Source organism: Desulfopila inferna (assembly GCF_016919005.1).
Classification (GTDB): domain Bacteria; phylum Desulfobacterota; class Desulfobulbia; order Desulfobulbales; family Desulfocapsaceae; genus Desulfopila_A; species Desulfopila_A inferna.
Map to the genome: position 1 here is coordinate 57,672 of NZ_JAFFQE010000008.1, position 115,343 is coordinate 173,014.

At 49.4% G+C, this 115,343-nt stretch carries 113 protein-coding genes (1 of these 113 only partly in view); 49 read left to right on the top strand and 64 right to left on the bottom strand.

Translation table 11 applies throughout. The features are described 5' to 3' along the window. Positions 1-10 precede the first annotated feature (10 nt). The 12 genes from JWG88_RS17695 to JWG88_RS17750 all read left to right on the top strand — a co-directional run bounded on the left by JWG88_RS17695 (position 11) and on the right by JWG88_RS17750 (position 10,453). The gene (locus JWG88_RS17695) at positions 11-481 is read left to right on the top strand and encodes a Na+/H+ antiporter subunit E (RefSeq protein WP_205235126.1); all 471 of its coding nucleotides are present in this window, start codon (positions 11-13) and stop codon (positions 479-481) included. Beyond that, positions 481-750, top strand: coding sequence for an MrpF/PhaF family protein (locus tag JWG88_RS17700; protein ID WP_205235127.1), 270 nt, complete (start codon positions 481-483; stop codon positions 748-750). The genes JWG88_RS17695 and JWG88_RS17700 overlap by 1 nt, the downstream gene beginning before the upstream one ends. Continuing rightward, the gene (gene mnhG, locus JWG88_RS17705) at positions 750-1,094 is read left to right on the top strand and encodes a monovalent cation/H(+) antiporter subunit G (protein WP_205235128.1); all 345 of its coding nucleotides are present in this window, start codon (positions 750-752) and stop codon (positions 1,092-1,094) included. The genes JWG88_RS17700 and mnhG overlap by 1 nt, the downstream gene beginning before the upstream one ends. 23 nt (positions 1,095-1,117) lie before the next feature. Beyond that, entirely contained in the window at positions 1,118-2,074 is a 957-nt protein-coding gene (locus tag JWG88_RS17710; RefSeq protein ID WP_353740697.1) for a Na(+)/H(+) antiporter subunit B, read from the top strand. Further along, complete coding sequence (locus JWG88_RS17715) at positions 2,071-2,487, top strand: cation:proton antiporter subunit C (RefSeq protein WP_205235130.1); 417 nt, start codon at positions 2,071-2,073, stop codon at positions 2,485-2,487. Before JWG88_RS17710 ends, JWG88_RS17715 begins: the two co-directional genes overlap by 4 nt. Before the next feature lie 4 nt (positions 2,488-2,491). Further along, the gene (locus JWG88_RS17720; protein WP_205235131.1) at positions 2,492-3,970 is read left to right on the top strand and encodes a monovalent cation/H+ antiporter subunit D family protein; all 1,479 of its coding nucleotides are present in this window, start codon (positions 2,492-2,494) and stop codon (positions 3,968-3,970) included. Next, positions 3,970-5,430 carry a monovalent cation/H+ antiporter subunit D family protein gene (locus JWG88_RS17725; RefSeq protein ID WP_240194598.1) on the top strand — a complete coding sequence of 487 codons (1,461 nt, stop codon included), beginning with the start codon at positions 3,970-3,972 and terminating at the stop codon, positions 5,428-5,430. Before JWG88_RS17720 ends, JWG88_RS17725 begins: the two co-directional genes overlap by 1 nt. 15 nt (positions 5,431-5,445) lie before the next feature. Next, complete coding sequence (locus tag JWG88_RS17730) at positions 5,446-5,751, top strand: hypothetical protein (protein ID WP_205235132.1); 306 nt, start codon at positions 5,446-5,448, stop codon at positions 5,749-5,751. Continuing rightward, the gene (locus JWG88_RS17735; protein ID WP_205235133.1) at positions 5,741-7,438 is read left to right on the top strand and encodes a Na(+)/H(+) antiporter subunit D; all 1,698 of its coding nucleotides are present in this window, start codon (positions 5,741-5,743) and stop codon (positions 7,436-7,438) included. The genes JWG88_RS17730 and JWG88_RS17735 overlap by 11 nt, the downstream gene beginning before the upstream one ends. A 370-nt stretch (positions 7,439-7,808) precedes the next feature. After that, positions 7,809-8,210 (top strand): MotA/TolQ/ExbB proton channel family protein, encoded by a 402-nt coding sequence (locus JWG88_RS17740; RefSeq protein WP_205235134.1) that lies wholly within the window; start codon positions 7,809-7,811, stop codon positions 8,208-8,210. Between the two features lie 252 nt (positions 8,211-8,462). Further along, a complete protein-coding gene (locus JWG88_RS17745) occupies positions 8,463-9,668 on the top strand; it encodes an AI-2E family transporter (RefSeq protein WP_205235135.1) in 1,206 nt (401 codons plus the stop codon). 29 nt (positions 9,669-9,697) lie between these two features. Continuing rightward, positions 9,698-10,453, top strand: coding sequence for a polysaccharide deacetylase family protein (locus JWG88_RS17750; protein WP_205235136.1), 756 nt, complete (start codon positions 9,698-9,700; stop codon positions 10,451-10,453). Positions 10,454-10,501: 48 nt separating this feature from the next. On the opposite strand, the gene JWG88_RS17755 is transcribed toward JWG88_RS17750, so the two are convergent. From JWG88_RS17755 to JWG88_RS17775, 4 genes are all read right to left on the bottom strand, one after another. Next, positions 10,502-11,680, bottom strand: coding sequence for a GNAT family N-acetyltransferase (locus JWG88_RS17755; protein WP_205235137.1), 1,179 nt, complete (start codon positions 11,678-11,680; stop codon positions 10,502-10,504). Positions 11,681-11,859: 179 nt separating this feature from the next. After that, on the bottom strand, positions 11,860-12,609 hold the full coding sequence (locus JWG88_RS17760; protein ID WP_205235138.1) for an MEDS domain-containing protein: 750 nt from the start codon (positions 12,607-12,609) through the stop codon (positions 11,860-11,862). Positions 12,610-12,633: 24 nt separating this feature from the next. Further along, a complete protein-coding gene (locus JWG88_RS22000) occupies positions 12,634-13,848 on the bottom strand; it encodes a glycine/sarcosine/betaine reductase selenoprotein B family protein (RefSeq protein WP_306793122.1) in 1,215 nt (404 codons plus the stop codon). 649 nt (positions 13,849-14,497) lie between these two features. Continuing rightward, positions 14,498-15,229 (bottom strand): hypothetical protein, encoded by a 732-nt coding sequence (locus JWG88_RS17775; RefSeq protein ID WP_205235141.1) that lies wholly within the window; start codon positions 15,227-15,229, stop codon positions 14,498-14,500. A 272-nt stretch (positions 15,230-15,501) separates the two neighbouring features. Here JWG88_RS17775 and JWG88_RS17780 point away from each other — a divergent pair, with 272 nt between their 5' ends. From JWG88_RS17780 to JWG88_RS17790, 3 genes are all read left to right on the top strand, one after another. After that, the gene (locus JWG88_RS17780; protein ID WP_205235142.1) at positions 15,502-15,924 is read left to right on the top strand and encodes a VOC family protein; all 423 of its coding nucleotides are present in this window, start codon (positions 15,502-15,504) and stop codon (positions 15,922-15,924) included. Between the two features lie 218 nt (positions 15,925-16,142). Further along, complete coding sequence (locus JWG88_RS17785; RefSeq protein WP_205235143.1) at positions 16,143-16,952, top strand: c-type cytochrome domain-containing protein; 810 nt, start codon at positions 16,143-16,145, stop codon at positions 16,950-16,952. Between the two features lie 25 nt (positions 16,953-16,977). Then, the gene (locus JWG88_RS17790) at positions 16,978-17,799 is read left to right on the top strand and encodes a glucose 1-dehydrogenase (protein WP_205235144.1); all 822 of its coding nucleotides are present in this window, start codon (positions 16,978-16,980) and stop codon (positions 17,797-17,799) included. A gap of 165 nt (positions 17,800-17,964) precedes the next feature. Here the strand turns inward: JWG88_RS17790 and JWG88_RS17795 are convergent, their stop codons facing one another. Next, complete coding sequence (locus tag JWG88_RS17795; protein ID WP_205235145.1) at positions 17,965-18,171, bottom strand: DUF3553 domain-containing protein; 207 nt, start codon at positions 18,169-18,171, stop codon at positions 17,965-17,967. Between the two features lie 358 nt (positions 18,172-18,529). Between JWG88_RS17795 and JWG88_RS17800 the strand changes: the two genes are divergently transcribed. Both JWG88_RS17800 and JWG88_RS17805 read left to right on the top strand, forming a co-directional pair. Further along, positions 18,530-18,958 carry a DUF2914 domain-containing protein gene (locus JWG88_RS17800; RefSeq protein WP_240194570.1) on the top strand — a complete coding sequence of 143 codons (429 nt, stop codon included), beginning with the start codon at positions 18,530-18,532 and terminating at the stop codon, positions 18,956-18,958. A 4-nt stretch (positions 18,959-18,962) separates the two neighbouring features. Then, complete coding sequence (locus JWG88_RS17805) at positions 18,963-20,411, top strand: diadenylate cyclase (RefSeq protein ID WP_205235146.1); 1,449 nt, start codon at positions 18,963-18,965, stop codon at positions 20,409-20,411. A 7-nt stretch (positions 20,412-20,418) separates the two neighbouring features. On the opposite strand, the gene JWG88_RS17810 is transcribed toward JWG88_RS17805, so the two are convergent. The 3 genes from JWG88_RS17810 to JWG88_RS17820 form a co-directional block, all read right to left on the bottom strand. Further along, on the bottom strand, positions 20,419-21,168 hold the full coding sequence (locus JWG88_RS17810) for a YceI family protein (protein ID WP_205235147.1): 750 nt from the start codon (positions 21,166-21,168) through the stop codon (positions 20,419-20,421). A gap of 154 nt (positions 21,169-21,322) precedes the next feature. Continuing rightward, the gene (locus tag JWG88_RS17815; protein WP_205235148.1) at positions 21,323-22,849 is read right to left on the bottom strand and encodes a dihydrolipoyl dehydrogenase family protein; all 1,527 of its coding nucleotides are present in this window, start codon (positions 22,847-22,849) and stop codon (positions 21,323-21,325) included. A gap of 451 nt (positions 22,850-23,300) precedes the next feature. Next, the gene (locus tag JWG88_RS17820) at positions 23,301-23,888 is read right to left on the bottom strand and encodes a hypothetical protein (protein WP_205235149.1); all 588 of its coding nucleotides are present in this window, start codon (positions 23,886-23,888) and stop codon (positions 23,301-23,303) included. 166 nt (positions 23,889-24,054) lie between these two features. On the opposite strand from JWG88_RS17820, the gene JWG88_RS17825 reads away from it, so the two are divergent. Then, entirely contained in the window at positions 24,055-24,486 is a 432-nt protein-coding gene (locus JWG88_RS17825; RefSeq protein ID WP_205235150.1) for an Hsp20/alpha crystallin family protein, read from the top strand. A gap of 110 nt (positions 24,487-24,596) precedes the next feature. Here JWG88_RS17825 and JWG88_RS17830 read toward each other — a convergent pair whose 3' ends face one another. Further along, a complete protein-coding gene (locus JWG88_RS17830) occupies positions 24,597-25,376 on the bottom strand; it encodes an enoyl-CoA hydratase/isomerase family protein (protein WP_205235151.1) in 780 nt (259 codons plus the stop codon). Beyond that, the gene (locus JWG88_RS17835; RefSeq protein WP_205235152.1) at positions 25,373-25,543 is read right to left on the bottom strand and encodes a hypothetical protein; all 171 of its coding nucleotides are present in this window, start codon (positions 25,541-25,543) and stop codon (positions 25,373-25,375) included. Before JWG88_RS17835 ends, JWG88_RS17830 begins: the two co-directional genes overlap by 4 nt. 346 nt (positions 25,544-25,889) lie before the next feature. On the opposite strand from JWG88_RS17835, the gene JWG88_RS17840 reads away from it, so the two are divergent. Next, complete coding sequence (locus tag JWG88_RS17840; RefSeq protein WP_205235153.1) at positions 25,890-26,666, top strand: OmpA family protein; 777 nt, start codon at positions 25,890-25,892, stop codon at positions 26,664-26,666. 14 nt (positions 26,667-26,680) lie between these two features. On the opposite strand, the gene JWG88_RS17845 is transcribed toward JWG88_RS17840, so the two are convergent. The 3 genes from JWG88_RS17845 to JWG88_RS17855 form a co-directional block, all read right to left on the bottom strand. Further along, positions 26,681-27,634 carry a formate/nitrite transporter family protein gene (locus JWG88_RS17845; protein ID WP_205235154.1) on the bottom strand — a complete coding sequence of 318 codons (954 nt, stop codon included), beginning with the start codon at positions 27,632-27,634 and terminating at the stop codon, positions 26,681-26,683. 228 nt (positions 27,635-27,862) lie between these two features. After that, complete coding sequence (locus tag JWG88_RS17850; RefSeq protein WP_205235155.1) at positions 27,863-28,336, bottom strand: aminoacyl-tRNA deacylase; 474 nt, start codon at positions 28,334-28,336, stop codon at positions 27,863-27,865. Positions 28,337-28,452: 116 nt separating this feature from the next. After that, the gene (locus JWG88_RS17855) at positions 28,453-29,124 is read right to left on the bottom strand and encodes a VIT1/CCC1 transporter family protein (RefSeq protein WP_205235156.1); all 672 of its coding nucleotides are present in this window, start codon (positions 29,122-29,124) and stop codon (positions 28,453-28,455) included. 300 nt (positions 29,125-29,424) lie between these two features. Between JWG88_RS17855 and JWG88_RS17860 the strand changes: the two genes are divergently transcribed. Next, the gene (locus JWG88_RS17860) at positions 29,425-29,898 is read left to right on the top strand and encodes an alpha/beta hydrolase (RefSeq protein WP_205235157.1); all 474 of its coding nucleotides are present in this window, start codon (positions 29,425-29,427) and stop codon (positions 29,896-29,898) included. Between the two features lie 56 nt (positions 29,899-29,954). Here JWG88_RS17860 and JWG88_RS17865 read toward each other — a convergent pair whose 3' ends face one another. The 4 genes from JWG88_RS17865 to gloB all read right to left on the bottom strand — a co-directional run bounded on the left by JWG88_RS17865 (position 29,955) and on the right by gloB (position 33,761). After that, positions 29,955-30,752, bottom strand: coding sequence for an ABC transporter ATP-binding protein (locus JWG88_RS17865; protein WP_205235158.1), 798 nt, complete (start codon positions 30,750-30,752; stop codon positions 29,955-29,957). After that, positions 30,749-31,636, bottom strand: a complete 888-nt coding sequence (locus tag JWG88_RS17870) for an ABC transporter permease (protein WP_205235159.1) — start codon at positions 31,634-31,636, stop codon at positions 30,749-30,751. The genes JWG88_RS17865 and JWG88_RS17870 overlap by 4 nt, the downstream gene beginning before the upstream one ends. 151 nt (positions 31,637-31,787) lie before the next feature. Then, positions 31,788-32,750, bottom strand: a complete 963-nt coding sequence (locus JWG88_RS17875; RefSeq protein WP_205235160.1) for an ABC transporter substrate-binding protein — start codon at positions 32,748-32,750, stop codon at positions 31,788-31,790. Positions 32,751-32,999: 249 nt separating this feature from the next. Continuing rightward, positions 33,000-33,761 (bottom strand): hydroxyacylglutathione hydrolase, encoded by a 762-nt coding sequence (gloB, locus tag JWG88_RS17880; RefSeq protein ID WP_205235161.1) that lies wholly within the window; start codon positions 33,759-33,761, stop codon positions 33,000-33,002. A 239-nt stretch (positions 33,762-34,000) separates the two neighbouring features. Here gloB and nudC point away from each other — a divergent pair, with 239 nt between their 5' ends. Next, positions 34,001-34,774: an NAD(+) diphosphatase gene (gene nudC, locus JWG88_RS17885; protein ID WP_205235162.1), complete on the top strand. Its 774-nt coding sequence runs from the start codon at positions 34,001-34,003 to the stop codon at positions 34,772-34,774. Between the two features lie 116 nt (positions 34,775-34,890). On the opposite strand, the gene JWG88_RS17890 is transcribed toward nudC, so the two are convergent. Beyond that, positions 34,891-35,328, bottom strand: coding sequence for a periplasmic heavy metal sensor (locus JWG88_RS17890; protein ID WP_205235163.1), 438 nt, complete (start codon positions 35,326-35,328; stop codon positions 34,891-34,893). 460 nt (positions 35,329-35,788) lie between these two features. On the opposite strand from JWG88_RS17890, the gene JWG88_RS17895 reads away from it, so the two are divergent. Beyond that, positions 35,789-36,064: a hypothetical protein gene (locus JWG88_RS17895; protein WP_205235164.1), complete on the top strand. Its 276-nt coding sequence runs from the start codon at positions 35,789-35,791 to the stop codon at positions 36,062-36,064. Here JWG88_RS17895 and JWG88_RS17900 read toward each other — a convergent pair. The 4 genes from JWG88_RS17900 to JWG88_RS17915 all read right to left on the bottom strand — a co-directional run bounded on the left by JWG88_RS17900 (position 36,058) and on the right by JWG88_RS17915 (position 40,866). Further along, positions 36,058-36,957, bottom strand: coding sequence for a YitT family protein (locus JWG88_RS17900; RefSeq protein WP_240194572.1), 900 nt, complete (start codon positions 36,955-36,957; stop codon positions 36,058-36,060). The two genes, JWG88_RS17895 and JWG88_RS17900, sit on opposite strands and share 7 nt — an antisense overlap. Before the next feature lie 228 nt (positions 36,958-37,185). Further along, a complete protein-coding gene (locus tag JWG88_RS17905; RefSeq protein WP_205235165.1) occupies positions 37,186-38,637 on the bottom strand; it encodes an FG-GAP repeat domain-containing protein in 1,452 nt (483 codons plus the stop codon). 563 nt (positions 38,638-39,200) lie between these two features. Next, positions 39,201-39,833 (bottom strand): plasmid pRiA4b ORF-3 family protein, encoded by a 633-nt coding sequence (locus JWG88_RS17910; RefSeq protein ID WP_205235166.1) that lies wholly within the window; start codon positions 39,831-39,833, stop codon positions 39,201-39,203. Between the two features lie 175 nt (positions 39,834-40,008). Then, positions 40,009-40,866: a M48 family metallopeptidase gene (locus tag JWG88_RS17915; RefSeq protein WP_205235167.1), complete on the bottom strand. Its 858-nt coding sequence runs from the start codon at positions 40,864-40,866 to the stop codon at positions 40,009-40,011. Positions 40,867-41,016: 150 nt separating this feature from the next. On the opposite strand from JWG88_RS17915, the gene JWG88_RS17920 reads away from it, so the two are divergent. Further along, positions 41,017-42,009, top strand: coding sequence for a methyltransferase (locus JWG88_RS17920; RefSeq protein WP_205235168.1), 993 nt, complete (start codon positions 41,017-41,019; stop codon positions 42,007-42,009). A gap of 138 nt (positions 42,010-42,147) precedes the next feature. Continuing rightward, complete coding sequence (locus JWG88_RS17925) at positions 42,148-42,681, top strand: DUF2058 domain-containing protein (RefSeq protein ID WP_205235169.1); 534 nt, start codon at positions 42,148-42,150, stop codon at positions 42,679-42,681. Positions 42,682-42,695: 14 nt separating this feature from the next. On the opposite strand, the gene JWG88_RS17930 is transcribed toward JWG88_RS17925, so the two are convergent. Then, positions 42,696-43,082: a hypothetical protein gene (locus tag JWG88_RS17930; RefSeq protein ID WP_205235170.1), complete on the bottom strand. Its 387-nt coding sequence runs from the start codon at positions 43,080-43,082 to the stop codon at positions 42,696-42,698. A 401-nt stretch (positions 43,083-43,483) separates the two neighbouring features. Between JWG88_RS17930 and JWG88_RS17935 the strand changes: the two genes are divergently transcribed. After that, entirely contained in the window at positions 43,484-43,765 is a 282-nt protein-coding gene (locus JWG88_RS17935) for a hypothetical protein (protein ID WP_205235171.1), read from the top strand. Between the two features lie 29 nt (positions 43,766-43,794). Here the strand turns inward: JWG88_RS17935 and JWG88_RS17940 are convergent, their stop codons facing one another. The 3 genes from JWG88_RS17940 to JWG88_RS17950 all read right to left on the bottom strand — a co-directional run bounded on the left by JWG88_RS17940 (position 43,795) and on the right by JWG88_RS17950 (position 46,180). Continuing rightward, positions 43,795-44,187, bottom strand: a complete 393-nt coding sequence (locus tag JWG88_RS17940) for a RapZ C-terminal domain-containing protein (protein WP_205235172.1) — start codon at positions 44,185-44,187, stop codon at positions 43,795-43,797. Positions 44,188-44,570: 383 nt separating this feature from the next. Further along, positions 44,571-45,749 (bottom strand): MFS transporter, encoded by a 1,179-nt coding sequence (locus JWG88_RS17945; RefSeq protein WP_205235173.1) that lies wholly within the window; start codon positions 45,747-45,749, stop codon positions 44,571-44,573. Between the two features lie 44 nt (positions 45,750-45,793). Beyond that, entirely contained in the window at positions 45,794-46,180 is a 387-nt protein-coding gene (locus JWG88_RS17950) for a response regulator (protein ID WP_205235174.1), read from the bottom strand. A 308-nt stretch (positions 46,181-46,488) separates the two neighbouring features. On the opposite strand from JWG88_RS17950, the gene JWG88_RS17955 reads away from it, so the two are divergent. Next, positions 46,489-47,292 carry a spermidine synthase gene (locus JWG88_RS17955; protein ID WP_205235175.1) on the top strand — a complete coding sequence of 268 codons (804 nt, stop codon included), beginning with the start codon at positions 46,489-46,491 and terminating at the stop codon, positions 47,290-47,292. A 96-nt stretch (positions 47,293-47,388) separates the two neighbouring features. Here the strand turns inward: JWG88_RS17955 and JWG88_RS17960 are convergent, their stop codons facing one another. From JWG88_RS17960 to JWG88_RS17980, 5 genes are read right to left on the bottom strand one after another with little or no spacing between them, the layout of a single operon-like run. Beyond that, a complete protein-coding gene (locus JWG88_RS17960; RefSeq protein ID WP_240194574.1) occupies positions 47,389-48,399 on the bottom strand; it encodes a serine/threonine protein kinase in 1,011 nt (336 codons plus the stop codon). A 16-nt stretch (positions 48,400-48,415) separates the two neighbouring features. Next, positions 48,416-49,426: a GGDEF domain-containing response regulator gene (locus JWG88_RS17965; protein WP_205235176.1), complete on the bottom strand. Its 1,011-nt coding sequence runs from the start codon at positions 49,424-49,426 to the stop codon at positions 48,416-48,418. After that, positions 49,423-50,010, bottom strand: a complete 588-nt coding sequence (locus tag JWG88_RS17970; RefSeq protein ID WP_337833140.1) for a chemotaxis protein CheB — start codon at positions 50,008-50,010, stop codon at positions 49,423-49,425. The genes JWG88_RS17965 and JWG88_RS17970 overlap by 4 nt, the downstream gene beginning before the upstream one ends. Positions 50,011-50,028: 18 nt before the next feature. Further along, complete coding sequence (locus JWG88_RS17975; RefSeq protein ID WP_205235177.1) at positions 50,029-50,868, bottom strand: CheR family methyltransferase; 840 nt, start codon at positions 50,866-50,868, stop codon at positions 50,029-50,031. Beyond that, on the bottom strand, positions 50,868-54,983 hold the full coding sequence (locus tag JWG88_RS17980) for a response regulator (RefSeq protein WP_240194576.1): 4,116 nt from the start codon (positions 54,981-54,983) through the stop codon (positions 50,868-50,870). The genes JWG88_RS17975 and JWG88_RS17980 overlap by 1 nt, the downstream gene beginning before the upstream one ends. Positions 54,984-55,404: 421 nt before the next feature. Between JWG88_RS17980 and JWG88_RS17985 the strand changes: the two genes are divergently transcribed. From JWG88_RS17985 to JWG88_RS18010, 6 genes are all read left to right on the top strand, one after another. Continuing rightward, positions 55,405-56,205, top strand: a complete 801-nt coding sequence (locus tag JWG88_RS17985; protein WP_205235178.1) for a hypothetical protein — start codon at positions 55,405-55,407, stop codon at positions 56,203-56,205. Beyond that, positions 56,202-56,828: an RluA family pseudouridine synthase gene (locus tag JWG88_RS17990; protein WP_205235179.1), complete on the top strand. Its 627-nt coding sequence runs from the start codon at positions 56,202-56,204 to the stop codon at positions 56,826-56,828. Before JWG88_RS17985 ends, JWG88_RS17990 begins: the two co-directional genes overlap by 4 nt. Before the next feature lie 497 nt (positions 56,829-57,325). Then, positions 57,326-58,552 carry a glycine betaine/L-proline ABC transporter ATP-binding protein ProV gene (gene proV, locus JWG88_RS17995; protein WP_205235180.1) on the top strand — a complete coding sequence of 409 codons (1,227 nt, stop codon included), beginning with the start codon at positions 57,326-57,328 and terminating at the stop codon, positions 58,550-58,552. Positions 58,553-58,576: 24 nt separating this feature from the next. Next, complete coding sequence (locus tag JWG88_RS18000; protein ID WP_205235181.1) at positions 58,577-59,431, top strand: ABC transporter permease; 855 nt, start codon at positions 58,577-58,579, stop codon at positions 59,429-59,431. Between the two features lie 2 nt (positions 59,432-59,433). Next, on the top strand, positions 59,434-60,462 hold the full coding sequence (proX, locus tag JWG88_RS18005) for a glycine betaine/L-proline ABC transporter substrate-binding protein ProX (RefSeq protein ID WP_205235182.1): 1,029 nt from the start codon (positions 59,434-59,436) through the stop codon (positions 60,460-60,462). Between the two features lie 155 nt (positions 60,463-60,617). Further along, positions 60,618-61,091 carry a MarR family winged helix-turn-helix transcriptional regulator gene (locus tag JWG88_RS18010; protein WP_205235183.1) on the top strand — a complete coding sequence of 158 codons (474 nt, stop codon included), beginning with the start codon at positions 60,618-60,620 and terminating at the stop codon, positions 61,089-61,091. A 376-nt stretch (positions 61,092-61,467) separates the two neighbouring features. Here JWG88_RS18010 and JWG88_RS18015 read toward each other — a convergent pair whose 3' ends face one another. The 15 genes from JWG88_RS18015 to JWG88_RS18085 all read right to left on the bottom strand — a co-directional run bounded on the left by JWG88_RS18015 (position 61,468) and on the right by JWG88_RS18085 (position 77,202). Further along, positions 61,468-61,908 carry a CBS domain-containing protein gene (locus tag JWG88_RS18015; RefSeq protein WP_205235184.1) on the bottom strand — a complete coding sequence of 147 codons (441 nt, stop codon included), beginning with the start codon at positions 61,906-61,908 and terminating at the stop codon, positions 61,468-61,470. 204 nt (positions 61,909-62,112) lie between these two features. After that, positions 62,113-63,525, bottom strand: a complete 1,413-nt coding sequence (locus JWG88_RS18020; protein WP_205235185.1) for an NADH-quinone oxidoreductase subunit N — start codon at positions 63,523-63,525, stop codon at positions 62,113-62,115. Positions 63,526-63,538: 13 nt separating this feature from the next. Continuing rightward, complete coding sequence (locus tag JWG88_RS18025) at positions 63,539-65,062, bottom strand: complex I subunit 4 family protein (protein WP_205235186.1); 1,524 nt, start codon at positions 65,060-65,062, stop codon at positions 63,539-63,541. A 12-nt stretch (positions 65,063-65,074) separates the two neighbouring features. After that, complete coding sequence (nuoL, locus tag JWG88_RS18030; RefSeq protein ID WP_205235187.1) at positions 65,075-66,988, bottom strand: NADH-quinone oxidoreductase subunit L; 1,914 nt, start codon at positions 66,986-66,988, stop codon at positions 65,075-65,077. A 4-nt stretch (positions 66,989-66,992) separates the two neighbouring features. After that, positions 66,993-67,289: an NADH-quinone oxidoreductase subunit NuoK gene (gene nuoK, locus JWG88_RS18035; RefSeq protein ID WP_205235188.1), complete on the bottom strand. Its 297-nt coding sequence runs from the start codon at positions 67,287-67,289 to the stop codon at positions 66,993-66,995. Next, positions 67,286-67,828: an NADH-quinone oxidoreductase subunit J family protein gene (locus tag JWG88_RS18040; RefSeq protein ID WP_240194578.1), complete on the bottom strand. Its 543-nt coding sequence runs from the start codon at positions 67,826-67,828 to the stop codon at positions 67,286-67,288. The genes nuoK and JWG88_RS18040 overlap by 4 nt, the downstream gene beginning before the upstream one ends. Then, positions 67,797-68,321: a NuoI/complex I 23 kDa subunit family protein gene (locus JWG88_RS18045; protein ID WP_205235189.1), complete on the bottom strand. Its 525-nt coding sequence runs from the start codon at positions 68,319-68,321 to the stop codon at positions 67,797-67,799. The genes JWG88_RS18040 and JWG88_RS18045 overlap by 32 nt, the downstream gene beginning before the upstream one ends. An 11-nt stretch (positions 68,322-68,332) precedes the next feature. Then, the gene (locus JWG88_RS18050; protein WP_205235190.1) at positions 68,333-69,619 is read right to left on the bottom strand and encodes a complex I subunit 1/NuoH family protein; all 1,287 of its coding nucleotides are present in this window, start codon (positions 69,617-69,619) and stop codon (positions 68,333-68,335) included. Positions 69,620-69,632: 13 nt separating this feature from the next. Then, positions 69,633-71,165 carry an NADH-quinone oxidoreductase subunit G gene (locus tag JWG88_RS18055; RefSeq protein WP_205235191.1) on the bottom strand — a complete coding sequence of 511 codons (1,533 nt, stop codon included), beginning with the start codon at positions 71,163-71,165 and terminating at the stop codon, positions 69,633-69,635. Between the two features lie 10 nt (positions 71,166-71,175). Further along, positions 71,176-72,456: an NADH-quinone oxidoreductase subunit NuoF gene (nuoF, locus tag JWG88_RS18060; RefSeq protein WP_205235192.1), complete on the bottom strand. Its 1,281-nt coding sequence runs from the start codon at positions 72,454-72,456 to the stop codon at positions 71,176-71,178. Positions 72,457-72,468: 12 nt separating this feature from the next. Then, the gene (locus JWG88_RS18065; RefSeq protein ID WP_205235193.1) at positions 72,469-72,975 is read right to left on the bottom strand and encodes an NADH-quinone oxidoreductase subunit NuoE family protein; all 507 of its coding nucleotides are present in this window, start codon (positions 72,973-72,975) and stop codon (positions 72,469-72,471) included. Next, positions 72,972-74,687 (bottom strand): NADH-quinone oxidoreductase subunit D, encoded by a 1,716-nt coding sequence (locus JWG88_RS18070; RefSeq protein ID WP_205235194.1) that lies wholly within the window; start codon positions 74,685-74,687, stop codon positions 72,972-72,974. The genes JWG88_RS18065 and JWG88_RS18070 overlap by 4 nt, the downstream gene beginning before the upstream one ends. Before the next feature lie 2 nt (positions 74,688-74,689). Beyond that, positions 74,690-75,202, bottom strand: a complete 513-nt coding sequence (locus JWG88_RS18075; RefSeq protein WP_205235195.1) for an NADH-quinone oxidoreductase subunit B — start codon at positions 75,200-75,202, stop codon at positions 74,690-74,692. Continuing rightward, positions 75,193-75,552 carry an NADH-quinone oxidoreductase subunit A gene (gene ndhC / locus JWG88_RS18080; protein ID WP_205235196.1) on the bottom strand — a complete coding sequence of 120 codons (360 nt, stop codon included), beginning with the start codon at positions 75,550-75,552 and terminating at the stop codon, positions 75,193-75,195. Before ndhC ends, JWG88_RS18075 begins: the two co-directional genes overlap by 10 nt. A gap of 573 nt (positions 75,553-76,125) precedes the next feature. Then, on the bottom strand, positions 76,126-77,202 hold the full coding sequence (locus JWG88_RS18085; protein WP_205235197.1) for a zinc metalloprotease: 1,077 nt from the start codon (positions 77,200-77,202) through the stop codon (positions 76,126-76,128). 411 nt (positions 77,203-77,613) lie between these two features. Between JWG88_RS18085 and JWG88_RS18090 the strand changes: the two genes are divergently transcribed. From JWG88_RS18090 to JWG88_RS18110, 5 genes are all read left to right on the top strand, one after another. Beyond that, positions 77,614-78,048: a DUF3465 domain-containing protein gene (locus JWG88_RS18090; protein ID WP_205235198.1), complete on the top strand. Its 435-nt coding sequence runs from the start codon at positions 77,614-77,616 to the stop codon at positions 78,046-78,048. A 103-nt stretch (positions 78,049-78,151) separates the two neighbouring features. After that, a complete protein-coding gene (locus JWG88_RS18095; RefSeq protein ID WP_205235199.1) occupies positions 78,152-79,132 on the top strand; it encodes a glucosaminidase domain-containing protein in 981 nt (326 codons plus the stop codon). Positions 79,133-79,342: 210 nt separating this feature from the next. Further along, positions 79,343-80,893 carry a DUF2868 domain-containing protein gene (locus tag JWG88_RS18100; RefSeq protein WP_205235200.1) on the top strand — a complete coding sequence of 517 codons (1,551 nt, stop codon included), beginning with the start codon at positions 79,343-79,345 and terminating at the stop codon, positions 80,891-80,893. Then, the gene (locus tag JWG88_RS18105) at positions 80,890-82,308 is read left to right on the top strand and encodes a GTPase/DUF3482 domain-containing protein (protein WP_205235201.1); all 1,419 of its coding nucleotides are present in this window, start codon (positions 80,890-80,892) and stop codon (positions 82,306-82,308) included. Before JWG88_RS18100 ends, JWG88_RS18105 begins: the two co-directional genes overlap by 4 nt. Then, positions 82,286-83,455 carry an RtcB family protein gene (locus JWG88_RS18110; RefSeq protein WP_205235202.1) on the top strand — a complete coding sequence of 390 codons (1,170 nt, stop codon included), beginning with the start codon at positions 82,286-82,288 and terminating at the stop codon, positions 83,453-83,455. The genes JWG88_RS18105 and JWG88_RS18110 overlap by 23 nt, the downstream gene beginning before the upstream one ends. A 30-nt stretch (positions 83,456-83,485) precedes the next feature. Here the strand turns inward: JWG88_RS18110 and pdxH are convergent, their stop codons facing one another. Further along, the gene (gene pdxH, locus JWG88_RS18115) at positions 83,486-84,121 is read right to left on the bottom strand and encodes a pyridoxamine 5'-phosphate oxidase (protein ID WP_205235305.1); all 636 of its coding nucleotides are present in this window, start codon (positions 84,119-84,121) and stop codon (positions 83,486-83,488) included. Between the two features lie 298 nt (positions 84,122-84,419). Beyond that, positions 84,420-85,343 carry a Tim44 domain-containing protein gene (locus JWG88_RS18120; protein WP_205235203.1) on the bottom strand — a complete coding sequence of 308 codons (924 nt, stop codon included), beginning with the start codon at positions 85,341-85,343 and terminating at the stop codon, positions 84,420-84,422. A gap of 310 nt (positions 85,344-85,653) precedes the next feature. Between JWG88_RS18120 and JWG88_RS18125 the strand changes: the two genes are divergently transcribed. Together JWG88_RS18125 and JWG88_RS18130 are read left to right on the top strand one after the other, a co-directional pair. Further along, positions 85,654-87,153 carry a B12-binding domain-containing radical SAM protein gene (locus JWG88_RS18125; protein ID WP_205235204.1) on the top strand — a complete coding sequence of 500 codons (1,500 nt, stop codon included), beginning with the start codon at positions 85,654-85,656 and terminating at the stop codon, positions 87,151-87,153. Between the two features lie 296 nt (positions 87,154-87,449). Further along, positions 87,450-87,662, top strand: a complete 213-nt coding sequence (locus JWG88_RS18130) for a dodecin family protein (protein ID WP_205235205.1) — start codon at positions 87,450-87,452, stop codon at positions 87,660-87,662. Between the two features lie 93 nt (positions 87,663-87,755). Here JWG88_RS18130 and ftcD read toward each other — a convergent pair whose 3' ends face one another. The 3 genes from ftcD to hutU all read right to left on the bottom strand — a co-directional run bounded on the left by ftcD (position 87,756) and on the right by hutU (position 92,889). After that, positions 87,756-89,372, bottom strand: coding sequence for a glutamate formimidoyltransferase (gene ftcD / locus JWG88_RS18135; RefSeq protein WP_205235206.1), 1,617 nt, complete (start codon positions 89,370-89,372; stop codon positions 87,756-87,758). Positions 89,373-89,377: 5 nt separating this feature from the next. Then, a complete protein-coding gene (gene hutI / locus JWG88_RS18140) occupies positions 89,378-90,649 on the bottom strand; it encodes an imidazolonepropionase (protein ID WP_205235207.1) in 1,272 nt (423 codons plus the stop codon). Positions 90,650-90,858: 209 nt separating this feature from the next. Then, positions 90,859-92,889: a urocanate hydratase gene (gene hutU / locus JWG88_RS18145; RefSeq protein ID WP_240194583.1), complete on the bottom strand. Its 2,031-nt coding sequence runs from the start codon at positions 92,887-92,889 to the stop codon at positions 90,859-90,861. A 350-nt stretch (positions 92,890-93,239) separates the two neighbouring features. On the opposite strand from hutU, the gene hutH reads away from it, so the two are divergent. Both hutH and hutC read left to right on the top strand, forming a co-directional pair. Then, positions 93,240-94,778, top strand: coding sequence for a histidine ammonia-lyase (hutH, locus tag JWG88_RS18150; RefSeq protein ID WP_205235208.1), 1,539 nt, complete (start codon positions 93,240-93,242; stop codon positions 94,776-94,778). A gap of 47 nt (positions 94,779-94,825) precedes the next feature. Next, positions 94,826-95,548 (top strand): histidine utilization transcriptional repressor HutC, encoded by a 723-nt coding sequence (gene hutC, locus JWG88_RS18155; RefSeq protein WP_205235209.1) that lies wholly within the window; start codon positions 94,826-94,828, stop codon positions 95,546-95,548. A 36-nt stretch (positions 95,549-95,584) separates the two neighbouring features. On the opposite strand, the gene JWG88_RS18160 is transcribed toward hutC, so the two are convergent. The 4 genes from JWG88_RS18160 to JWG88_RS18175 all read right to left on the bottom strand — a co-directional run bounded on the left by JWG88_RS18160 (position 95,585) and on the right by JWG88_RS18175 (position 98,643). After that, complete coding sequence (locus JWG88_RS18160) at positions 95,585-96,055, bottom strand: DUF1499 domain-containing protein (RefSeq protein ID WP_205235210.1); 471 nt, start codon at positions 96,053-96,055, stop codon at positions 95,585-95,587. A gap of 58 nt (positions 96,056-96,113) precedes the next feature. Then, positions 96,114-96,452 (bottom strand): tRNA-binding protein, encoded by a 339-nt coding sequence (locus JWG88_RS18165; RefSeq protein WP_205235211.1) that lies wholly within the window; start codon positions 96,450-96,452, stop codon positions 96,114-96,116. Positions 96,453-96,590: 138 nt separating this feature from the next. After that, positions 96,591-97,961, bottom strand: a complete 1,371-nt coding sequence (locus tag JWG88_RS18170; protein ID WP_205235212.1) for a dipeptidase — start codon at positions 97,959-97,961, stop codon at positions 96,591-96,593. A 253-nt stretch (positions 97,962-98,214) separates the two neighbouring features. Next, positions 98,215-98,643 carry an FKBP-type peptidyl-prolyl cis-trans isomerase gene (locus JWG88_RS18175; protein ID WP_205235213.1) on the bottom strand — a complete coding sequence of 143 codons (429 nt, stop codon included), beginning with the start codon at positions 98,641-98,643 and terminating at the stop codon, positions 98,215-98,217. A gap of 439 nt (positions 98,644-99,082) precedes the next feature. On the opposite strand from JWG88_RS18175, the gene JWG88_RS18180 reads away from it, so the two are divergent. Next, positions 99,083-100,342 (top strand): BaiN/RdsA family NAD(P)/FAD-dependent oxidoreductase, encoded by a 1,260-nt coding sequence (locus JWG88_RS18180; protein WP_205235214.1) that lies wholly within the window; start codon positions 99,083-99,085, stop codon positions 100,340-100,342. Positions 100,343-100,745: 403 nt separating this feature from the next. Beyond that, positions 100,746-102,452 carry an FAD-dependent oxidoreductase gene (locus JWG88_RS18185; RefSeq protein ID WP_205235215.1) on the top strand — a complete coding sequence of 569 codons (1,707 nt, stop codon included), beginning with the start codon at positions 100,746-100,748 and terminating at the stop codon, positions 102,450-102,452. Between the two features lie 42 nt (positions 102,453-102,494). Here JWG88_RS18185 and JWG88_RS18190 read toward each other — a convergent pair whose 3' ends face one another. Continuing rightward, on the bottom strand, positions 102,495-102,752 hold the full coding sequence (locus JWG88_RS18190) for a hypothetical protein (protein WP_205235216.1): 258 nt from the start codon (positions 102,750-102,752) through the stop codon (positions 102,495-102,497). Positions 102,753-102,810: 58 nt separating this feature from the next. Between JWG88_RS18190 and JWG88_RS18195 the strand changes: the two genes are divergently transcribed. The 4 genes from JWG88_RS18195 to JWG88_RS18210 all read left to right on the top strand — a co-directional run bounded on the left by JWG88_RS18195 (position 102,811) and on the right by JWG88_RS18210 (position 105,852). Then, positions 102,811-103,422 (top strand): hypothetical protein, encoded by a 612-nt coding sequence (locus tag JWG88_RS18195; protein WP_205235217.1) that lies wholly within the window; start codon positions 102,811-102,813, stop codon positions 103,420-103,422. Between the two features lie 28 nt (positions 103,423-103,450). Beyond that, positions 103,451-103,861, top strand: a complete 411-nt coding sequence (arfB, locus tag JWG88_RS18200; protein ID WP_205235218.1) for an alternative ribosome rescue aminoacyl-tRNA hydrolase ArfB — start codon at positions 103,451-103,453, stop codon at positions 103,859-103,861. 400 nt (positions 103,862-104,261) lie between these two features. Further along, complete coding sequence (locus tag JWG88_RS18205) at positions 104,262-104,942, top strand: DUF554 domain-containing protein (protein WP_205235219.1); 681 nt, start codon at positions 104,262-104,264, stop codon at positions 104,940-104,942. A gap of 82 nt (positions 104,943-105,024) precedes the next feature. Beyond that, complete coding sequence (locus JWG88_RS18210) at positions 105,025-105,852, top strand: ribonuclease H-like domain-containing protein (protein ID WP_205235220.1); 828 nt, start codon at positions 105,025-105,027, stop codon at positions 105,850-105,852. A gap of 61 nt (positions 105,853-105,913) precedes the next feature. Here JWG88_RS18210 and JWG88_RS18215 read toward each other — a convergent pair whose 3' ends face one another. The 7 genes from JWG88_RS18215 to JWG88_RS18245 form a co-directional block, all read right to left on the bottom strand. After that, positions 105,914-106,837, bottom strand: coding sequence for an MBL fold metallo-hydrolase (locus tag JWG88_RS18215; RefSeq protein WP_205235221.1), 924 nt, complete (start codon positions 106,835-106,837; stop codon positions 105,914-105,916). A 10-nt stretch (positions 106,838-106,847) separates the two neighbouring features. Next, the gene (locus JWG88_RS18220) at positions 106,848-107,708 is read right to left on the bottom strand and encodes an HDOD domain-containing protein (RefSeq protein WP_205235222.1); all 861 of its coding nucleotides are present in this window, start codon (positions 107,706-107,708) and stop codon (positions 106,848-106,850) included. 161 nt (positions 107,709-107,869) lie between these two features. After that, positions 107,870-108,637 (bottom strand): phosphoribosylformimino-5-aminoimidazole carboxamide ribotide isomerase, encoded by a 768-nt coding sequence (hisA, locus tag JWG88_RS18225; RefSeq protein ID WP_205235223.1) that lies wholly within the window; start codon positions 108,635-108,637, stop codon positions 107,870-107,872. Between the two features lie 256 nt (positions 108,638-108,893). Beyond that, positions 108,894-109,601 (bottom strand): hypothetical protein, encoded by a 708-nt coding sequence (locus JWG88_RS18230; protein WP_205235224.1) that lies wholly within the window; start codon positions 109,599-109,601, stop codon positions 108,894-108,896. A gap of 206 nt (positions 109,602-109,807) precedes the next feature. Then, positions 109,808-111,889, bottom strand: coding sequence for an elongation factor G (fusA, locus tag JWG88_RS18235; RefSeq protein WP_205235225.1), 2,082 nt, complete (start codon positions 111,887-111,889; stop codon positions 109,808-109,810). A 370-nt stretch (positions 111,890-112,259) separates the two neighbouring features. Next, positions 112,260-112,424: a hypothetical protein gene (locus tag JWG88_RS18240; RefSeq protein WP_205235226.1), complete on the bottom strand. Its 165-nt coding sequence runs from the start codon at positions 112,422-112,424 to the stop codon at positions 112,260-112,262. A 22-nt stretch (positions 112,425-112,446) separates the two neighbouring features. Continuing rightward, positions 112,447-113,019 carry a LysE family transporter gene (locus tag JWG88_RS18245; RefSeq protein WP_240194584.1) on the bottom strand — a complete coding sequence of 191 codons (573 nt, stop codon included), beginning with the start codon at positions 113,017-113,019 and terminating at the stop codon, positions 112,447-112,449. On the opposite strand from JWG88_RS18245, the gene JWG88_RS21705 reads away from it, so the two are divergent. Next, entirely contained in the window at positions 112,949-113,203 is a 255-nt protein-coding gene (locus JWG88_RS21705) for a hypothetical protein (RefSeq protein WP_240194607.1), read from the top strand. The two genes, JWG88_RS18245 and JWG88_RS21705, sit on opposite strands and share 71 nt — an antisense overlap. Before the next feature lie 114 nt (positions 113,204-113,317). Continuing rightward, on the top strand, positions 113,318-114,820 hold the full coding sequence (locus JWG88_RS18255) for a carboxypeptidase M32 (protein WP_205235229.1): 1,503 nt from the start codon (positions 113,318-113,320) through the stop codon (positions 114,818-114,820). Between the two features lie 186 nt (positions 114,821-115,006). Here JWG88_RS18255 and JWG88_RS18260 read toward each other — a convergent pair whose 3' ends face one another. Beyond that, positions 115,007-115,343, bottom strand: partial view of a catalase gene (locus tag JWG88_RS18260; protein WP_205235230.1) — the 3' portion only. The gene runs 1,118 nt beyond the window's last position; the window shows 337 of its 1,455 coding nt (coding positions 1,119-1,455); its start codon lies off the right edge, out of view; its stop codon occupies positions 115,007-115,009.

Sequence of the window (115,343 nt, forward strand, 5' to 3'; positions counted from 1 at the left end):
GGGGTAATTGATGCTGCATGTACTCGCATTATCGGCAATGCTCAGCGGTTTCTGGCTGATCAATTCCGGCCATTACACCCCGCTTCTGCTCTTTTTCATGGTGGTGTCCGTGCTGTTTGTTGTGACTCTGTGTCACCTTATGGATGTCGTCGATGGCGAATCCCAGCCGCTGAACCTGACCTTTACCATTCCTTTCTATTACCTTTGGCTGATCAAGGAAGTCGTAGTTTCCAATATCGCCGTAGCCCGTAGTGTCTGGCTGGGGGTCGATTCCATCAGCCCTAACGTCGTTACCGTTACAGCCCATCAGAAAACCGATCTTGGCAAAGTTATCTATGCCAATTCAATAACACTTACTCCCGGAACAGTGAGTATCGATCTGCAGGGTGACCAGATTACAGTCCACGCCTTAACCAGGGAAACGGCAGCAAGTTTGCTGGAAGGTGAAATGGACCGCCGGGTTTGCAGGGTGGAGGGATAATGTTTGCCGTTGCCGGTATCGCACTTCTTATTGTCATGGCCATGGCCCTGATCCGCGCATTTGTGGGGCCGACACTGTATGACCGGATTCTGGCGGTCAACAACTTCGGGACCAAAACCGTTTTGCTGATCGCCGTTCTCGGATTCATCGGAGGCAGACCTGAATTCCTTGATATTGCAATAGTTTACGCCTTGATAAATTTCATAGGAATTATTGCAGTATTGAGATTTTTTGAATATGCGGGTGTAAAATCGGAGGAGGAGTTGTAGTGGAAATCATCCTCGATACCTTCAGTTGGATATTTTTAGTCAGCGGAAGTTTCTTCTGTATAACCGGGGCAGCCGGCCTGTTGCGTTTTCCGGACTTCTTTACCCGGATTCATGCGGCAAGCATCACGGATACGCTGGGGGCCAGCTTGATTTTAATAGGTCTGATGCTGCAGGCCGGCTGGACACTGGTTCTCGCCAAACTGATAATCATCCTTCTGTTTTCTCTTCTGGCGGGTACAACAGCCAGTCACGCCATGGCCAAAGCGGCGTTGCAAAGCGGTATGAAGCCGGACTTATTGAATGTCGGCGATAAACAATCAGGAGAAAAGCCATCACAACTCTAATCGACATAGTCATTTTGACTTTTCTGGTATGTACGGCGCTGGCGATAGTGCGGCTGCATGATCTTTTTGCCGTGGTCATGCTCGCCGGTATCTACAGTCTTCTTTCCGCCAGTCTTTTTCTTGACCTCGATGCAGTTGACGTTGCCTTCACCGAGGCTTCCGTTGGGGCCGGTATTTCAACACTGCTGATGCTTGCCTCCCTCAAACTTGTCGGCAGACACCAGAAAAAGAAAAGGTATAAACCTACACTTGCTCTGGGAATTGTCATTGTTACCGGAGGACTGCTGGTCTATGGAACTTTTGATATGCCGCATTTCGGTTCAGCTGATGCGCCTGTTCACAAACATGTAGCTCCACGTTATATGGAAGAATCAATGACGGAGGTTGGCGTACCCAACATGGTGACCTCCGTCTTAGCCAGTTATCGAGGCTTTGATACGCTGGGAGAGACAGTAGTGGTTTTCACCGCAGCGATCGGTGTAATGTCCCTGCTGCTGGTCTCGCGCGAGACCAAGCAACAATCGAAAAAAAAGGTGCCTGCTGATATGCAGCAGCAGATTATCCTGCGCGTCGTCGCCAAGATGATGCTGCCTCTTATTCTGCTGTTCGCGCTTTATGTCCAGTTCCATGGCGATTACGGACCGGGCGGCGGCTTCCAGGCCGGAGTCATTTTTGCCGCAGGAGTAATTCTCTACACCATGCTTTTTGGTTTGAGCAACGCCCAGCGAATTTTCAAACGTCAGGTACTTGTGCTTCTTACAGCCTCAGGCGTACTAGTATATGCCGGTGTCGGGGTAGCCTGCATGCTGCTTGGCGGAAATTTTCTTGACTATGACGTTCTCAGGCATGATCCGGTCCATGGTCAACATCTCGGCATATTACTCGTGGAACTGGGTGTCGGCATTACCGTGGCTTCGGTAATGATCACCCTCTTCTTCAAGTTTACCTGGCGAACCGTTAAGCATAAATACATATCATGAATATTCTCGGGCTCTACAACTATTGGATCGTCGTGGCGCTGATGATGATTGGATTTTACATCGTAATCGCCCATGAGAACCTCGTGAAAAAACTGATTGGCTTATCCATCTTCCAGACAGCGGTGTTTTTTCTCTACATCAGTATGGGCAAAGTCACCGGCGGCACAGCTCCCATATACGACGAAAAGTGGGAGCTTTACTCCAACCCTCTTCCTCATGTTCTCATCCTTACCGCCATTGTTGTCGGTATTGCCACTACTGCGCTGGGCCTGTCGCTGGTCATCAGGATCAAAGAAGCATACGGCTCGATAGAGGAAGATGAGATTCACGCTCAGGACGCCAGCGATGAGCTGGAATGTCACCTGGAAGCGTATGGTCCCAGACGCAAATTCATAGACGGAAAAAGGAAATAGACGAGTGATTGCCCAATATCCCATACTTCAGGTTATCGTCCCTCTATTAGGTGCACCGCTCTGTCTTTTTATCCGAATCCCGCGTCTGGTCAGCCTTTTTGCTATTCTGGTCAGCAGCGTTGCATTTCTTATCAGTTGCGGTCTGCTTCAGCAGGTACTCCTGCACGGCACCATAATTTATGAACTTGGCGGCTGGCCGGCACCATGGGGAATCGAATATCGCATCGATCAGCTTAACAGCTACCTCCTTCTGCTGGTTTCCGGCATAAGTACTGTTGTTCTTGTTGCCGCCCAGACCAGTATCAGGGACGAGCTGCCTGAAAACAGGCATGTCTTTTTCTATACCGCTTACCTGCTCTGCCTCACCGGACTCCTGGGGATCCTGGCAACAAACGATGCATTCAACGTTTTTGTATTTCTGGAAATTTCCGCCCTCTCTTCATACACCCTGATTGCCCTGGGCGGTGATCGCCGAGCCCTGACGGCATCCTACCAATACCTTGTCATGGGCACCATCGGCGCCACTTTCATCATCATCGGTGTCGGTCTGATGTATATGATGACCGGAACGCTCAATATGAGCGATCTGTCGCAACGACTGCCCTCGGTTTATGAATCGAAAACCGTATTGACGGCCTTTGGGTTTTTCATCGTCGGCGTCTGTCTTAAACTGGCGTTGTTCCCACTGCATCTCTGGCTGCCCAACGCCTATGCCTATGCACCTTCTGTGGCCACCGCTTTTCTTGCGGCGACCTCCACCAAGGTTGCCGTCTATGTCCTGATCCGTTACGTATTCGATGTTTTCAGTATCGAATTTGTCTCCAAATCACTGCCGCTCAACGATATATTTCTGGTCCTTGGGCTGACAGGTATTTTTGCGGCCTCTGTCTCCGCCATCTATCAGCTTAACATCAAACGTCTTTTTGCGTATTCCAGCGTGGCCCAGATCGGCTACATGATTTTAGGTCTGGCTATCGGCACTTCTCTTGGGCTCACTGCTACCCTGCTGCATCTTTTCAATCACGCCCTGATGAAGAGTGCGCTTTTTCTGGCCATAGGAGCGGTCGTCTATCGCATCGGCAGCTCACAGTTGAATCATTTTGCCGGACTGGGAAGAAAAATGCCCTGGACCATGGCTGCCATCGTAACCGGCGGGCTGAGCCTTATAGGACTGCCGTTAACCGTCGGTTTCGTCAGCAAATGGTATCTGGTGGTCGCCCTGCTGGAGAGAGGCTGGTGGCCCGTTGCCGTACTTGTACTCCTCAGCTCCCTGCTGGCTGTTATCTACGTCTGGCGCATAGTCGAATGGGTGTATTTTTCCAAACCCCGGATTATTATAGACGACATCAAGGAGGCACCCCTGAGTCAGCTTATCCCCATATGGACGCTGGTTCTGGCAAATCTGTACTTTGGCGTTGACACCCGCCTGACGGTAGGTGTGAGCAAGTTGGCAGCACAAAGCCTGTTTGGAGTGAATCAGTGATGCAGTTGTCGCCGGAAATGATATTACTGTTGACCATGCTGGTACCGGCATTAGCCGTTTTCGGTATCCTGGCCGCCGGTCGATATCCCAATCTGCGTGAAGGGGTGACCATAGCCGCAAGCGTAATTCTGATATATCTGGTGAGCAGCCTTTACGTCCTGGTGAAAAACGGAGCCTCTATTTCCCTGACCAGCCCGGATATCTTCCCCGGTCTTGCCCTTTATTTTGAAATTGAGCCGCTCGGCATGCTCTTTTCCCTGGTTGCCGGTTACCTCTGGCTGGTAACCACCGTCTATGCCATCGGCTATATGCGCGATCATCATGAAGAGAATCAGACCAGGTTTTATGCCTGCTTTGCCATTGCCATATCATCGACAATGGGCATCTCCTTTGCGGGAAACCTTTTTACTCTCTTTATTTTTTATGAAGTCCTGACCCTTTCCACATATCCGTTGGTAACCCATGCAGGGACCCGGAAAGCAAAACAGGGCGGCCGGGTCTATCTCGGCGTGCTGCTGACCACTTCAATCCTGTTTCTGCTGATGGCCGTTATCGGCACCTGGCATACCGCGGGAACACTGGATTTTACCAGAGGAGGCGTATTCTCGGCCGAAACCCCGCATCTGGTAACCGGAACCTTGCTGGTACTCTTTATCTTCGGGATCGGTAAGGCCGCCATCATGCCTTTTCATCGCTGGCTGCCCGCCGCCATGGTTGCACCGACTCCCGTCAGTGCCCTGCTTCATGCCGTAGCCGTAGTCAAGGCGGGTGTATTCACCGTGCTCAAGGTATGCGTCTATATTTTCGGCCTCGACCTGCTGCAGCAGCTGCCTAGCACCGATATCATGCTCTATCTTGCGGCCGCCACAGTTTTGCTGGCATCTGTCGTTGCCATGCGTCAGGATAATTTAAAAGCCCGGCTGGCCTATTCCACTGTCAGTCAACTTGGTTATATCACCGTTGGAGCCTTGTTGGCGACCAGTATGGGTGTGGTCGGCGGAGCAATGCATATCGCCATGCATGCTTTCGGCAAAATCACCCTGTTTTTCTGCGCCGGCGCCATCATGCTTGCCGCACATAAGACCGAAATCAGCCAGATGAGAGGTCTGGGGCGACAAATGCCGATCACCATGACTGCCTTTTTCATCGGCAGCCTGAGTATTATCGGCCTGCCTCCGGCCGGAGGAACCTGGGGCAAATGGTTTCTGCTGACCGGCGCATTTGATAGCGGAAAATGGATAATCATGGCAGTATTGATGATCAGTACGCTGCTCAATATTGCCTATCTTCTCCCCATTCCCCTGCGCGCCTTCTTCAACAGTGATTCAGCGCAGGAGGACATGACGTACAAGGAAGCGCCCCTGCCCTCACTGATAGCCCTGAGTATTACCGCGCTTGGTTGTATTGGTTTGTTCTTCTTTACACAACCCCTCTATCAATTAGCACTGGCAATTCTTTAAGTACAGGAAACATATATGGCGAAGCATACTCAACATTTTTTCGACAAGCCGAAGAACGTCAAGATCGTTTTGTACCTTTTGTACGCATGCTGTATTGTTCTGTTTATCCTTGATTTTATCATTCATCGCCATACCTCCCACCGCTGGGAAGGACTGTTGGGCTTTTATGCGGTATACGGCTTTATCGGCTGCGTCGTTCTGGTGCTTGTTGCCAAATGGATGCGAACCTTTCTGATGCGAAACGAAGATTATTATGACCAGAAGGAGCTCGACCTAAAGGAAGAGGAAAGGGAAGAGAAAGGAGAAAATCATGTGGCCTAGCGATATTCCAGCCTTTCTGCCCTTTTTCATCGGTGCCGTACTGGCTCTTTTCACCAAGGGATACCTGAGAGGATTCCTGCTTCTCGGCATCATCGTGCTCAGTGGGCTTCATCTCTGGAATGTGCCCCAAGGGGTCACGGTTTCCCTGCACTTTCTCAACTATGAGCTGATGCCCTACAGGGTAGACAGGTTAAGCCTTCTATTCGGTTATATCTTTCATATTGCCGCCTTTATCGGGGTCGTCTATTCCCTGCATGTCAAAGACACCTTGCAGCAGGTATCAGCACTCTTCTATGCTGGCAGTGCCATCGGCGCCGTTTTTGCCGGCGATCTGCTCACCCTTTTCGTGTTCTGGGAATTTCTGGCTCTTTCTTCCGTTTTTCTTATCTGGGCAAGACGAACGGAACGCTCCTATCAGGCCGGAATACGTTATTTACTGATCCAGGTTTTTTCCGGCCTTCTTCTGATGGCGGGACTTCTGATATATGGCTCCCAGAATGGCACCCTTACCTTCGAATATATCGGACTCGACGGTATTGCCGGCTGGCTTATCTTCTTTGCTTTCGGAATCAAAGCCTGCTTTCCGCTTCTTCATAACTGGCTGACCGATGCCTATCCGGAAGCGACGCCGACAGGCGCCGTCTTTCTCAGCGCTTTCACCACCAAAGTTGCGGTTTATGCCCTGGCCCGCAGCTATCCGGGTACCGAGCTGCTGGTCTATATCGGTGCGACGATGACCTGCTTTCCCATATTTTTTGCAGTAATAGAGAATGATCTGCGACGGGTTCTGGCCTACAGCATGATCAACCAGATAGGCTTTATGATCACCGGAATCGGGATCGGAACTGCCCTTGCCTTGAATGGCGCAGTTTCGCACGCCTTCAACGATATCATTTTCAAGGGACTGCTGTTCATGTCCATGGGAGCGGTGCTGCATATGACCGGCCGCATGAATGGCTCCGATCTTGGAGGACTGTACAAGAGCATGCCGAAAACGGCGATACTCTGTATCATCGGTGCCGCCTCCATCTCCGCTTTCCCGCTGTTCAGCGGTTTCGTCAGCAAGTCCATGGTCATGTCAGCTGCCCTCCATGAAGGATACCACTGGGTATGGCTGATGCTGCTTTTTGCCTCCGCGGGTGTTTTCCATCATGCCGGTATCAAAATTCCCTATTTTGCATTTTTCGCCCATGATTCCGGCATTCGCACTACTGAACCTCCGAAAAACATGCTGTTCGCCATGTCGATTTCCGCATTTCTGTGTCTGGCCATCGGCATTTATCCGGATATGCTCTACAGCCTGTTGCCCTTTGAAACAGGATATAATCCTTATGATGCAACCCATATTCTGGCACAGACTCAGCTTCTCTTTTTCTCTGCGCTGGCTTTTGTCTGGCTTAACCTCAACGGCCTTTATCCTCCGGAACTACATTCGACTAATCTCGATGCTGAATGGATCTATCGACGCCTCTTTCCCCGCATCATTTCCGCCGGCTTCAGTTGGTTATGGAGAGCAGATAAGGCTGTGCGCACCACAACCCTTAATCATATGAACAACTTTTTTTCCTACTTGACTCAACTCCACTATCCCGGAGGTCGTGTCGCCCGGATGCGCCCCACCGGCAACATGGTCATGTGGGTTGCCGTTCTTCTTGCCGTTTATACCTGGCTGCTGCTGAGTTGGTGATCAGCGCCTAAGCAATAACTGGTGCCGCGACAAAGCACGCCATGCCGGAGTTAAGATCAATCTACTGAGCAAACCATCAACTTCTTTTCTCCCAAAAAGCTCTTCCTGCCGGTTAACCACCGGTGGTTCCTCCGGGGGCTGGTTCGACTTTCATAATGTAGGAACGGAATATTTTTCAAATACGAAGTGTAACCACAAGCAAAAAAGAGCTGTTTCACCCTTTGGGCGAGCCTGGCAAGCCCATAAAAAATCCGGGCAAGTCCGACCCTATAATGTTCTCCTTTTTCAGTTTTGTTTGGCAATTGCATGATCTTCAATTACTATCGCCTGAATTATACCATAATGAACAACCTCTATTGAAGGAACAGACATGCTACGTGATTTGGCTTTGGCGGCAAAGGCAGCCTGCAGCAGAGATGACCAGGAGACTCTGGTGCCTCTTGTCCTGAGACTTAAGCAAATATCTGAATTATCGACAAAATCTGGCCTGCTCGCCCTTGAAAGCGAGCTGGCCGACATCTCAGACCCTTTTCTTAACCTTGGAATGCAGTTGATCATTGACCAGGTTGAGCCCCAGATCCTGATCGACATTCTCGACTCTGATATTTACTACAATGAGTCCAATGGAAGGGAACTGCTTAAAAAAATCATCATTAGAGAAGGGCTCTTGCGGATACAGGCTGGCGACACTCCGCGGAACGTGCTGATCTGCACAAAAATTTTTCTTGGAAAAATGAGCAGAGAAGCCTGGAAGGCCTCGCCCACAGCCTGATCTCCGCCCAGTTTTTTCTGATTCCCAGGATGAGTGGCATGTGTTGTGGGCTAAGGCTCCTTGAAATTCTTGCGATAGTTGGCACACCTCCAACAGAGATCTTTTTTATCTGGATCTCCGAAAATACCTGAAAGCTACATTGAAAACTCTCATTTCACTGTTAAAGTAATATAAAAAGCGAATTTTTTCTATCATCCTGCAATGAGGCATGCCCACCCATGACCTTGTCGGGGGTATTATAATGAGGGACAGATGTCTAAAAATCCTAATTCTATTGCTAAACCAGGATTAATCTCAGCTTATATATTTCTAGGAGCTGCACTACTCGCATTTATTCAAAGTTATTTGCTTCTTTCTCCCTTAATCTTATCATTTTTTCTTATCCTCCTGATCTCTCTGGCCGTCAATCCACTAATCCTCAAGATGAGAAAATTGACAGGTGGGAGAAAAATACCGACGTTTTTGATCACTCTGGGATTGATCATCGGCATTGCATCGATAGGGTTGGCTTTGTTCGGTCCCATGAAGACCTCAGCAGAAAAGTTGTATTATTCCTGGCCAAGCTACTGGGAGCGCTTACAAAAGCCGTTGATAAAGTTGGAACAGAAGACTGAGATTTTTGAGAAAAAGATCGAGGAAGAAGTGAGAACTGAAATCGCTCAAGATCAATCAGTGGCTGATGGCCTGGAAGCCAAACAAGAACCTCCCACCGAACCTCCTCCAGAGCAAGCTGACTCTCCTCGCCCAGATATGAGTGAGATGTTTCAGGGCGCCATCGGCAGTTTTACCGCATTAGCCGTCAATGGTTTGGAAATATTGATTGTGCTGGTAACAGTATTTTTCGGTGTGATATTTACGCTAATGAATCCCCGCCCAATATTTGCGGCCATACTCTCGATTGTACCCGAGAATCATCAAGACCAAACCGTAATAATAATGCAGAGGGTAGCAAAATTCATTCCCGTCTGGGTAGGAGCGACCTCTCTTGGAATGATAACAATCGGTACATTGGTTTTTCTGTTCATGTGGCCGATTTTCGGTTTCACTGATGCGTTGGTACTCGGAATGACAGCGGGCCTTTTGGAAGCAATACCTTATCTTGGACCTATCTTCAGTGCCATTCCTGCACTTCTGCTCGCTATTGGCGAAGGGGGAATGACTCCATTATGGGTTTTGCTCGCGTATATTGTGATTCAATTTCTGGAGAATAACGTTATCCTCCCTCTGATAATGTCACGAGGTATGAGAGTTCACCCCTTAGCGGTAATTTTTTCCATGCTTTTATGCGTGATAGCTTTTGGCGTTTTGGGAGTTCTCATCGCTACTCCCTTGGTAAAAATCGTCAGCATCATTCACGATGAACTCTACCGTAAGCGTTTTCTCCCTTCAGTAACGGATGAAGACCTTGATCATCTGGCTGCAGTGGTTCTGCAGGAAGTGAAGTCTTCGGAGAGATGATTCTTATTTAAAAAAAGATCTGCACAGCCATGACACTCTCGAAAAATGCCGAGAATATTCTGACTATTCACTGTATTCGAAAGGAGTACTTCGCTCTCCCTCTCAATAAATATCGTCTCAATTTTGACGACGGACTTTTTTCTCAATATTACTACTTTCCGCTGTTACGCAGGCAGGAACATGAATTGCTCTATTTTATATCTTCCGCGTTTATCCGTCCCGGACCGGCAAGAAAAATGTTCGAAGGCGAATACATCCCCTACAAAAAGTCGAAAAAATACATGTATCGGGCGCTCATTGAAGACAATTACGAAGACTTCATGCGGATCGAGGAACTGCAGGAACTCGCGCAGACAGAAGGTGTGCACATCGGTGTTCACAGCCATTTCCACGATATTATTCTGACCCGCACCCATTCCCAAAAACGGAAACCGTTGAGTCAATGGAAGATGGCACATCTCGGATATCCTACAATTCCCGAAGACCTGGACTTCAGCATCCGCTCTAAATTAGCCTTTCAAGGCTATTATTATCGTAATGGCAAATTTGTCAGACGCTCCAAAAGCGACTGGCTGGATTTCATCAGATACGACACCGAAAATGCACTGCAGTGGTTCGAAAGCCATCTGGGGTTCGTTCCCGAGACCTACTGCTTTCCCTTTGGTGAACATAACCAAACTCTCATCGACATCCTGAAAACCTTCGGCTTGAAATATTTCTATAGCGCCCGCCCCGGCCCCTACCCCGAAATCCAGGGACGGACCGATATCGATTCCCTCATCTAAGCTTCGGCCAAAATTGACCTTGCTCGATGGAAAACCCCGGCAGATTTTTTAGGCAAACCCGGTGTCGCCGTCGCCGTAACGGAGATGGAATCTCCCCCGATATTCCGAAAGAGGACTATTTTCGTCTCGGGGATGAAAGAGGTACAATCTCTCCTGCTTCTTGATGAAGCGCTTTTTATCAAGCCAGCCGGGGAGATATCGGCCAAGATCAACATCGTATTCGATACGGTCGGCGAGATACCGCCTGGCACAGCGCAAGGCGACAACCATGGTCATAAACCCGACGTCCGGGTCCCGAAAAGCATGATCAAGAACCTTGACGACAGTTCTTCCCTTATGGGTGAGAATCGAGACGACGACAAAACCTAAGAGCGAGGGGTCGTTTTCACTTTCTATATGAAAGGCCTTATAGGTGAACAGGTCGCGCCTGGTGGAGAAGTAATACTCGCTCTTCTCGATGGCTTTGTCCCGTGAAAACACCCATGGATAGGTCAGCATCCAGTTAATCACCTCAACAGACCGGTAAAAACCCGGCCCGGTGACTTCGATACTTGTGTACCCGGGAAATTCCGCGATCTGTTCCACCTCCCTGGCAGCAAACGCTGCGGCCTCATGACGAAACGAACGCAGTATCCTGCTGTAGAACATTTTTTTCACCAGCCGATAGAGAGACAGGCTCACCACCTCGTTCATGGTCGCGGGGTCATGTTCTTCTTTTCCTTTGCGGATCTCGCCTCCCCCGGGAAGCAACCGTTTCAGTTTATCCGCCCGCAACTGGCGGTAGCTCAGAGTTCCCAGAGGTTCCATTCCCATTCGGCAGTAGAGCCGTTTGGCGTTTTCGGTCATGCGGGTGCCGATAAAGTCAATTCCAAGACCTTGCATGGCGGCAACCAATAACTTGCCGACTCCCCGGCCACGCATTTCCGGAGAGACCAGGAAAGTTGTCCCCCAGAATACCCTGAAAACGCGACCATCGACGCTGCATAAGCCGGGCAGCAAGCCAAGGTAGCCGACACAGCGGCCGCCACAGAAGGCCGTGACCAGAGCTACATCATCACCATCACCGCAGGGATTATGGATTTGCGAACGAACTCGTGCCTGCGAAATAGGGGTAAGCTGACCAGTGGAGGAGTCATTGGCGAGTCGGCCTGCGAAACCCTGCAACTCTCTCAACCTTACCGCCTTTATCGTTATTTCATCGGGGTTAATCTGCTGCTCCTGCGTCATGATTTACCACATAAGAATTGAGAAAACGTAATTCAGAAACAATATCCACTGTTATTGAATAAGTCCTTCATAAACAACAATAAAAATTCGAAATACAAGGCGCGGTGATTTTGGGTCAAAAGATGAAAATTCACGGCAAGTCAGAAGACGGTATGCCAATGATAAAATTCCTATAGTACTCACCAATCGGTCTTGAACGATTTTTTCAGTTTTCCCTTGTGAATGGCATGGGAGTGGGTTTCCAGGGCCATCATAATTTCCGTACCATAAAACTTCCTGAGATCATACTGGCACAAAAACAAATGGCCGGGACCAAGTCTGGCGTTGGTGCTTTCTTCAAGAGTCCTGAGTTCACCAGCGGTCCATTTTTGGTCCGCAGTCCATGACATGTCTCCGATAAGCCGGAAACTGCAAGGCGCCGAGGCAGCTGCCTGGACGGCATATTCCGTCATCTGCTCGGGAGTCTTTTTACCATTGCTCGGGATCAGTTTGTTTTGACGGATCAGATTCCGGATATCCAGGCCATCCTGCTCCATTGCCGAGAACAGCTTTTCTTTCCGGCTTCGGGGTGATATCACCAAAACAGTTTCTCGGTTTTCGATTCCCTGCCGCACATAAAAAGCCTGGATACCAAGGGCTTCCGAGAGATCAGCATAGAAATGAGCCACGTGGCTGCCGTCCGGAACATCGAGATCGCCAAATCCTAACCTCACACGATGGCCAGGAGTGCCGGAAATTGGCCATTCTGCCTGTTGGGAACCCGTTCTTCCTTCAATAAATTGTTGGATATCCGATGACTTGAATCTTCTTTCCCGCTTTTTCCCAATGCGAAAGCAGGCAAGCAGGCCGGCATTAGTCCACCTTCTGATCGTCATTTCAGAGACATTGAGCAATGCAGCCGCCTGTTTGACGTTTAACAGTTTTTCCATTCCAACATCCTGTTTCACTCGTTTTTATGCCTGGCCTAGTGGGACCAGCAGCATATCTCCGGTCATTTTCAGTGCCTTATCGCCTGACGCCCGGCATTTTTCCCTCACGGCTTTAAGTACCGCACCGGCGGCAGTCTTCTGCCAGAACCACTCGGTGAAGGTGGCATCGTCCGTTAATATCATATCCGGACGAAACATCACAGATTCGAAATAGACCGACTTGAGATCCTGTGCCGCAAAACGAAGGGCCGCGTCCAGTGAAGATATGTGCTCACCCGGTGTCATGGGGATCTCAGAGAGAAAATCAGTGAACAGCTGCAGTGCAGCATCCGGCGTAAAATAGATTACAGCGGAATAACCGCGTTTTTCAATGCCGATATCATACCAGGAGCGAAATTCCCCGACTTCACGGCTGAATGCTTCCAGTAGTTTCTCTGTTTCAGTTTTTTGTGTGATTGGACCGACGAAAGTAACCGGACAGGCCAGCTGATCAAGCGAATATTGTGACGTATTTTTTTTGGGGACGTCATGAGGAAAATCCTCCAATACCGGACCCATTTCCGCCTCCAGAAGGATCAGGGCTGCCAAGACCACCTGTCGTTGAAAGTCAGGATTGCCCGGAAGTCCCAAAGGACGGCCCAAGGCAAACGGCACCCACAGGGCTCTGGGGGGCTGAATGGTTTGAGTATGCTCTCTGATCAGGCTAATCTGAGTAGTTGGGATTCCTTCGGCTTCCAGATAATGTGCCAGCGCGCCCACGGCGCGGGTGCAGAGAGGTCAGACCGGCACCAGCAGGGCCGCATCAACCTGATCACCTCTCAGCAGCCCGGCAAGCTTGTTTGCCGCGGTTTCCATGTCTGCCGGATCAGTGGCCCCCATAAACGAATAGTGAAAATCCGCCACGGATCCGATGGATTTATGGGCGGCAAGTTCATGAAGCCGGTCCAGGGGAAAAGCCACATTCCAGTCCTGTTGAAATCCGGTGCGGTCAAAATTCGTTGAAATATGGGACATCACCAGATCTTTGGCTATGCAGGAGTCTGCGATCACGCGGAAATCGCCAGACATCCCTTCAAAGGGACGATCATCGCGGCGATGCAGTCCCGCAGTTGAAATAATGGCAACGCGGCGCCGGGCAAGTGGTGTGCCCGGAGCCCAAGGGCGGGTCTCAAAGGTTGGGCAGGGCAGTTTTGCCAGGAAAGAGCGCAAGGGTTCGGGTATGGTGTTCAATCGTGCCATTAGGTCTGCTCCTTATATTTTGTTTAACTTTGTTATACAATACTATCTAATTCAAACAAAATAATGCCTTTTCTGATCATTTATCAACCGTGATACCGTCGTATGAAGCCGAATCTCCCGGGTTGCTGTTTTTGCAGTTTTTTGTGGACTTCATGAAAGTCTGGAGCAAAACCTTAATTTTCCAACCTGTGCTTCAGGTTGTATTGCTTAATTTTTCAGGAAGCGGTCAACTCAAGCCCACTGCTCTGGCACGGTGGGGATTCGACTGTTCCTCTTTCTTTCCAGATCTTTGTCTGATTTCCAGGATGTTCCGGTTGCAGAAATATTTGAGAGGCGATTGCTATGGAATCAGTGTCGGATTGCTCTGGAATATTCGCTTGTAACGAGCATCCTTTTTTCAGTCTCCTTGGTAACCGAGATATCGTAATCACGTGAAGCTCACGTAAAAGAAGGTTCAGAATTTACCTTGTGGCAGGGGCTACTTTTGGTGGTGGGGGAGGGGGAAACCGAATACATTTTAGCCTATTCGGGGTCCTCTATGATAGAGGTTAATAAATATTTAGTGTCTGTCCAGAATGAGCAATTTACGGACAGACACTAAATGACCTTAAAACTGGTATCGAAACCTTGGGCTCCTCTAAATTTTACTCTATTTGTTCTTTACTGGTTTATTAGGATTATCTACTTTGGTTGAGCCGTTTGGATCAGTTGACTTGTCAGGTTTATTTGGATTGTCGGTTTTCTCTTCTGTTGGCTCTTCTGTTGCTGGTGGCGGCTCTTCTGTTGCCGGTGGTGGTTCTTCTGTTGCTGGTGGTGGTTCTTCTGTTACCGGTGGTGGTTCTTCTGTTACCGGTTCTGATGGAACTATGGTTAATTCATGAGTATAATCGCTCTCTTCATTGTCATCATACGCTGTCATAGCTAAATACGCAGTGCCTTCAAAATTACCAACTGTACAAAGAGGATCATTAACATTATCAGTAATACAGGTCAATTCATCCGGTGCAAGATACTCACAAGTATTATCGTAGTTACTGCAACGGACCGACTCAAAAACATCAATAAAGTAGTTGTAGGCAAAGTTACTCTTTAAATTTCCGTTATCATCAAATCTTGAGTCAGAACCATAATATAAACGATACCCCACTACATACTCTTCCGGTGGATTTTCTTGCCATGTAAGCTCTACCGTTCCATTATCATACGCGTTCGCGTATCCCGCATATAAAACAAAGATGAATAGACCTGAGATAAAGAGCTGTTTATGGTTACGTAGTTTCAATTTTGTTGTTCTTCTTTTAGTCATTCCGATTTCTTCAATTGAGGTTAATGTATAAGGACCGCATCTTCTATAAAAAGCAGCCAAGGGATCGCCGCCCATATAGCAGTTTTTATGCCACGGGCAGCGTATCATGGAAGCCGCGGCCTCTATCACTCGATATGCTTTAATAATCAGGCCTTATAGCTAGAACGCAGATGTAAATAAGGATTTGCAATGGAGAGGAAGAGGAAGTTACTTGAGAAGATCAGCGAAAATTTGCACACTTCTGTACATCAACTGCACTTCTTGCACCTTCCTGTTTTGCTGACTTCACTTGATAAAACGAGGAGTAGCAGGATTGATAAAAGACATTATACGTGAGGGGGTACACCATGAAGCCACTGATCTCTGTTGTCACTTTGGGTGTCGATGATTTGGAGAAGACCGTTAAGTTCTACCAGGATGGTCTAGAGTTGAAGACAGAAGGAATAATAGGAAAAGAATTTGAATATGGAGCAGTCGCCTTCTTTGATCTCAGTGCGGGATTGAAATTGGCACTTTGGCCAAGGGAGAGCATATCTCATGATTCTGGTCTGCCGAAAGGAAATATATCACCTACTGAATTTACCATCGGTCACAACGTTACCTCGAAGGAGGAAGTGGATGCTGTGATGGCGCAGGCTCACAGCGCTGGCACCAACGTCTTAAAAAAGGCGCATGATACTTTCTGGGGCGGTTACGCAGGATATTTTCAAGACCCTGATCAACACCTTTGGGAAATCGTCTGGAATCCTCATTTAATCCCTGAAGAATAATGTAATTTTCACTGGCTAAACTTCCCTATCATGCTCATTGTTTTGGCTATGAAAAAAAGTGTGGCAGCAGGTGATTAAAAAAGAAAGACCCTTTTCCCTGCATCAACGTCCTGAATTATTAAGGTAGAAAAGGCATAATTTCCATAAACAGAGAGTAACCGGCATACTGAATCCTTTTTATCCTCTACTGATCAGGTTCAAGGAGTGCTGACAAACAAATGGAAATATTTTATCAGACGCTGCAGAATCTTGGCTATACCCATCCCATCCATCCCACCATTGTATACCTGCCAATCGGCGGGGTCATGGCAGCATTGATTTTCGGGATCGTTGCGGTGATTCTCAATCGCTACAGTTTTGTGGTCTCCGCCAGGCACAGCTGTGTTCTGGCGTTTTTTGCCGCATTCCCGACCATTCTTCTGGGCTATATGGACTGGCAGTATTATCACGCCGGCACCTGGATGTTTCCAATCAGGATGAAAATCTATCTGGCCGCTGCTCTTGTCGTACTTCTTCTTATCACCATTTTGAGCCACTACATTTTCAGAGCCGGCATGAAAACCATCCTTTTTCTCTATTCCCTGTGTTTCATAAATGTGGTGGCCATTGGATATTATGGGGGCGAATTAGTTTTTGCCGGTTCGCATTGGCAACTCGATGCACAGGAACAGGAGAAGGCAGCAGATGGAGAGTCACAGGAAGAAGTGACCTGGGCTGATATCTCGGTAATTTTTGAGCAACATTGTAACATGTGCCACACAGGATCCAGTGCTCCGCACGATCTCCGCTTGGACAGCTACGAAGAGGTAATGGAAGGCAGTGAGAACGGCAAAGTCATCATTCCGAATAAGCCGGGCGAGAGCGAACTCGTCTTAAGGATGAAGGGCAGGAGCGAACCGGCAATGCCATTCCGACAGCCGCTGCTACCGGAAGAGACTACTCAGACAATAGTACGCTGGGTTGATCAGGGTGCACCAAAATCCACTAGCGGTAAGACCGCTATAGCGCTTCGGGGCGACTTTTTGTGAATCAACACCTTGATATGAGGACATTTTGAGCATAGGAAAAACTTTGCAGGATCAAATAGTGCTGGTCACGGGTGCAAGTTCCGGAATCGGAAAAGGGGTTGCCGTTGCCATGGCCCAAGCCGGAGCAAAAGTTATTATCAACTATTTATCTGATCAGAAGGGGGCAGATCAGGCAGTGCAGAGTATTAAAGAGAACCTGGGCAGTGCCATAGCCATTCAGGCGGATGTAAGCAGCGAAGACCAAGTCAGGGAAATGATGCAGGCCGCCTGTAAGGAATTTGGAACTATAGATATTTTAGTGAACAATGCCGGTATTCAGCAGGATTCCGGTTTCCTGGATATGTCTCTGGCCGGTTGGCAAAAGGTCATTGATGTCAACCTCACGGGAAGTTTTTTATGTGCCCGGGAAGCCGCCAGGGAATTCTGCCGCAGAGGAGTGGTTCGGGATCGTTCCAGGGCCGCCGCAAAAATGCTCTTCATCAGTTCAGTTCACGACACTATTCCGTGGGCCGGCCATGCAAATTATGCCGCGTCGAAGGGTGGTTTGCTGATGCTAATGAAAAGCCTGGCGCAGGAACTGGCACCTCACAAGGTTCGGGTGAACTCCATCTCGCCCGGCGCGGTGAAAACCAATATCAACAGAGATACCTGGGAAAGCCCTGAGGCGGAAGAGAAAATCCTCAACCTTATTCCCTACAACCGCGTCGCAGAGCCAGACGATATCGCTCCGGTGGCGGTCTGGCTGGCATCGGATGAGGCGGATTATATCACGGGAGCCACCATCTATGTGGATGGAGGAATGTTGCTCTATCCCGGTTTTGGCACCGGAGGAGAAGTCTGCCGCTGAATATATCCGGACAGAGGAGCAGGATCTTACCCAAATCAACGTTAATCCAGCAGGGCTGGATAAGTCTGGATAAATCCCTTTGCAACGAGGCCGTTTCTGGCCCCTCAGGAATTTTTTCAGGACAGCTAAGCAGCGAGAAAACGATTTTATTATTGATTGAAATCGCTAGCTTTTTTTAGGTGCTGTTTTCGTTTTTTCTTTCTCGCTTGCTCTGACAAGAAATTTTGCGCCCTTAGCAATTGATACTTGTCTTTTCCCTTCAAACATCACACTGATTGTTCCACAGCTGTTTACCTCAAGAATTTTCCCTACACCCCATTCTGCCATTTTGTTATGTCTAACTTTTTCTCCAGCACACAGCATCGCTATCATTTTTGCCTCCTAAGAATTTTTACTTCAACATTTAAACTATAAGTATTAATGTGACTAAATCTCCAACTATTTGTCACATAACCCAAAAAAGATGAATATTCATACAGATGGAGAATTATTTTTTATTCACTGTACCTTGGATAAATCCTGTCCTTATGAGTAATGTCGAAATGGGGGCAGAAATGCGCATGATCAAAAAACGTAGGAATATTCAAAGATTACCAAAATAGAAAATCTCCATTCTTTAAATCTACCCGGAAAGATACTTCTTTTTTCAACAATAATGATTACCGCTTTTAGACTGACGTTCTTATGCCTGATGGCTTAAGAGAATAGCTCTACTGAAGGTTAAATATTCATGAAAAATTTATTTGTGAAATTGTTTCTCATCATTAATACCACCTTGATGTTCGCTTTTTCGAATGTAGCCTGGACGCAGGAGGTAATTGTTCCACCAGAAGTTGCGCCTGAGCTGATCAAGGCAGTTATGTGTGAATCCATTCAGGGAATCACGCCCGTAAACGAAGCCATTGTTTTTTCCGTCGAGCTGGGCCGGGTTCTTTGTTTTACGGAGTTTGACCCGGTGCTTCAACAAACGGTTATTTACCATAGATGGTATTACCGTGGCGTTCTGATATCACAAAAAAAGCTCACCATTAAGCCTCCCAGATGGGCATCGTTCTCAAGCATGCAGCTCAGAGACACGGATATAGGACCATGGCAGGTCGAAATAACCGATGCCGATGGAAATATCCTTCACACCCTGCGATTCAGCATAACGGAATAATTCAATGGAACCATTGATTCTCGGCCTGCGCTGGCAGGACATCCTCGATATTCTCATAAACAGCTACATTCTGTTCAGGCTCTATGTACTCTTCAGAGGCACCAATGTAATCAGAATGGTACTGGCTATTTGTATGCTCTGGCTGCTGAAGCGGCTGGCGATAAGTATCGGACTGATCGTCACCAGCTGGGTTATCCAGGGTATTATCGCTGTAGCTGCGTTGATTATCATAATTGTATTTCGTAATGAGATTGCCGGAGTTTTCCAGGTTCGCAGCTTAAGGTTGTTTTTCTGGGGAGTCCCTCAGCGCCGGATTCAGACGCCTGTCAATGTTATAACGGAAAGCGTCGAAGAACTTGCCCGCCGCAAACTGGGTGCATTGATTGTACTTCCAATGAAAAAGAGCCTTGAAGAATTTATTCACGGAGGCGTCCTCTGGCAGGGAACACTCTCTCAGGAAATGCTGCTGAGTATTTTCTGGCACGGCTCACCGGTACATGACGGCGCCATTGTGATCCAAGGGAACCAGGTCATGAAAGTGGGGACCATTCTCCCGCTTTCAAAGAATAAAGAGCTGCCATCCCACTTCGGCACGCGGCATCGTGCCGCGGCCGGGCTTACCGAGCAGACAGATGCCCTGGTAATTGTGGTGTCAGAGGAGCGAGGCGAGATCACGGTATTTAAGGATCAGTCGATTATCAATATAGAAAGAGTTCAGGAGTTGAGTGAAGTGCTGCAGGAATACGCCGGCACAGTGCCTGACAAATCGGGCGCCCGCCACCAGACAATCGAACTCGCCGTTGCTGCTTTAGGCTGCCTGGTCTTTATTTCCGGGATCTGGTTTAGTTTTGCCCGGGGGCTCGAAACTCTGGCAACCGTGGAGGTGCCGGTGGAATTTGTCAATCGTGACCAGGAGATGAAAATATTTTCAGCATCGGCGAGTAGCGTCAAACTTCAGATTAGTGGATCGGGATCCCTGATACGCTCCGTCACTCCGGATCAGTTAAACGTCAGACTCGATCTGGCAAACGCCGTCCCCGGCCAAAACGAGGTTCCCATTTCCCGTGAAGGGATCATCCTGCCTCCCGGAATCAGCCTGAAGCAGGTGGAACCGGAGACACTGGTGGTCAATCTTGACGTCCCCGAGCAGAAGAAACTGCATATTCAGCCGAACTGGACCGGAAAGCTATCAGAATATCTTATCATGAAGGAGGCTTCCATAGTTCCGGAGACGGTGGAGGTGATAGGCGGCAGACTGTCTCTTGAAAATATTAAAACCATTTATACTGAAGCGATTCCCTTGAATGAAATCAGTTCTGATGGAAAAATCAAAGTCGGTATCATGCTTCTCCCCTCATCTCTGGAACTGGCCGATCAGTCTCAAAAGAAGGATATTGAAGTAACTTTTAATGTAGTCCCCAGACTACCTCCTCCTGATGCTGAGAATGAATAAGCAATCTTTAACGAGCCCTGAAGGCAAGGTCAAATTCGATCATAATGGGATCTTTTATGTAGAGTGCGCCGCCTAATGCAGAAAAAGGCTCAATGCCGAAATTCGTCTGCTCTATGACAAATGTACCTTCTACCGTCAAACGATCCTCTTGCACTTGTGCCGTAACCGGAATTAAGGTTTGCCGTTCAAGCCCATGCAGGGTTATCACTGTATCAAGCACCAATCTGGGGAGCTCACCGATGATCCTTTTGGTGCGGAAGCCAATGGTGGGGAAACGCTCAGCGTCCAGCACCTTCTCTCCCAGCATATTTTCCCGAGTACCCTGGGCGCCCTCCGGCGTCATTCCCGTTCCTGCAAAGGATCCACCGATTTCTTTCCGCAGGGGCATCGGGTCCACCTCGATGTCCTTTGCCTGGAAGACGATGTCCAGACGTGCCTCTTCATCCAACATGTTCTTTGGCAGGAAGAACGCGCTCTCCATCTTCTTCACCCTCATTACATGATTATGCCCCTTCTCCGCCAGCAAACCGCCCCGCCACAGAAATAAGCGCGCCTCCGATGCCTCACTGTCCATCTCAAAAACCCACCCCTCCTCTGCTGAGATGCCGGAGTAAAAACTGCTTGGGAACTTGGGCTGCACTGCTCCGTTATCCGGTATATCCGTAACAGGACCGCCGCCTGGCGACCAACAGCCGATCAAAGCTATAGCGCTGACTGAAACCAATAGAAACGAAAAACTTTTCATGATTTTTTGCATGGTAATTCCTCCAGTAGGATCACTGAACTTTTATACTAAATTTTCGTAAAAAGTTGCCAGGATGTCAGAGGGCCAGAGAAAGACCTGCGGTGCTTGAAATCAGGCTATCTCGAATTCGGAGTTTAGGCCCGTATGGGTGCTGATCTCGACGCCGTCAGGGTTGTCCATTTCCATCACCCCGCTCTTCTACGGTCACACCTGTCTCCGGGTGCCAGCGCCACAAGCGGAGAAGGTCGGGAAAGGCGTGTGGCTTGAAAATGGATTTGCCGAGCAGCATGCGTAAACATTCCTCGATACCCTCGGTAATCGTGGGGTGAGGATAAACGCTCTTCAGTACATCCAGGACTCCCTTGCCATGATCCATGAAATGGGCTATCGACATGATGGTACTGGAAACCTGCGGTCCAGCCGCCCTCATACCCAGAATGCGCTGCTGTTCATCATCGGTGACCAGAATCTTGACAAATCCATGCGTTGCGCGCATGGCAATGGCACGGTTGCACAAAACATTGGACAGGTAGGCTGCCCGGTAGGGAATCTTCCTGCTCCGGCAGCCCTTTTCATTGAGTCCGATCGCGGCAACCGCCGGATAGAAGAACATCACGGTGGACATATTGTCATAATTAAGGGGCCAGCGGTTTTTACCGAACATATGTTTAACCGCGTAGCGCCCTTCCATTTCGGCGATATTGACCAGCGCTGGATGGTGAGTGAGGTCGCCAGCGGCATAGATATTGTCGGAAACACAGCAGTTGGCGTCAGTTTTGAGGATACCGGGACTGCCGGTATCCAGCCCCAGCACTTCAAGGCCCAGACCCGATCTCTCAAAGGTACGGCCGATGGATATAAAAACGGCATCGGATTCGATAACCTCGGAGTGACCATCCTGAAAATCAAGGACAACCTGCTGATATTCGGTCCTGGGGATAATTTCCCTGAGCTGGGCCGAATGAATCACCTGCACGCCGCTACGCACCAGATTATCACTGACAAAGGTTGAGATATCCTCATCCTCGTAAGGAATAACACGATTAGCACGATCCACCAGATATACTTTCGTCTGCCCGAAACTGGAAAAGATAGTGGCATATTCACAGCCAATGACGCCGGCACCGATGATGACCATTCGCTCGGGAAAGCGCTGGAGATTCAGGATTCCATCCGAATTCAACACCCTGCACTGATCCATCAGCACATGCGGAAAATTTCTGGGGCGTGATCCGGTGGCAATAAGAAAATATCTGGCCTTGATCACCTCTTTTTTCCCATCATCGGAGCGGATTTCCACCGCCGTCTTGGAGAGAAAGCGCCCCCATCCATGTTTCAGAGTCAATGCCCCCGGCCCCTTCCATCTCCGAGGAGAATAGGTCTCAATCTGGGAGAGCATCTGGTATTGCTTTTCCTTGGCGGCCTGAAGAACCGTTCGGCGTACGGCGCAGTAGTCCACAGTGAGACCCGAGGCCTGATACCCTCTGTCCTGTTTGGCGGCGACGGCATAATCCTTGGCCAACTCCCACATGGTTTTGGATGCCAGCGCTCCCCACATGATGCCGGCCCCCCCTATCTCGGCGCCTTCGACAATACAGACATGTTTGCCAAAATCGAGAGCCCGCATAGCTCCGGCAAAACCGGCAGGACCGCAGCCCAGCACACACAGATCGTAGACATCATTGCCGCTCATGGTATATCCTTTGGTCATCGGGTTTCAGGAGCCGTGATGTTAACTCCCTCTTCTTTCTCAAAGATAAGCGAATTTTTCAGAGTTGTGAAGGGCAAGCGGGATATAACCCAGCTGAGCTGGACTTTACAGTACCCCTTGAGGGGTATAAATGATTTGGCTTAAGGCCTGTGCACGGATTTAAAATACATTCCTCGTTTGCTTGTTTCTTGTGGTGGTTTTTCAGGAGTAAGGCACAAGCCCGGCTGAGCTGGATAAGTGCCTTGGCGATAAGGTCAAGTTCGCGGATTTAAATTACATTCCTCGTTTGCTTGTTTCTTGTGGTGGTTTTTCAGGAGTAAGGCACTAGCCCGGCTGAGCTGGATAAGTGCCTTGGCGATAAGGTCAAGTTCGCGGATTTAAATTACATTCCTCGTTTGCTTGTTTCTTGTGGTGGTTTTTCAGGAGTAAGGCACTAAAAATCTTCGATCTTGCGACCGCGATCGACAAAGGTCTCCACATCATCGCAGCAGTTTCTTACAGTTTTCGCCATCTGATATATTCGGCGATAAACCGGATCGTCCTTATCGAGTGACTCATTTGCCATTTCAAAGATTTCTTCTCCTTCGCCAACCATTTTATACAGCTTCTGCAAAATGATCTTTCGCTGCTTATGTTTTTTCTTTTCCTCTGTAATAAGCGGGAGAATACGTTCGATGGAAAGCTCCACCAGAGCGTCCCGGGGAGTCTGGTATCTGCTCGAAATTTTTTCGAGGTTCTGCAAAGTCCGCCTGGATATCACATAGGTTTTCGCAATCCTCTGCTCCGGTATTTCATATTGAGTTGATTCTTCGGCAATCATCTTCATGACCGAGTCATCATCGATCAGATGATCAAAAAGTGACTTCTGCTTAATTCCAAGTTGGTTTGCAAGGACGCTCATTGCATCGATACTACGTTCCGTCAGTTTAAACGTGGTTCGTACAGATTGCCTGCCGAGCAGCTCCTGAGTCGATTTCGAAGTAATTTCCAGGCGTATAAAAGATGTTTTCCTTGATGCCATCAAACCCTCCAGCTCCATGAATTACTTTTAGTATATTTAACAAAAAGTAATTTTACTTTATTGACATGAGATGATTCCTTATTACTATTTCAGCTACGGATGTAAACAATAATAGTTACAAACAGTAAAAATAGCAAAAAACACAACATACGCAAAGGAGAACGATATGCAACTGACACGATGGAACCCAACACGGCAACTTGGTTCAAGAACTCTTTTTCCAGCCCTGATGGACGACTTTTTCACCTCGATGCCCAGCCGCAGTGCCGCTGTGCGCGATTTTATACCTTCTGTGGACATTTACGAGAAGGACGAGAAGGTATTTTTTGAAGCCGAACTCCCCGGTTTCAAAAAGGAGGATCTCAAAGTAGATGTGCAGGGAAAAATTATCACTCTCAGCGGCGAACGCAAAGAAGAGACCATTGAAGGAGAGAACAGGTTCAGAAAGGAAAGGCGCTACGGCAAATTTCAGCGGTCTTTCCATCTAGGATTTGAGGCTGATAGCGATATGGTCGAGGCCAAGTATGAAAACGGCATTCTCACCGTGATAGTGGCCAGACCCGAAGAGGAAAAGGTCAAGCAGATTCAGATTCATTGATCAACTCCAGCTCTGGGAACGGCAAATAGCAGAGCTGATACAATGCAGTCAAAGCACATTTTACTCAGTAGCAAGGGGAGCGTCATAGTGGCGCTCCCCTTTTTTCATAATCAGCATCCCTTCCATTCGGGCTTCCGCTTTTCAAAAAAGGCGGCCACACCTTCCTTGGCGTCATGTGTAGTGCAAAGTCTGGCAAAAGCCTCATTCATCAATTCGAACTGCTTATTGTACTCGAGATCTTCCGAGGCATAGAAGGCCTTTTTGGCTATCTGAATGGCCACCGGACTTTTCTTTGCCAGCACTCGGGCCCATTCTGCGGCTTCCTTTTCGAGATCTTCCTTGGGAACCACCCTGTTGACAAGCCCCATGGCCATGGCCTCCGGTGCTTTGATCAGATCGCCAAACAAGAGCAATTCCAGGGCCTTTTTCCTGCCGACGATGCGTGCGACGGGGATAACGGGACCAACACAGTTCAGACCAACATTAATGGCGGTTAATCCCATCTTGGCATTTTCAGCGGCAATCACCAGATCGGCCGCGGCTATTAATCCCATGCCGTTTGCAGCTGCAACTCCCTGCAATTGGGCGATTACCGGCTTCTTCATTCTTGAGATCGCCAACAGGGGCTGTTCCATATGTTCAATCCAATCCCGGTATTGAAGAGCAGTTTTATCGGCAAGCTCATTAACGTCTATCCCGGCACAAAAAGCCTTCCCCGCACCTTTTAACAAGACAACACGGACGGAGGGGTCCTGATCCATCTCAAGAAGCGCGCGGTGTAATTCCGTGGCCAGCGCGGTGGTAAATGTATTGAGCTGCTGCGGACGGTTAAGAGTTATAGAACCAACAAAATCATCACCAACGTCGACAATAAGATTCTCATATATCATTTCTTGTCCTCCACTCCATGTTTGTTGTTCAAAACCTTCCATGCCATTATTCCTGAGGGCAGAAAGGAAGCTGTCCCTAACCCAGCCGAGTTGGAGAAGCTCAAATATTCTCCATAGCCTATCCTGAATATGTTGTTTTCTCCAGCCTTTTTCAAAGCATTTGACATTTTCCCCATTCCTCAAGTTCGAGACAACGAGAAATTGTTGTTCCTGATCTCTATGAATCCAAGAACTCTCAGAAGGAGTCCGGCAATTGTATGACTAATCGATTTTTAAGAAGAGTGCGCCCTTCGCCACAGCATCACGGAAAGAAGAAATGGTATTGACATTCCAACGATAAATTTGTAGTGAAATTATAGAGAATCGGTCTTCGAGGGGAAGTCGGATACAGACAAAGGCTATTTTAGAAAGATTGTTTTCTTGCTGAAAAACCAGAAAGCAATCCATAAGGTGCTAAAAATACCACAGCATACTCTGTATAGTAGTGATCATAACAAAACAAATGAGGTTGTCATGAACAAATTGCGTCTCACTCCTACCTTTCATCGATTCGGGAAAGCTGCCATTCTTATCTCTTTTCTTCTGGGCGGGTGCGCCGGTTCTCCTTCGGAGGTACGCTATGACGATACCACCAGAGATTATTCCATTGGTAAAGACGACAGCGCCAATGTGTATAATACACATGCGGCGAAAAGCAGCAGGAATTATGCACTCAGCCAGGATGATGAAGTAACCGCCCATTACACCCTGGACAAGGATGATAAGGCCAAAGTCTATACGAATTCCGAGGATGGAGTCAGATACACGGTCGGTCAAAATGATGGTGTAACTGCACATTACATTCTCAGGCAGGGACCTCCCCCGGGCTTTCAGGAAGCAGATAACACGGCATATGCCGATCGAGAGGGGGCGGAAGGAGGAATACCCGGTTCTGCAGAAGAAGCAGCCGGTAAAAGCTTTGTTATCGAGGCTTCAGATATCCTCTTTGAATTCGACAAAGCCGTCATCAAAAAAGTTTACTATCCCATACTGGATAAATGGGTGGTTTTTTTCCAGGAAAATCCTCAGGTAACAGCTGAAGTTCATGGGCATACCGACAGTACAGGTCCAGAGGCATATAACCAGAAGCTTTCCGAAAGAAGAGCCGGTTCCGTGATGAATTATCTCATCGACCACGGGATTGAGCGGAACAGACTGACCGCTAAGGGGTTTGGCGAGCGCCTGCCTGTAGCACCTAACACTACTCCTGAAGGGCGACAGAAAAACCGGCGTGTGGAAATGAAATTTTAACCCTGGGCAGGTGTTTACTCTTCGTCATGAGTCTTTTGGGTTTCGCGGATATGTCCGTAGTTGAGCAGGGCGACAAAAATGCTGCCTCCGACCAGATTACCCAAAATAGTCACGCCGACAAAGCCAAAGACCTGTAAAAGGCTGAATACATCGCTGATCAGATAAGCGGTGAACATTTCAACTGACCCGGCGATAGAATGATGCAGACCGCCCAGCCCGATAATAAAGGTGACGATATAGATTGAAGCCATCTGGCTCAAAGTCGGTGTGGTTGCCAGGACAAGCCAGGTACCGAGTGCCATGAGCCAGCCTGCCAGAATAGCACTGAAAAATAAGGGAACAATGCCGAAGTTGACCAGATGTTCACCAATCTCGATGTACCCTGGTTTGGCATTGATGACCTCCTCGGCGGAAATGAGGAATATGGAACTGACCAACGCTCCGAGAAGATTACCGACGATCACGACCAGCCATAACCGCAGCAGTTTTTTAAGGCTACCGCGGCGATCCAGAAATGGGTAGACGGCCGTTGCCGTATGTTCGGTAAAGAGCTGGGTGCCGCTCATTATGCAGATTACGAAGCCGAGTGGATAGACGAATGCCGTTGCCAGACGTGTGGTAATAACCGGATCCAAAAGCAGCATCTGAGTTTCGACAACAGCGACCGACATCGCTGTAAAGCCAAGTATTAAGCCACCGGCCATGGAAGAGAGGAACAAGGACATAAAAGCCCGGTTCTGCTGGGCCAATCCTTCACGAATTGCCTTTTCCAGAATATCATCAGGATGCCGTAGTGCTTCATCGGTGCGTTTGACGATTACCGGGGTAAATTCCTCGTCTTCCTTCTGCCTTTCAGCTTCACGTTGAGTATGTATAGTTGTTTTATCATCTTTTGGGACATCCTTGTGGTCACGACCTTTCTTGTCTTTCGGCCGTGCTCCTTTTTCAGGCAATCTTTGTTTTGTCACTGTTGTCGCTCCAGATAAAGATGAACTCGACGGCTTTTCTATACGGCCCGCAAAAACATATGATATTCAGTTTTTCCGTCCATGCTACTTTTCCAGTGGGAGTTCTGGGCAAAAGACATTAAGGTAAGTTACTGTTATAATAAAATATTATACCTGAGGAGATGGTGTCAAAAAAATTTAGTAGATAGCGCCACAAGCTATACCGGAAAATTTCCATAGAACCGCTGTTTATTTGCGAACCCGGGTCACCTTATGGGGTACAGCCTTTCGGAGTTCTTCAATGGATATTTTCACAAGATGCCTGTCGTCACCGCCACCGGTCAGAATCCAATCCATTTGAAGAAGTTCAGGATCCAGAAGAATGATGGCATCGCCTGCACTCAAAGGCGAGTTTCCACCAGCCTGCTGGCCGATGCGTTTTTCGATCAGCTCGGCATCAGCTATCAGGGGACGCTCTTTAAGCTGTAAATACTTTCTTACCCTTTCGGTGCTGACACGTTTTGAGGCGGGAACCATGGCGATAACTATAGTATCATCCGCCGCTGTCAGCATCACGATTGACTTGGTGATTCTTTCAACAGGATAACCACTGACTGCTACAGCTTCTTCAACTGAATGAACGCTCTTGTCAAAGGAAAGCAGCTCGGCTTTGACGTTGTTGTGATGCAGCCAGTCTTGAAGTCTCCGCGAATAAACCGTCATTTAGATTTCAGGCAAAATGTTTTTTATTATAATGGCATTCCATAATTGAGCTCTAACGACATATTTTTATACAATTTTACCTTATCTTTCCAGAATTTATTCTATTTGAAAATAGATCAACCGTAAAAACTTTTGATGAAAACTCCTATAAAATATGCTACAGCGGCCGCTCCCCTACCTATAAGCATCATCTCCATTCCTGCCGTGATAAAATTGCTTCCGGTTACGCGAGTACGCAGTCCTCCAACTAAAAACAGGGAGAAAATGGCCAGAGTTATTGATAAAGGAAACAATATTGTAGGCCTGCTTACCGGCAGCACATATGGAACCAGAGGTATTGCTCCAATGAGGATGAAAGCGATAAAAGTGAAAAATGCGCTGATCTGGGGACGTTCTTCAACTTTATCTTTTTTAGGATGTAAATTGCTTTCAACTACGGCCTGCTCCGAGCGGCCGGCAAGATAATTGGAAGCAGCCATGGATAAACCATCGGCAAGTAAAGAAGCAAAACCTACAGCGAGCACAGCAAAGGTTCCTAGTTTCGCACCTTCAATGCTAGCAATTACTGCAAATGTGGTCACTATTCCGTCGGTCGCTCCATAAACCATATCTTTTATATAAAGCTGAGCTGTTTTGTTTTTGATTTTAGGTTTTTTTATGGGCTTCTCTCTGTCGCCATTTTCTTCTGTCTTTGCAATAAGCTGATTTTGACTGTTATATAAGCGGGTAGAATCAAACTGCCGCCATTCCGACTGAGCAGAAAATACCGAAACGTTCTGGATCCGCATTCGCAGAAAGACGACAGGACAGGCTGGAACTACTGACCATTGGCAACACGATATTCATCACTGAAACTCTATTCCATGGATGAAGTCTACTCGACCGGAAAATCTTACTGCCACTGAACCTGATCCATGGTATAGAATTTGTTGGAGGGAAACTTTATTGAGAATCAGAGAGGTATTTACGCTAGTACAGGCGATATCATTGAATGCATTTATCTCTACTTATTGGGATCCGACAAATGTAGTGCTAAAAAAACACTAAAGGACAAATCAAAAGAAAGATGATTAGAAAGGAACAGAATAATGACGCAAATTTTTCTCCATGGCCTGGATTCCTCGAGCAAAGGCACCAAGGGACGATTTTTTAAACAGAATTACCCCGATTGTATAATACCTGATTTTGCCGGCAGCCTGGAGCAGCGCCTGGAGAAGCTTGAGGTAATCTGCCGAAATGAAGACTCACTTCTGCTGATCGGCTCCAGCTTCGGCGGCCTCATGGCCGCCTGTTTTGCCGCAAATCACCGGAAGCGCGTCAAACGGTTGATTCTCCTGGCACCCGCTCTGAATTTTCCGGGATATCCTGTCCCTGAAGAGCGGGTTACTGCCCCGACCTACCTGCTCATCGGCAGCCTTGATCAGGTAACTCCGGCCAATATCGTGGTGCCCCTTGCCGAAAAGAGTTTCGCCAACCTGGAGGTAGATGTCGTTGACGAGGACCACCTGCTCCATACCGCCTTCGCCAACCTCGACTGGAACGTTTTGACCAAAATGAACTGAAAGCATCCAAGCCATCAAAGATTCTTAAATACTGATAGCCACCTGCTTTACTTTTACTATCTGGCCAACAGCATGGAATCGGAAAGTAGTTCCTCGTCAGAGGAGGCATAAAACTTCTGCAGCAGGTCATCGACGCTCAGGTTCTTTTTCTCCTCGCCGGCAATGTCGGAGATGACCCTGCCCTGGTGCAACATGATGAGGCGATTGCCGAACTGAATGGCATGCTTCATGTTATGGGTTATCATCAGAGTCGTCAGTTGCTTCTCTGCAACGATATTTTCGGTAAGCTTAAGGATCTGCTGCGCGGTCTTGGGGTCCAGCGCAGCGATATGCTCATCGAGGAGCAGGACTTCCGGCTTTATCATGGTAGCCATCAGCATAGTCAGGGCCTGTCGCTGTCCGCCGGAAAGCAGACCCACCCTGTCCTGCAGTCTGTTTTCCAGCCCGAGTCCCAGCATCCGCAATTTCTTGCGGAAACCATCCCGGTCTTTGACCTTGACGCCTTTGGAGAAACCGCGCCACTGCCCCCTTTTTTTAGCAAGTGCCAGATTCTGCTCGATGGTTGCCGAAGGGCAGGTGCCCAGAAGCGGGTCCTGGAAGACCCGGGAAATGAATTTTGCCCGTTTATATTCCGGCCAGCCGGTTACTTCACGGTTGCCCACCTTGATGGTCCCGGAATCGAGCAGAAAGCTGCCGGCAACGGCATTGAGCAGCGTCGATTTTCCAGCACCATTGGAACCGATCACCGTGATAAAGTCTCCCTCTTCTATACGCAAGGTGATGGAATTAAGTGCAAAAACCTCATTAACGCTGCCCTTGTGGAAATATTTTGAACAATTTTCCATTGAGATCATCGTGCAACCACCCTTTTCTTGATACCGGGGGCGATTAAAGCGATAATCACCAAAAGAGCGGTAATAAGATTCAAGTCACTTGGATTAAAGGAGAAACCGCCAATTTCCAAACCCAGGGCCAGAGCGATTGCCAAACGATAGACAATCGAGCCCAGCAATGCGGCAACAAAGGCCACGGCAATGGTGGAATGCCCGAAAATGGTCTCGCCGATAATGACGGAGGCAAGCCCGGCGATAATCGTCCCGATACCCATGCCAACATCGGCCGCTCCCTGATTCTGGGCAACGAGGGCGCCGCTCAGCGCCACAAGGCCATTAGAGAGCCCGACTCCGAGAATAATAATGGTATGGGTGTTGACGCCCAGGCTGGTGATCATTTTGGGATTGTCGCCGGTGGCCAGAATGGCCATACCCAGTTCCGTCTTGAGAAACCAGACGATAAACCCGGTAACACAGAGGGCGAAAATTCCGAAAATCAGCATTCCTGCATACTGGCCCGGCACTCCATAGGCGATGACGAGGTCAAAGACGGTATCGGAGCCCAGCAGGGCAATATTAGGGCCGCTCATGATCCGGATATTGATGGAGTAAAGAGCGATCATGGTCAGGATCGAGGCAAGCAGATGCAGGATCTTGAATTTGGTATTGAGTACCGCCGTCACCATGCCGGCAACAAAACCGCCCAACAAAGCAAAGAGCAGGGAAAGATAGGGATTGACGCCGTGGGTTATGGCAACCGCCGAGATCGAGGCGCCCAGCGGCAGACTGCCGTCGACGGTGAGATCGGGAAAATCGAGAATTCTGAAGGTAAGGTATACGCCGATGACCATGATGCCGTAGACCAGTCCCTGCTCGACCGCTCCCAAGGCGGCATAAAGTGTCATATCAAGATTCCGTTTACTTATAAACGTTTTTAGTAATCATTCAGCACAGAGCTAAATAAACCAGCAGTTTACCCATAAATGTAACTGTTCAGCAGCGCTCCAGGTGTGCTCAGGTAAGCGCAGATGGGGGGCTGCTGAATAGTTACCGTATTTACTTATAAACTTTAGCCGCCTTATCGAGCAGAGCCTGCGGCGGTTCTAGCCCCATCAACCTTGAATAGCGTGCGTTGATCTGCAGCTGCAGCTCCTCCTGAAATTCCACCGGCAACTCGCCCGGAGAAGCTCCTTTCAATATCTTTTCGATCATCGCTCCGGTCTGATAACCGTGACTGTAGTAGTCAAAACCCATGGCGGCCACAGCTCCCCTCTCCACGGAATCGATGTCGGCCGCGAAAATGGGGAGTTTATACTGAACGCCGATCTTGAGCACGGATTCGAGCGCGGAGATAATGGTGTTGTCGGTGGGAATAAAGACCGCATCGGTGCGGCCTATCAGGCTCTTGGCGGCTTGATAGACATCAGCGGTTTTGGCGGCGGTAGCCTCAATCACCTGGAAACCCATGTCACCACTCAACGCTTTGATGGTTTCGACAGTTGCCTTGGAATTGGCTTCACCGGCGTTGTACATTACTCCAAGTTTTTTGATATCCGGCTTATACTGCAGAACCATTTCCAGATGCTTACGCACCGGCAGGAGATCGGAGACACCGGTTATATTCCCGCCTGGATTCTGCAGATCCTTCACCAGTCCGGCTGACACCGGATCTGTTACTGCGGTGAAGACAAAAGGCCGCTGCAAGTCTGTCGGGGCTTTTTTCAACGCCTGGGCGCAGGCCTGTGCCGACGGAGTGGCAATGGCAACCAGCAGGTCTGATTTTTCGCCAATCATCTGCTGGGCAATCTGGTTTGCTGTCGGCATATTGGCCTGGGCATTATGTACTTTGAACTCAACATCCATTGAGTTGTCTTTCATATAGTCCTGCATTCCTGCCAGGACGGCATCGAGAGCCGGGTGCTCGACAAATTGATTCACCGAAATGGTATATCCCTGAGCATACACCTGGCTGGCCACACATAGGGAAAACAACAGAAACAATGCGGTAATCCTCTTCACAGTATCCTCCTGAATTAAGTTCGCCTGGTGGGTCGCGAACGTCTGCAGTTGCGGTAATCCTTTTCCGGACCTGGTTCTACCATCTATCCCATCCGGCGAAATTCTTCAAGCCGTTTTCGGTTCTTCTGTTATGTGTATACTTCCAGTTCCGATGAATTGGTCAAAAGCCCGATCGACGTCGCTGTAGAGCTGAAACGGCAATTCACCGTACCACATGTACCGGCGAATTGCCGACAAACAATATGGCTTTCAAAAATCATTGCGCATCCGACGCAGAAGTGCAAACACCTCAACGGGGGATTGCAGATCGGCTTCGCCCTGCTGTATCAGAATTGTTTTGATGTCATCCGAATCTGTACGAAGAAATGGATTGGTTTTTTTCTCAAGCGCCAGTGTGGTCGGGGTGGTGATACCGGCCGTAGCATTCACCCCCTCAAGACGTCGGCCAACTCCCCTGTTCTGCGGTTCGACCCTTATGGCAAATTCCAGATTCTTTCGGGTATACTCATGACCGAAGTAGATCAGGGTTTCATCCGGAAGGGCAGCCAGTTTCCCCAATGAATTGAACATTTGTCGGGCATCGCCCTCGAAAAGCCTGCCGCAACCTGCCCCGAAAAGGGTATCGCCGACGAAAAGATGGTCATCAAAATGATAACAGACACTTCCCCTGGTATGCCCGGGAGTATGAATTACCTTACCCTCTACTTCTCCAATCTGTATCCTATCGCCATCTTCAACAAAGAAAGTCGCTACCCGAATACGGGATTTCTCGGAGAGATGACAGATGACCTCCACATCTGGATATTGCTGCCGCAAATCCATAATACCGCCGATATGGTCCTGGTGATGATGCGTGCATAAGATCGCCGAGAGTTGGACTTTTTCCCTTTCTATTTCCTGCTGGAGAGGATAGGCCTCGGTCGGATCGACCACGGCCGCCTTTCCCGACTTCCGGCAGATTAACAGGTAGGAATAGTTATCGAAGGAGCACGGAACCGGAACTATTTTCATCGCTTTCTCTCCTTGTTCTTGGGCTTGATAATTGCCGCTACACCTGTTTTTGCCTTTATTTTTTCCATTTAGTGCTTTACACCTGAAAAACTGCCATTACAAACAACATATATTAAAATCCTTGACCGCCTCTATAACCAAGGCACCTATACCCCTCAAGGGTGTAATGTAAAGAGTCCAGCTCAGCTGGCTTTGAAACTACTATGCTACTACCTGCAGTTTAATTGGAGAACGGCATTATGCAGAAAACATACTACATTTTCCAAAAGAATAAAGTGGTATATAAACCTGCTGAAGGCAGACCGCGTCCTTTCAGCCGGCAGGAAAAGGATACGCTCTATCAGAAGGATAAGGTTATCTCTCGCAGGCTTCCCGGGAAAGAGGAGATACACGCAGTCGCCCTGCCGGACGACATGGTACTGCCCGGTGATCATGAACTGATACCGTTGCGCAGGCTGCTGGGCTGGGTCGATGATCATCTGTTCGCCCGGTGGGGTACAGCATCACAGCTGCTCCATTGGTGCCACACCAACAGATACTGCGGCAGCTGCGGCACCGCGACCATCGCTCATCCCAGCGAACAGTCATGGCTGTGCCCCGCTTGCTCGGCGCATCATTATCCCGCCATATCACCCTGTATCATCGTCTTGATCCATCGGAACGAAGAGATCCTGCTGGCCCGCTCACCCCGTTTCTCAGGCAATATGTACAGCACGCTGGCCGGCTTCATCGAACCGGGTGAATCTGCGGAACAGACCGTCCATCGGGAAATTTATGAGGAGGTTCGGGTCAAAGTAAAAAATATCGAATACTTCAAGAGTCAACCGTGGCCCTTTCCCAGCCAGCTTATGCTCGGCTTTTTTGCTGAATATGCCTCTGGTGAGATCAAGGTTGACGGAGTTGAGATCTGCGATGCCCAGTGGTACCGGTTTGACAGTCTGCCCGAGATTCCGGGACCGGGTACCATTGCCGGCCAGCTGATAAGGTTTCATATCCACTCAAAGCGAATCTGAACATAAAAAAAGGATCTGCCGATATTTTTCGACAGACCCCTCAGATTTTCACTCAACCCGGCAATGAGCGGGAAAAGATGGGACTCCATGCAGAGGTAATATCATGAAATTTCGGGTTAGTTCCTGCCCTGCTGATTATAGCAGGGGCCCATTCCGCGGCCCATGCCACGGCCCATGCCGCCATTACCCGGACCACCCATCCCCATTTGTCCCATACCCATCATAGGAATGCCTGCATCTCCGGCTTTATTCTGCATTTCCGTTCGTAAATCAAAGAGCTGACCTTCTACTTTGGCAACTGCCTGAGGATCGGGGGCCTGATTATTCAGCAAAGCCCTTTTCTCCGCCCTTTTCATAGCTATCTCTTTACGAAGATTGGCAGTTTCTGCCCTAAAGGCATCCACCTTTGCCTTGGTTGCGTCATCGAGCTGCTGGTAATTCATGCCGTAGCCAGGACAACCGCCTCCCCATCCTCTGGCTGAAGCCTGCTGAAATCCGACAAGTCCGAGCCCTGCAATAATTGCGATAGCGATGATTATCTTTCTGGTATTCATTTCTAACCTCCTGTAGTGTTGATAAACTATTTTTCTTTCCACCATTATTAATCTGTTAATACCCAGTTGAGCTGGACTCTTTACAGTACCCCCCGGGTATGAGATCCTTGGTCAGATTGTTTTCTTACAAAAAGCGGGGGCAACCTGTAAGATATCGACCATTTCTTCTGTTCTTCATATGGAAAGGAAAGCAATCCTTGTGCCGTTATGCGCCAACTCACTTATATGATTTATTTCAACAACTTATAACTTAATCAAAAAGAGACCAAAGCAACCCAGCTCATTGAGTAGGGTAATAATTACCCACATCGGCCTGCCGATTGGATAAATTATTGCCAGGACATGGGGTAATCATTACCTTAGTGCAGAACAGAAGAAGACATCTTCCGAGACGGATCAGTGCCTCCCATCACCGAGTTGCCGGATTCATGGTGGCAACATTTTGAGGTATTCAAGCTGCATGAAGGATAAAACAGAAGAAAACAAGGCTGGCGGCCGGTTTTTGCCATGGTGGCTCCACCTCATTTTGGCCATACTTTCCTACAGCCTGCTGAAATATGGGGTGAACCAGTTCGATACTTCCGGCTCTCAAAGCACACCGCTTTCACTCGTGGCGGAACAGGCTGCACCCATAGTAGCTATAGGCTTCCTGCTCCTGGCCGCAAACGCTCTTTATAAAAAAGATCAACCGAAAACCGGCGAAAAGCGAGATGACGATCTCTCGGAAAATCAGTAAATTTTCCTTTTCCCAAAACTAGAGCCGATCACATCGTAGCTGTTTTCCACAATAAACAGGGCCTCGTCATCTATTGTAAAAACGAGTTCCTCCAGTTTCTTCAGCTGAATGTTGTTGGTTATTGCCATGAGAATACGCTTTTCCTTGCCAGAGTAGGCACCCTTTCCCTGAATAAAGGTAGCTCCCATCTTCATTTCCTCAGTGACCACAGCGGCAATCTTGTCACTGAAATCACTGATGACATAGACCACCTTGCGCTGGTTAAAGAAGGTGAGGAAATGATCAAGAGCCTTTGAAGATATAAAGACGAGCAGAATGGAGGCCACGAAAATATCGGCAGTATATCCAGTGAACACGAAGGCAAACAATACGACATTGTAAAACATGAAGAATTTACCGATACCTATATTGTAAAATTTATACAGGATAATGGCGACGATATCAAGGCCTCCCGACGAGCCTATGGATCGCAGAATGATTCCCCCTCCGGCGCCGACAAGAAAGCCGCCGGCAAGTGCCGCATAAATCTGCTCATGTATGCCTAAGTCAAGGACCAGGGTTTCCGACAAAATAGTTACCACTGTGGCTGTATAGACGGAGTAGAGGACAAAACGCCTGCTTACCAGAAACCATCCGACAACACACAAGGGAATATTTATCAGGAAAAAAAGTATGCCGGGAGAGAACCATCCCGTTTTATGGTAGAGAAGGAGGCAGGTGCCGAACAGCCCTCCGGGGATAAAGCTGTGGTGAACGACAACACCGTTAATCCCTATCATAAAAATCAGCGACCCCACTGTCAACAGCATCAGATTCCAGCCCACCGAATATCTGTAGTTCCTTTTAAGAGAGACAATTTTATCACTGGTGATAAGGTTTTCCTGCATACTCATTACTTACTCCGTTTTTCATTATGGACGACATCGCGATAAGCAGCCGTGCGGGCATAAACCCCGACTTGGAGAAAGGCCGATCTACTGCTTGCCTTATATATGGGACTTTTTATCTAGCCATTCAAGAGCTCCAGGGCAATTATTTTCAAAAATATCACATCCGCCAGCTGCCTGGACAGGCCGGAAGGACCAGAGTCTTTACCCCATTTCTTTGCTTATAGCTAGGTACTAAAAGGTAATTTTTTTGTTGAAGAGAACTCCGGATGTCTGATCTGTTTCGCCATTACTATATTCGACAATAACATCAACAGCCTTATCATCCGCTAAACCGAAAAAAAGTCGATGAGAAGAATCGGAACAAAGTGCATTACCGGCAAGATCAATCTTTTTCATGGTTTTGCCGGAAAGGGTTTTCACATACACCGTCGCACCCAGCGATCTTACTGAATCGTCAAGCTGAACAATCAGGTAATTATTTTTTCCGGGCTTGCTGAGAAAAATACGTGATTTGCCGTCCAGGTTGAGGTGGATAATGTCAGGAAGGCCGTCCATGTTAAAGTCGGCCTGCAGAGGAGCAACCCCGAATTCGGAGTTTGTCAGACCGGTGAGTTCACCCACTTCAGCGAATGCACCGGATTGATTCTGCAAAAGGGTTCTGCCCGGTAAACGCAATCTTTCAAGCCAATGTGGCAGCCAGTATGGATGGTTCTGGGAAACCACAAGATCCGTGCGGCCATCATTATTTAAATCGGTAAAAAGCGATCCTCTGGCCAGCTCGTCTCCACTAAGCCGGGTCGGCTTTGCGGCATCTTCAAAAGAGAAATATCCTTTATTTTTCAGGAGAATCCAGTTCCTGAAATGGTCCAGCCTTTTGCTTTGAATCACCTTCAGGAAGAGTTGCGGCAGAGTTTCCCCTCTATTGGTCAGAAGAAAATCCACATGACCGTCGCTGTTATAATCACCGGCGCCCAATCCCATATAACCTCCCTGAAGGCTTGCATGTTTGTTCTCAAAAAGAAGACTATCCCTGTTCTTCCAGGTGCTTAGCGTCCCATCTGTATGAAAAACAGTTAAATCTTCCTTGCCATCATCGTCGAGATCGAGAAATATGGCTTGGCGGGCCTCGGTCATTGCATCCAGCCCAGCACTTTCAGTACTATCGAAAAACGTGGTATCTCCATTATTAATATAAAGTCGCGGCTGGATCCCGCTGCTTTCCGATGGACCGGAAAGCCAGTCAAACATAGATGTTCTTGTAACGATGGGAAGGAAAAAATCGAAATGACCATCAAGGTTGAGATCGGCAACAGCAACAGCCAGGGGAACTCCTCGGGTCGGTATGCCAAGGTCAAGGCGTTCCATTTCAAACTTGCCGTCGTAATTGCTATAGAGCCAGATTCCCGATTCTCGTGAGATCACCAGATCCTGATAGCCGTTGTTGTCAAAATCGATGACCGCTGCTCCGAGGGTGACATCGTCCCCCAGTTTAATCAGATTAACCTGATCGGCCACATTGACAAAACCCTCACCCGTGAAGACGAATAAGCCGTCGGACTGACGAACACCGCCTCCAAGAAAAAGCTCTTCCACACCATCGTTATCAACATCGATCACCGCTCCAGCGGTATAGGGAATCCTACGTGATGCTTGATAGATATGGTGGAAAGGAATTTCTACCATTGAAAATTCTGGAATTACAGTTTCATTCAGAGGAACATCATAGTCAGGCTTCTCGTCCCGGAATACGAGGAATCCGACTCCAGCGCCTATCAACAGGATAAAAGCCACTGACACTGCTAAAAAAAAACGTACCATTACGACAATACCACCCCAAGATCATAAGTATATTCTTCCATCCAGAGTTATAGTATTCTTCCCTCTCATCATTGTCTAGAACTTTATCCCCGGGAATCGCTATAGATTTCAGCACTGCAGAATTTTTTCCCGAAGGTGAAATACGATCGGTAATCCGCCAGGAGTTTCCTGTTCATGCTTTTTTACTCCTTTGAAGTTCGTATCCAGCTCAGCCGGGTTAGGGTGATTTTTCTTGAGTGCTTAAAAGATGTTCCGGAACAACTTTCCGCCCGGAATGATGTATGAGGGATTAAGGTTTCGCAGGAGAACGGCGCCATGCCTTCAATAAAATTTTTCAGTTAAACGGTGTAAATGACGGCGCCGCCGCAAGAGCAGAAGGTGAAACTTATTCCAGGAAAAAGCCTCACCTGAAGATATGGACATGATTGTTATTTAATCCAGAGATATTCTTTAAGCTCGTCATTGATTTTCCGGCAATCAAAATGAAATGGGTCAAAATCACTCAGATTCCACTCCTCCATAATCCTCCGTCTGGCCTTGTCCTCGGAATTTTCCATAAGGGAGAGAAATTCAGTGTAGCCATGTACTCCGCCTACATCCTCAGGTGGCGCAGCATATTCACCATCAACAACAACAGGATACTTTTGTCCCAGCTGAGGAGCAACGGATTCCTCCAGAGCGATTTCATGCTCCCAGCCGTCACCGGCATCATAGAGATAGATGAAGCACCATTTCATGGCCTCTTCCAGGGTTTGCAGATCGTAATCGGCCTCATGATAGCGTCCATTATCGTTTTTTCCAGGATCCATATCGTAAAAGATTTTTCCTACATAAAACTGATGCTTGTGTGTGCCGGACCATCCCATGCAGAGCTGCAGTACCTGGTGCAGCTGGTGCAGTGTTATTTCGCCGGGAACCAGAATCCGCCTCCAAATAAGCGGATCTGAAAATGTCAGAGAGACATGCAGCTGGTACAAAGGAGCAGGTTTGTTGTCCTTCTCTTTTCCATTTTTCTTCGGCTTTTCTTTATGACCACTAAAATCACCGTGTATGATTGCCATTGTCTTTCCCTCTGCTCTGCAAGAACTCGAGCCGATATTCATGCCGGCAGGAGCGGGTTTTTAAAAATTTTTCTCCTATAAACAGCAAGAAAAATTAATTTCAAGCTCCATTTTGTATATTAGTAACCTTAGTCAGAGACCCGTGAGATTCAAGATACTTTCCTGTGGTACGGTTTTAAAACCACGACAAGAGTGATCGGACCAAGTTGATAATGACGATTACCAGGCTTTTCAGAATATTGATGAGGGTTGCCAGAAAAGATTCTTCCTCTCCCTCTTTCCCGACCAGGCGCTCGGCTCTGTCGGCGGGATCGGGATGACTGGAGAGGAAAGTATGGCGCCCGGCAAGCTCCTCGAACTTCCGCAAGGCGCTGACTGCCGCCGTAACAGTATGCCCCTCTTCCCTGAGAAAGGTGACGCCGTAATCATCAGCCTGTCGTTCCTCGTGCTGTGAAAACTGGGCATTTGTCAAACGCTGGGCAAGGCCGCCCAGGGTTGATGCGGCAAGTTGTCCTATCTGGTTGTTCTGGGATGCCAATCCTTTGCGCACAGCACCGGCAGTATAGGCAAGGACAACCTTTTTCCGGGAATGGCGTTTCACTACATGCCCCATTTCGTGTCCGATTACAAAAAGCAGCTCTTCATCCGTCATCATATCCATTAATCCAAAAAAAATCCGAACCGTTCCGTCGGCCATGGCAAAGGCGTTGACCTCGTCTTTCAAATATACCTCATAGTCGAAATCAAAGCCGTCGCGCTTCTGGTGCCGAGCCACCAGGCCCTGCAACCGCCTGCTGTAAATGGACCCGGGTGGAGCCAGTCGATTTTCACCGTCTATGACAGCCGCCGCCCCAGCGGCGATAGTCCGCACATCTTCATCGCTGAGGGTGATCGCATTAACGGCATCCACGCCAGCTGACGTCAAAATCAACAGATTGGTGTCCTCGCAACCAAAGCTAAACAGCAGCAGCAGGACTACCGTCAACTGGCGGAGTAGAAGCCGGGGAGAACAAGAAATATTTTTATAGGTCATAAAGATGATATTCTCGTAAAAGACACCACGCTAAGGCAGGTATTCGGCTTAGACTGATCAAAGGTTCTCGATTTGTATTTTTTTACATCCTGGGATATGCTGTACCAGCAACTATACGACATATGCACCTTATTTCCCAGGAGGATCTGAATGAAAAAAAATTGGGATGTCGGCAAGCTTCTCAGTGTGTCAAGCGGGTACTGGAAAGGCTGTACGCTTCAGGCCGGTGTCCGGCTGGAAATCTTCTCTCATATCGGCGGGGAACAGCTGACTGCAGAGAAAATAGCCGCTCGAATCGGAACAGATGGCCGGGCCACCGAATTTCTGCTCAACGGTCTGACCGCCTTGGGCCTGCTTGTAAAAGAAGAAAACTATTTCAGCAATACTTCCTTTGCCACTGCTTTCCTCTCCAGGAATTCACCCAAATACATGGGCCATATCATCCTTCATCATCATCATTTACTCGACGGCTGGGCACAACTCGACAAAACCGTGGTCACTGGAGGTCCGGTAGAGCAGAGATCATTTGGAGAAGAGGCCGAAAGAGAAAGCTTCCTCATGGGTATGTTCAATCTGGCCATGGAATTGGCCCCTCGAATTGCCGAAGAGGTCGATCTGCACGGCTCAAAGCACCTTCTTGATCTTGGCGGCGGACCGGGTACCTATGCCATCCATTTCTGTTTGGCCAATCCGGAACTGCAAGCTACCATATGGGACAGACCCACCACCCGGCCCTTTGCCAAAAAAACAGTTGAATCCTTCAATCTCGGCGAACGCATTTTCTTTATCGGCGGAGACCTTACTGCCGATCCGGTCAGCGGAGGTCCTTACGATGCCGCCTGGCTCTCCCATATCCTTCATAGCAACAGCGAAAAAGAGTGCCGGGAAATAATCGCCAAGACGGTTGCGCAAATGTCTCCCGGCGGCAGGATTTTTATTCATGACTTTATTCTGGATAACTCCAAGGTCAGCCCCGAATTTGCAGCTCTTTTCAGTCTGAACATGCTGATCAACACATCTCAGGGAAGGTCATATTCCGAAGAAGAGATAATGGCCATGATGCTTGATGCCGGAGTATCAAAAATCAGGCGCCATACTTTCAGCAGCCCCAACGACTCATCAATCCTCTTTGGTGTTGTATAAATACTAATTTGTCGTATACTTTCACTCTTCTTTGATGGCCGGGGCTTTGAAAAGCTTGCCTTCAAATTTTTATGGACTTACTGTTAACGCAGTGTCGGAAAAAATTTAAAACCTTTTGATAAATACCGGAGAACATTGATGGGAAAGACATTACAGGATCAGTTCCTAAAAATGGGTCTTATTGACAAGCAGAAATTTAATCAGTCAAAAAAAGACAAACATACCCGGCTAAAGGGACAGCAGAAGGACGAAAACGAGATTGCCGAGATGGCCAGGCAGGCATTGGCTGAAAAGAAGAAAAAGGACCAGCAGCTTAACAAAAAGAAAATCGCCCAGCGAGAAGCCAAGGAAGCATCGGCAAAGGCTCGTCAGCTTATCGAAACCCATAAAATTAAAGCCGAAGACGGAGATATTCCTTATAATTTCAAGCATGAGAACACCATAAAAAAGCTGCGTCTTGCCCAGAAGACCATCGATAGCCTGGCTCTCGGGAAGGTGGGAATCGTCAAACTGGCGGGAGAATATCAACTGGTACCGGCGGCCACAATCTATAAGGTACGGGAGCTTAACAGCAAACTGGTGGTGCTTCTCAATGCTCCCCCCGGCAAGAAAGATAAAGATTCTGACGATCCTTATGGAGAATATGCCATACCGGACGATCTGATGTGGTAACCTGTTGCTCTATTTCAGTGACAATCACAGCCACAGTCGCAGTCTCCGCTGAGTGCCGCAGCCATGGCCTTTACTATTTCCTGCTGGACAGGTTCCTCAATCCCGGTGATCGTTATTTCGAGGAAAAGCCGTGATGGCATGATCTGCAGATTCAGAGATTGGACCAGAGGGGCCGACAGATGACCGAAGTATTCCTTGATCTCATCTCTTAAAACACTAAGCTCTAACTTCTCACCGACGGCTTTATCAGCCAGCTGGATTTCAAACGGGCAAAGACCGCTGCCGGCAACCCCGAAGATAAAGGAAAGGCGCTGTTCAGAGGCTGTAGGAATTCCGCCTGGACCGGCTGCCGCTCTTATCGCCATGGATATTTTTTTCAGATTAGAAACAATGGCTGTCATAGGTCTCTCTCTTTTCTACGTCTTTTCAATTTCACTTGAGCCTTGAAGGCTTCTGGCCTGGTCATTTCATCCACAATACATCACATCGGCAACAAGGTCAAAAAAGGCGGGAGCACTCACTTCATGGAAGCCCCCGATCCCGGAAAGTCAAAAATATAGAGGTGTTTAAAATCACACAGTTGAGGTTATTATTGCCCCGCTGCAAGGATCGCCACCGATGCCGTCATTGGAATATTTGAATAACATTTATAATAATATCCTTATTATCACAGATACTTTGCTTTTAAATCTTCGGCAGCTCGCCTTGCCTTCCATTAACCGTTTTTCTGGTCCGCAATTTGCAAAAAACAGCTTCACAGAAGAGGGCTCGTCGGGAATTTTCTTTTTCAACAGCAGGAATTATGCAACGTTTAGCACAATTTTCACTCAATATCGGGTCTAAAACCGCAAGAAACGCCCTTCCTCTCCTCTACGAAGCGGCTCTCTGCCTGGCGGCACTTCTTTTTACCCTGGCGGATATCAGCTGCAGGGCGGTACTGTTCTTTTTGCGGAAAATTGCCGGAATACTCATCAAGCTTATATGCACTCTGCTGCTTGCCGCACTTTTTATATTTGTCTATTCAATCCTGATGGCTATCTATGGGGCGGTAGCGGGACCGGGACTGAACACCAATATACCCTGAGAAAAAGGACGACAGCTTCTCTTGCATCATCAGTTCCCCATGCCAATATCTCTGTGCTCACAGCGCAGATCGACTTCCAGATCCTTGAGAACATCACACAGTACTTCAACGATAGCCACCGAGCGGTGCCTTCCCCCGGTGCATCCCACCGCTATTACCAACTCTTTCTTACCTGCAGCACGATTTTGCTGCACAAGAAAGATAAGCATCGGCTCCACATATTTGAGAAAATCCCGACCTGCCGCACTGCCGACAACATATTCGGAAACCTCATGATCCCGCCCGGTACCGGGACGCAGTTCGTCAACCCAGTGAGGATTGGGCAAACAACGTACATCCCAGAGATAATTCACATCCTCCGGGGCTCCATACTTAAAACCAAAAGAGATGAGTTTTACCCTCATTTTCGCCCTATCATCCATCCTCTTATCCCTCCAGGTGCAGTGGCTCAAAGCTGATACGCTGTCGACTGAATCTTCTTTTTCTTTAAACTTTAGAACATGAATATTATCAGGATCTCAATATCCTGCAAGCTCTCTCTTCAACAGCCGGCGGCCCATCAAGAGTTGGTGCAGATTATGAAAATTGATACTCTAAAAAAATCATTGGAGTTGTCGAGATGAGATGAGTTCTTGCGACTAGCGCAGATATCGGCAAAGTTGATATACCAGTCGGAGTATCTGAAACGGTGATCAGGCAACAGTTGCGGTAAATGGCGACTCGCCATTTCAGATCCACAACGACGTAGATCTTCTTTTTTTACGATTCCATCAAAGATATCACGCCGAGCATGGAGTCAGATGGGTTATGAAGGCAGGGAAGCCTTGGCGACAATGCCTCTCTTTAACATGTGAATGCAGAAGAAAGAAAACAACAGCATCGCTTGAAGAAAGACGAGAAAACCGCTCCATCCGTAATTCTCGAAGAAATAGCCGGGGATAAATGAACCAAAGGTGCCTCCCATATAATAAAATGAGATATAAACACCATTGGCAATACCCTTTTTGGTGTTCGATATTTTGTTGACGAACCCTGAAAGAAGTGAATGAGCCATGAACAGCCCGGTGCAAAAGACAAACATAGCACCGAACATTACCGTGTAATCCTTAATGAAGAAAAGAGTAGTCCCTGCGAAAAAGATGACGATTGCCGCACGAACAGCATCCGTTTCATTACCGAAAAGGCGTATGATCCTGAGGCTGTTGAGGGAGACGAATATCCCCATGGCATAACCGAAATAGAGAAAACCTATTCCCGCTTCGCCTAGCGACGGATTTATCTGCCTGAGGGCAAACGGCAAAAAATTCATCATCGCCGAAAAGACAAAGAAAATAGAAAATATACCGATATAGAGCCAGAAATACTCTTTTTTCCGTAAAAGATCAGTGATCTCACTCAGTTTAGGTTTGGCGTACTCCATATTGGCATCTTTTTCCAATGCCTGGAGAAGATAGAAAGAGAAAATCAGCAGTACTCCGAGAAACGCAAAAAAATACCGCCAGCCCAAAAGTTCTGTGGACAGACCCGAAAGAAAACGTCCGAGGAAGCCGCCTACAATAGTTGCCGCTATATAGAAAGCAATGGAGCGCTGGACATTTTCCCGATCCGAAGTAAAAGAGATATAGCTCATAAGAGATGTCAGGATAGCGGGAATCATCAGTCCCTGGATAGCCCGGACAAGAAGAAGTGAAAAATAGCTTGTCGAACAGGCAAAAACCAGCTCAAGAAGGCCAAGAATCAGGACAGCGGCGCGGACCAGCAGTTTGGCGGAGAATGTCTCCAGCAAAAAGCCGTAAAAGAGTGGCGCGATACCCAAAGGAAGCATCATCAAGGTAGTAAAAAGCAGGGCCTGGAGGTTGCCGAGCTGAAATTCTTCCTGAAAAACCGGTTGAATCGGTTGCGCCGCGTACAACGAACAGATAGTTAGAATGGTGGTAAAATAAATGATCTTGAGCTGAGACTTATTCGCCCGGGAAGCGTTCATGCAAGATAGAGAGAAGAGTGAAAATATGTCTTGGTCGACCCTTCCTAGTGTATTGCAGCCTGCACGGCTTCCTGCAATCCCTTAAGGTCAAATGGCTTTGCAATGCAGCTGCAGAAACCATAATTGCCGTATTCGTGCATAATAGGATCACTGGAATACCCCGACGACACCATTACCTTTGCCTCGCTGTCTATCTTCAGGACGTGCTTGACAGCCTCCATTCCGCCCATACCCTGCGGAATATTCAAATCCATGATGACCAGATCGAAAGGATCTTCCAACTCATACGCTTCACGATAGAGTTTGACGGCATCCTCACCGTTGCCGGCAACAATTGCATCGTACCCCAGATATTTGAGCATTTGCTGGGCTATATCTGCGACAATTTCTTCGTCATCCATGACTAATACTTTTTTTCCTGCTTCAGACACTATTCTCACCTCAAAAGGATAATCGCACTACAGTCAATATTCCAAATATGCAAAAGAAAAACCTTCCAGTCAAGATGTTTGAAGGATTTCTGCAATCTACCGGGCAATAAAATAATTTTTATGGGCCTGTGCCGCCCCTAGATCTTTACTTTTAATGCTTTCCATGTAACTATCCTTATACCCACCTGAGCTCTCCACTGCAACCATGCTGTCTGTGTGAAGCCACTATTTTTTGCCATTTCAGAGAAGGCTGCCGTTAAACCCTGTGATCGTCATGCAAACAAAAATGATAGTCTTGGAGAACATCAATGTCCTCTCGCGGAAAAAAGCTGCTGCACAGCCACCACGGCAAAAACTTCCTGGAGGTTGTTGATCAGGAACATTACCGGTCGCTCTATTTCAAGGATGCGGTGGTGCAAAGCAGGATTGCTCTCAAGGACCCGGGCAGACTGGTGCTCAGGTATACACAGTATATGATGGCGGCATCATTACTGGCATACCCTCGGCCAACCAGGATTCTGCTGATCGGCGTCGGTGCCGGGGCGCTGCTCCATTTCATTCACCGTTATCTTCCCGCGTGTCGTGTCGATGCTGTTGATTATTCCAGACACATTATCCAGGTTGCCCGCACCTTCTTTGCCGTGCCGGAAAACGACAACATCACCATTCACTGCGAGGATGGTCTGCGCTATCTGCAAAAGCTGGACAAAGAGCCCCGATTCGACCTTATTCTCCTCGACGCCTTCAACAGTACAGGGATGGCCGAAAACATCTATTCCAGTGAGTTTTTCAAGCTCGCCAGAGAGAGAGTCTCAGAAAACGGGGTTCTCTGCGGTAATCTCTGGAGCGGCAATCATGATATATACAATGGCGTAAAAAAGGCCATCTTAAAGCATTCCGAGAACAGTCTGTTTATTCCGGTACGAAAGCGGGAAAATGTCATTACATTGCTTTTCCATTGCCCGGTTCCGTGGAAATCGATCTGTCCACCAGCAGCAGATTTACGTGCCCTCGGCGAAAAATATAATTTGAATTTTGCCGAGGTGTCCGCCGCTGCCGAAAAAAGCAATATGCGACTGGCAGAGAGACTGCAGCACTGGTTTAAGGGGTAATACTGATTATCGCGGCCATTAAAAAAAAAGGTCTTTTGCCCAACCTCGGCATGGTGCCATAATGACACCCACCGCGGGAATGGTACAGAGCCCGGATCAGAGATGGCCGAAAGGATTCCCGGCGGTATGAATCCGTTCCAGCTGATCCTGCATCTCGATGAGTTCATTACGCCAGAATTCGACACTGCCGAAATCCGGATTAACTTCAGTCCTGCCATCTTCCACTACCTGATACCCGCACCAGGCCAGATAATGGATATAGCGCATCGCCCGCAGTGGTTCTATCAGGCGGCAGGTCCTTCTATCGAAACGGTGAAAAGAGTCATAGCCCTCCAGAAAAAGATCGAGCTCTATCAGAGAGTCTTCGCCATAACCGTGAAGAAGCATCCAGACATCCTGAACCTGAGGTCCCATAACCATGTCATCAAAATCAATAAGATAGAAGGATTCTCCGGGCCTGTATATAATGTTTGAGAAATGAAGATCGCCATGAATCCGCTGTATGGGCACCGTATCGAACTGATGGTCGATCTCCTCGATCAATCCGGCAGTCAATGAGAAGAATTCCTGTTCCAGCTCAGCCGCCACAAGTTTGTTGGTCCTGAGATATTCAAGCCGCCGGGCGGTTGCAGCCGAAGGAACCATTTTTTCTCTATTGCCGGCGCTCTTAACGCTGCCGACGGCATGCATCCTACCGACAAGGCGACCAAGCTCCAGCCACTGCTCGTCGCTGAACTCATCGATGCTTCTTCCGCCGCATTTGGGAAAAAGGGCGAAATAAATACCGTGCCCGCGCGCCAGCGTTTCTCCTGTTGCGAGGGTCAGGGGAGCGATTACCGGAATTTCACGCTCCATCAATTCCCGCAGGAAAAGGTGCTCTTCTTCAATAGCTTCCCTGGTCCAGCGGCCAGGCCGGTAGAATTTTATGATGACCCCTGTGCCTTCCCTATCCTCCAGTTCGAATACCCTGTTGATATAACTGTTATAAGGACGCAGCAGGTTGGTCAATTCTCTGCCCAGGGATTTCTCCGCCAGGGTGATCACATCATCGGGACGCAGCCTGGCAAAAGGTGATTGAGTCAGGTTGCCGGAGCGCTGCATCATCATTTAATATATTCCTTTATCAACCAGAGGTTAATTCTTCCACAAGACAGGACTTCCAGCAGTTTCTACCGTCCGCCTTGGCTTCGTACAGCTTCACATCGGCATATTCAATCGATGGCAGAGGACCGGCATTTCCATCGGGTATAGTAGTTGAGGTTCCCACACTGACGGTCAGCTGCTTCTCCCCGGGAGAGGCAACATGGCTGATGTTGAGCCGACGCACCTCATTGCAGATTCGTTCCGCCATGAATTCGGCACCCGCCTTATCCGTATCCGGCAGAATAACGACAAACTCCTCGCCGCCATATCTGGCGACCTTGTCGACATGGCGCTGTACCGCCCCGCCAAGCGCCTGTGCCACTGCCTTAAGAGCATCATCTCCCAGAGTATGCCCGTAGTTGTCATTATAGGCCTTGAAATAATCGATATCGATGAGCAAAATGGAAAGCGGCTGCTTATTTCGCACTCCGCGCCGCCACTCCTCATCGACCAGTTCGTCGAAACTTCTTCGATTCAAAAGTCCGGTGAGTCCGTCCATCCGGGAAAGATGCGTTAATTGCTCATTAGTTCTCTCCAGCAGCATTTTCAACTCCTCCAGATCGGCAAGCCGCCTGTCGAGTTCCTGGGTTTTTTTCTCAAGTTCCCTCTTATGCCGGTAAAGCTCAAGAAAAACACCGACCTTGCCTTTCAAAATTACCGGTTCGAGCGGTTTAAAAAGATAATCTACCGCACCGGAATCATATCCCTTAAAAATGGAGGCCTGCTCCTTGTGTTTTGCGGTTACAAAAATGATGGGAACATTTTTAGTATGTCTATTGCCCCGCATCAACTCGGCCACCTCATAGCCATCCATTCCCGGCATTTGTACATCCAGAAGAACCAGGGCGAAATCATTATCCAGAACCTTGGCGAGGGCCTCGTTGCCGGAGTTTGCCCTGATAAGTTCGACATCCGGCGCATCAATTAAAGATTCCAGAACAAAAAGATTTTCCGGCCGGTCATCAACAATCAGAATTTTAGCTTTATTCATTCTTCCTCATCATCGTTCAGTGCGGCAAGAAATTTTCCAATCTCCACCAGAGGCAGAATATGATCTACTCTGGTCTCCTTTATTGCCGCTTTCGGCATGGTATCGACCTCCGCTGTTTCAGGAGACTGAACCACGGTCAGGCCTCCAAGTTCCTGCACTCTTGCCAGACCGGCCGCCCCATCTGCATTGGCGCCGGTCAGAACGACTCCTACCAGCCTCTCACAGTAGACTTCCGCGGCAGTTTGAAAGAGCACGTCGATGGATGGTCTTGAGTAGTTGACCTTTGCCTCTGCCGACAGGGCCAGAGTTTTCTGCTGCTCGACAAGCAGGTGATAATCGGCCGGGGCAAAATAAATGGTACCGGACTTGATCATCTCTTTATCGCAGGCCTCACGCACCGGCAAAGAGCAGCGGGAGTTGAAATGCTGGACCAGATAATTTTCCCCTCCTGAGGCCATGTGCTGTACTATCAGTATTGAAAGCCGACAGCCCTCCGGGAAAACCGGGAGAATGTTTTCCAGAGCGGTGATGCCTCCGGCAGAGACCCCAATAACCACAGCCTGATATTTACCGGATTTCAACACCACTGACCACCTCTATTCTCAGATGCGCTTTTTTCGATAAATCTTTTTACCGTCATCTACTGTTTCAAAGTTCTGCACGACCTTGGAATACTGCAAGCTTTCTTTTGAACCCAGGCAGAGAAAACCTCCGGGGCAAAGGCTCTCATAAAAAAGCTGGAGCACCCTTTCCTGGAGCTCCCTGTTGAAATAGATCAGCACATTTCTGCAGAAGATGACATTCATTTCACCGAAAACGCCGTCGGTCACAAGGTTGTGGGAGGAAAACAATACCCTTTCCCGCAGTGTTTTTTTCAAAATCACATGCTTGTCATCGGCCCTATAGTAATCTGAAAAGGATTCCATCCCTCCTGACTCAATATAATTGGAAGTATATTGCCGGATCACATCTATTGGATAAATGCCGCTTTTGGCCTTGGCCAGGATCAATTCATTGAAGTCGGTGGCATATACCTGGGTCCTGTCCTTCATGCCCTCCTCTTCAAGCAGTATCCCCATGGAATACACTTCCTGACCGGCCGAACAGCCGGCATGCCATACCTTAATGAAGGGATAGGTTTTCAGGTGCGGCACAACCACCTGACGGACTGCTTTGTAAAACCACGGATCCCTGAACATTTCCGTGACATTTATGGAAAGATCGAGAAGGAGTTGGTGGAAAAATTGTTCATCGTAGATGACCTTGTGCATCATTTCGGAAAAACTTTTCAGCCTCTCCATCTCCTTCCTGTGCTTCAGCCTTCTCTTGGTGTGTGCTCCGGCATAATTTCTGAAGTCATATCCATACTTCTGGAATATAGCCTCCAGCAGGAGCTGTATTTCCAGATTTTCATCGGATATCCGGGTGGCCTTCTCAATCATTAATATAACCACACCCGCAACATTGACAGCAGCTTATCGGGATCAACAGGTTTGGCCAGATAATCATTGGCGCCGGCTTCGATGCATTTGCTCCTGTCGCCTTTCATGGCCTTGGCTGTCAAGGCGATGATGGGCAGCTTTTGAAATTTTGCCATTTTACGAATTTCCATCATGGCCTCATAGCCATCCATGCGCGGCATCATTATATCCATAAGTACCGCATCTATCTCCTCAACCTCCTTGAGCTTTTCAAGGCATTCGATACCGTCTCTGGCGATGACGATATCAATGCCGCGCTCTTCAAGGACACTGGTTAAGGCGAAGACATTGCGCATGTCATCGTCAACCAGCAGAATTTTGCTGCCGCTGAGCACGGCTTCCTTGTCATGCACCATTTTCAGCATTTTTCGTTTATCTTCGGGAAGATTGGCCTCGACCCTGTGAAGAAAGAGGGCGGATTCATCAAGGAGCCTCTCCGGCGACTTGACCCCCTTGATAATGATGCTTTCCGCATAGCGGCTCAACTTGTTTTCCTCATCCTCGGAAAGTTCCCGACCGGTATAGATGATAATCGGAACACCGGACATCGATTCATTATTCCTTATTTTTTCAAGCAGTTCGAAACCGGACATATCTTCCAGGCCGAGGTCTAAGATCATGCAGTCGTAGTTTCCCTCGGTCAGTTCACGATAGGCCTCGGCACCGCTTGCCACAGCTGTCGTGATGACATCACTGCCGCTGATGAGCTCTTTGATACTCTCCCTCTGCAGGGTATCGTCTTCCACCAGCAGGAGCCTGCTCATTGGTTTCGAGATCATATTTTCCAGTTTGCCGAAAGTCTCGTCTATTTTTTCCATGGAAACCGGTTTAGTCAGATAACCGATGGCTCCCATTCGCAGCGCATCCATGGAACTGTCGGCAGCCGACATGAAATGAACCGGAATATGCCGCAGCTCAGGATTATCTTTGAGGCGCTCCATCACGTTCCAGCCGTCAATCCCGGGAAGACCGATATCTAGGATGATGGCGCTGGGCCGATAATAATCGGCAAAATGCAATCCGGTTTCACCATCTTCGGCAATGATGCAGAGAAAATCCCGCTCTCTGGCAAAATCGCGCAGAATTCTCGAAAAATTATTGTCATCTTCAATTATCAGGAGACTTTTGCTGCCGAGTGTGACATTTTTCCGGTCATCGTCAACCTCGACGATCGGTTTCCCTTCTACTGGGGCCACCCGCTCCTCCTGGGGATAAACACCTTTTTTCATAGCTCCGGCAATCTGCTCATCCGGTTTGGCCGCCACTTCAGCAACCTCTCTTTCAGCCCTGCTGCCCTGTTCGGTTTCCGCAACACATTTTTCCGGAAGAACCACAGTGAATGTGCTTCCTTCTCCCGGAACGGAATAAAGATGAATGGCACCGCCGAGCAGCCGGACCAGTTCCCGGGAGATGGAGAGTCCCAGTCCGGTGCCGCCGTAGGTTCTGCTGGTGGAGCCGTCGGCCTGCTGGAATGCCTCGAAAATGACACGCTGCTTGTCTTCCGGAATACCGATGCCCTGATCCTTAACCACGAAGGCAAGGCTGTTCTTTATAATCAAGGCTGTATCCTTAACCATTTCCGCAGACGGGCGTGAGATCTCCAGCGATACCGTGCCCTCCTTGGTAAACTTGAAGGCATTGGTAATTAAATTGCGCAGAACCTGCTGCAGTCTCTGGGAGTCGGTCCGTATTACCGACGGTAACCCTTCAGCCAACTCAAACGACAGATCCAACCCCTTATTCTCGGCAATGTCTTTATACATGAGGTTGATATCGTCCAGAATTCGCCGCAGCGGCACATCTTCGATTACAAGATCGATTTTGCCGGCCTCGATTTTGGACAAATCGAGTATTTCATTAATGAGCTTGAGAAGTTCAGTACCGGACGAGTGAATGGCCGCTGAGGACTCGATCTGCCGAGGTGTGAGATTGCCGTCTTTATTGTTGCCGAGGAGCTGAGAAAGGATGAGAATACTGTTCAGTGGAGTCCGGAGCTCATGGGACATGTTGGCCAGAAATTCTGATTTGTATTTGCTTGCAACCTCCAGCTCCTTCACTTTTCTCTCCACGATCTCCCGAGCCTCATGAAGATCACTGTTTTTTGCCCAGATCTCATTCTTCTGCTCTTCGAGCGCCCTGGTTCGCTCCTCCAACTCCTCGTTAGTGACCCGGAGTTCCTCCTCCTGAGCCCGCAGTTCCCCTTCTGATTCCTTAAGAGCTCTGGTCTGCTCCTCCAACTCCTCATTGGTGACCCGCAGCTCTTCCTGCTGAGCCTGCATCTCAGCTTCGGATTCCCGTAAGGCCGTTGCCTGGTTTTCCAACTCCTCGTTGGTGGCCTTGAGTTCTTCCTGCTGAGCCTGTGCATCGGCAAGCAGTTCGGCGATTCTCCGGCGCGAGGTGGCGGCATTGAAGAGAATGGCCATATTGGAGATATTTTGTTTGAGAAACTGCTTCTGCAGCTCATTAAAAGGACGCATGGATCCTATGAGCATAACCCCTGAGACTTCTCCATCGACATGGAGCGGAGCTGCCAGATAAGTATTCAGAGGTTTTTCACCGGCGCCATAGTTAATCTGAGGTGCATCCTCTCCCATAGCTGAAAAATAGAGGATTTCCGTCTCCAGAGCTGCCTGCCCTACCATTCCCTCACCTGGGACAAAGGAGTTGAAATTTCCGCGGCGATCCGTAAAGGCATAGGATGCTCTAAGCTCCAAACAGCCCTCATGAAGAATGTAGATGGCTCCAAGATCAGCCTCGAAATGTTTGACAAAAAAGGTAATGCAGCGACGGGCCAGCTCATCTGGTCCTAATTCCCCGCGGATAGTGTCATCCAGTTGTTCCTTTCCCGACTTCAGCCAATCCACCTCTTTGAGGTTGGCAGCCATCTTGTTTAAAGAACGTGCCAGGTCGCCAAGCTCATCTTTTCTGTTCGATTTGAGCTGAGTACTGAAATCTCCGTGCGAGATGGCATCGGCAAAATGCATATCCCTGATGAGAGGAAGGGTAAAACCCCTGGAGATAAACCAGGCCCAGATAGCGGTAAGAGCCGTGAATAGCAGCGCGAAAACTCCCACCTTCCTATATATATCACGAACAGGCGCAGTGACTTCATATTTGTCGATTTTGGAGATCAAATACCAGTCGAGTCCTTCAAGCTTCAGCTTATTGAAGGCGACCAGCACTTTTTGGCCGGCACTGTCTATATATATGCCCTTGCCGCCCTCTTCTCCTGATTCTGCTGCATCGAGCCAGTAATCCAGTTTTTTGCCGAGATCATAACCGACCACATATTTGCCCTCTCCCATTGTCGTCATATTGCTTCTGAACTCAAAACTTTCCGTATCCTCTTGCCAGCCGACGAGATAGGATTCTCCGGTCTCTCCCATTCCTTTACGTGATTCGGTGATTTTCGAGATAAGATCGGAGTCGAAGCGGAGGGCGACTACGCTTATATTATCTCCGGCAGAATTCTTCACCGGATGACTGATGAAGGCCACCTCTTTGTTCTCCGCGGGAGCATAGGGCGCAAAGTCGGAAATAACCGTGGTACCCGATTCAATGACATCCTTCCAGACCTTGGCCAATGCACTGCGGTTGAGACTTCCATAGAGAAGGTTTACTCCATTATCCTCTCCATTCTTCACCGAAAACATAACCTGGCCGAAATCGGCATTAACGAGGTAGAGATCACTGTAGCTGTTGAGGAAGGTATAATCCTGCAGCGGTTTTTGAATATTTTTGATAATGTCCGCATACTCTCTTGTAGAGATGTTAAATCCATCCAGGGATGATGTATCAAGGTTATCCTTGTATACGGACATCCTGCCCAGGAAAGTATAAATCCGCTCGGAATCCGCGAGCAGACGGATATCGGCGAAGCTTTTGGCGAAGTGGTTTTCGATCTGCCCTTTGCGGATATCCTGGATGGTGGTCAGTTTGTTGAAAGACTCTTCGATGAGCGACTTTTCCATCCAGCTGCTGAAGAAATATCCGGCAACGACAATGGGAAAAATTCCTGTTTGAATAAAAAGGAAAAGCAATTTGGGTCGAATTCTGATATCTGCTAATCGCAACATCTCTTACTCCCGTGGTAAAATCAAATCGGAACGCACCATCTTTATGTCTGTCCAGGAATGAGCAATTTCGAAGTCTGCTCCGTGAGGGATTAAATCGAGACACTCGATAAATGTACCGCCCACCCTGGAAAGATGTGCCCTTGGAGTGCATAGAGCTGATATCGGAGTCCTCACTAACCTCCGCCGATTAAACAGGAGAGCAACCGGTAAGCGCAGACACTGCGGGCACTGACTATGACAAAGACTCCATCGCAGCAATGACGAATGGTATACCATGTGAACCGGATTTTTAATACATGCTTGTTTCGGATGCAACTTTTTAATCTCTTGAAAAAAACCGTCGAGCCGCCCCTATTTCCATAGATATTATTTGCAACTTCAGAGTCATAACCTGATCTGGCAATATGGCAAAAGAAATAACATGACAGCGATCAATCGATCTCCAGCATTATCCACCTCAGAACCGGGAGTCCGGGGTTACTGCGGCTTCTGTGGCAAAGACCACCAACTTCCTTCGGGAAACACCAGAGAATATTGCCGTGAATTAATGGAAAAGCTTGAGAAGAAAATGAGTCTTGATCTTTTTACACCAACCCCGGCGGAGACGGAATATTCGACGCAGGGCCTTTTTGGTGAAGCCAGGGGGAAAATGTTCGGAGTGCTGGAAGGGGTGAGACAGAATGGCAACAGTATCAAGCTCTATGCCTTTTCAGGACAATACAACGGCCACTGGAGTTTACCCGGGTGGGCGCCTCCGCTTTTCGAAGAAAAGCTCTGGTTGAAAGTGAACAACGATACCGAAAAACAGATAAAACAATTGACGAAGCACCTTGCGGACAGCTGTGAAAGTCCAGAAGAATACAGGCAGCTTAAAGACAAGAGAAGAAAAATGTCGCAACAGCTGACAGCCAGGCTCCATTCGCTCTACACCATTTACAATTTTAAAGGCCAGGCGGCCGGGCTCACCTCTTTTTTCCCTGATAATCGGGGCATACCGACCGGCACCGGCGACTGCTGTGCCCCAAAACTTCTCAATCATGCCTTGCAGCAACAGATTATCCCCATCGGCATATCTGAATTTTACTGGGGCAGAAGCAACAGGTCAAAAACCAGACACCACGGTCATTTTTACCCGGCATGTACCGACAAATGCCAACCACTCATGGGCTTCCTGCTCTGTGGTCTCCAGGAAACACTGGAAGGCAGGGCCATCCCGTCATGAATCTGCTCTTCCATGATTCAGAGATCATTGTAATCGACAAGCCCGGTGGGCTTTTAGCCGTGCCGGGGCGCGGGCCGGACAGGCAGGATTGTGTAGTCTCCCGTCTGCACAGACGCTTTGCCGATCTTATCCCCCAGCCGGCTGTGCACCGCCTGGACATGTATACCTCGGGTGTCATGATTCTCGCCAGAACCAGAGAATCTCACCGCAGCCTCTCTATGCAGTTTGAACAGAGAAAACCGGCAAAGATCTACATCGCTCTGGTAGAGGGATTCCCTGTTGAGCAGCAGGGAAGAATCGAGCTTAAATTCAGGCTCGATATAGACAACCGGCCGTATCAGGTCCATGACCCCGTCAACGGCAAAAATGGTATCACCCTGTGGCGGAAACTGGCAAAGGAAAATGGTTGTACCAGAATTATGTTCCAACCGCTTACAGGCAGGACCCATCAGCTTCGCCTGCATGCCGCCCATCCCCTTGGACTTGGCGCCCCTATCGTGGGTGATTCCCTCTACGGAAACGGCAGAGAAGGAGATAAAATGATGCTTCATGCCGCCTCTCTCAGCATCAGCCATCCGCTTTCCGGTGAAGTTCTCACCTTTACATCGAATGTTCCTTTTTGATTCAGGGCCATTATTGTATAACGGCTTTTCCCTGCACATTCCTCATTTATCCCCTTTGGATTAAATAGAAAGCTGCCACAAATCACTCCGATGACCAGCTGAAAGCTGACCGCTGATATAAGGACCCTGAAAAACAGGCTTTTTTTAGACGGCTATTTCATCTGTTCTCAGTGAGCCCCGGCCTGGATATCGCTTTTCTTATTGAAGAATAATTTATTGAATAATAAATGATGCATTAAATACTATATTGCTATATATTGTTTTGTATAAATATATTTTTATTGGCACATTTTTCACCTGAACGTGAATAGAAATCGTTCTGTTATCTTGAGCCTAGCCCGGCCATGATTAATATATAATCTTAGTTGTTTTCAACGACAACTTTCAGGTGTAATGCACCAAGATTCCCCACTCTTCAGCAACGTTTATTTTTTGACTAAAAGAATAAATGAAACATAAAACCAGGAACTTCTCTGACTAAATTCTGATAGAATATCATGGAAAAAATCACTGTTAACAACCTCTTTAAAATTTTCGGACAGGACCCCCAGAAAGGCCTCAAGCTTCTCAAACAGGGAAAAAGCAAAGAGGAAATTTACGAAGAAACCGGACTAACCGTCGGGGTCCAGGATGCCAGTTTCTCTGTAATGCAGGGTGAAATCTTTGTCGTTATGGGTCTATCGGGATCGGGCAAATCCACCCTGGTCCGCATGCTCAACAGATTGATAGAACCAACATCCGGCGAAGTTCTGGTTGACGGCGAAGATGTACTCAAAATGGATCGTCATGAACTCGTAAAATTCCGCCGCAGGAAAACGGGTATGGTTTTCCAGTCCTTCGCCCTGATGCCTCACCAGACGGTACTGGATAATGTCTGCTTTGGTCTGGTACTCGACGGCATGGAAAAGAAGAAACGAGAAGAGCGTGCTTATAATGCCCTGAAGCAGGTTGGGCTGGACGGCTGGGAAAAAGCGTATCCCAGTGAATTGAGTGGCGGCATGCAGCAGCGTGTCGGTCTGGCCAGAGGACTGGCAGTTGATCCGGACATTATGCTGATGGATGAAGCTTTCTCGGCTCTCGATCCGCTGATCCGCACGGAAATGCAGGATGAGCTCCTCAAACTGCAGGATAGAGATGAGCGGACCATTGTCTTTATTTCCCACGACCTTGACGAGGCCCTCCGCATCGGCGACAGAATCGCGATAATGGAAGGCGGCAGCATTGTTCAAGTCGGTACCCCTGAGGAGATCCTGCAGAACCCTGCAGATGATTATGTCAGGGCCTTTTTCAGAGGAGTCGATCCCACCGGAGTCATTTCAGCTGGAGATATTGTCCGGGACAGCTACCCCACCTATGTATGGCATCGCAAAGAGGGCAGCCCCCGTGCTATCCTGGAAAAGCTCAGCAGCTCCGACCGGGAATTCGCCTATGTGCTCAGTTCGGAACGTGGTTTTTTTGGAATAGTCTCTACGGATTCACTGCGCGATTTCATCGAAGCGGGCAATGACGGAAGGGGGAGTATCGAAGGTGCTTTTCTTCCGGAGGTGGAGGCGGTGAAGAATTCCGACAGTCTTCAGGATATTCTGCCGCTGGTCGCCTCTCATCCCTGGCCGGTACCCGTCCTGGATGAAAATCAGAAATATATCGGCACCGTTTCAAAAAACAGGTTTTTGCGCACCCTTCATCGTGCGGAGAATACCGAAGAAAGCAATTATTCCTCTTAATTCTTACTCTCAGGAGCAAACGCGATGTTCAGCTTTGAAGATAAAGTCATACCATTGGATATATGGATCAGTCAGTTTGTCGATTGGCTGGTAGAAGGATACCGCTGGTTTTTCCAATTAATAAAATGGCCTGTTGAGGTCACGCTGAGCGGACTGGAGGACCTACTGCTGTGGGTTCACCCACTCATTTGGGTAGCAATTGTGGCGCTTATTGCCTGGCGTGTCTCCGGACTGAGGCTCTCTATTTTCAGCATTGTAGCGCTTTTTCTTATAGGGATGCTGGGATTATGGCCCGATACTATGACGACTCTCGCCATGGTTTTTTCTTCGGTAATCTTCTGTACAATAGTCGGCATTCCACTGGGGATCATGGCCGGCCGCAGTGACAGATTCGAATCGTTGCTTAGGCCAGCCCTGGATGCCATGCAGACCACACCGGCTTTTGTCTACCTGGTCCCTATCGTCATGTTGTTTTCTGTTGGCAATGTTGCCGGAGTTCTGGCTACCATTATTTTTTCCCTGCCGCCGATCATCAGACTGACCAGTCTGGGGCTCAGGCAGGTTCACCCTGAATTGATTGAGGCCGCGCTGGCTTTCGGCGCCACCAATTCTCAGGTACTCCGCAAAGTCCAGATCCCCCTGGCACTGCCGACCATTATGGCAGGTTTGAACCAAACGATCATGATGGCTCTCTCAATGGTGGTAATAGCCGCTATGATTGGTGCCGGAGGATTGGGAGCGCCTGTTGTTCTCGGTCTTAACACTCTCGATATTGGTCTTGCAACAATTGGCGGACTGTCAATTGTTCTTATGGCAATAATTTTGGACAGAATCACCCAATCAATGGGTAAAGGAAAAAAAGAACAAAATGAGGGGTAACTATGATGAAGAATTTATTTTTGAGTGCTGTTGTATCGTCCCTCGTCTTAACCGGAGCCAATGCCGCATTCTCGGCATTACCCGGTGAAGGCGTAACTGTCAAGCCGGCTCGGGCAACATGGAACACCGGTTTTTTTCAGGAGGCTCTGGTACGCAGGGGCCTTGAGCAATTGGGATATGATGTTGAAAAGCCCAAAGACCTGCAAAATCCTATATTTTACAAATCCGTGACACTCGGCGATGTCGATTACTGGACCAACGGCTGGTTTCCCAATCATGAAGGCCAATTTCCAAAAAACTTTTATGATTACGCCGATGCATACGGCTATGTCGTTAAGGCCGGTGGCCTGCAGGGTTACCTTGTCTCCAAGGAGCATGTAGAGAAATACGATATTAAATCATTGGATGATTTTAAACGTGACGAGGTAAAAGAAGCATTTGATAAGGATGGTGACGGCAAAGCCGATATGACGGCCTGTCCTCCGGGATGGGGCTGCGAGACCGTCATTGCCCATCACATGGATGTTTACGACCTGGATGATCACATCAATCCCATCAAGGCCTCCTATGAAGCGGGAATGGCTTCCGCGATTGCCGCCTACAGAGCAGGTGAACCCATCTTCTTCTATACCTGGGCGCCAAACTGGACGATTTTCAAACTGAAGCCGGGTGAAGACGTCATGTGGATCAATGTTCCGGAAATTATCCCTAAGGAATCACAGAAATCCGGTGTTGACCGTATGACTCAATCAGGTATCGAAGGTGCCGTTTCCGATCCGATAAAACTTGGATATGTCGTCTCCGATATACGTATTGTCGCCAACAAGAAGTTTGCAGAAGCAAACCCTGCGATAAAGAAATTCTTTGAACTGGTTGAAATAGAGCTCGTTGACATCAACGAACAGAACACTCGCATGAACGCCGGCGAGAAAAGCCAGAAAGCAATTGAAGGTCATGTTGATGAATGGATTGCCGACAACCAGGAAACATGGGACAAATGGCTTGAAGAAGCCAAAAAAGCAGCACAATAAAGCAGTACGATCTTAGTGATCTTAGCGGTTCATGCCCGGGAAACCTCTAGGTTTTCCGGGCTCTTCTAAAATTTATGCAAGGCGGCTGAAATAATGCTGGATATCATCTGATCAACAGTTTAAAAGCATCGTATAGATTGTTATCAGGAGGACAAATGGAACAAAGAACAGCTCAAATCAACACAGTAACCCAGCACCTTCGCATACTGTTCAAAACCGTACAGGCGCATTCTAAATTTGTTGAAAAGAAGTGCGGCTTAAGCAGCGCCAAACTCTGGATGCTCTATGAGTTGCATTCCAAGCCGGGCATCAAGGTTTCCCAGCTGGCGAATTCACTGGCTATACATCCGTCCACCTGCAGCAACATGCTCGATAAACTTGAAGAAGATGGTTTTGTCAGCCGCGAACGCAGCAAAAAGGATCAGCGGGCAGTTCATCTCTCCCTGACTGAAAAGGGAAATCAACTACTGGCCAAAGCCCCCAGACCGGCCCAGGGGGAACTTAGCGGTGCTCTGGAAAAACTCTCGGACGAGCATCTCAATCTTCTGGAGAAAGGGCTTGGAGAGCTTGTGCAGGCTCTCAACGACAGAGACGACAGTGCGGCAATGATTCCCATTCCAAGTGAATGAAGCGAATTCCCGAACCAAACACCCTCCCCTCTGCCGATTCTATAATTACTGACTTATTTCTGAACAACCTCCTCAAGAAAACAGAACGTACGTTAGAAGCCCCCGACTTCTCTTCTTGTTGCAAGAAATCAGCATGTCTTAAGATACTTATCCATCAGCTGAATTGGTCTGCAAATAAGCCGTCGCGAGAGGAAAAGGTAGGCATCTATTCTCAATTTCCCTGAGCAGATCGTCAAAGATACAGTCCCGGTCTGGCCGCTCTTAGCGCCCTTACCTTTATCCGGCGAAGCTGACGGAAAATGGCAAAGCGCCGCGGTCGATGCACGACTGCGGCGCTTTTTGGCAAATCCGGTTACGATTAAAGAGTATGGAGTAATCAGCCAGGATATTTCCCTTCAATATAATCTTTGAGATAGCGATTCTCTACCTCCTTCTCAACCATCTGTGCTTTGACGACATCACCTATCGACAGGATTCCCTTGAGTTTGGGACCTTCCATGATAGGAACGTGACGAATCCTGTTTTCCGTCATGATCGCCTGAAGATACCCAACACTATCATCCATGCCGGCAACGATCAGGTTGGTCGACATGATTTCTTTGGTCTTGGTATTCTTTATATCTTCAAGATTATTGAGAACCACAAGGAGAATGTCACGAGGAGCGATTATACCCTTGATATTGTCATTATCGTCAACGACAAGCAATGATCCTACTTTGTTTGCCGCAAAAACAGCTAAGACTTCCAACAGGGTATTGTCTTCATGACAGGTGACAACCCGGCTTCCCTTGGTTTCCAGTATATCTTTTGCTTTCATAGTAGGCTCCTTTTCTCACTGATAATCAAGGTTCCCCTTGTATTTTCCGTAGTTCCGAAATTCTTCTTAAATTAAACCTGCTGAGCTGGACTCTTTACAGTACCCCATTGAGGGGTAAATGACTTTGCGATCAATTTGAGGCGCTTGCGTTAAAAGAATTTGCTTTTCCCTTGTCTTTAATCACGAATTTTTAAGAGTAAGGCATTAAACGCTAATCGGCAAAAGGCTCAAGGCAAAAACGCAGATTGCCAGTATAAAGGTACATATCGGTGCCAGAGGTGAGCGCACCGTTGCAAAGTCATCCTGAGCCTCATCAAAGTACATGGTAATTATGAGCCGCAGGTAGTACCACATCGAAATGACACTACTGACAATCGCCAGGGCAGCGAGCGCTACATAGCCTGCATGAATGGCATTGAGAATAATGTAGAGCTTTCCCATAAAACCCACGGTTGGGGGAATCCCTGCCATGGAGAGGAGAAAAACGGTTATGGCCGCCGCCGAATAGGGCCTCACCTTAGCCAATCCCTTGAAGTCGGCAAAGGTGCGGCGCTTCTCTCCCTCACCACTGAGATAGGAAAGAGCGGCGAACATTCCCAGGGTGCCGACACTATAAGCCGCCAGATAAAAAACAATGATATTGCCGGTAAATTCGCGGGTGGTGAATGCGACAAGAGCGACAATCAGATACCCGCTGTGCACTATACCAGAAGCCGCCAGCATTCTTTTGAGATTGCTCTGGCCGATGGCAATCAGATTTCCGCCAAACATGGTGAAGACGGCAATATAGAAGAGATAGGTAACCCAGGAAGACTGCAGCCCGGTATCCAGAACGAGAAAGTTGGCAAAGACCGCAAATACGGCGGTCTTGAGAGCAGTTGCCATAAAGCCGGTAATGGGCATTGAGGCACCGTCATAGACGTCTACCACCCAGGCGTGGAATGGGAAGGCGGCAGCCTTGAAAAGCAGTGCAATTAAGATAAAAAAGGAACCGACGACCAAAGCCGGCTGCTCCATGAAGCCATAGGCACCGATAAAATTGCCGATCAACAGGAATTTGGTGCTGCCGGCACCGCCGTACATCAGCGCGCTGCCCATAGTAAAAAAGGCTCCGGCAAAAGCACCGAGGATAAGATATTTAAGAACAGCTTCCGTGGCCTTGATATCCTGTCTGTGAAAACCAACCAGGACGTAAATGGCCAGCGACATTATCTCAAGGGCGATGAAGGCGGTTATAAGCTCCTGGGCCATGGTCAGCAGCAGCATGCCGCAGGCTGCAAAAGCGATCAGGGAGTAATATTCCAGCTTACAGAATCTGTTCTGCTGAAAATAGGTCTGCGAACTCATGCAGGTGAAAAATCCGCATGCGGTGATGATAAGACCGGCAGCTTGAGTGAAACTGTTGCCTGTCAGCATGCCATTAAACACGCTGGTAAATATCTCGACATCACCCGAAGCGGTGCTGACCAGCTGCACGAAAAAAGCTACAAGAAAGACGCCCATACCGACATAGGAGGCGATCTCGGTCTCAATTTTCTCGAAGGCTGACAGCAGCATCAGAAAGATAGCGCCTGAGCCAACGATCAGTAGTGGGAGTAAGAGCACAAAATCTATCATAACGGGTCCCGCCTCAGTTCTTTATCGGTTCATGTTTGACATCTGATTCGATCATTTTCACCAACTGCTGTTCACCTTTGGAAGCCATCTGCAGCACCTGCTTTTGGGCGGCAGGAGTTATCTTCTCGAGGAAGGGCTGAGGATAGATGCCCATCACCAGAATCAAGAGAATCACCGGCAGAAACACCAGGGTTTCATATGGTGTGAGATCTTTGAAATGCGCCGTTGCCGCGTTGGATTTCTCGAAAAATACCCGCTGGAACATCCATAGCATATAACAGACGCCGATAATAACGGTTGTGCCCGCCAGGACGCCAACCACAATGTTAAATTTGACAGCTCCGAGAATAATCAGAAATTCGCCGATAAATCCACTAGTTCCGGGCAACCCGACGGAGGCCAGCATGGCAATGGCGAAAAAGGTGGCGAAAACAGGGGCACGATAAGCCACCCCTCCGAGATCCGCTATCTGCCTGGTGCCTGTGCGTTCTTCAAGTACCCCGGCAAAAAGGAATAAAATCCCGGTGCTGGTGGCATGAGCAACTATCTGGAACAGAGTTCCGGTAAGGGCCTGCACGTTCATGCAGAATACGCCGAGAGCGATAATGCCCATATGCGAAGCTGATGAAAATGCCAGCATTCGCTTGAAGTCCCGCTGAGCAATGGCGGCGATGCCGCAGTACATCAACCCGATGACCCCTAAGTAGGCGAGGATGATGGCATAACGGGCCATTTCTCCTTCAAAAACAGGTATAACAAAACGAATGACGCCGTACACCCCTATTTTCGCCATGATGGCGGAGAGGATAAATGTCGTCGACACAGGGGCTTCGGTATAGGCATCCGGCAACCAGGTATGAAAGGGAAACAGCGGGATCTTTATGGCAAAAGCCAGCATCATGCCGATGAAAGCGAGCAAGGCAAAACCGCCCTCCAGCTGCAGGGTTGCCATTCTGGCAATCTCGAAACTCCACACACCCGTCTGGGCCTGATAAGATACAGCCAGGTAAATCAGGGCTGCCATCATCAGCAGCGAACCGGAGATGGTGTAGATGGTTATCTTAATCGTGGCGGCGATGCGTCTTTCCCCCCCGTAGAGGCCTATCATAAAAAAGATAGGCAGGAGCATGATTTCCCAGAAAACATAAAAGACGATAAGATCGGCAGCTGCAACGGCGCCGATCATGGCCCCGAGAGCAATGAGCAGATTACAGTAATAATATTTTGACTTAGAGGCAAAAACCATGAACACCAGAGGAAAGAGCACAGCGGCCGCCATGAGAACAAAAAGGCTGATTCCGTCTACTCCTACATGATAGTTTATGCCCAGGGATTCTATCCAGAGATGTTTTTCAACAAATTCCAGACCGCCGCCACCGCTGAAATCAACCCACACCTTCAATCCGCAGATAAGGACTATGACCGAGATGACCAGGCCTATGGTCCGGGCTCCGCTTTTCTCCACAGGCAACACCAGCAGCGCTGCTCCTGCAAGAAGAGGAAGAAAGATCATGACTGAGAGGACATGTTCAAACATAATACACCTTTCCTAGTTCAGTGTTTGTGATAAAAACAGGCTCATCAGACTCAGTCCTATGACCATATAAATGGCGTAGACCCTGACATATCCGACCTGAAATACTTTAAACGCTTTGCCCAGCAGCTGATAGAGCGTGGTTGACAGCTTGATTGGAAGATCGGCACCATAAGGGTCGACAATCTTCTTGATTAGGTCGCCGATAGCCTGATACGGCCGGACAAATACGGCATGATACAATTGATCGACATAGAAAAGATTGTAGGCAAATCTGGCAAATCCGGAAAATTCAGGCTCCTCGGCCCCATGGCCGTACTTTTTATAGGCAATGAAAATACCCACACCAAAAGCGGCTATAGAGGCCGCAATGGCCAGAAATTCCAAAGCATGGTTGGCCTCGGGGTGATGCTCGACCACACTGGTGCCGAGCCAGTGAGTCACCTGCTGTCCGCCGCCGAATATCGCCGGCAGATTGAGGTACCCCGCAAAAGCAGCGCCTATGGCCAGAATAATTAAGGGTACGGTCATTACCTTTGGTGGTTCATGGGCGTGCTCAAAAGCCTCTTTATCCCGGGACTCGCCGTGAAAGACCAGGAAAAACATACGGAAGGTATAATAGGCGGTCATGGCGGCAACGATGACTCCAACCAGCCAGACTCCCTGGTATCCGTGAGCCAGCGCCATATAAAGAATTTCATCCTTACTGAAAAAACCGGAGAGCAGCGGACATCCCGCCAGGGCCAGACAGCCGATCAGCATGGTCCAGTAAGTGATGGGCATTCTGGCCTTAAGGCCCCCCATTTTCCAGATATCCTGCTGATGATGCAAGGCATAGATAACGGAACCGGCACCGAGAAAAAGCAGAGCCTTGAAGAAGGCATGAGTGAAGACATGAAAGATACCGGCGGAATAGGCGGCCACACCAACCCCGGCAAACATATAGCCGAGTTGGGAGACGGTCGAATACGCCAACACCTTCTTGATGTCCTTTTGAAACATGCCGAAAATAGCGGCAACAAGAGCGGTCAGTATGCCTACCCAGGCGATCACGGTTCCGGCAGCTGGATACTGCACATAAATAAAACTGAATCTGGCCACCATATAGACACCGGCGGTGACCATGGTTGCCGCATGAATCAGAGCGGAAACCGGTGTGGGACCGGCCATGGCGTCGGGCAGCCAGACGTAGAGGGGAATCTGGGCGGATTTCCCTGTTGCTCCGAAAAAAAGCAGCAGACAGATTGCCAGACCCATTGCCGGAGCAAGTCCATCTGCTGCAGCCCGGAGTGATATATAGTCAAAACCGCCCGAACCGATGGCCCAGAACAGCAGGGAGATACCGAGGATAAAACCAAGATCGCCTATTCTATTGACGATAAAGGCCTTGTTTCCGGCGAGAACATTATCTTTCTCCTTGCTGTAGAAGCTGATAAGGAGATAGGAACAGAGACCGACGCCCTCCCAGCCGACAAACATGACCACGGGGCCGTCTCCCAATACCAGAATAAGCATTGATCCGAGAAACAGATTGAGATAGGCGAAGAATTTGCCAAAATTCTCGTCTCCAGCCATATAGCCGATCGAATAGAAATGGATAAGCGTGCCGATAAAGGTGACGAACAGCAGGAAAAGCACGCTGAGCGGGTCGGCAAGAAAGCCCATGGCCACATCAAGCTCTCCCACCTGAAACCAGGTGAAGACTTTCTGGGTCAGGAATCGCGCCTCCTCCGGCATAGCCTTGACCTGAAAGAATGCTCTGAAGGCAAGTATGGTAGCGAGCACCGGGCCGATAACGGCGAGGATGGCATAGAGTTTTTCCGAAATCGGCTTGCCGGTGCAGGTGAACATGTGCATCAGCCCGATTACCACCGCACCGATCAGCGGCATCAATGGGATCAGTCCAAGATATGTGACGGTATGTTCCATCTGATCACCCCTTCAAGAGACTGAATACGTTAGTATCCAGCTTTCGTTTATGCTTGTTTACCAGAATGACCACAGCCAGAGCCAGGGCGGCCTCTGCTGCGGCAACGGCCATGACCATCATTGCCAGCACATGCCCGTCCATACTTTCATGCAACCGCGCAAAAGCGATGAAGGCCAGGTTGGCGGCATTGAGCATCAGCTCGATTGACATGAACACCGTGAACACATTTCGTCGCGATACCACTCCAAGTACGCCTATACAGAAGAGGATAACACTCAGGGTTAGGTAGTCCGCTATCATAGCTTGGCCCTCCTCTGGCTTGCCAGCACCACGGATCCAACCAGAGAAACCAGCAAAAGGATTGATATAATTTCAAAGGGTAGCAGCCACTCCCGAAAGAGCACGAGACCAACCTCCTTGACTTCCCCAAAACCTTCTCCGACGATGGTGGCCTCGACGCCGGGCAGGCTCTTGACGGCCTTCATCAGCAACAGAGCCACCGGGGTAAGCACCACGGTACCTCCCAGGTAGTAAGCCCAGCGCCACCGCTCCTCGGGCAGATCCTCCTTGCGGATGTTGAGAAACATGATAATGAAAAGGATCAGGGACATAATCGCCCCGGCATAGACAATAAGCTGCAGGGCAAATATCAGCTTGGCCGAGAGCAGCGAATACAGTCCTGCCAGGGAAATCAGGGTCATTACCAGAGAAACGGCACCGTTCATCGGATGGCGGAACAGTACCAGTCCCAACGCCCCAACTACGGCAAGTAACGCGAATACGGTAAACAGGAATTCGGACATAATATCAAACGCCCCCTTTCTTATATTCTTCTTCATCGAATGCGCCGGGGGTAGCCACCAACTCGGCGAGACTTTTCATCATTACCTGGGGATTGTCGTCGACAACTGAGAATATCCCGGTATCCATGCGAATTGCATCTTTCGGGCAGGCCTCCACGCAATAGCCGCAGTAGATGCATTCGAGCAGGTCGATATCAAAGCGAACCGGCATCTTTTCTTCCTTGCCGTCCAGCCGTTCACCCGCCTCGATCATGATGCACCTTGACGGACAGTTTGTCTGGCACATGAAGCAGGCCACGCATTTAATCGAGCCGTCTTCATGGGTGGTCAGTCTGTGATGCCCCCGCCAGCGGGGGGTAATCTCCGGCTGCTGTTCAGGATAATGTCTCACATACAGCTTGGAGTTGTCGAGCAGGTTCCTGAGAAAATGCCCTAAAGTGACACGCATTCCCTTAAAGACCTCCACCAGATACAGTCTCTCAGGCAGGCTCGAGCCCTCGCGTTTTATGACTTTTACTTTGGCACCCATTTCCTTCTCCCTTAACTTAACGCTACCACAACCGCACTGGTTATGAAGATATTGAGCAGCGACAGCGGCAGAAGTGTCTGCCAGCCGAGTCTCTGCAGCTGATCATAACGGAATCGCGGTAATGTCCAGCGAACCCAGACATAGACAAAGCACATCAGCGTCGTCTTCAGGAGAAAGGTGCATATCTGCAGCTGAGCTGCAAAGATAGAGGCAGCCACTCCCCCGGAGCTGCTCAGAAGTATCACGACAAGCAGCAGTTCAAGAATGACCACCAGTCCCCACAACACCCTGATATAGGCTTTCGCCTCACGTTTTCTGGGATCATTCAGTCGATAATAGTGGCTGACATTGCTTCTTCGAATCCAGCCGGCAAAATAATACATCAGCACCGGCAGCAGAATCATAAGAATTACAGCCAGAGGCTTGGCATAGGCAATTAAAGTTTCAGTAGCCAGCCAGGGTATTTGATAGCTGCCGAAGTACAGGGTGACGATAATGGCACTGGAGGCGAACATGGCCACATATTCTCCCATAAAAAAGATGGCGAACTTCATGGCGCTGTACTCCACGTGAAATCCGGCAACCAGCTCACTCTCACCCTCGGCCAGATCAAAAGGCGTCCGGTTGGCCTCGGCAAAAGCCGCCACCACAAAGATAATAATTCCCAATGGCTGAAGAAATATTCCCCACATCGGTATAAATCCGAAGAGCAGCTGTCCCTGGAACTGCGCCATCTCACTGAGATTGACAGTACCGTAGACAACCAGCAGAGAGACCAGGGCCAGACCCATGGGAATCTCATAGCTGATGACCTGAGCCGCAGAGCGCAAGCCACCTAGCATCCCGTATTTATTGGTTGACGACCAACCGGCGAGGATAATGCCGTACACAGCAAAGCTGACCAGGGCCAGAAACCAGAGGATACCGAGATCTGTAGGAATCGCCTGCATTATGTAGTGCTTGCCGCCAAGCACCATGGTATCGGCGAAGGGTATAACGGCAAAGGACACCACCGCGGTAAAGAAGACGATTACCGGGGCGAAAATAAAATAGATCTTATGTTTGATATGCCCCGGGACCACATCTTCTTTGAAAATAAGCTTGGCCGCATCTGCCAGATTCTGTACAAGCCCGGCAGCTCGAAATCCAAAGATGTTTGCTCTGTTAGGGCCTGCTCTGTCCTGAAAAAAAGCGGCACCGCGTCTCTCCATCCAGACGAGTACCGCAATGAAGCAGAGCGGCACAAAGGCCCCGAATGAAACCCGGAATATAATCATAAGAATATCAAGCATTGACATGTGCAGCCTCGCTTTAGGTTAATGGCAATCCCTCGGCAGGGATCCTCTGAAAATCAACACCGGCCAGTGGACCAGAACCTTTTTTTATCTCATTAAAGATTTCTTCACGGCTTCCCAATGGCCCGCCCAGTTGATGGATAACCTCATCGGCCTCAGGCGGCAGTGCGGTCTTGTGGATGACCTGGGTGAAAGACTGCAGGATATTGTCGCAGTTGACCACCGAACCTGCATATTCGCTATAGGAAGCTATGGGAAGAGCTATCTCCGCCTGTTCGGTCATTTTCGAGAGATGGGAACTCAAGGCGATTAGCGAAGCGCTTCTGAGAGATTTCTCGAGGGCCTTGCCGTCGGCGCCGTAGAGATCATTATCAACGCTGATCAGCAGATCAGCCTGTTCGAGCGCTTTGATAAAGACAGCTTCAGTGTCATCGATTCCCAGCATCTTCAAGCCTGCCCGGTTGGCGGATTTGTCATCCTGGATGAGAAAGTCGTCACCGTCCCCGGCAAGGAACATGCCGTCGCTGTAGCCGGAGATTTGCGCGCCGATTTTTTTGGCAAAAGACCGGCCGGCCGCCATCTGTTCGAGGGAAAGATTCGGAGAGAGCAGGATAACCACTTTCGCTGCCTGCTCGACAATCTTCGCAGCCAGTTCCATGGCCTTGTCGAGATCGATGGATTTTCCTTTCTTGAGGGCTTCCAGCAGCCGCTGCTCATTTTCTTTTTTATAGCTTAAGCGACCTTCATCACAGATAAAATAACCGTTGACCTGTTCATTATGCCGCGGCCTGAATCGATAGATGATGTCCTCTCTATATTTCTCCTGGTTGTGATCGATATAGATATTGCAGCCCTTGCTGCAGCCATGACAGATTCCCTCTCCCTTCTCCAGGAACCAGACCCGCTGCTTGAAGCGAAAATCAGCGCTGGTCATGGCTCCCACCGGACAGAGATCGACGACGTTGAGTGCATATCTGTTATTCAGCGGCCTGCCGGGAAAGATGGCGACCCGTGCATAATCGGTGCGGTTGACGATACCGAGTTCACCGGTTTTGGTGATCTGCCGGCAGAATCTGACGCAGCGGGCGCAGAGGATACACCGTTCCTGGTCGTGGACCACGCCGCTGCCGAAATCCAGCCTCTTGGCCTTGGGCACCTTGTCCACCATCAGTCGGCTTCCCTGGCAGTCGTACTTCATGTAATAATCCTGCAGAGAGCACTCACCGGCCTGATCACACACCGGACAGTCTATGGGATGGTTGATCAGCTCGAACTCCATGATGTCCTTCTGGATTTTTTTGATCTTGTCGGTGTCGAGCTGAACCCTCATTCCTTCCACCGCCGGAGTCTTGCAGGCCGGAACAAGAGGCGGCCTGCCGTCCTCAATACCAACCAGACAAAGACGGCAGTTACCGTCGGCCCCAAGCGCGGGATGATAGCACAAATGCGGAATTTCTATTCCTACGGCACCGACGGCATCGATCAGGTTTTTGCCTGATTCAACCTCAACCTCTTCGCCGTTAACAAACAGTTTTATCTTTTCAGCCATGAGCTTTGCCCTATTTCTGAATTTCAGCGGCCTGCATCGAGGCACCCTTCTCGACATATGCCTCGAACTCATGCCGGAACTTTTTCAAATAACTGCGCACCGGCATGGTACAGGCGGCCGAAAGTACGCAGACCGTTTTCATTTCGATATTGTCGCACAACTCCAGAAGGAGTTCGATATCGTCAGTACTGCCGTGACCATCCAGGATTTTCTTAACGATTTTCAACATCCAGCCAAGGCCCTCACGGCAGGGAGTGCACTGAGCGCAGGATTCATGGTGATAAAAATCAATGAGGTTTTTCACCAGGGCAACGATATCCACCGTCTCATCCAGCACCACGATGCCGCCGGAGCCGAACATGGTGCCATGTTCGGCCATCGACTCATAATCAAGCGTAACGGTCTTGGCCTCTTCTGCGGTAAGCACCGGAGTTGAACTGCCACCGGGTATAACTCCCTTGATCTTCCTGCCTTTCCAGACGCCGCCTGCCATCTTTTCAATCACCTCCAACAGAGGCAGGCCCAACGGCAACTCATACATTCCCGGTTTCTCGACGTGACCGGATATGCCGAAGAGATGGGTCCCGGAACTTTTCTCAGTGCCGTACTCCTTGTAGGCGTCCGCGCCTTTTTCGAGAATAAAGGGCAAAGAGGCTATACTCTGCACATTATTGATAATGGTGGGGCTGTCATAAAGACCGACCACCGCGGGAAAGGGAGGTTTGCTGCGCGGCTGCCCTTTCTTGCCCTCGATGGACTCAAGCAGAGCCGTCTCCTCGCCGCAGATATAGGCGCCGGCGCCTCTATGCACGGTAACATCGAGTTTAAAATCATGTCCGTCGACGGAATCCCCGAGATAGCCGGCGGCATAGGCTTCATCGAGTGCCTGTTGCAGGATCTTGACCTGAGAGGTATACTCGCCGCGGATATAGATATAGGCGTCATGACAACCGATGGCATAACAACAGATTATGATGCCTTCGATCAGCATATGCGGATCACGTACCAGAATATAACGGTCCTTGAAGGTTGCCGGTTCCGACTCATCGGAGTTGACGGTAAGGTAGACAGGCTTGCCGGTATCCTTGGGCAAGAACGACCACTTCACTCCGGCGGGAAAACCGGCGCCGCCACGGCCGCGCAGCCCGCTTCTTTTTACCTCTTCGGTAACCTCATCGGGGGCCATGGCGAAGAGCTTATCCAGTGTGGCATAGGCTCCGTGCTCTTTAGCCACCTCAAGGGTATGGGCGCCTTCTATGTCGAATTTGGCACTGAGTATCTTCACTTCCATTACACGCCCTCCTTATTCTAAGCCGGCCAGCAGTGATTTCATCTTCTCCACGCTCATCTCCTCGTGGAAGTCTCCGTTGACCTTGATCACCGGGGCGGTACCGCAATGGCCCAGACACTCAACCTCTTCCAGGCTGAATTTGCCGTCTTCGCTGATTTCCCCGGGCTTGATGCCGATTTCATTCCTGATAAAGTCGACAATCTCCTGCTTCTCGCGGAGCCAGCACGACAACGTCCGGCAGACGCTGATGTGATATTTGCCCATGGGCTGCAGATGGAACATGGTGTAAAAGGTGGCGGCTTCAAACACCTTGGCTGCATAAGTGCCGATCCTATCGGCGATATAGCCGATGGACTCGGCGGAGATCCAACCCTGCTGTTCCTGGGTCAGCCACAGTGCCGGCAGGATCATCGACTCCCTGGTGGGATACCGCTTTACCAGTCGCTCAAACTCGGCGTCCCGCTCAGGATCGAATGCGAAAGGCTCTCCTGTTTCAATAAGCTGTGAACGATCACTCATCTATCCAACTCCCCACCGATTATATTGATGCTTCCAAGATTGATAATTGCATCGGCAATCATTTGTCCTTCCACCATTTCATGGAAACCACCCATTATGTAGAAACAAGGGGGGCGGACCTTGCATTTGTAAGGCTGTCCGGTACCGTCGGAGACAAAATGAAAACCGAGTTCTCCATTGGCCGCCTCGCCGCTGTCATACCATTCCCCCTTTGGAACCCGGACTCCTTCGAATACCAGCTTGAAGTGGCTGATCAGAGCCTCGATATTGGTATACACTTCATCTTTGGGCGGAAGAATCACTTTATAATCTGTGATATTGACCGGTCCTCCGGGAATCATCTTCATGGCCTGACGGATAATCTTGATGGACTCGAAAATCTCTTCGAAGCGCACCATGATTCTGTCGTATACGTCACCTTTTGTGCCCACCGGTACATTGAAGTCGAAGGACTCATAATTGTAATAAGGGGAATCTTTGCGCAGATCGAAAGGAACTCCGCTGGCCCTGAGACAGGGGCCGGTAAAACCGAGAGCAAGAGCGCGGTCCGCCGGCAGGGGACAGCAGTTCTGGCTGCGCTCATGGACTATACGGTTCTTCAAAACCAGTGCGAGGCTGTCGCCAACCCCTTTCTCGATGTCTTTGAGGTGGTGCTCCATATCCGCTTCCCAGCCCTCGTAAAAATCACGATACATACCACCGACCCTGGTAAAGGTACTGGTCAATCTGGCTCCGGTCAGTCTGGAGATCAGGTCATAGGAGGCTTCCTTCTCGTTATAGAGATACCAATAGTTGGTCAACCCGCCCATATCGAGGAGATTGGCGGCCAGACAGACCAGATGATCCTGAATGCGGAAAAATTCAGAAAGCACTACCCGCATGAATTGGGCACGCTCGGTGATTGTTACTCCCAGCCATGATTCAATGGCCTTGACATAGATAATATTGTTGAGCAGGGCCGAGCAGTAATTGAGCCTATCCGTCAGCGGAATGACCTGATTATAGTTCCTCTCTTCCGACGTTTTCTCGAAACCCCGGTGGAGGTAGCCTATTTCATTGACGTTGGCCAGAATAGTCTCACCGTCCAGAGCGGTCAGGATACGGATGGCGCCATGAGTTGCCGGATGCGAGGGACCGAGATTGAGAAACATCACCTCGGTATTGATGTCATTCATCACGCTTTCCGTCATCCCATTTTTCTCCAGACGCGCCCTGATCGGACCTTCCATGCTGTCTGACTCCAGGCAAACCTGACGGTTGGTGATATCATAATCCTTGCGCAGGGGATGGCCTTGAAACTGCCAATGGTTCAGGATTCTCCTCAGGTCGGGATGCCCGGAAAAATTGATGCCATACTGGTCGTAGGCTTCTCTCTCACCCCAGTTGGCGGACGCCCAGAGATCGGTAACGGTCTGAACCCCGACGGCCGGATCGGCCACGTAGGATTTAACCTGCACCACTCTGTTTTCCTCCCAGTTGCGCAATGTATACACTACGGCAAACCGCTCCCGCTGATGGCCGGGGTAGCGGAGATAATCCACCGCCGTGACATCGAGAAGGAGAGCGTAGTTCATAGCCGCATCATTTTTCAGGGTTGCCAGAGTTTCATGCAGCCTTTCCGGAGGAACCTCGATAACCACTGAATCAAGCACCTCGGCCAAATCCGCATACGGAAAAGCGGTCTTCAGTTTTTCTATCGCCGTCGCATCCATAATCAGTCTAAAATCCCTTTAAAGTCTTTATGACGGTCATTGAGAATACTTTCGCCTTTTATCTGCTCCTGGATTTTCATCAAGGCATCCAGGACCGCTTCCGGCCGGGGAGGACAACCAGAAATAAAGATATCCACCGGAATAATTTTATCTATTCCCTGGACGGTGCAATAGTTGTCATAGATGCCTCCGGAACTGGCACAGGCCCCCATGGCAACAACCCATTTCGGCTCAGACATCTGATCATAAATCCTCTTGAGAACAGGAGCCTGTTTATAGGTCACGGTTCCACAGACCATCAGCAGATCCGCCTGCCTCGGTGAAAAGCGGATAACTTCGGCCCCCCATCTGGAGATATCAAACTGCGAAGCCGCCGCACTCATGAATTCGATAGCGCAGCAGGCCGTGCCGAATACATACGGCCACAGCGAATTTTGACGACCCCAGTTTATTATATCGTCCAATCTGGTAGTGAGAACATTGTCTCCCAGTTTTGCTTCCAATCCTAACGCCAATTGAGCACCCCTTTCTTTAAGATATAAATGAGTCCGGTGAGAAGCAGCAGCATGAACACCACCATTTCACTAAACCCAAACCAGCCGAGTTCGCGCAAACCGACTGCCCATGGGTACATAAACACCGCCTCGATATCAAATATGATGAATAGAATTGCAACCAGGTAGAATTTGACACTGAATTTCTGGTCGGCCGGACCGATGATATTTTTGATTCCACTCTCATAGGCCTCATTTTTTGCCTTTCCCGTGGCCCTCGGACCAAGAAAGCCGGTAAGAACCATAATGAGAGGAACGAGAAGTGCGATGCCAATCAGAGCAATCGCGGAGTAAACCAGTTCGTTTGACATTTTTTTGCCCCTTTAAACTTTCTACACTATTCGTACAAGCCGGTTGAAATCAGCATGGTCTAAAAAAACAGTGAATGAACGACCATTCATTACCAAGCATCCGCCGGACCTGTCAAGGAATTTTCCTCTATTAAACAGGCACTTAAACGCGCTATCAGCAAATTACCTTCGCCCAAGTTGCTCAACTTGATGTGCAAAGAGAATATTCGTGATTAATTACCCAATGTAGCATTTCGCTGAGAATTATCATCATTTCCTGCAGTAATTCTTTTCCTTAGGTCGACCTGGTTGCAGTTCATAATACCCTTGGTAAAAATTAAGTCGCGGCACCTCTCACTTTTATGTCGCACAAAGCGCCCAAAAACGCTTGTGCGCAATCCGCCTACACCATACCACAGAGCACCATATACTACTTTGTCACAGTTACCGTGCACGTAATGCTCTCGATTTTCGCATGTTATTTCGAGCAGATACACTGACATCCATTGCATTCATTCGGCTGAAAAATATATTCAATAGTAATTATATAGGCTACCGTTAGTCGCTCCTGCATGCCATACCATCAACATGATATCAATTATTAAGAATCAGCTGCAGAAGAAATGGTGGAATGACGGCGTCCCTTGAAGGAAGAGCAACTTCGGATGCAACCATCAGACCGGGCCGGTAGTTAACCAGGCCGCAGACTGAACGATTTGCCTGCTCTCTACTGAAGCTGTTCATGCAGGTATCGTTGGTATAGTTCATATAATTATGAATGGGATCCGCCGTTCCACAGGTATAGGTTTGAGAGCAACCAAGATGTGCCTCACTTTCTGCGTTGGTATCAACGATACGATCGCCGCCGGAATAGGAATTGTCACAAATAGAATCATAATGTTCAAAAGTGTGAAAGAGGCCGAGATAATGACCCATTTCGTGCACCAGGGTCCGCCCCTGATCAAAACTGCCAAAGCCGTTATTTCTTCCACCAACCGCTCCGTACATGAGCACAATGCCATCCCAATAGGCGCCGGCGCTGCCTTGGGGATAATAGGCATAGCCCAGATATCCCCTGCCATCATTGGTATAGATATTGATATAACGGTCGGGATCAACAGCCAGGGCCTGCTTATAGGCGTCCTCGTCGGCATCGGAGTCGGTGAACCATGCAGTATTTGCCGTTCTGGTAATACCTGCGAGTTCAAACTGAATACTGACATCGAAACCGGTTTCACCCATAGTGCCCTGCGTGGCCCTGTAGTCCTCGTTGAGCACCTCCATCTGGGCCCTGATGGCACTGTCTGATATGTAGCCCAGGCCATTGGAATCGGTAATTACATGCCACCAGACAGGCAAAGTGAATACTTGCGACGGCTGGTATTCATCCTGGATAGAGGTCAAGAAATAGGTGCAATGAGACGTTGACCTGGCAAGTGCCTCATCGAGCGCGCCTTCTGCTTTCCGCACACCACAACGTTTACCATTCTCACGAAAATAATCAGACTGAAGATACTCCTCCATCCCGGCAAATCGCTGTCCGTCTACCGCGATCTCTCCGTTTGCTTTGAGGGAAAACTCATCCGCCAGGCTGAATGTACACAGCAGAGCTCCAATAATAACTGCATACAGAAACTGCCATGATAAATTCTTGAATAGTACGATTTTCATCTTCTTCCTTCTCAGCACATAACAGATTGCTTTCCCAACTTTTTTTGCTGGAAAACAATCTCTCTGCAGGTCCTGATCCAGCTTGGCTGGATTAATATATTGAATACCATGATCTCCTCCCCGGGATTATGGTCCAGCATAACTCTATCATCAGAGTTAGTTATTCACCAAATACTTTTTAGGTAAACTTCTCAAGTGGACCGCCAAAGCACTTATACACCTCAAGGGGGTATTGTAAAGAGTCCAGTTCAGCTGGGTTGGATTATATGATTTTCTTACCCAGGAATAACATTAATCCAACTCCGATGCATGCCCGGTATGCCTCTCTTTTTATGTTGAAATATGGACAACTTGCCAAGTATGGACTATATTTATCAGCTGACTTTCAAACCAAAAAGAGTTTATTTTCCCATGAAAATTCGTTATATACCAGCTCTGATCATACTGTTTCTCGTGTTGCCGGCCGTGCTGCTGCGTTTTTACCCGGATAGACTAGCTCAGGATCAAGCCGCAGTCGATCTGAGTATTGAGCAGGCTTTTGCGGGGAAAATCAGCGAGGTAACGGTATCCGGTTCAGGAGTCGTACTTGCCGTACTCAGTGACGACCTTAAAGACAGCAGACATCAGAGGTTCATTGTACGGCTTGACTCGAAGCTGACGCTTCTCATTGTCCACAATATCGACCTTGCTCCCCGGATCGATACCCTGCGAGTGGGTGATATTGTTACTTTCAGGGGTGAATATGTGTGGAACGCGCAAGGTGGACTGCTTCACTGGACGCATCATGATCCGGCCGGCAGACGAGACCATGGCTGGATAAGTCACGCGGGCAGACTTTATCAATAGGTTACCAGCCCAGTCGAGCTATAAGTGCTTTGGCTGCAGAGGCCGATTCACAGATCTTGTTGTTTTCTTACTTTTTGTGACAGTCTAATAATCATCAATGGCTATGAGCAGAAGAATCACTTCCAAACCGGTAAAGGATATACTTTCAATTCTTCGGTATGTCGTTTTCCTCGCCGTAATCCTGCTGGTAGTTTTTTTCAGACCATATACCTTTTTCACTCAGTATTCTTTTGAACATGTCAAAACCTTCAATCTGCATTTATTTGACACACTGTTCAAATCAGAAAAAAGAATTGTGCTTACCGGAACTCCTGCCTTCAAACAATTTCTGGCGGATCAGGAGGCAACGCTTGAGCAGATACGCAACGGTTCCAGAGCGCTTGATTTCCACTCCGTCAATCTGCCGAAAGATCTGGAGCATCAGCTCCCGCAGGAGAGAATGTCGCAGTTTACCTCGCTGGTTCTTTCCCATGCTCTCAAAAATAATGAGAATATTCTCAAGAAGCGCGAGCAGCTGATTCGTTTCCTGGAAGATTCCCAAAGAAATCTCTGGATCGATGACAAGAGAAAAGCATGGTATCGCAACCTTGCCAAAGATTATGCAGCGCCGAAGGCGAATCCACAGGAACTGCTGAAACGAGTCGACATCGTGCCGGTTTCACTGACCATTGCCCAGGCTATCACCGAAAGCGGCTGGGGGACCTCCCGATTCGCACAGCAGGGCAATGCCCTCTATGGTCAGCATTTACCCAAGAGCGGCAGGGGCAAATTTATCACCTCGCGTTATGGCGGAGTGAAGGTCGCCGCTTTTGATTCCATTCTCCAAGCCACGGCCAGCTATATGCATACCATCAACACTTCCAGAGCATACTCCTCACTCCGGGAAATGCGGCATAAACTAAGGCAGCAGGGTAAAGTCCCCGATGGTTACACTCTGGCCGGCGGTCTCCGTCATTACTCGGAAATAGGAGAACAGTATGTAACCGATATTCGCCATCTGATTGACACCTACCAACTCGAAGAACTTGAGAGAGCAAGGCTGAATAAGGAGCGCCCAGTCGGGACAATCCGTTTTATTCGCTGAATAACATATCTCATGCCACCACTGTGCCATATGAAATACTCTACAGGCATTCGGGCAGCGTAGCTCTTGGCTTGTAAAGTTCCAGCCTTTATATTTCTTTTTGGTTATGATGAACTCGTAAAAGGCCCGATCTATATCGTTTAGCTTTTTCCTCGGCCCATCCCGGCAACTTCGGTGACTTTTTACGAGATCATCTGTTATAGTAAAAATATGAAAGATTTGTGGAAATTTGAAGATATTATCGATCTCGAATATTTTATCGGCCTTGACCTTTTTCAGGCAGATAGTGAAGAAAAGCTACATCTGCGGGAGAGACGGATATTCCTCGAGGCCAAAAAAAACGGTGAACTGGAAGTAGCCACCCACCATCAAAGCCTTGCGGTCTGGCTGGCAAACAGGCGATCTGCCGAGTTGCAGGCAGATCATCCCTTTCTGCCGGGGCAAAAACTCCGGGGGGCCATTCAACTCTTTACCCTGTTGCTTTTCGCCGCCGGCCTGATCATCGGTTTTGGGATGGGCATTTCCTATTTCGCTTACACAGGCAGTACCCCACTGAACGTATTCACCTTTTTCATTGTCTTCCTGCTGCCACAGCTCTTTCTGATTGTCCTCTTCTTCCTGAAAAATATTGCTGCGCAACTGCTTCGGAAACCACGAGCCAATCTGCGCATAATTTTGCGGCCACTATTCACCAGATTCGTCCGCTTTATAAAAAAGCGCGTCTTCGACAATCTCAAGGAGGACCAACAAAAAAGCTTCAATCAGCTGTTCTCCGAAAAAAACAGCAGGCTTTTCAGCCGCCCTCTTTTTGTCCGTGGCCAGCTTTTCGGCGTTTCCTTCAACATCGGTCTTTTGGCCGTCACTCTTTTTAAGATAACGACCACGGATCTGGCCTTCGGCTGGCAAACGACATTGCAGCTTGGAGCTGAGAAACTTCATAGCCTCGTAAAATTTCTTGCCCTGCCCTGGTCATGGTTTCTTCCTGCGGAACTTGCCTCCCCGAGCCTTGCACAAATTGAAGGAAGTAGAATTATACTGAAAGAGGGCATCTACCATTTATTGACCGAGGACCTGACATCATGGTGGCCATTTCTGCTCATGAGCCTGCTGTGTTATGGGCTGCTGCCGCGGGTCCTTCTGTTCTTTTGTGGTGCATTCATGGAGAAACGCAACATTATCCGCCTTCTCAGGCAGAGAAAATTCCTGGCCATCAGCAGCCGTATGCGCACCCCTCTGGTTACCAGCCAGGCTGCAGAAGAACATTCCCGGGCAAGTGCCCCGTCCGAACACCCGCAACAATCACCACAGCCTGCCGGAAACAGGAGACAGCCGGAAGATGCGGTGGTTCTTGTTCCTGATGAAGCTGCGGAATTCTTCAGTAAAGACGGCCTTGAACAGCTTCTTCTGCCCTATGGTTATCACCCGGTAAAACGCAAGATCATTTTAAAAACATACGAGGATGATCAAGCTATTATCAGCGACATTGCCCGTGAAGAAACCCCGGTCATCGTTCTCTTTGAAGCGTGGATGGCACCGATCAGGGAACATCTGCTCTTCCTGGAAAAAATCTCCCACAGCCTGCATGGAAAAACGCCGCTTGCCGTTTGCCTGCTGGGAAAACCTGGCAAGGACGGGGTCTTGATACCGCCGCGACGGCAGGAGATCCTGCTCTGGAGAGAGAAGATCAGTGAATGCTGCGATGTTGCCGCTATTTTTCAGTCCGGCGAACACTTAGAAGATATTGAGGAGCAGCAGACATGATCCCGGAATTTGCCATAATGGGTCACCCCAACGAGGGAAAATCATCCGTACTTTCAACCCTGGCGGAAGATGATTCCGTCGGCATCAGCCCCCTTCCCGGTGAAACTATACTCTGCCGCACCTTTCCGGTGACTATTGATGGAGAGGTTATAATCTCTTTCACCGATACACCGGGATTTCAAAATCCTGGCCGGATGCTCTCCGAACTGAAACGCTATGCCGATGCGGGCATCAGTCCACTCGAGAAATTTTATTCGGAACATCGGTATGATCGCGATCTGGAGCATGATTGCGAACTGCTGCGTCCGCTACTGCGGGGTGCGGGTATCATCTATGTGGCCGACGGCTCCAGACCTATCCGCAATGTGGATCTTGCCGAAATGGAGATACTCCGTCTCTCCGGTAAACCGAGAATGGCGATTCTCAACTGCAAAGCGGACGATAGGGAAAGCCTGGAGAGATGGAAGACGGAGTTTCGCAAACATTTCAACTCCAGCCGGATATTCAATGCTCACCGAGCCACCTACCGCGAAAGAATCATGCTGCTCGAAGCTCTTAAATCCATCGAACAGGACTGGCAGAAGTCACTTGATTATGTCGTCAATACTTTCAAGAACGACTGGCAGTCGCGCAACAGCAGAAGTGCAGATATTATCTGTGAAATGATATCGGCCTGCCTGCGCTACACCCTGCAGAAGTCGCTGGGCGAAGGAGCCTCTATCGAGCAGGCCAAGGAAAAACTTTTCCAGCGCTACCTCGAAGACATAAAAAAAATGGAAGAGAACCACCATCTGCGCATGAAGAAGCTCTATAAACATAACATCTTCAATTATCAACTGCCTTCCCATTCCATTCTCCACCAGGATCTCTTTGCCAGTCAGACCTGGGAGTTTCTCGGGCTGAAAAGAAGTCAGCTTGCCGTAGCCGGAGGCGCGGGCGGAGCAGCCCTTGCCGCCGGACTCGATATTGCCGCGGGTGGCTCAAGCCTCGGCATTTTCACATCCATCGGCGGGGCGCTCGGGGCACTGGGCGCGGTATACGGTACCAGGAATATTGCCTCGAAAATCAAAGTACTTGGCATAGATACCGGCAGAATACGCCTTAGTATCGGTCCCAACAAAAATTCGCAGTTCCCTTATATCCTGCTTGATCGCGCACTTCTCTATTATAGTCACATAATCAATTGGGCCCACGGTCGGCGCGACTATGACGCCTCCACCGCCACTGCTGTCACTACAGGTTTATCGCGGGAATTGCCCCGCTCGTCATTGAAGACGATCGGCAACTATTTCCGCGCTATCATACGGGAAGACGACGATATCGATCTTCACGAAAAGGAATTCAAAGAGATTGTCCTGAGCATACTCACCTCCATTTCAAATGCAGACGATTATGAAAAAGATCCTCTCGACTGAAAAGATTCCGATCATGCTCTGGCTCGACGATATCGAGGAGGGCGCCCTGCAACAGGCTAAAAATCTGGCCAACCTCCCCTTCGCCTTTCACCACATAGCCGTAATGGCAGATGCCCATTTCGGCTATGGCATGCCCATCGGCGGGGTGCTGGCCGCAGAGGAATTCGTGGTACCCAATGGCGTTGGTGTGGATATCGGCTGCGGAGTCTGCGCCATGCGGACTTCGTTGAGCGATATCAGCCTCGAGACCCTCAAAAAGATTCTGGGCAACATCCGCCAGTTCATTCCAACCGGCTTCAAGCACCACAGGCGCAAACAGAGCCCTGACCTGATGCCCGAAACGCCGGAAGGGCTCCATGAACTCAAGATTGTCTCCCGCCAATACGACAATGCTTTGGCTCAGCTGGGCACTCTCGGCGGGGGTAATCATTTTATCGAGATCCAGAAGGGAAGCGATAACAGGATCTGGATAATGGTGCATAGCGGCAGCCGGAACCTGGGATATCAAGTCGCCGGCCACTATAATAAAATCGCCATAAAACTGAATCAAAAGTGGAAAACTCCGGTGGATCCCAAATGGCAGCTGGCCTCTCTTCCCCTCTCCAGCGAAACGGCGGCGGATTATCTGGCGGAAATGCACTACTGTGTTGATTTCGCCTTTTGCAACCGTCTCCACATGATGCAAACTATTGAAGAGATATTTGAGATTTTCTGTCCGGGTATCACCTTTGACGAACCGATTGACACCGCCCATAATTATGCCGCCAGGGAAAAACATTACGGCAGGGAACTCATTATCCACCGCAAAGGCGCTACCCGCGCCTATTCAAATGAAAAAGGGATTATTCCGGGTTCACAGGGGACATCGAGTTTTATCGTGCAGGGCAAGGGCAACCCGGAAAGCTTCTGTTCCTGCTCGCACGGTGCGGGAAGAAAGCTCGGCCGCAAGGAAGCCCAACGCAGCCTGAAACTCGACGAGGAGATAACTCTGCTTGACCGGCAGCATATTCTCCATGGAATTCGCAGTAAAAAGGATCTTGACGAGGCCGCCGGTGCCTACAAAGACATCCATACAGTGATGCAAAATCAAGAAGATCTGGTTGATGTCCTGGTTATCCTGCAGCCGCTGGCGGTGGTGAAAGGATAGTTGTTTACCCGGCAGAGCGCCGGGTCATTTTCAAGGTGCCAGCCGCTCGATAGTCCAGCCATCGCCGGCTGGAATATAATGAAATCTATCATGCAGCCGGTTTTTTCTTCCCTGCCAGAATTCATACTCGTCGGGTTTTACCTTGTACCCTCCCCAGAAAGAAGGTAAAGGGACTTTGCCTTCACCGATTTTTTTCTTCATTTCGGAAAATTTCTGGAGCAGCATCTGACGGGAACTCAGGGTATGGCTCTGACTGGAAACCCAGGCGGCCACCTGGCTCTCCTTGGGCCTTGACATGAAATATTTTGCCGATTCGGCCGCTGAAATTTTTTGGGCTGTACCGCTTATCATAATCTGCCGCTCAAGTTCCAGCCAGACAAAGAGCAGGCTGACCCTCGGATTATTCTCTATCTCCCTGGCCTTTCTGCTTTCATAATTGGTGAAAAAGACATAGCCGTCGTTGTCATAATATTTTAACAAGACAGTACGCTGACTCGGTTTTCCCGAAGGATCCACAGTCGCCAGAATCATGGCGGTGGGATCGGGGACATCGGTTTTACGAGCCTGCTCGAACCACTCGGAAAACTGCTGCACCGGATCTGCGGCAAGATTGGAGCGCTGCAGACCGCCTTTTAAATATTCCCTGCGAAAATGACTAATATCCAACTCTACACCCTCATCAAAATCTGAGCACATCGCGGCATGGGCCTGCACCGCAAAGAAAATCTCAATCAGTATCAACCAAAGCTAGAAGTTTATCGGAGAATTGCCATTTTTTCACAGATTAAGGCGTTTTCAGGAAATCAAGCACAGCCATATACTTCATATTGCGAGCATTGGTTTTCTGAAAACAACGCCGAGATGTGGAAAAAGTGCTTTCTCCGACGGGCTCCTAGTAAAAAAAGAGTATATCCCTCACCGGCAAGTAAAGGACATCCCCCTTCAATAAAGCAAGTATCGGCAACTATTCGCTTGCTACTTTGACACCCTCAAGCAACCAGTTTTGGGTTCCGGTAGGACGTGCCCAGGTCCACTCTTCTGCAAATTTCACCGGTGTGGTCATGGACCCCTCCACCAGGTCTCCGCTGCTCTCTTCCACAGTGTAGTCGAGCAGGTTGGCGGTAAAGAGCACGGTCACAAAATCTTCCTGCCCGTCACTGCCGGCATTGACAATTTCTACCCGGCGGATGGCGATACTCTCAAGCTTATTGATATGACCTGCCTGACGCATCTCCTCGAAGTGACCGGCATATTCTTCGGCAAGCTTCTCACCCAGAAGATGCCGGTAGGACTCCAGATCTCTTCTCATCCAGCCGGCCTGAACCTGGAAGAAAACATCCGAGGCAACTTCGATGAAATGATTCCTGTCAAAATCCCGATCCGCCTGCTGTATTTCCTGTATGCCCTGCTCCACTGGAGTGAGATAGCTGAAATTATCCTCCTGGGAGGATTGCCGGCTCTGCTGGTCTCCCTGCATATTGAAAATGTTCCCCGCAGAAGACCCTCCTCCGGCATTTCCCGCTGCCCGCGACCTCGCGCTGAACCGGCGGTAGAGGAAAAAGCCGACTCCGGCGAGAAGCAGTATGGGCAACAGTCCGAATCCCTCGCCTGAGGCGCCTAAAAGCGAACCGAACAGCATGGCGCCGAGGGCTCCGCCTATCAGACCGCCGGCCAGGCCACGGCCAAATCCGCTTTTGTTCTGCTGCGTTGTCTGGTTGGTTCGATTCATGTTCTGCTGTGTCGGTGCCTTCTGTACTGGTCTGGAAAACATGCGTCCTCCCCCGCGCGATCTGGCATCGGCATATTCAACAGTCACTCCTGACTCAATAAAGAAGAGGGCCAGAAAGACGGCTAAAATCGGTACTATTTTCCCTATAGAGGTAATCATATAATCTCCGTTGAATTTTATGGTTTCGTTAAGAGTCATTTTTATTCTTGTCAAATTGGTCCATAGTATAAGGTGAAAACAGACAACAGCAAGGAATAAACGATTATGGAACGGGATTGGTTTAAAAAACCGCATCGCAGACTGATGCTGAGATATAGAAGGTCTACAGAAAAAAAATGATGATGAAGCTTTTCAAGAGATAAGATATAGTGGAGATCACTGCAGGCCTGCAGAGTTGGAATAAAAGAATTCTGACAGAATTTACACCGGCCGGCGGAAACAGGTCTACTTTCTTAAAGCCCATCTTATAATGCTGCTGCTTTATCCTCCCATAGCCAAACCATCCGAGCCACCAGCGGGTATTGCCCGGCTTGCCGGGGCATTGCTGGCGCACAACCTGCCCTGCACCGTTGCCGATCTTAATCTTGAAGGGCTGCTGTATCTTTTGGAGCGAGCGGAGAAAAAAACCGATTCCTGGTCGCGGAGGGCTTTTAAAAACAGCGTGTCCAACTTGGCATCCATACGCTCAACCTCCCTCTATGCAAACTTCCCCAGGTATCAAAAGTGTGTGCTTGAGTTGAACAGGCTGCTTGAAAATCATGGTGATCATTCGACAACGGCAAGCTTTGCCAATTATCACGACAGTGTTTTATCGCCACTGCGCAGCAGCGACCTTATCCGCATTGCACAAACTCCGGAGAAAAGCCTCTTTTATCCCTTCTTGATGGCCAGACTGCCGGAACTGCTCGATGACCTGCAAACTGCCCATGTCGGTATTTCCATCAATTATCTCAGTCAGGCCCTGAACAGTTTTGCCCTCATAGGCTGCCTGAAAATAGTAGCTCCACAGGTGAAGGTCATTGTCGGTGGAGGTCTGATAACCTCCTGGATGCGAAGCCCGGCATGGAATGACTGCTTCTCAGGCCTCATCGATTACTGCATTGCCGGTCGTGGTGAAAAGCCTCTATTGAAAATTCTGGGGAGTGATGACCTTCAACCGTCCCTGCCGCGATACGACCTCCTTCCGGATGAGTATTTTTCACCTGGTCCTATCCTGCCGTTCAGCAGTTCCAGCGGCTGCTTCTGGAGCCGATGCTCCTTCTGCCCTGAACGGGCTGAAGGCAACGTTTTTGAGCACATGCCCCCTGCACGGGCGATTACCGAAATCACCACCCTGAAAAAGAAGAGGGCACCCCGTCTGCTGCATTTTCTCGACAATGCCATACCCCCGGGGCTGCTCTCGGAATTCCACGACACCATGCCGGGACTGCCGTGGTACGGCTTTGTCCGCATTACCCATCACCTCCTCGATCTCGACTTCTGCAGGAATCTGAAAAAATCCGGCTGCGTCATGCTCAAGCTCGGTATTGAATCGGGAGACCAGCAGGTTCTTGACCGGATGGACAAGGGAATCGATATCCAGCTCACCTCAGATGTACTAAGAAATTTAAAGGCGGCCGGGATTGCAACATATGTCTACCTGCTGTTCGGCACTCCTGCTGAAAGCTATGAAGAAGCGGGAAGAACACTTGACTTTACGGTACGGCATCATCAGGATATCAGTTTTCTCAATTTGGCAATTTTCAATATGCCGATAAATTCTGAAGAACGTAACTCTTTGGAAACTTCTACATTTTACGATGGTGATCTGTCCCTGTATACCGATTTTGAACACCCCCGGGGCTGGAACAGGAAAGCCATTCGTGTCTTCCTTGACCGGGAGTTTAAACGGCAGCCGGAAATCGCCGCAATCCTGCAGCGGGACCCTCCACTTTTCACCTCGAACCATGCTCCTTTCTTCTGTACCTAAAAAGAATCTGCTCATGGTCAGCCCTTTTTGAAAAAAGAAAACACATCTCTTCCGAAAAAGGCTATCTATATATTGAAATTTCCGTAGAAAAAGTTGAAAAACAACTTCCTCGATATAATCGCTTCAGTTTTTATTGTTCGGCATATATAATACAGGGAGATCATACTCTTTTTTTAAAACTAAGCTGATCTAAGGGAACAGGCTGAGTCTTTGCCTGGAAAAGCAGAGTCCCACCGGTAAACAAGAGACACACAGGAGTTTCGCTCAACCTCAACAAAAGAGAAAGGAGAACGAATATGTCTGAAAGTGTTTACAAAATCATCGAAATGGTTGGATCAAGTCCGGTATCCTGGGAAGAAGCAGCACAAAATGCCGTCAAGTCGGCAGGCTTGAGTCTGCGTGATCTGCGCATAGCTGAAATCAAAACGCTTGATATGGTGCTTGAAGACGGCAAGGGAGTCGTTTACCGCGCCAAGATCAAGTTATCTTTCAAGATCCTCTCGGAATAGTAATCCAGGTGCTCAAACAGGATTCCTTACCAGTTATCCGAGCTAAACGGTGCATCCGAAGTCGGGAAAATCATGGCCTCGGGTGCCTCGGTTTTACCGGGTGCCAATGATTAACTGAATCTCCGCACACTTCTCCCTTGCCTTCTCGGAGAGTTTGAATGATTCATGCAACAGCGTCTCCTTAAACTTCTTGTCCTCGATCTCCATGACGTTGAGCAAAATATTCTGATAGGCTCCCCAGATGCCGGCCTCAAGCGCCCGGGCCCCGACCTGAACATCGGAACGGGAAGCGGGATTACCATGGCGGGCCACTTCGACAAAGGCATCCCATGCGGAATCACCCAAACGCATTATGGAGAACGGCACTTCACTGGCCGTTTTCAATCCCGACTGCATCTTTTCCCACCTGACCCTCTTCTCGTCTATAGTTTTCTGCGGCATGCGCACCCCTTCCACATATTCATTGAAGGCGGAAGTGTCGGCATCAACCATGGGAATCAACCTGCCCATTAAGTCGTGGAGAACCGGAATCACCTTTTCCATTTCCGGCTGTACATTCTCGAATCTGCGAACGCCATGGGTGAGTTTGGCCACCATTGAGCCGAGGGCAACACCAAGGGCGGCAAGAACTGCCGAGACCGATCCACCGCCGGGCGCCGAGCTGCGCGCTCCGACTTCTTCAACAAAATGACGGACACTCATTCCGCCGAGCGCTTCCTCTTGAGGTTCGGCGATGATATATTCGATTATCCTCTTTTCAGGCACAAACGAAGCGACGGAGTTCAACCCCAACCGCTCTACGACCAGCCTGATTTTCTGGTCTTCCTGATAGATGAACAGATTCTCCCGGTCAATATAGTACTGGGCTGCCATCAGCAGGGCTTCACGCGGTACGATACCGACTATCTCTGAGCCGGCAACGGCAAGGTTGAGCTGCCGGGCTTCCCGTTTCACCTCTTCATAGAGGACATGAATGGGCGTCACCCGATAATCGGTAAGATTGACCGAGACCTGGGCCAGGTTGTATTCCTCGACAAACCACCCTATCCCCTTGACTTCCTTGAGTCGGCCCGGTTCTTCTTCTCCCCTGCCGGCCTCACGCAGATTGAGGGCAATGCGGTGGGCCTGGTTCGGCGTCCCCAGGATGTTGACGTTATAGGCGATCAGAAAATTTCGTGCTCCAGTGGCGGTAATTCCCCACTGCGGCACAAAATCACCGGGACCGAAGTCAGGCTTCCAGCGCGGGTCTTTGAGGCGTTCCGCCAAACCCTCGTATTCGCCTTCCCGAAGATCCGGGAGCTTTCGCCTGTAATCCTGATTTGCTGCAGCTTCATAGAGGTACAGGGGTATGCCGAGCTCTTCCGCCGCCCGCCTGGCAAAATTTTCGGCAATCCCGGCGCACTGCTTTAGAGTAATACCCTGCACCGGAATAAAGGGGCAGACATCCATGGCGCCGAAGCGCGGATGCCCACCCTGGTGACGCCGCATATCGATGCGCTCCCGGGCAACACGTGCGGAAGCGAGAGCCGCTTCGACGACGCTTTCCGGATCACCAACGAAGGTGTAGACGGTACGATTGGTGGACTCCCCCGGATCAACATCGAGGAGACGGCAGCCTTTGACTTTTTCGATTGCCTGCGCTATGGCATCGATGGTTTCTCTGTTTCTCCCTTCGGAAAAATTGGGAACACACTCAACTATTTTTTTCATATCATTTACTCTCCCCTTGAGACTCCGGCACCACCGGCAACCAGTTCACCTTTTTTATACACCCGGTCAACAGATGAGACGCCGGCGTGATAGGCGAGGATCGCCGGCGTCTCCCCATCCAGCAGCAGAAAATCCGCCTGTTTGCCAACATCGAGACTACCCACCTTCGCCGCCATATCTATGGCGTAGGCGGCATTGAGGGTAGCGGCAGTGAGCGCCTCCGCCGGCGTCAACTCCATATTCATAACCGCAAGTCCGATGACAAAAGCCATTGATTCGGTGAAGCTTGAGCCTGGATTACAGTCGGTTGCCAGAGCCACCGGAACACCATGGTCGATCATCTTTCTCGCCGGAGCATAGGGCTTCTTCAGGCTGTAGGCAGTACCCGGCAGCAGCGTGGCGACAACGCCGCTTGTCGCCATCGCCTCAATATTCCCGGCGCTCACGGCAAGCAGATGATCCGCGGACAGGGCACCAAGTTCAACAGCAAGGCCGGCCCCGCCCAGATCATGCACCTCATCGGCATGCAGCTTCACCTTCAATCCGCTCTTTTGGGCGGCCCGCAACAGACGTCGACCCTGATTGATGGAAAAGACCCCCTTTTCACAGAAAATATCGCAATGTTCGGCAACGCCTTGCCGCACAACGGCCGGCAGCATATCTTCGATAACAAGGGTAATAAAATCATCTGGCGCGTTGCTATAGGCGGGCGGTATCGCATGAGCACCCAGAAATGTCGCGACCACATCCAGCGGCAGAAACAAGGCGGCTCTGTCTATGGCCTCCAGCATCTTGAGCTCATTGACGGTATCGAGTCCGTATCCGCTTTTAATCTCCACCGTGGTCGTGCCGAAACTCAAGGCCCGGGAGGCATGACGGATGGTCATCGCACTAAGATGTTCAACACTTGCCTGTGCCACCGCCTTGACGGAAGAGAGAATTCCCCCACCCTTCTCAAGTATCTCCAGATAAGGCGTACCCTGAAGACGCATGGTAAACTCATGCTCCCGGAGTGAGGCAAAACACATGTGGGTATGAGGATCGACAAAACCGGGAATGACACATTTCCTCCGGCAATCGATCTCTTCCACTATAGCACCGTGTCCGATCGCTTTTACGATGGCACCTTCATCACCAATGGCCGTGATAAAGCCGTCCTCAACCATCATCGCTCCATACTCATAATGTTTCAGTGCACCCTGCTCAGTGGCGCGAAGCGGGGAGCCGCTGTCATGAGGAGTATAAATCCTGGCGTTGCTAAAGAATTTTGCGCTCATCAGATCGTCCTTCACATGCTGCAGTGAGATGTTAAAGAAAAAAAAGTCATCGAAGTCGCCCTCTGCGATAAGCACAGAGTTCGAGATAGCTAATATTAGGCGTATCGAGTTCTTACGAGTTCATTAAAAAGCAACCCGATTACCCCAAATCGGGTTTATGGCCCCGATGAAAAGAGCAGCCCCGGCCCTGGGCCAGGAGATACTGGCTTTCAGGGGTAATCAGAAAAAGTGATCTTCTTCATGGTTTCAGCAAGCAGTTCATCATCGACCAGAGCAGGAATGGTGATCTGATCTCCGTTGCTGTTCTCCAGATTATATTGGGCCGCCACCTCCATGGCATTGGGATTTCGGCTCCAGTTCCGCCGGGCAACGCCTCCCATGACATCCCAGTTCATGGCGGACCTGATGACATCATCTATGGCGCTGCTACCGTCCAGCACAAGACCGAAGCCACCGTTGATGGCCTTGCCGATACCGGTACCGCCGCCGTTATGCAGGGCGACCAAGGTCATTCCCCTGGCAGCGTTGCCGGCAAAACACTGCGTTGCCATATCGGCACAGACATTGCTGCCGTCAGCTATATTTGCGGTTTCCCGGAAAGGCGAGTCGGTACCGCCCGGATCGTGATGATCCCGGCCCAGCATTATCGGGCCTATTTCTTTCTCTCTCACCATAGCATTAAATTTCAGGGCAATCGTCATTCTCCCGGCGGCGTCGGCATAGAGAATTCGTGCCTGGGAGCCCACCACCAGATTATTGTCTGCCGCATTTTGTATCCAGATAAAGTTGTCCCTGTCCTCGGCGCGGCGCTCAGGATCAAGGCAGGACAAGGCCGCCCTGTCCGTCCTTTCAAGATCCCGGCCATCCCCGCTCAGGCAGATCCAGCGGAACGGGCCGTAACCATAGTCGAAAATCGGTCCCATGATATCTTCAAAATAGGATGGATAGATAAAACCCTCCTTGTCGTCGATGCCGTTCCTGGATACCTCCGTTATGCCGGCATCGAAAACGGCCTTGAGAAAGGCATTGCCATAATCAAAAAAATAGGTCCCCTGCTCTGAGAGCTTGTCAACGGCGGCGATATGGCGGGCAAGACTTTGCTTAACCAGGGTGATGAATTTGCCTCGGTCTTCGGCGAGAAGTCTGGTCCGTTCGGCGAAACTGACACCCTGGGGACAATAACCACCATCATATACCACATGACATGAGGTCTGGTCCGAGAGCAGCTCCACTTTTACATTGTTGCCGGCCAGATATTCCAGCAGATCAACCACGTTGCCATGATAGGCAATGGAGGTGTTGTCCCTGTTTTGCCTGGCCCTTTCAGCCAGGGAGACTGCTTCTTGCAGACTGGAAGTGACGATATCGACCCAGCCCTGTTTATACCTCGTTTCTATGCGGGAGAGATCGACTTCGGCAATGATTGAAACGGCCCCGGCGATTTTTGCAGCCTTGGGCTGTGCCCCACTCATGCCGCCCAGCCCGGAAGAGACAAAGAGCAGACCGGCAAGGTTGCCGTCGGCGGCGATGCCGCACATCCTTCGTCCGGCACCCAATAGAGTAGTGTATGTGCCATGGACAATGCCCTGCGGACCGATATACATCCAGCCGCCGGCGGTCATCTGTCCATATGAAGTGACGCCCATCTGGGCCGCTATCTCCCAGTCATCCTGATTGTCATAGAGACCGACCATTAAACCGTTGGTGATAATGACCCGAGGGCTGCCCGGTCCGGAACGGAAAAGACCGAGCGGATGCCCCGACTGCATTACCAGGGTCTGGGTTTCCCGCAACTCCTGCAGATATTTTTTGATCAGCCTGTACTGCATCCAGTTCTGACAGACGCTGCCCGTCTCCCCGTAGGTCACCAGTTCATAGGGGTAGAGAGCGACGTCGAAGTCAAGATTATTATCTATCATCAGCTGGAAACTTCGGCCCGCCAGACAGTTGCCGCGATAGTGATCCACGGGCCTGGCCTTAATAGGTTCCGTGGGCCTGAAACGATAACCATAAATGCGTCCCCGGGTGCGCAGTTCCTCGAGAAATTCCGGTAAAAGCAGAGCGTGATGTTTTTTCGGAATATAACGCAGGGCATTGCGCAGGGATATTTCGGTCTGTTTCCTGCTCAGACGAAACCCCCTGTCCGGAGCGCGTCGTATACCTTCGGCAAAGGCTGGCTTCTCAGGCAGGTCGTCATCAAGGCAAATCTTCATGCATCCCTCAGGTGTGGCCGGTGTCATATTCAGCGACTCCTTCATCAGCTATTTTCTATTTAAGTATATCATAAAAGCATTCTCAGTGGTAATGATAGCGCCTCCAAGTTGTATATACAACTATAATGCCACTTTTTTGAGCAGTGTCCGCCTAAAATCAAAGCATCACAGAAAACCGGTCGACCGTTAACCGCCGGCAACACTGCATACCGAACAAAAAATAAGTTCAGATCTTTTTCACTACACCGGCATCGGGACACTTCTACAGGAGTGGAAAACCAGAATTGCGTGGCGAGAATACTTGATTATCTTTTAAGATGTATATACAATGGATCCACCAATGTAACATTACTCTCCACCAGCAAATCAGGTGCAATATGGAAACAATAGAAATATCGGGAGGCGGACTCAGCCTCTTCGAGCTCAGGAAGATCAGCAGGGAACCGGTTCTGCTGAAACTCAGTCCCGGCTGTCTTCCCGGTATTGAGAAATCAGTTGCGACCGTGCGCCAGGTCATCGAGCAGGGACGTGTTATATATGGTGTCAATACCGGCTTCGGTCTGCTTGCCAATACGGTCATCCCGGAGGATGAACTTGAGCGGTTGCAGCATTCCATTGTGCTCTCTCATGCCGCAGGTGTGGGCAAATTCATGAAGGAGTCGACGGTCAGACTTATGATCGCTCTGAAGGTGAACAGCCTGGCCCGGGGGTATTCAGGCATTCGTCCGGAAATCATCGAAGCCCTTATCACCTTGGTCAATACCGGTGTTTATCCATGCATACCTGAAAAAGGCTCCGTTGGTGCATCCGGCGATCTTGCACCCCTGGCCCATATGGCCACCGTTTTGCTGGGAGAAGGAGAAGTCAGCCATCAGGGTGCCCGGCTGTCCGGCAGGAAAGGACTGGAGATAGCCGGATTGCAGCCGCTCATCCTCGGTCCCAAGGAAGGGCTGGCCCTGCTCAACGGCACCCAGGCCTCTACCGCCTTTGCCCTGGAAGGCCTTTTTGCAGTCGAGAATCTCTTTGCCGCAGCCATGGTAAGCGGGAGCCTCTGCGTCGAAGCGGCTCTTGGCAGCCGCAGGCCTTTTTCCGCATTGATCCATGAAGTTCGCGGCCATGAGGAACAAATTGAGGTCGCGGCGACGTATCGCCAATTGCTGAGTCACAGTGAAATCGAAAGCTCCCATAAAACCTGTGAAGCCGTCCAGGATCCATATTCTCTGCGCTGTCAGCCCCAGGTAATGGGAGCGTGTCTCAACCAGATCAGAAATTCGGCAAAAACTCTGCTGACCGAGGCCAATGGTGTTTCCGACAACCCCCTGGTCTTCCCGGATCAGTGTGATATTATTTCCGGCGGCAATTTTCATGCCGAGCCGGTAGCCCTGGCAGCTGACAACCTGGCCCTGGCCTTTGCCGAAATCGGGGCATTATCCGAGCGGCGCACGGCATTGCTCATCGATACCCATATGAGTAGACTTCCGCCCTTTCTCGTGGAAAAAGGCGGCCTCAACTCGGGCTTCATGATTGCCCAGGTCACCGCCGCAGCCCTGGCCAGCGAGAATAAATCGCTCGCTCATCCGGCCTCCGTCGACAGCCTGCCCACCTCAGCCAACCAGGAGGACCATGTATCGATGGCGACCTTTGCCGCCAGAAGACTCGGGGATATGACTGAAAATACCGCTGCGATAATCGCCATCGAGCTTTTGGCCGCCTGCCAGGGTGTCGACTTCAGGGCACCGCTGAAAACCTCTGAACCGCTGGAAAAGGCAAAAGCCATGCTGCGCCTTGAGGTGCCGTTTTATGATCAGGATCGTTATTTTGCTCCGGATATAGACAAGGCCACAAAACTGGTGCTCTCCGGAGTCTATAATCAGTTTATCAACAGCACTCTCCTGCCCGGCATATGTCCCCGGTAAAACCTCCATTCCACGACATGCCGCACAAGAGCAGATCAGCGGCCGCAATGCCGATGTATCAATCCATCAAGGAATATATCGGCAGGAAAATAGATACGGGTGAGCTGCAGACCGGCTCAAGGATTCCCTCGGAATCTCAGCTCGGCGCACTTTTCAAAACCTCCAGAATGACGGTCAACAGAGCCCTGCGCGAGTTGGCGGCGGAAGGAAGACTGATACGCAAACAGGGTCGGGGAAGCTTTGTAGCCCCGCAGAGAACTCTGTCGGCTCTTTTTGAAGTAAGATCTATAGCCGAGGAGATAAAGGCATGGGGCGGCAAATACTCATGTCACATCCATCTGCTCAGTGAGGAAAAAATCCCACCAGGCCTGGCAGAAGCCATGCACCTTGAGCCATACCAGTCCATCTACCATTCGGTGATGGTACATATGGATAACAACACCCCACTCCAGCTGGCCGACAGGTATGTTAACCCCGCGGTTGCTCCGCAATATCTGCAACAGGACTTCAGCCGGATTACCCCCAATGAATATCTGCTGAGCATTGCCCCGATCAGCAGCGTTGAGCATACCGTCGAAGCACTCATCCCCGAGGCCTGGATTCGGGAGTTGCTCAAGATCAACGGGGCGGAACCCTGCCTGGCACTGGGACGAAGAACCTGGGTGGCGGACAGGGTCGCCACCAGAAGCACATTTTACTACCCCGGTTCCCGATATCGGCTTAGCGGCAGGTTTACTCCGGGAGAGGGCGGAACAATCCGGGTCTCATGAGGTTTAGAGATTGTGATAACCGAAACACTTCCAGCGTCAGGGAGATACTTTCAGCTCTCTCTTTTGCAAAAGAGCACGAATCTTCTCAACTCTTCTTCTGTTGACACCAAAATCATAATAACCGAGTCTTGCAGCGGAGCGTATATGGATAACATCCTGATCCTCCGGCAGGTAGAATTCGACATCATCGACAAAGCCGAGGATTTTTGATCGAAACTCCACCCGAAAATAGCCGTTTTGCTTCTGCAGTATTGGGCCACCGCCGAGTTCCTCCACAATCTCCCTCACAACGGCTACAGCTTCTTCTCTGCTGCCGCTGAATTCGATCGGATAAACTGCATGACTTGAATCCTCCGCCATACTGGAAACGCAGTTTGGACTAGCTGGGCAGGGCTGCAGTCTGCCGTCTTGGACTCCCATATCGACAGGCGGTTTGCCCGAGCATCCATTCAAAAGAGCCATGATCAGACCGATTAGTAGAGGTAGACGGAAATTATTCTTTTTCATTAATACAATGTACTCTCCATATCACACCCTGCAACAGCAGTTCTTCGTCTATTATTTTTCAACAGAGTTTAGCCCCGAGAGGGACATTCCTATCCGGCACGCAGAGTGATATTTCACCATCTTCGTCATGAAAACCGGTGATAAGACACTGGGACATCAGGGGTCCTATCTGTTTTTCAGGAAAATTGACCACGCCCACAACCAATTTCCCCACCAGTTCCTCCAAGGTATAGAGCCCGGTTATCTGGGCACTCGATTTTTTAATGCCCACCTCCTCACCAAAATCCACCTGGAGGATATAGGCGGGTTTTCGTGCCTCTTTGAATACATCGACTGAGATAATCCTGCCAACCCGTAACTCTACCTTTTCAAAATCCTGCCATGATATTGACTGCATACTTTATCCTCGTTTTACTTGACGTTTGTTCTTTTCCTCTCGATTTTACCAGGTCCAGGCTCCTATTAGTTGGTGTCCCGTCATTGCCGCGGTGCTTCATGGCGACGCAAAATTAATCGTCCTCCCATGGTGCCACGATTATTTCCGCAGCCTGTCGAGATATTCGGCAACCGTGCAAATACCGTTATATAACTGGGCCAGACTGAATTTTTCATTGGGACCATGGGCACCATCATCAGGCAGACCGAACCCCATAAGAACGACAGGGATGCCCAGAATTCCGTCAAATAAAGCGGCGATGGGAATAGAGCCGCCCTCCCGCATAAAAACCGGCCTTCTCCCATAGGTTTTCTCAATGGCGTCAGCCGCGTTTTTTACGTACCTGTTTTCCGGGGAAATAGAAAAACCGGCGCCTCCGTGGAGGTTGCGGACATCAACTTCATAGCCTGTCGGCAGATTCTCTCCAACCGCTTTGGCAAAGACAGTAAAAACCTGATTCGGATCCATGCCCGCCGGCAGGCGCAGGCTTACTTTAGCCAGAGCTTCAGCGGGTATAACGGTTTTGGCACCTTCACCGGTGAACCCGCCACGAATCCCATGCACCTCGAGAGTCGGCCTGACGCCCAGCCGCTCATGGGGCGACAACTCGTTTTCTCCAACCAATTGATCAACTCCCATTTCGACAAGGAGCCGTGCCTCCAGGCTCTGCCTGTTTTCCTTCCAGAAGTCTTTTTCCTCTTCTGCAACTGCAACCGGTGCATCATAGATCTTATCAATATGTATTCTCCCATCTTCGCCTTTCAACCTGGCGATCAGCAGACAAAGTGCATGCACAGGATTAGGGGCAACACCGCCATAGCTGCCGGAATGGAGATCCGTTTTGGCACCATGGACGGCTATCTCGGTGTACAGTATGCCGCGCAGGCCACTGATAATGGAGGGCTGCTCCAGCGAATTCATATGCGTGTCACAAATAAGCGCCGCATCTGCCTGAAGCCGACGGCCATGCGAATAGAGATATTTTTCAACAGATGCCCCGCCCGCCTCCTCCTCTCCCTCCAGCAGAATTTTGATATTGATCGGCAACGCGCCCCTGTACTTCGTCCACGCCTCCAGGGCCGCAAAAACGACCATGAGCTGTCCCTTATCATCGGTCGCTCCCCTGGCATAGATACTGCCGTTTTCAATGCGGGGCTCAAAGGGGGAACTGCGCCATTCCGACAGGGGATCAACAGGCTGAACGTCATAATGTCCATAGATAAGAAGGGTAGGCTGATCTTGTTTATCGGTCCACTCGGCAAACACAAGAGGATGGCCGTCTCCCTCGATCACCTCGACCACGGGAAAGCCGAGAGCTAAAAGCTTATTTTCCGCCCAGATTGCCGCACTGCGGACGTCCCCGGCATGCTCCGGCAATGTGCTTATGCTTGGAATTTTCAGCCAGCTCACCAGTTCTTCTATATACTTATCGGTATTTTCTTTGATGTATTCTTCCATTGAATCAGCCATTTATATTTCCTCTGGAGTTGTTCGAACATAGACGCTTTCCGTTGCAAAGATACATTACTTTACTATAAGCTACAATTGAACATTTCTCATAACTTAGCTTATTTTCTGAGAAAAGATTTTTCCATGGGGCGGGATTTTTGAAGGATTAAGGCTATGCAGAGGAAGAGTTTCCAGGGGGCGGGCAAGAAAGGACGATATTTAGCCACATGTGCCGAATCACCGGTCCGGCACATGTACTACTCTCAGATCGAAATCAGACAACCTCTACCAGTTCTATATCAAAGATCAAATCTTCCCCGGCAAGCGGCGGATTAGCATCAAGCTTTATATGGGTATCGGTTACTTCAACCACGGTAACCAGAACAACTTCACCGTTTGGTCCGCCCATCTGCAGTTTCTGGCCGACCTCGGGATTGATATCCTCCGGTACATGTTCCTTCGGCGCGGCAATTACCAGCTCTTCGTTTCTGGGGCCATAAGCCTTATCGACCGGAATGGTGACATTCTTTTTTTCACCGACGGACATGCCGGAAACGGCCTCGTCAAAGCCGACAATGACCTGTCCGCTGCCTATTGTAAATTCGAGAGGTTCCTTGCCTTCAGAAGTATCAAAAACCGAACCATCTTCCAGCTTTCCTTTATAATGGATTTTTACCGTGTTGCCTTTTTCTGCAACTGTCATGAAAAAACTCCTTTCGCCTAACGAGACGATTATATTTGCGGTTCATAGGCCTCATGGCCTGATTATTGTCAACACAGTAGCATAGTTGGATCACAATTCAAATGGTAGATTGAATCGCCAGCCATTCCCTTATTATGCCCTGCATTTTTTCAACTGAAAACGTTAAACCACTTTGACAATTCAGCAAGCTCATCTTTGTTAAAAATGATAAGTCTTTTGGGCTGCCCTCCTCCACCCTAAGAAAATTACTCACTCCAACTATCCCGAACAGCCTCCGTTACGCTCCTGCTTTCTATTTTCCGCCGGTATGATATAGTAGCAGATTATGAATTATAAATTATTGCCTGCTTCTATCGTTCATTCTCAGGCAGACGCAGCTGTGGCACGAAATTTCAGGGATCAAAGCAAAGCAAGCGGGCTTGGAGACACAAACACTAAAATGGCAAAAATTATCGTAGTCGGTGCCGGTGCATCAGGATTAATGGCGGCCGGGCAGGCCGCGTCACGGGGAGCAGAAGTATTTCTTCTTGAAAAAAAGAAACGGCCCGGGAACAAGATAGCCATCAGCGGTAAAGGTCGATGCAATCTTACCAACACCATGGATATTGACGGATTCCTTGAACATTTCAACAGAAGCGGCCGCTTTCTCCGTCAGCCGTTCTCCCACTTTTTTTCACCCCAGCTGATGCAATTTTTTGAAGAACTCGGCGTGCCGCTGATCAGTGAACGCGGAGGACGAGTGTTTCCTGCTTCGGGCAGCGCTTCAGATGTGGTCGAGGCCATGCTGGATTGGCTGAAACGTTGCGGGGTGACACTCAATACCTCTATAGCGGTAGACAGAATTCTCCGGCAAAACGGTTTTGTCACCGGTGTTTGCTGCCGGGAGACGACATTTACCGCCGACTCTGTAGTTCTCGCCACTGGAGGCGCCTCCTATCCGGCCACCGGCTCGACAGGCGATGGTTATACTCTGGCCCAATCCTGCGGCCACACACTCACTCCCTTGCGTCCTGCTCTTGTCCCCCTGCTGGTCGACGATCCGGTCGTTCATACCCTTGCAGGGCTGGATTTGAAGAATGCGGGGGTGCGAATCTACGTCAACGATAAGCGAAAAATCTCCTCATTCGGTGAAGTGAGCTTTACCCGCTTCGGAATCGGCGGTCCGATAATTCTCACTCACAGTCTTTTCATCGTCGACAACATTCGGGCCGGAAAAAAAATTACTCTTTCATTGGATCTCAAGCCGGCACTTGACGACAGGAAACTCGACAACAGGCTGCTGCGTGATTTCGAGAAGAGATGTCATGAAAACATAGATTCCGTACTTCGCGGTCTCCTACCCAGGGAAATGGTCGCTGCGTCGTTACATTTCTGCTCCATTGACGGTCATAAGAGTGCAGGCCAGATACTCTCGCAAGAGCGAATCAGGCTTCGCACCTGGCTCAAGGATTTTCGCTTCAGCATAAGCGGCTACAGACCATTATCTGAAGCCATTGTGACCGCGGGCGGCATCAAGGTGCAGGAGATTGACCCCAACACCATGGAGTCCAGAAAAACCAAAGGGCTCTATCTTACCGGCGAACTTCTTGATATTCATGGTGATACCGGCGGCTACAATCTCCAGGCAGCCTTTTCAACCGGGTGGCTTGCCGGCCGCAGTGCCGCATCTGCTGCGCAATCAGCCTCTTCTCCCACCTGAGAACATTCCGACGCAAATGTCTCCTACTTTTTAAAATATGACGATCGTAACTATTTAGCAATGAGCTAAAAACCAGCAGTTTAGCCTGAACTCTACTTTTCATCAGCGATCCAGGCAAGCATCCTGACGGGCATAAACTCCAACTGCGGATCTGCGCAGGTAGGCGCAGACTCCGAGCAGCCTGGAACACTAGAGTGTGCCTATGTTTTCGGGCTGATCGCGTGCAGATAAGGTGCTGATGAAAAGTTACGAAAAATCCTTTTATATTTTGACCCCCTGGTGTATTCTACACATATATTATGTGCAAATGCACACCACTGTGTAGTACCTGCTCAACTTTTTATCTATCTGCCGCTTTCCCGGTAATTCCCCGAGAGCGTTCCATACACCGAAGAGGAAGGATATGACGAAAAAAGTACTTATAATAGGCGCAGTCGCCCTCGGCCCCAAGGTTGCGTGCCGCCTCCGGCGACTGGACCCCGATGCGGAAATCACCCTGTTGGATAGAGATAACCTCATATCCTACGGAGGCTGCGGAATTCCCTATTATGTGGGGGGAGACATCAATGATCTGGAGGATCTCTATTCTACCAGCGCGCATGTGCTCAGAGACAAACTCTTTTTTGAAAATTGTAAAGGCGTACATGTTCGCACAGAAGTCGAAGCCTTGTCCATTGATCGCAAAAATAAGAAGGTCACGGTAAAGAATCTGCTGGATAACAGCGAGGAGCAACTGGAATATGACAAACTGGTTCTGGCCACAGGAGCCAACCCATGCAGGCCGCCATTTCCAGGAACGGATCTTGACAATGTATTCATGCTGGCCAGTCTCCATGAAGCTGAAAGACTGAAAGCCTTGATGACCAGGGGGGAAGTAGGTAAGGCTGTTGTTATCGGCGGCGGCGCCATCGGAGTTGAAATATGTGAGGCAATGCAGGATCTCTGGGGTATCGAGACAACTCTGATCGAAATGGAAGACCAGGTCCTGCCGACGCTTATGGGCAAATGTATCGCCAGAGTTGTCAAGTCTCACCTGGAGGAAAAAGGCGTAAAGGTCCTTATTGATGAAAAGGTCAACCAAATCTCCACCGCTACCACTATCGATACGCTCTGGGTAGAAACATCCAACACTGTCATAGAGGCCGATGTGGTTATCCTGGCAACCGGAGTTAGGCCCAATACAACTCTGGCCGCAGAGGCAGGTCTGGCACTGGGGAACTTCGGTGGATTATCGGTCGATAAACGGATGCGTACAAGTGACCCCGATATCTACGCCGGCGGTGACTGTGTGGAATTATGCCACCTGATCAGTGGCGAAAATATGCTGATGTCACTCGGCTCGCTGGCCAACCGACAGGGCAGAATAATTGCTACCAATATTGCCGGCGGCAACAGCCATTTCGACGGTACCGTCGGAACATTCTGCATGAAAGTCTTTGATCTCGGCATAGGTAAAGCCGGACTGACTTTCAGACAAGCCAAAGAGACAGGCTATGATCCGGTCTATGCCGTCATCTCCCAATCGGATCATGCTCATTTTTACCCTCATTCCGAGCTTCTTTTTATTTCACTGATTGCCGATAAAAAAAGCCGCAAGATTCTGGGGGTAGAGGCTGCCGGAAAACATGGAGATGCGGTGAAAGCCCGCATTGACACGGTGGCCGTACTCCTTAAACACGGTGTAACCGTAGATGATATCTGCAATATCGAAACAGGATATGCCCCACCCTACGCCTCCGCAATGGATGCCGTCAACAATGCCGGAAATGCACTCGACAACATCCTGGCCGGCCGCAACTTCCCCATCGATTCCTATGATTTTATAGAGCAATTCCGCCATGGAAAAACAAAGGTTCTCGACACCAGAGGGACCAGGGAAGCAGCACCTTTTATAGAAAAATATCCGGCACAGTGGCTCAATATCCCTCAAAACGAACTGCGCCTGAGGATTGATGAAATTCCGGGCGATCAGCTGCTGTATCTGATCTGCGATACCGGACCACGCTCATATGAAACACAGGTTTTTCTGGCGGCTCAGGGATTGAACAATACCCGCAATATCCAGGGCGGCTTTGCCATGGTGAAGATGACCGATCCGACCTTCATCTAAACCGGAGGAGACGGACAAAACGTTTCTGAGATCTTGCTTCTCTCATTGCTTCATTGCCGGAAGAACGGAAGAATCTCGTTTACCGCAAATCCGGCCGCAGCTTTTCTTCTTGCATAATGAGTCTGGGAAATATATTCTGATGAGCCGCAGAAGTGCACGGCGTCGCTTTTCTCGTGCTGGAAGAGCTATTTTCGCATTTTCGATATTTGACGCCGTCGCGTAAGCACCCATACAGGCATAAACTACTCCGACATCGACAAAGCCGATCTTTGCCGCGTTGCAGGTTTTCAGGTTTTGCATCCAGCCATTTGAGAGTTTTTTATAGCTACTTTCTCCGGGATTATCACTGTTTCGCGACATGGATTGGTTTAAAAAAAATAAGGATTGGCTCATCACCCTTGCGGTATTCCTTGGTTTCGCTCTTCTTCTCCTGCTCTACAATGCTTTTTTTAAGGGAGATGAAAAGGATTCTCTTGACCTCAGGATTGAGAAAGAAGCAATATTCCGACTGACTGAAAATGGAGAGGAAGCTCCAGGCAAGGATCAGGGCGCTTCAGAATACAAGCAGACCACCTCCTTCTTCCTCAATCCCGGCCCGGCCGAACTTCTCGAAAAACTGGAAAACCTTAGTTATCAGGAACTGGAAAAAGAGATGAAAAATCTGCCCGGCCTCAGGATAATGTGGCCCGCCTATTTTTTTTCCAGGGAAAAGGTAAATGAAAATATGGCGGAAGTGAAACTCGATGCCTCTGAAGATGGCTTTGGGGTCATGCTGCTTACCCAAATAGACACCACACGCTACCCCCGGATACTGACCATTGAACGCGGTACCAAAATTTGGCTGGCCGCGGAAATCACCGGGGTTGATCCGGCAGGAACCGGACAATTTATGCTCGCCACCGAATATGTTCAATTCGATGATTATGAGCCCGCCGTAAAGCCCTCTGCTCCACCCGCTGACGGCCAATAGTATGTAATGTGTCACGTCGCAGAAATCAATGATTAATATAAATTCACATATTTCGATACCGACGAACGAAATTGAGATAACACAGATCAGGGCTCAGGGAGCCGGCGGGCAAAATGTCAACAAAGTTGCATCCGCCGTCCAGCTGCGTTTTGATATTCAGGCCTCCTCCTTGCCGGAGACCTTGAAAAACAGAGTACTCAACATCAGTGATGCACGGATCTCCAAAGATGGCGTTATCGTCATAAAAGCCCAGAACCACCGAACTTATGAAAGAAACAGAACGGAAGCCCTACAGCGGCTTGCTGCTCTGATACGCGGGGCGATGAAGGTCCGCAAGCGCAGAAAACCCACCCGGCCCAGCAAAAATTCTCAACAGAAGCGGCTGGACCGAAAAACCATGCAGGGCAGACAAAAAAAACTGCGTAAAAAAATTCTTTAAAGATCAATTGACTTTTACGTGCAAGTATCTAAAATGGTCCTTAAAAAGGAAGATGACGGGAGTATAATAGGCCGTCATCTTCCTCTCTTCCTTTACTCCTTCCCAAGCCATTCCGCCGAATAAGGACGATCAGGAAAAATTACGGCGGACACGGCAACCCAGCTGGGCTGAACTCTTTACAGTACCCCTTGAGGGGTTTAAGTGTCTTGGTGGTATATTCAAGCTATTGGCCTTTAATGTACTTTCAGTTTTCTTGTTATTTACGACGGACTCTCAGGTGTAAGGCACTAACCCAGCTGAGCTGGATAAGTACCTTGGATACAGAGGGCAATTCACAGTTATCAAATACATTATTCGTTTTCTTGTTTTTTATGACAGTTTTTTAGGAGTAAGGTACTAAATGATACTTCAGGGAACCCTGGTTAATATAGCTGCGATCATTGGCGGATGCGTGATCGGCCACTTTGCCGGCCGCCACATAAGCGCCCCGCTGCGCCGCACCATGATGTCGGGTCTCGGTCTCGCTGTTCTGCTAGTTGGCCTGCAGTTGGCTCTCCAGGGCTCACATATCATACTTATCATTTGCAGCCTGATTGCCGGAGGTATTCTGGGAGAGCTTGCCGGAATCGAAAAACGGCTGAGAATAATGGCGGAACGGCTGCAGGAAAGATTCTCAGAATATGGCAGTATTGCCGAAGGTTTTGTAACAGCGAGCCTACTCTACTGTGTAGGAGCCATGGCAATCATGGGGGCGTTACAGGATGGAGTTGGAGATGCTCCGACTATTCTTTACGCCAAGGCCGCCCTGGACGGTATTGCTTCAATCGCCCTGACGGCAACCCTTGGAGCCGGAGTCGTTCTTTCCATCATTCCGCTTCTGCTCTATCAAGGTTCTATAACCCTGCTGGCCGGGTGGGCGAGTAATGTCATGACGGAAACGGCAATCTCCGAGATGAATGGTGTCGGAGGGTTGCTGATTATTGCCATAGCTCTTGACCTGTTGGATATCAAGCGCTTGCCGATAGGCAATCTTCTCCCTTCGGTATTTATCGTGCTGCTGCTCGTGCACTTCATACTCTGAACCTGCTCAAAGGCGCCCTATTCCGTACCGGTGGGGTGTGAAATTCCCGGCGAATAAATTTTCATTTCCAGGTCTCCTAATCATGCTCGAAAACACATTTTGCCACATTAACGGAATAGGGACAAAAACGGAGGTACAGCTCTGGCAGGCGGGAATTATGAACTGGCAGGACTGGTGCGATCCAGTCGGAATCAGGCTTTCAAAGCGCTCCAGAATGGAGATTCCGGCAATATTCGAGCACTCTTTAGCGGCGCTACAGCAAAATGATGCCCATTTTTTCTGCAACCGGCTCAAGGCAGGCGATCAATGGAGGATATTCTCCCACTTCCGCAACACCACTGCCTATATCGACATTGAAACCAGCGGCCTTCATGACAGTGCGGAGATCACCACTATCGCCCTCTATGACGGCAGGGACGTGTTTCACTATGTCAATGGCAGGAATTTACATGATTTTGTTGAAGATGTCAGCCGCTATGACGTCTTGGTAAGCTATAACGGTAAAAGCTTCGATGTCCCTTTTATCGAGCGCTTTTTCAACATACGCCTGAACCAGGCGCATATCGACCTGCGCTTTGTTCTCGCCCGCCTCGGCTTCAAGGGCGGACTGAAGGGATGCGAAAAGCAGCTGGGAATCAACCGTGGTTCGTTGGACGGGGTAGATGGCGCTTTTGCCGTTTCTCTCTGGTATCGATATGAACGCTACAATGACGAAAAGGCCCTGGAAACTTTGCTTGCCTATAACATCGAAGACACAGTCAATCTGGAGAGACTGCTGGTTGAGGCATGGAACAGGAACCTTGCCGAAACACCCTTTGCAGAGCAACTTCTCTCCTGTCCGCAGGCGCCGCCACTGCCATTCCAGCCGGATCTTGACTGCGTGGCGGCCATACGACGGCAGTTTTATTGAGGTCGGGGTCCTGTTCATTGAACTCCTGCAGCTAAATCTGCCGTCGGGCTCCCGGATCCACCTACAAATCAATCTCCATCCTTTCTCTGGCAAAAAAAACTTCGGCCTGGCCGTTCCCGCCCGGTCTGCAGTATTTCTTCGTCAGTTGGTCGAGTTGCTCGTCCGTTCTGTCGGGATCATGGTGAAAAAGCGCCAGCCGTTTCACGCCGGCCCGGTCCGCAGCGGCTATGGCCTGCTCGATAGGCGTATGCCCCCAACCTATCCGATTGGTGAGGAATTCCTCTTCGGTATACTGGGCATCATAGACAAGAAGATCCGCTCCTGTAAAAAACTTCTCCAGCAGCAGATTTTGTTCATCGGCAACCTCCTGACCCTCTACCGCCATCGCTTCATCATACTCCGGATGCTCCGGGTCGGTAATGAAGAGATTGCGGAAAGGTTCGGTATCGTAGCATGTACAGAATACCTTGCCCTCGAATTCAAAACGATATCCCAGGGCGGTAATGGGGTGATTAAGAAATTTGGTGGCAAGCCTGAGCCCATCGCCTAAATCGACATCGGGGTTTTCGCTTAACCTCAGATATTCTATATTGGAACTGAGTTCCCCGAAGTTGACCGGAAAATACCGGTATTTCATCTGCCCGCCGACAACCTCTTCAAGAGGGTCCTCCTCAAAGGTTACCGGACCGTAGACCGTCAGCCGGTTGCCCGACATATAGATAGGAGTGAAGTAAGGAAACCCCATGATATGATCCCAATGGGTATGGGTCAAAAACAAATCAGCAGAGATAGGGCCATCGGGAAGATCGTGCTTCATGACATAATTGCCAAGCTCTCTGATGCCCGAACCGGCGTCAACGATAACGAGTCTTCCCTTTTTACCTACCCGGAGTTCAATACAGGCACCGTTGCCGCCATATTTCTGCGTTTTCGGTCCAGGACAGGGTATGGAACCCCGGACTCCCCAAAATCTTACTTTCATCATACTTATTTTCTCATATTTGTAGAAAAATCTGTGCCTTCTCTATTTCTTTCTCCACACCTTCACGAACTCCGGCATAATCCTGCCAGCTCAGCCCGCTGATCTCCAATAATGGCGGGATATCCTCTTCTCTGGGAAAAGGATCGCCGGCATAGCCAAAGTCGAAAATGTTGATATACTCATTGGCCAGAGAGATAAAGGCAATCTGCCGGCGGTAATCTTCTTCGGCCTGCCCGACGTGGTGGTGATTGCCAATGCAGCCTTTGATGACCGGGTTGAGTTTCCATTTCTCGGCTATCATCAAGCCTACTTCCTGGTGATCGATACCCAGCAGATCCTGCTCCACTTGTACCAGTGAGACCCGCTCCCTTTTGGCAATGCTCAACACCTCCGAATATTCATCTCCGAACGGCACTTTGCCGAGATCGTGCAGAAGCCCGGCAACAAAATATTCTTCCCGATCCATGACCGGCACCTCACTGGCGGCGGCCAGAAGCTTGGCGCATGCACCAACGCCGATGGAATGGGCCCAGAACTTTGAGGTGGGAAGCGCTCGTGACTTCTTCACGCTTGAGACAGTTCTGATAACGGCGGTACTTAACGCCATATTCTTGACGGTATTCATACCCAGCATGGTAATGGCCCGGGTAAGCGAGGTCACTTTGGCGACAAGAGAATAATATGAGGAATTAATGAGCTTGAGAACCTGCCCCGTCAAGATCGGGTCAAGGGAGACGACCTTGTTCAACTCATTGGGGGAGGCATCTGTTCGACTGCAAATCTCAAGAACCTTGCCAACGGTTGTGGAAAGGCTCGGCATCTTCCTGATAAATTTTTCAATCTGCTTCTGATGTTGTTCCTTGCTCAATTGCATGCTGAATTCCTGAACAAATTCGGGACATCCCCTATCTCCATTAAGCGCATCGGACCATTTTAGCTGATCAGTCGAGTGAAATCAAGAGAGACAGCGACAACCCCTTTCCTTTAGTGCCGTGATTATCTCCAGCTTTTCAGGAGTAAGGCACCAATGTTTACCTACCTCAAGCTGCGCATATATGACACCACTTCATCATAGCTCGCACCGCTTCCGCCGAAAATATCAAGAGCACTGCCGACGGTCGCATCGAGGTTTCCACCGCCCAGATCATTGATTCGCTTCAGGTCTTCAAGATTCCGCACACCTCCTGCATAGGTAGTCGGCAGTGAAACCCAGCGGCCGAGCTTTTCGACAAGCTCTTCCTCAATCCCCGCACATTTTCCTTCGACATCAGCCGCATGGACCAGCAATTCATCACAACTATTTGATAATTCCTCAATAGTCTCAGGCGATATCGTGACTTTCGTAAATTTTTGCCATCTATCGGTGACAATAAAATAATCAGCTCCGAGCTTACGGCAGCTTAGATCCAGGACAAGTCGACTGCGCCCGATCTTTTGCACCAGGGCTGCGAGATAGTCACGGTCAACCTTTCCGTTTTGAAATACTGAGGAGGTCACAATCACATGGGAAGCGCCGTAATCGAGCCAGTCGGAGGCGTTTTCCAAAGTGATACCGCCACCTATCTGCAAGTTCTGCGGCCAGGCCCGCAGTGCCTCCCTGGCGGCTTCATCATTCCCCGGACCAAGTTTGATTATGTGCCCACCCGTGAGGTTGTCCCGCCGGTAGAGTGCGGCAAAATAGGCAGGGGGCTTATCGGCTACGAAATTCGTTTGCAGGCCTTCAGGATCTGTATCACTGAGGCTTGAACCGACAATCTGCTTTACCTTGCCGTTATGAAGATCGATACACGGTCTGAATTTCATCGGAAATCCTAATTGCTCAACCACCAAGGAGATGGATCTGTTGCCTTGAATATAGAAGCCAATTCACAAAGATTCGTTTTCTTGTTTTCAGCACCCCTCAAAAGGATGTTGAGATGAATGGCGGTTTTCCTGGAATACGGTTCTGAACTTTTTTCTACCTTACCTGTCAATGGCAAAAGAAAAAACAAAAAAAGGCGACGGGATCAACTCCCGCCGCCTTTTTACACTATCTTTTCGAGCATTGCTCTGAACTGTCTTACACCTTCTTGATCAACATAGTGGAGGGGTCAAAGGCAAGTTTGGAACTTGCATCGATCTCGCAGGCAGTGCATTTGATAATATCCAGCTTAATCGCCTGTTCCTCGGGATTAATGAAGAGCACGGTACCGAACATATCATCCATATCGTGACACGGAGCAGGGATACCGCCGGGGCTGACTCGATCGTCATCACGGTGGCAGACTGCGGAAAACCAGACCATACCCAGTTTCTTCTTCTCCATTAAATCGACGAAACCCTGCAGGGCGGTGGTATTACTCATTCGGAAATCATAGCCATCAACGATGAGACAGTCCGGCTTATAAACATCCTGTTTGATCAGATCATCAAGCCTCTCTTCCAGGGTGGCAAGACCAAACGAGCTTTCCTTGAAGGTCATGATCATCCTGTTGCGCATTACTTCCGGCTCGATCTCCTGACGTTCATGGTCGTTCATTTCCGCGGTGGTCAGAGAAAATATATCATCGTACCAACTCCGCGCTTTGTCGATACTCTCCCCGATGGAGATATGCAGAACTTTTTCGCCGCGCATCATAAAATCCAGGGCGATCTGTACCAGAGTTGCTGTCTTGCCAAGTCCTGCTCTGGCCATTACCAGCCCCAGCCCTTGATCGTTACTATCCACCTTGTCGCCAAGCCCAAGAGCGCGGAGTGGATTATTGAGTATTAAATCCTCTTTTGTCATGGCACTACCTCTTTTTCTATACCTTATATGGCTTATTCCATTCACCGTTGGCCCCACACGCCGCCATGACGGTAAAATTGGTGATTTGCTGTTACTCTATTCTGTTTTCAATACAATGCACATCCAGGTCAAACAGGCTGGACTTCTGCTCTATAAATACAGCAAAAAGTGGTTTAGAGCAAATACATCCGGTATTGAATCACGTGTTACTTGTTTCTCTCTTCCTGGTGTTTCTTGACCAGTTCTTCACTTACACCCTTTGGAACCTGCTTGAAATTTGAGAATTCCATGGTGAATTCCGCTTTCCCCTGAGTCAGGGAACGCAGGGCAGTACTGTATCCAAACATTTCCGAGAGAGGCACTTCCGCTTCAATAACAGTATAGTTGCCTTCTTCCATCGTGCCGATGATCATGCCGCGACGTTGATTAAGAGATCCCATAACCGATCCCTGAAACTCCGCGGGACCCTCTACGGCAACCTTCATTATCGGTTCCATAATAACAGGCTTGGCCTTTAAATAGCCTTCCTTGAAAGCTCCAACGGCGGCAAGTTGAAAGGCAACATCAGATGAGTCGACCGCATGCGCCGCCCCGTCATTTATGACACAGCGTACACCGGTGATAGGTGCACCGCAGAGAGAACCTTTAGCAAGGCTTTTGGTAAATCCTTTATCACATGAACCGATGAATTCCCGGGGAATGGCGCCGCCGACAATCTTATCGACAAATTCATATTCGCTCTCATCGTTGGGCTCGATATATCCGGCAACACGGGCAAACTGCCCCGAACCACCTGTCTGCTTCTTATGAGTATAGTTGAAGTCGGCCTGCTGCGTTATGGTTTCGCGATAGGCTACCTGAGGTGCGCCGACCTGTACTTCGGCTTTATATTCACGCTTCATCCGCTCGATATACACATCGAGGTGGAGTTCCCCCATTCCGGACACGATGGTCTCGCCTGTTTCATGGTCGACATAGGTTCTGAAAGTAGGATCTTCCTTGGTAAAACGATTGAGCGCCTTAGACATATTCACCTGGGCTTTATTGTCCGCAGGCACGATAGCCAGGGATATTACCGGCTCCGGAATGTGCATCGAGGTCATCGAACAGGAGATATCAGAAGAGGTAAAGGTATCGCCTGAAGCACAGTCGACTCCGAAAAGGGCGACTATGTCTCCGGATCCACAGGTTTCTATCTCCTCCATCTCATCGGAGTGCATGCGTACAAGACGACCGATTTTCACCTTTTTACCTGTTCGACTGTTGTAAACCGTATCGCCCTTATTCAGCGTTCCCTGATAAGTGCGGACATAGGTCAACTGTCCATAGCGTCCGTCTTCAAGTTTGAAGGCCAGCATAATAAGAGGATCTTCGGGATTGTTGGTCACCTGGAATTCGGTTTCGCCATTTTTCAGGTCGAGTCCGTAGTTTACAACATCGGTGGGGCTCGGCAAATATGCTTTGACTGCGTCCAGCAATGTCTGAATACCTTTGTTTTTGTAGGCGGAGCCAATAAATACCGGAGTAAACTCCAGGGCCAGCGTTCCCCTGCGAACGGCTTCATTGATAAGGTCCGGACTAATCTCGCCTTCTTCAAGAAGAGCCTCCATCAGTTCTTCTGAGTACATGGAGACTTCCTCCAGCAGAAGAGCACGGCGCTCGGTGGCCTCATCCAGAATATTTTCAGGAATATCTTCCACACGAAGAATCTCTCCGTGCTCGCCATCATAGTATGTGGCCTTCATGGTAACCAGGTCCACTACCCCTTTGAGCTCACTCTCCAAGCCTATGGGCATCTGCATCATATGCGCATTGAGCTGCAGCTTGTCACGCAGCTGCCCGGTGACTTTTTCAGGATTCGCACCGGTTCTGTCGCACTTATTTACAAAGGCGATGCGGGGCACATTGTAGCGGGTCATCTGGCGATTTACCGTAATGGACTGCGACTGAACACCACCCACCGAACAAAGCACCAGGACGGCACCGTCAAGAACCCTCAAAGCCCTTTCCACTTCAACGGTGAAATCGACATGGCCGGGAGTATCGATAATGTTTATATCGGTATCTCCCCAGGTGCAGTAAGTAGCCGCCGACTGAATGGTGATGCCACGCTCCTTCTCGAGCTCCATGGAGTCCATCTTGGCACCGACACCATCCTTACCGCGAACCTCATGGATGGAATGTATTCTATTAGTGTAGAAAAGTATGCGTTCGGTCAGAGTGGTTTTCCCCGAGTCGATATGTGCACTGATTCCTATATTTCGTACTTTCGATAAATCTCTTTTCATGGCTTTTGCCCTCTACCAGTATCTACCAGCCGGAACATTTCCGACTCCCCTTAAAAATTTACGGGAATAAAAAAATAAGGAGCCGCAGCTGCCTGCAACTCCTTATATATGACATATTCAGGTGTTATTCAATTCAACAACAGCAAGCGCCCCACAAAACAGAAACAGCACCTCTGCCGCAGTGGCTCCAATATAACACCCAAAAAACAGCAAGTAAAGTGTTATTTAAAAAAACAGCTGGTTTTCCCCGCCGTATCTCACCCGTGGGCTGAAAACCAACTTCACCTGCGCCGGGGTCATATCGTCAGATATTCTCCTGCCGTCATTCCACCGCCATCCCGGGAGAGACAATCATCGGAGCCCGGATCTTCTACAGACCCATTTTCTCTTCCAGCTTTTCGATTTCGGTAAGCAGGGTGCGCCGTTCATTCTCGGAAAGATCGGCACACCGCAGCCGTTTCTGCAGACCGGCCAGAATCATCTCTTCCCTGTATTCGTTACAGGTATAGGTGTTATTATCCTGTTTGTCGCTCATTTTTGTCGCTCATCATTCATATTCAGATCAGTCTGTCAAAACCGCTATAGAAAAAATATCCTGAAAAAACAGCAAGAAAAAAGGCACAACCGCCAATGAGCCGACGATAGCCTCTATCCGTCAGAAAATGTCTCCCCTTGCAGACCCCAAAAGACACACAGCCATACCAGGCAAAATCGGCCAGTATGTGCCCCAGAAAAAAGGCGGCAACACCGGCAATACCGAATTTGGCGGAATAGACAATATAGCCGAAGCCGACACTGGCCCACCACAGAAGAAAATAGGGATTGGCGGCGCTCAGCACAACCCCTGCGACAATGAGATTTCGCCGATCCTCCCCTTCCGCCTCGAGCCGAAGATAGAGTCTGGGGAGTTCCCGGAACATGGAATAGGCCATCCACATGAGGATAATACCACCCACCAAAGAAATGGTGACAAAAACATCATCGCGCAACAGCAAAGGAGCCAAACCGGAAAGCAGGGCTGCAACTACCACCAGTTCCAGGATTCCATGACCGATAATCATGAGCGGGCCTGCGGTGGCGCCGCGGCGGGAACTTTCTGTTATCGTCACTGACAACAAAGGACCGGGCATCAGGGCGCCGGATAGGGCAATGACAAACGAGGAGAAAAATATTGTGAGAATAACCGGCAGCATCGGCATTGTATACACCAAATTCACAAAGAGGGCAACCGGGGATGCAGGCGCCGCCAGGGAGGTGCTCCCGGTAATCAGCATCGACGGCAATCGACTTCTCTCTGGAATGATGATCGGTTAATTGCCCTTTGATTTTTCCTGCCAAACCCAGGTAATATGATTATTAAAGCTTTAATGCGACAATACACTGAAAAGACACACCCACCAACACATTCCACCAATGAAACGAGGGAAAATGCTCAATCCATATTCTGCCCTAAAAGAACAGTTTCAAAGAATTGCCCGGCTCGATCACGCCCTGACCTTCCTGCAATGGGACCAGCTGGTAATGATGCCTCCGGGCGGCAATGACACGCGCTCAAAATCCATTGCCGAGCTGACGATGATGCGTCATGAGCTTCTCTGCTCCGAGGTTCTCGGCGACTTACTGCAACAAGCACAAGAGCAGGAAAATTCGGACCGGACTCAGAGCAGAAGCCTCCTTGAGATGGAAAGGAGCCGCCGCCGTGCCGTCAGCGTGCCCGGCGACCTGGTGAAGGCCAAATCTCTGGCCGGCTCTCTTTGCGAGCATGGATGGAGAAAACAGCGTAAGCAGAATGACTGGACCGGATTTCTCACCACTTTTACCGAAGTGGTCAATCTCTCCCGCCAGGAGGCTAAAGCCCGGCAGGCAGCTGCTCCCGACAAATTTCCCACTCCCTATGATGCGCTTCTCGATCTCTATTGCACAGGTGACGACAGCGCATTCATTCAGGATATTTTTACTCTGCTGAAAAAAGAGCTGCCGGAAATTCTCGCTCAGGTGGATAAACAGGCGAATGAGAAGAAAGTGGAGCTTCTCGGCTCGTTCCCTGTCGAGCAACAGAAAGAATTGAATCGCAAACTCATGGAACTCCTGGGGTTCGATTTTCAACAGGGGCGCCTGGACGTCAGCCTGCATCCCTTCAGCACCGGTGACCGAGGAGATCAGCGTATCACCACCAGATTCAGGGAAACCGATTTCTTCCAGGCACTGTTGGCCACTGCCCATGAAACCGGCCACGCCGGCTATCAAAACGGCCTGCCCGCGGAATGGGACGGCCTGCCCATCGGCTGCTCCCGCAATATGAGCATCCATGAAAGCCAGAGCCTGCTCTTCGAAAAACAGCTGTTTCTCTCTAAACCCTTTCTCTCCTTTTTCACTCCATTCATCCATCAATTCCTGCCGCAGACCGGTAAATGGTCCAGCGACCAGATCCTCTCTTCGGCAACGATTGTACGGCCCAGCCTCATCCGAGTCGAGGCTGACGAGGTTACCTATCCCCTGCATATCATTCTCAGATTCGAAATTGAAAAAGAGCTGATTAACGGCACTATCGAGGCCGCGGATATTCCCGACTTATGGGATGCCAAAATGCAGGAGTATCTGGGACTGTCGACCAAAGGTAATTATCGGGAAGGCTGCCTTCAGGATATCCACTGGACCGACGGCAGTTTCGGTTATTTCCCTTCCTACACTGTGGGAGCACTCAATGCCGCCCAGCTCTTTGCCGCCATCACCCGAAAATTTCCCGACTGGAGCGACAGGCTCAAGCAGGGAGACGTCTCCTTCCTGCGCCAGTGGCTTGACAAGATGATCTGGAGCAAAGGCAGCTCTCTGGAGTCTCAGGAAATAATGGAAGAGGCCACCGGGGAAGGAACCAATGCCGCCTACCTGCTCTCTCATCTCAGGTCTCGTTTCCTCGAAGACCGGCAATAAGACATCTTTGATAGATGCCTGGAAACAGGATGCTTGCAGACGGACTGTGGAGACGCTCCCTCGAGCCACAGGGCGAAAAAATATTTGCCACCCAGTCGGTCGTAACCTCAACCCAGTAAAAAAAACGCCGGCAGAAGAATGACTCCTGCCGGCTCCTGGTTTTCGCGAAGAGAAAAAAAAACAACTCTATTCGTCCCTGACCCCTTTGGCGATGCGATCACCTGTTTCCTTATCGATATTGCACCAGTATTCGAAAGCACGTTCGAGGACCGGTTCGGTGACCCCCTTCTTGAGGTGCCCTACTACATTGGAAACCAGCCGGTCACGCTGGGCATCGTCCATGACCTCGCGCACCAAAGTACCGGGCTGGATGAAATCATCATCATCCTTCCGCGGGGCATAAGCGGCACGGATGAACTCCCCGCTTGCACTCCAAACCTCGACCTCCGGGTAACGTTCAGGATCGGCCTGCGGACCACCTTTGGAATTTGGTGCATACACCGGATCGGTGACGTTCTCGACC

Coding starts and splice junctions, on each gene's coding strand:
- JWG88_RS17695 (WP_205235126.1), top strand. CDS start 11: ATGCTGCATGTACTCGCATTATCGGCAATGCTCAGCGGTTTCTGGCTG.
- JWG88_RS17700 (WP_205235127.1), top strand. CDS start 481: ATGTTTGCCGTTGCCGGTATCGCACTTCTTATTGTCATGGCCATGGCC.
- JWG88_RS17715 (WP_205235130.1), top strand. CDS start 2,071: ATGAATATTCTCGGGCTCTACAACTATTGGATCGTCGTGGCGCTGATG.
- JWG88_RS17725 (WP_240194598.1), top strand. CDS start 3,970: ATGCAGTTGTCGCCGGAAATGATATTACTGTTGACCATGCTGGTACCG.
- JWG88_RS17730 (WP_205235132.1), top strand. CDS start 5,446: ATGGCGAAGCATACTCAACATTTTTTCGACAAGCCGAAGAACGTCAAG.
- JWG88_RS17735 (WP_205235133.1), top strand. CDS start 5,741: ATGTGGCCTAGCGATATTCCAGCCTTTCTGCCCTTTTTCATCGGTGCC.
- JWG88_RS17740 (WP_205235134.1), top strand. CDS start 7,809: ATGCTACGTGATTTGGCTTTGGCGGCAAAGGCAGCCTGCAGCAGAGAT.
- JWG88_RS17745 (WP_205235135.1), top strand. CDS start 8,463: ATGTCTAAAAATCCTAATTCTATTGCTAAACCAGGATTAATCTCAGCT.
- JWG88_RS17750 (WP_205235136.1), top strand. CDS start 9,698: ATGACACTCTCGAAAAATGCCGAGAATATTCTGACTATTCACTGTATT.
- JWG88_RS17755 (WP_205235137.1), bottom strand. CDS start 11,680: ATGACGCAGGAGCAGCAGATTAACCCCGATGAAATAACGATAAAGGCG.
- JWG88_RS17760 (WP_205235138.1), bottom strand. CDS start 12,609: ATGGAAAAACTGTTAAACGTCAAACAGGCGGCTGCATTGCTCAATGTC.
- JWG88_RS17775 (WP_205235141.1), bottom strand. CDS start 15,229: ATGGGCGGCGATCCCTTGGCTGCTTTTTATAGAAGATGCGGTCCTTAT.
- JWG88_RS17780 (WP_205235142.1), top strand. CDS start 15,502: ATGAAGCCACTGATCTCTGTTGTCACTTTGGGTGTCGATGATTTGGAG.
- JWG88_RS17785 (WP_205235143.1), top strand. CDS start 16,143: ATGGAAATATTTTATCAGACGCTGCAGAATCTTGGCTATACCCATCCC.
- JWG88_RS17795 (WP_205235145.1), bottom strand. CDS start 18,171: ATGATAGCGATGCTGTGTGCTGGAGAAAAAGTTAGACATAACAAAATG.
- JWG88_RS17800 (WP_240194570.1), top strand. CDS start 18,530: ATGAAAAATTTATTTGTGAAATTGTTTCTCATCATTAATACCACCTTG.
- JWG88_RS17805 (WP_205235146.1), top strand. CDS start 18,963: ATGGAACCATTGATTCTCGGCCTGCGCTGGCAGGACATCCTCGATATT.
- JWG88_RS17810 (WP_205235147.1), bottom strand. CDS start 21,168: ATGCAAAAAATCATGAAAAGTTTTTCGTTTCTATTGGTTTCAGTCAGC.
- JWG88_RS17815 (WP_205235148.1), bottom strand. CDS start 22,849: ATGAGCGGCAATGATGTCTACGATCTGTGTGTGCTGGGCTGCGGTCCT.
- JWG88_RS17820 (WP_205235149.1), bottom strand. CDS start 23,888: ATGGCATCAAGGAAAACATCTTTTATACGCCTGGAAATTACTTCGAAA.
- JWG88_RS17825 (WP_205235150.1), top strand. CDS start 24,055: ATGCAACTGACACGATGGAACCCAACACGGCAACTTGGTTCAAGAACT.
- JWG88_RS17830 (WP_205235151.1), bottom strand. CDS start 25,376: ATGATATATGAGAATCTTATTGTCGACGTTGGTGATGATTTTGTTGGT.
- JWG88_RS17835 (WP_205235152.1), bottom strand. CDS start 25,543: ATGTCAAATGCTTTGAAAAAGGCTGGAGAAAACAACATATTCAGGATA.
- JWG88_RS17840 (WP_205235153.1), top strand. CDS start 25,890: ATGAACAAATTGCGTCTCACTCCTACCTTTCATCGATTCGGGAAAGCT.
- JWG88_RS17850 (WP_205235155.1), bottom strand. CDS start 28,336: ATGACGGTTTATTCGCGGAGACTTCAAGACTGGCTGCATCACAACAAC.
- JWG88_RS17855 (WP_205235156.1), bottom strand. CDS start 29,124: ATGCGGATCCAGAACGTTTCGGTATTTTCTGCTCAGTCGGAATGGCGG.
- JWG88_RS17860 (WP_205235157.1), top strand. CDS start 29,425: ATGACGCAAATTTTTCTCCATGGCCTGGATTCCTCGAGCAAAGGCACC.
- JWG88_RS17865 (WP_205235158.1), bottom strand. CDS start 30,752: ATGATCTCAATGGAAAATTGTTCAAAATATTTCCACAAGGGCAGCGTT.
- JWG88_RS17870 (WP_205235159.1), bottom strand. CDS start 31,636: ATGACACTTTATGCCGCCTTGGGAGCGGTCGAGCAGGGACTGGTCTAC.
- gloB (WP_205235161.1), bottom strand. CDS start 33,761: ATGAAAATAGTTCCGGTTCCGTGCTCCTTCGATAACTATTCCTACCTG.
- nudC (WP_205235162.1), top strand. CDS start 34,001: ATGCAGAAAACATACTACATTTTCCAAAAGAATAAAGTGGTATATAAA.
- JWG88_RS17890 (WP_205235163.1), bottom strand. CDS start 35,328: ATGAATACCAGAAAGATAATCATCGCTATCGCAATTATTGCAGGGCTC.
- JWG88_RS17895 (WP_205235164.1), top strand. CDS start 35,789: ATGAAGGATAAAACAGAAGAAAACAAGGCTGGCGGCCGGTTTTTGCCA.
- JWG88_RS17900 (WP_240194572.1), bottom strand. CDS start 36,957: ATGAGTATGCAGGAAAACCTTATCACCAGTGATAAAATTGTCTCTCTT.
- JWG88_RS17905 (WP_205235165.1), bottom strand. CDS start 38,637: ATGGTAGAAATTCCTTTCCACCATATCTATCAAGCATCACGTAGGATT.
- JWG88_RS17910 (WP_205235166.1), bottom strand. CDS start 39,833: ATGGCAATCATACACGGTGATTTTAGTGGTCATAAAGAAAAGCCGAAG.
- JWG88_RS17915 (WP_205235167.1), bottom strand. CDS start 40,866: ATGACCTATAAAAATATTTCTTGTTCTCCCCGGCTTCTACTCCGCCAG.
- JWG88_RS17920 (WP_205235168.1), top strand. CDS start 41,017: ATGAAAAAAAATTGGGATGTCGGCAAGCTTCTCAGTGTGTCAAGCGGG.
- JWG88_RS17925 (WP_205235169.1), top strand. CDS start 42,148: ATGGGAAAGACATTACAGGATCAGTTCCTAAAAATGGGTCTTATTGAC.
- JWG88_RS17930 (WP_205235170.1), bottom strand. CDS start 43,082: ATGACAGCCATTGTTTCTAATCTGAAAAAAATATCCATGGCGATAAGA.
- JWG88_RS17935 (WP_205235171.1), top strand. CDS start 43,484: ATGCAACGTTTAGCACAATTTTCACTCAATATCGGGTCTAAAACCGCA.
- JWG88_RS17940 (WP_205235172.1), bottom strand. CDS start 44,187: ATGGATGATAGGGCGAAAATGAGGGTAAAACTCATCTCTTTTGGTTTT.
- JWG88_RS17945 (WP_205235173.1), bottom strand. CDS start 45,749: ATGAACGCTTCCCGGGCGAATAAGTCTCAGCTCAAGATCATTTATTTT.
- JWG88_RS17955 (WP_205235175.1), top strand. CDS start 46,489: ATGTCCTCTCGCGGAAAAAAGCTGCTGCACAGCCACCACGGCAAAAAC.
- JWG88_RS17960 (WP_240194574.1), bottom strand. CDS start 48,399: ATGATGATGCAGCGCTCCGGCAACCTGACTCAATCACCTTTTGCCAGG.
- JWG88_RS17965 (WP_205235176.1), bottom strand. CDS start 49,426: ATGAATAAAGCTAAAATTCTGATTGTTGATGACCGGCCGGAAAATCTT.
- JWG88_RS17975 (WP_205235177.1), bottom strand. CDS start 50,868: ATGATTGAGAAGGCCACCCGGATATCCGATGAAAATCTGGAAATACAG.
- JWG88_RS17980 (WP_240194576.1), bottom strand. CDS start 54,983: ATGTTGCGATTAGCAGATATCAGAATTCGACCCAAATTGCTTTTCCTT.
- JWG88_RS17985 (WP_205235178.1), top strand. CDS start 55,405: ATGACAGCGATCAATCGATCTCCAGCATTATCCACCTCAGAACCGGGA.
- JWG88_RS17990 (WP_205235179.1), top strand. CDS start 56,202: ATGAATCTGCTCTTCCATGATTCAGAGATCATTGTAATCGACAAGCCC.
- proV (WP_205235180.1), top strand. CDS start 57,326: ATGGAAAAAATCACTGTTAACAACCTCTTTAAAATTTTCGGACAGGAC.
- JWG88_RS18000 (WP_205235181.1), top strand. CDS start 58,577: ATGTTCAGCTTTGAAGATAAAGTCATACCATTGGATATATGGATCAGT.
- proX (WP_205235182.1), top strand. CDS start 59,434: ATGATGAAGAATTTATTTTTGAGTGCTGTTGTATCGTCCCTCGTCTTA.
- JWG88_RS18010 (WP_205235183.1), top strand. CDS start 60,618: ATGGAACAAAGAACAGCTCAAATCAACACAGTAACCCAGCACCTTCGC.
- JWG88_RS18015 (WP_205235184.1), bottom strand. CDS start 61,908: ATGAAAGCAAAAGATATACTGGAAACCAAGGGAAGCCGGGTTGTCACC.
- JWG88_RS18020 (WP_205235185.1), bottom strand. CDS start 63,525: ATGATAGATTTTGTGCTCTTACTCCCACTACTGATCGTTGGCTCAGGC.
- JWG88_RS18025 (WP_205235186.1), bottom strand. CDS start 65,062: ATGTTTGAACATGTCCTCTCAGTCATGATCTTTCTTCCTCTTCTTGCA.
- nuoL (WP_205235187.1), bottom strand. CDS start 66,988: ATGGAACATACCGTCACATATCTTGGACTGATCCCATTGATGCCGCTG.
- nuoK (WP_205235188.1), bottom strand. CDS start 67,289: ATGATAGCGGACTACCTAACCCTGAGTGTTATCCTCTTCTGTATAGGC.
- JWG88_RS18040 (WP_240194578.1), bottom strand. CDS start 67,828: ATGAAGAAGAATATAAGAAAGGGGGCGTTTGATATTATGTCCGAATTC.
- JWG88_RS18045 (WP_205235189.1), bottom strand. CDS start 68,321: ATGGGTGCCAAAGTAAAAGTCATAAAACGCGAGGGCTCGAGCCTGCCT.
- JWG88_RS18050 (WP_205235190.1), bottom strand. CDS start 69,619: ATGTCAATGCTTGATATTCTTATGATTATATTCCGGGTTTCATTCGGG.
- JWG88_RS18055 (WP_205235191.1), bottom strand. CDS start 71,165: ATGGCTGAAAAGATAAAACTGTTTGTTAACGGCGAAGAGGTTGAGGTT.
- nuoF (WP_205235192.1), bottom strand. CDS start 72,456: ATGGAAGTGAAGATACTCAGTGCCAAATTCGACATAGAAGGCGCCCAT.
- JWG88_RS18065 (WP_205235193.1), bottom strand. CDS start 72,975: ATGAGTGATCGTTCACAGCTTATTGAAACAGGAGAGCCTTTCGCATTC.
- JWG88_RS18070 (WP_205235194.1), bottom strand. CDS start 74,687: ATGGATGCGACGGCGATAGAAAAACTGAAGACCGCTTTTCCGTATGCG.
- ndhC (WP_205235196.1), bottom strand. CDS start 75,552: ATGTCAAACGAACTGGTTTACTCCGCGATTGCTCTGATTGGCATCGCA.
- JWG88_RS18085 (WP_205235197.1), bottom strand. CDS start 77,202: ATGAAAATCGTACTATTCAAGAATTTATCATGGCAGTTTCTGTATGCA.
- JWG88_RS18090 (WP_205235198.1), top strand. CDS start 77,614: ATGAAAATTCGTTATATACCAGCTCTGATCATACTGTTTCTCGTGTTG.
- JWG88_RS18095 (WP_205235199.1), top strand. CDS start 78,152: ATGAGCAGAAGAATCACTTCCAAACCGGTAAAGGATATACTTTCAATT.
- JWG88_RS18100 (WP_205235200.1), top strand. CDS start 79,343: ATGAAAGATTTGTGGAAATTTGAAGATATTATCGATCTCGAATATTTT.
- JWG88_RS18105 (WP_205235201.1), top strand. CDS start 80,890: ATGATCCCGGAATTTGCCATAATGGGTCACCCCAACGAGGGAAAATCA.
- JWG88_RS18110 (WP_205235202.1), top strand. CDS start 82,286: ATGAAAAAGATCCTCTCGACTGAAAAGATTCCGATCATGCTCTGGCTC.
- JWG88_RS18120 (WP_205235203.1), bottom strand. CDS start 85,343: ATGATTACCTCTATAGGGAAAATAGTACCGATTTTAGCCGTCTTTCTG.
- JWG88_RS18125 (WP_205235204.1), top strand. CDS start 85,654: ATGCTGCTGCTTTATCCTCCCATAGCCAAACCATCCGAGCCACCAGCG.
- JWG88_RS18130 (WP_205235205.1), top strand. CDS start 87,450: ATGTCTGAAAGTGTTTACAAAATCATCGAAATGGTTGGATCAAGTCCG.
- ftcD (WP_205235206.1), bottom strand. CDS start 89,372: ATGAAAAAAATAGTTGAGTGTGTTCCCAATTTTTCCGAAGGGAGAAAC.
- hutI (WP_205235207.1), bottom strand. CDS start 90,649: ATGAGCGCAAAATTCTTTAGCAACGCCAGGATTTATACTCCTCATGAC.
- hutU (WP_240194583.1), bottom strand. CDS start 92,889: ATGACACCGGCCACACCTGAGGGATGCATGAAGATTTGCCTTGATGAC.
- hutH (WP_205235208.1), top strand. CDS start 93,240: ATGGAAACAATAGAAATATCGGGAGGCGGACTCAGCCTCTTCGAGCTC.
- hutC (WP_205235209.1), top strand. CDS start 94,826: ATGCCGATGTATCAATCCATCAAGGAATATATCGGCAGGAAAATAGAT.
- JWG88_RS18160 (WP_205235210.1), bottom strand. CDS start 96,055: ATGAAAAAGAATAATTTCCGTCTACCTCTACTAATCGGTCTGATCATG.
- JWG88_RS18165 (WP_205235211.1), bottom strand. CDS start 96,452: ATGCAGTCAATATCATGGCAGGATTTTGAAAAGGTAGAGTTACGGGTT.
- JWG88_RS18170 (WP_205235212.1), bottom strand. CDS start 97,961: ATGGCTGATTCAATGGAAGAATACATCAAAGAAAATACCGATAAGTAT.
- JWG88_RS18175 (WP_205235213.1), bottom strand. CDS start 98,643: ATGACAGTTGCAGAAAAAGGCAACACGGTAAAAATCCATTATAAAGGA.
- JWG88_RS18180 (WP_205235214.1), top strand. CDS start 99,083: ATGGCAAAAATTATCGTAGTCGGTGCCGGTGCATCAGGATTAATGGCG.
- JWG88_RS18185 (WP_205235215.1), top strand. CDS start 100,746: ATGACGAAAAAAGTACTTATAATAGGCGCAGTCGCCCTCGGCCCCAAG.
- JWG88_RS18190 (WP_205235216.1), bottom strand. CDS start 102,752: ATGCAAAACCTGAAAACCTGCAACGCGGCAAAGATCGGCTTTGTCGAT.
- JWG88_RS18195 (WP_205235217.1), top strand. CDS start 102,811: ATGGATTGGTTTAAAAAAAATAAGGATTGGCTCATCACCCTTGCGGTA.
- arfB (WP_205235218.1), top strand. CDS start 103,451: ATGATTAATATAAATTCACATATTTCGATACCGACGAACGAAATTGAG.
- JWG88_RS18205 (WP_205235219.1), top strand. CDS start 104,262: ATGATACTTCAGGGAACCCTGGTTAATATAGCTGCGATCATTGGCGGA.
- JWG88_RS18210 (WP_205235220.1), top strand. CDS start 105,025: ATGCTCGAAAACACATTTTGCCACATTAACGGAATAGGGACAAAAACG.
- JWG88_RS18215 (WP_205235221.1), bottom strand. CDS start 106,837: ATGATGAAAGTAAGATTTTGGGGAGTCCGGGGTTCCATACCCTGTCCT.
- JWG88_RS18220 (WP_205235222.1), bottom strand. CDS start 107,708: ATGCAATTGAGCAAGGAACAACATCAGAAGCAGATTGAAAAATTTATC.
- hisA (WP_205235223.1), bottom strand. CDS start 108,637: ATGAAATTCAGACCGTGTATCGATCTTCATAACGGCAAGGTAAAGCAG.
- JWG88_RS18230 (WP_205235224.1), bottom strand. CDS start 109,601: ATGACAAAAGAGGATTTAATACTCAATAATCCACTCCGCGCTCTTGGG.
- fusA (WP_205235225.1), bottom strand. CDS start 111,889: ATGAAAAGAGATTTATCGAAAGTACGAAATATAGGAATCAGTGCACAT.
- JWG88_RS18240 (WP_205235226.1), bottom strand. CDS start 112,424: ATGAGCGACAAACAGGATAATAACACCTATACCTGTAACGAATACAGG.
- JWG88_RS21705 (WP_240194607.1), top strand. CDS start 112,949: ATGAGCGGGCCTGCGGTGGCGCCGCGGCGGGAACTTTCTGTTATCGTC.
- JWG88_RS18245 (WP_240194584.1), bottom strand. CDS start 113,019: ATGCCCGGTCCTTTGTTGTCAGTGACGATAACAGAAAGTTCCCGCCGC.
- JWG88_RS18255 (WP_205235229.1), top strand. CDS start 113,318: ATGCTCAATCCATATTCTGCCCTAAAAGAACAGTTTCAAAGAATTGCC.